Source organism: Mycobacterium sp. SMC-18, from assembly GCF_045310895.1.
Lineage (GTDB): Bacteria > Actinomycetota > Actinomycetes > Mycobacteriales > Mycobacteriaceae > Mycobacterium.
The window spans coordinates 1-111,267 of sequence record NZ_JBJIAL010000017.1 but is presented as its reverse complement, the minus strand read 5'-3'; the positions used below and the strand labels follow the sequence as shown (position 1 = coordinate 111,267).

Below are 111,267 nucleotides of genomic sequence, written 5' to 3'. Positions count from 1 at the left end.
AGCTCGCACTTCACTCGGAGGTCTTCTTCATGTCACCACGCCACGCCGTACCTAACGTCCGTGGTCAGTACATCTAGGGCCGTGCTCTAGGGCCGCTGATCAGACCGCAGCGGCGAGCCGCTAATCAGATCGCAGCGGTGACGCCGTGAACTTGTCCGGGTTCGCGATGTCCCACAGAGCGACGACCTTGCCGTCGCGCACCGTCATCGCGGTGACGCGCGGCAGCATCTCCGGATGCTCACCGTCGGCGGGGAGGCCGGGGCTGTACGCACCGAGTTCGCCGTTGACGAGCGCCAGTTGCGACGTCGAAAGCCATTGCGGCCCATAACGTCTGGCCAGCCCGAACAGGAACCGGGCGACCTTGTCCGCGCCGACGATGGTGCGGGGCGCCGTCGGTGCCCGACGGTTGGAGTCACCGGTGAACGTGGCATCGGGATGCAGCAGTTCGACGACGGCGGCCATGTCCCCGCCGGCGAGCGCGGCCATCAGCTTGCCGACGACCTCATTGTGGCCGGCGTCCGGCGGTGGCGCCGGGGCCTCGGAGACGGCGCGCCGGGCCCGTGACGCGAGCTGGCGGGCACTCGCATCGCTCACGCCGAGCACCGACGCGATCTCGGAGAACGGCACCGCGAAACCGTCGTGCAGGACGAAGGCCACGCGCTGGTCGGGTGTCAGCCGCTCCAGCACCACCATCGCGGCGAATCGCGCGTCTTCTCCCGCGACCACCGCGGCCAACGGGTCGGACGCGTCGAATCCCGTCACCACCGGTTCCGGCAGCCACTCACCGAAATAGGCCTCGCGGCGGTGCGCCGCGGACCGCAGCCGGTCCAGGCCGAGGCGGCTGACCACCGTCGTCAACCAGGCACGGGGCTCTTCGATCGACTCGACATCGGCGCTGTGCCAGCGCAACCAGGCGTCCTGCACGATGTCCTCGGCGTCGGCGTAGACACCGGTCAGCCGGTAGGCGACGGACAGCAGGTGCGGGCGTAACCGCTCGAATTCATCGGTGTCCTGCGCAGTGGTCACAAACACCAACCTACGACTCGGTGTTCGAGCGCGGCGAACCGTAGCATCTCATCGGCAATCAACCGGGATGAGCAGGGAGCAGATGACCACGACAGCGCCAGACATCGTCGCCCGAGACAAAGGCCTCAAACGGGGTGCCCTCGGTCTGGTGTCCAGCGTGGTGGTCGGGCTGGCGTCCACTGCTCCGGCATACAGCCTGGCGGCGACGCTCGGTCTGGTCATCGCCGCGGGCGGCACGCTCCTCGCCGGGGTCAAAGCGCCTGCGATCATGCTCATTTCGTTCGTGCCGATGTACCTCATCGCCGTCGCCTACCAGGAATTGAACAAGGCCGAGCCCGACTGCGGCACCACGTTCACGTGGGCGGCCCGGGCCTTCGGTCCCGTCGTCGGCTGGTTGGGCGGCTGGGGCATCATCGCCTCCGACGTCATCGTGATGGCCAATCTCGCGCAGATCGCCGGGTCGTACTCGTTCACGTTCGTCGGTGACCTCGGGTGGCATTCGGCCGCCGGTCTGGCGAACAGCACGCTGTGGTCGACGGTGGCGGGCGTCATCTGGATCGTGTTGATGACGTACATCTGTTACCGCGGCATCGAGGTATCGGCCCGGCTGCAGTACGTGCTGCTGACGGTCGAGGTCGTCGTACTCATCGTGGTGTCGGTCGTGGCGCTGGTGAAGGTCTACACGCATCACGGGCATGCCTACTCGATCATGCCGTCGTGGTCCTGGTTCTGGCCTGGCGGAATGGATTTCGGCACGGTGATCGCCCCGGCGGTGCTGGCCACCATCTTCATCTACTGGGGTTGGGACACCGCGGTGGCGTGCAACGAGGAGTCCGACGATCCGGGCCGCACCCCCGGCCGCGCCGCCGTCATCTCGACGTTCCTGCTGCTGGCCACCTACGCGTTGGTCACCGTTTCGACCATCGCGTTCGCGGGCGTGGGCACCGAAGGCATCGGGCTGGGCAACCAGGAGAACGCCAAGGACGTGTTCACCGCCATCGGGCCATCGTTGTTCGGGGACAGCGTGATCGGGAAGATCGGCATGCTGCTGCTGTCGGCGTCGATCCTGACCTCGGCGGCCGCCTCGACGCAGACCACCATCATGCCGACCGCGCGTACCACCCTGTCGATGGGCGTATACCGGGCGCTGCCACAGAGTTTCGCAAAGATTCATCGCCAGTACCTGACACCGACCACCTCGACCATCGTGATGGGCGTGCTGTCGGTGCTGTGCTACGTGCTGTTCACTGCCATCAGCGCCGATCTGCTGACGGCGCTGATCGGTTCGGTCGGCCTGATGATCGCCTTCTACTACGCCCTGACCGGGTTCGCGTGCCTCTGGTTCTACCGAAAGACGTTGACCCGCAACGTGCGTGACTTCATGATGCGCGGCCTGCTGCCGTTGTTCGGCGGCATCACACTGTCGGTGGTGTTCGTCTACGGCCTGGTCCAGTACAGCAAGCCGGACTGGCTCAAGGACGAAAACCACCACAACGTCACCATTTTCGGGTTCGGCGCGGTGGGTGTGGTCGGCGTTGTCGGGTTGCTGCTCGGTGTGGTGCTGATGTTCGCATGGCGCGTCGCGCAGCCCGAGTACTTCCGTGGGCTGACGCTGCCGCGGCGCCATGACCTGGTGCTTGATACGCCGGCCTCCGTTCAGTCCGCACCGGCGCATTTCGGGTTGCCGGACTCCGGCGACATGCCGACGGTCATCGCCCCCGACCTGTCGAACCTGCCGCCCGGCGAGACGGCCGTGGACACGGCGACGGGCGAGGAGTTCCGTCGCGACTGACGGCCGCCCGGCGGGCAGTCGTGAAAACCCCGAATCCAAACGGAAATTGGAGGTTTTCCCGTCTGCCGACACGTAACAGGCGTTACCGTCTACACGTGCCGCACAAGCCACCCATCAACCCGGTGCGCTGGACCCCGCCGCCGGTCGACGCCCTGCCTGATTTCCCGTCCGCGGAACTCACCATCGTGCCGATGCCCGGCGATGCTCCCGAGGACGTGGTCGTCGGCGCCGACGGCGTGTTGTGGACCGGCCTGGTCGACGGGCGGATCGTGCGGGTCTCCCCCGACGGTGACACGGATGTGGTGGCCGATACCGGCGGCCGGCCGCTGGGGCTGCACGTCGCGCGGGACGGGCGACTGCTGGTCTGCGACAGCTACCGGGGGCTGCTGGCGCTGGATCCCGGCACCGGCGCCCTGGAGGTGCTGGTACCCGACATCGACGGCCGGCCCCTGCGGTTCTGCTCGAACGTCACCGAAACCGAAGACGGCACAATCTATTTCACCGAATCGACCAGTTCGTTCCATTACGAGCACTTCCGCGCCGCGATCCTCGAGGCCCGCGGCGACGGCGGCCTGTACAAGCTGGCGACCGACGGCACGGTCAGCACACTGCGCGAGGGCTTGTACTTCGCCAACGGCGTCACCGTCACCGCCGACGGCACCGCGCTGGTGTTCGCCGAGACGCAGGGGCGTCGGCTCTCGAAGTACTGGCTGTCGGGACCACAGGCCGGCAGTATCACGCCGCTCGCGGTCAACCTGCCCGGCATGCCCGACAACATCTCGACGGGCGCCGACGGGCGAATCTGGGTCGCGTTCGTCACCCCGATCAACGCCGCCGCCGAGTGGCTCGCGCCGCGACCGACCATCCTGCGGCAGTTGGTGTGGCGTCTGCCGGACGCGCTGCAGCCGCAGATGGCGCTGGAGGTGTGGGCCGTCGCCTTCGATCCCGACAGCGGCGCCGCGGTCGCGGGCGTGCGCGGCCGGCACCGTCAGTTCGGACAGGTGACCGGACTCGTCGAGCACGACGGGCGGCTGTGGATGAGCTCCATCGGTGTGCCCGCCCTGGCGCACTGCGCGCTCCCCGAGCGCCGGTAGGCCCCGGTTAGCTAATTCACATTTGTAACTTCAACCCCACTTGTCACAGCGCGGCAACACGGGATCCGGTCGTCCGTCACCTAATCTGGCGACACCATGGCGACCACCCGATCAACGTCACAGCGCGCTGCAGCCCTGGCAGCAGCGTTTTTCCTGGCGGCCGCACCGGCGTTGGCCTATGCCGAACCCGACCCGCCGGCCGCGGATCCATGCCCGTATCGGGTGAACACCCCGCCCGCGGTCGACCAGTCCGAGGTGCCCAAGGCGGGCGACCCGCCGGCCCCGATTCCCGTCCCGGCGACGCCGCTCGGCGGCGACCTGATGGGCAGCTGCGGCATCGTCGCCGCACCGGACATGCCACCCCTGCCCGGCGACGTCTCTGCCGACGCCTGGCTCCTGGCCGACCTCGACAGCGGCGACATCATCGCCGCCAAGGACCCGCACGGGCGCCACCGCCCGGCCAGCATCATCAAGGTGCTGATCGCGACGCAGGCGCTGCGTGAACTACCCATCAACAAGCGCGTCACCGGAACCCCGGAGGATGCCGCCGCCGAGGGCACCCGGGTCGGCGTCGACGACGGCGGTATCTACACCGTCAACGATCTACTGCACGGCCTGCTCATGCACTCGGGCAACGACGCCGCGCACGCGCTGGCGATGCAGGTCGGCGGCATGGACACGGCGATCGAGAAGATCAACGACCTGGCGTCCAAGCTGGGCGGTCGCGACACCCGGGCGGCCACCCCGTCCGGCCTGGACGGCCCCGGCATGAGCACGTCGGCCTACGACATGGGCCTGTTCTACCGCTACGCCTGGCAGAACCCGACGTTCGCCTCGATCGTGGCGACGCAGAAGTACAACTTCCCCGGCCACCCGGCCAAGCCCGGCGAACCCGGCGACCACCCCGGCTACGAGCTGGAGAACGACAACAAGCTGCTCTACAACTACCCGGGCGCGCTCGGCGGCAAGACCGGGTACACCGACGACGCCGGGCAGACGTTCGTGGGCGCTGCCGATCGCGGCGGGCGCCGGCTGGTCGCGATCCTGCTGCACGGCACCCGCGTGCCGATCGCGCCGTGGGAGCAGGCCGCGCGTCTGCTGGACTACGGGTTCGCGACGCCGCCCGGCACCAAGGTCGGCACCCTGATCGAGCCGGACCCGTCGCTCACCCAGCGCAAGCCCGACGCCAAGCATCCCGCGGCTGCCCAGGCCTTCGACGGTCTGCCACCGGTCGACGCGGTGCCGATTCGCGTCGGGGTCGGCGTGGTCGGGTCCGCGGTAGTGCTCTCGTTGATGATGGCTGCCCGTTCGATCAATCGGCGCCCACAGCACTCCAACCGGTAGAGACTGACGGGCGATGACGCTCATCTCGGCCGGGACGGTGGTTCTCGGCGATTCCGTGTGCCGGCCCGGGTGGCTGGAGATCGATGGTGACCGCATCGTGGCGTGCGGTGGCGGCGCCCCGCCCCGCGGTGTCGACGTCGATTTTCCCGACGGTGTCGTGGTGCCGGGCTTCGTGGACATGCATGTGCATGGTGGCGGCGGCTTCTCCTACGGCACCGACGATCCGGGTGACGTGGTGCGGGCCGCCGAGTTTCATCGTGCCCACGGGACCACGACGACCCTGGCAAGTCTGGTCACGGCGGCGCCGGAGGTCCTGCTGGCGCAAATTCAGACGCTGGCCGACGCGGTGCGCGATGGCGTCGTCGCCGGGATTCATCTGGAGGGTCCGTGGCTCAGTTCGGCGCGCTGCGGTGCGCACGACGTAACGCAGCTACGGGAGCCCGACCCCGCGGAGATCGATGCCGTACTCGCCGCCGGCGACGGGGCCATCCGCATGGTCACGATCGCCCCCGAACTACCCCGCGCCGACGTCGCGATCGAACGGTTCGTCGACGCGGGAGGCATTGTGGCCGTGGGCCATACCGACGCCAGCTACGAAGAGACCAAACGGGCACTGCAGCTGGGCGCCACCGTGGGCACGCATGTGTTCAACGGCATGCGCCCGCTGCACCACCGCGATCCGGGGCCGGCGCTGGCGCTGTTGGAGGACGCCCGGGTGAGCGTCGAGCTGATCGCCGACGGCGTGCACCTACACCCTGCTCTCGTCCACCAGGTGGCGGTCACCGCGGGCTCGGATCGCGTCGCGCTGATCACCGATGCGATGGCGGCAGCCGGCATGCCCGACGGGACGTACCAACTGGGCGGGCTCGACGTCGAGGTCGCAGGCTCGGTGGCGCGGCTGCGCGAGCGGTCCACCATTGCGGGCGGTACGGCCACGATGGACGCGTTGTTCCGGACGGCGGCAACGGGTTTGGAAGCGGCGTCGGATTCGGCACTGCGGCACGCCGTGGCGATGACGGCGACCACGCCGGCGCGCACACTCGGCTTCGACGACGTCGGCGCCTTGGCGCCCGGGAAGTCTGCCGACCTCGTCGTGCTGGACCGCAACCTGCAGGTGCAGGCAGTTGTGCGGCGCGGGGTGTGGTCGGCCTCCGGCGCCGCCCCTCCCCGTTGACCCTGTACGCAGGGCTCAGTTGTTCGAGTGACGAGCGCCGCCACGTGAGGGTGAACGAGCGGCGCCGCTGAGATGGCGTTGATCCTGTAATCAGGGCGGGTTCTTGCGAGTAACCGAGAACCCAAGTCCGCGAGCCTGACCACACGGCGAAAATCCGACCGAAATATCACCCTGTGGCAGGTTCGCGGGCACCTGGCCCTCAAATCACCGTGAGCGGCAAGGCCTTTCCCAAATCAGTGCCCGCGGCGACGGACATCCGCTGACGCCCGAGCGCCGGCCACGCCTGTACCGCACAGAACGGCGCGCACTGGTCCTGGCTCGACCGGGTGCCGACATGGACGCAGCACTGCACCAGACGTTCTTCGATCATCGTCGAGATGTCCATGAACGGCTTGACGGTGATGCGAACCACCCGCTCGCCCAACAGTTTCCGCACCCGGTTCTTTCCGCCCGGCAGGGCCGACGACGCCAGCGCCAGCAGCGTCGGCATGCCCAGATCGCAGTTCTGGCAGATGGTTCGCCACACGTCGCCGATCCCGGGATGCGACAGCGAGGACTGCTCGGACAACAACCCCAGGAGCGATTCCCGGACCGCCAGCTGCAGTTCCTGCGGCAGCTCGCTGTCGGCGATCCTGTTGGACACCAACCCGAGTCGTTCTTTGAGAATGTCATGGCCGATCAGCGACACCAGCGACCGCCATTGCCCCGAATCGTCGCGCAGCACGTAGCCGACCGAGCAGCAGTGCGGATGCGAGCACGGCAGCGCGGTGAGGTCCCGCCAGGTCACCAGGCCGGCGGTCTGCGGGTCGAGTCTGCTCAGCACACCGGTGTGCGTCAGCCGGTCGTGTGCGTCCAGGTTGCCCGACCGCCCCGAGCCGAACTGCGGCTGAATGGTGATACCGCCGACATAGGGGGTATTCAGCGCCAGCTGCACCATGTCGCCGATCTCATCGTCGTTGACGCCGAGCGCGGCAGCCATCACCAACGTCGTGAAAATCTGGCGCTCCGAAAGGCGCTGCAATGCCAGCGTTTTCAGCTTGCGGAGGTCGCCGCCGCGGTGGTGCCGGTGCGCCGTCTCGGACAGTCCGTCGTATTGCAGATACACCTCGACGCGGTGCCGGTGGCCGCTGAGCAGTTCGAGGAGGGCATCGTCGGTGGCGATCCGGATGCCATTGGTGTTGACCAGGATTCGGGTGATGGGCCGGCTGGTCAGTGCGTCGAGCAGTTCGGCCAGATCGGGATGCAGCGTCGGTTCCCCGCCGGAGAGCATCAGCACGTCGAGGCGCCCGTTCTCCCGCGCCAGCCGCTGATCGACATTGGCCAGCACGTCGGCGACGGGCACCACATTGCGCAGGTCGGGCGACGAGTCGGTGAAGCAGGTGGGGCACCGGAGATTGCAGACCTCGGCGATGTCTTCGAGCAGGATGCAGGTGTGCTGGGTCTGCATCTCCGGCAGCCCGCGCAGATACGCCGACGGGATCGGGTCGAAATTGCCTGCCACATCAGGCATGTGCGCCTTGGTCGGGGCGGTCCACTCCTCCAGGTACGCAAGGATCTCGGGGCTCTCGTCGTACAGAGTGCTGATCAGGCCATGTGCCGGGCAACCCCGCTCCAGCCACACCTTCCCGTCGCGCTCGACGAGCCGGCCGGCCAGTCGCGCCACATCGGCGAGCGGCCGTTCGGGAGCCTCGTGGTGACAGCGCGGGCAGTAGGCCGTCACGTAGCGCAGGATGCGGTCACCGCGCAGACCCATGCCCGCCGTCATGTGTACATCGTCGGGTTGAGGCCGGTGCAGTATCCAACGGTCAGGATCGAGGTGAGGGCCCAGCCGATCATCAGGCCGAGGCCGAGCCCCTTGGATGCCGGGTTGCCGGTCTTCCACAGCGCGAAGCCGCCCCCGAAGGCGACGAGTGCCAGCGCCACGGCACCCAACGCCAGCAGGAACTTCCCCTGATTGGCCATCATCACCGTGACGAAGCCGATGCCGACGTTGATCACCGGGAAGATGAGAATCCCGCTGATCACCCCGCCGACGGAGATCGCGTTGGGCTTCGGCGGCGGATAGCCGTACTGCGGGTACTGAGGGTATTGCGGGTACTGCGGCGGATATTGGGGGTATTGGGCGTATTGCGGGTGCTGGGGCGGGTTCTGGCCCGGCGGCACGCCGTCGCCGGGCTCGTCGTCCGGATAATCAATTGGCGGCTGGGACACGGTCGCCCTCCTTGTCTGCAGACGAAACCCGGTAGTAACCGCGGCGATAACCGCGCCACACCCGAAAACCCAAGAGCGCCAATGACGGCAGCAGCACCCATTGCGGCCGCGTCAGGTCCAGCCACACGGTCTCGTTGGCGCGCACGAATTCCACGAAGAAGCGGAACACGGCATAGGCCGCCACGTAGATGACGAACAACTCACCGGGATGGAGGATTCTGGGCCGCAGCCACATGAGCACGGCGAAAGCGGCCAGCTGGAACACGATTTCGTAGACGAACGACGGGTGCATGGCCAGCCCGGCCACACATCCCGGACACTCGGGGGTGCTCGCCGGCGCATGTACGCCCCACGGCAGTGTCGTCGGGCGGCCGGGCGCCTCCGTCAGCAGGCACCCGATTCTGCCGATCGCCATCCCCAGGGCGACCGCCGGAGCGAACAGGTCCCCGGTCTTGCCGCGATATCCGCCGAGCCGTTTGGCGATCAGCACCCCGACGTACGCGCCCAGCAGCCCGCCGAGGATGCTCTTGGAGCCATACTCCCACGCCTGCGCGACAGTGGGATTGGCGCCGAAATCGAGGTGCCGCGCCAACCCTGAGGCCCGCATGCCGATCGCCCCGCCGACAAGGGCACCGGTGACGGCCACGAGCGACTGCTCGTTCACCGCGCCGCGGCGCCGCGCCTCGTGGACGAACACGAGGACGGCGGCGAGGACCCCCAATCCCACGAACAGACCGTGGACCGGTACCTGCACCGGTCCGATCTGCCACTGCGGGATCATCGCGATCACAGTGGCAAACCTACCGGCCGGACTCGTCAGTGCACGATGATCCCGCGAATGTTCTTGCCTTCACGAAGATCTTGATACCCCTGGTTGACCTCTTCGAGGGTGTATCGGGTGGTCACCAGGTCGTCGAGTTGCAGCTGGCCGTCGTTGTAGAGCCGCAGCAGGCGGATGATGTCGTACTGCGGGTTGGCGGAGCCGAACAACGAGCCGCGAATGGTCTTCTCGAACAACGTCAACTCCAGGCCCGAGACGTGAATCGTCAGCTTCTCTGGGTTGGCCATACCGATGACCACGACAGTCCCGCCCTTACCGATGGCACTGAATGCCGACGTGACGACGTCCTCGTCCACGGTGCCGACGCAGATGATGGCCTGATCGGCCCCCTGCCCCCAGGACAGCTCGTTGATCTTCTCGGCGGCGGCCTCGGCACTCGCGAAGACATGCGTCGCACCGAATTTCAGCGCGGTATCGCGTTTGAACGGCACCGGGTCCACGGCGACGATGTATTTCGCGCCGGCATGCGCGGCGCCCTGGACGGCGTTGATGCCGATGCCGCCGATGCCGTACACGACGGTGATGTCGCCGGGCCGCACGTTGCCCGCGTAGGTGGCGCCGCCCCATCCGGTCGGCACGCCACAGCCGACGAGCACGGCGGTCTCGAGCGGCAGCCAGTCGTCGATCTTGACCACCGAGTGCTGCGAGATGGTGGCCTTCTTGGCGAACGTCCCCAGCATGCACATGGCACCGAAATCCGTACCACCCTTGTGGAATCGGAAGGAGCCGTCCGGCATGGAGCCTTCCAGGATGGTTGCGCCCATGTCGCACAGGGCCTGCCGGCCGGTCGAGCAGTATCGGCAATGGCCACAGCTCGGGATGAAGCTGCACACCACGTGGTCCCCCGGCTTGACCTTGGTGACACCGGGGCCGACGTCCTCGATGATGCCGGCGCCCTCGTGCCCGCCGACGATGGGATAACGCGGTGGGAGGTCGCCGTCGGACAGGTGCAGGTCGGAGTGACACAGTCCGGCGGCGGTGTAGTTGATCAATACCTCGCCCGGCCCCGGCCCGTCGAGATCGAGTTCCATGATCTCGAAGGGCCTACCCGGCTCCAGCAGGACAGCTGCGGTGGTCTTCATCGGTGGATTCCTTTCAGGCTGAGTGGGTAACGCTGCGGTGCCCTTGGGCCGGGGCCAGATCGCGCTGCAGGAAGTCGAGCTGGTCGGCCAAAACCCGCTGCTGCCAGGGACCGTCGTAGAAATCGAGGTGGTCTGCGGGGTACTCACGCAATTGCGCCCAGTACCCGGCGCGGCGGGCGGCCTTGCGGGCGGCGGCGGCCGGCGCGATGCGGTCGTCGGTGCCGGGCTGGACGAGGATCGGGCACGCCAGCTTCCCGGCTTTCGTGATCGGGCGGTTGAACGCGACGCCGAGGGCATGCCGGCCACGCACCTCGTTGCGCCATGTCGGCCCAGCGACGGGCAGCCAGGCCTCTTCCGAACCCGAGGTGGCGATCACCGCGTTCGAGCCGGGTTGCCCGACCACCGGCACCATGTGCGCGGGCCGTCCGCGCGCCGCGCGCAGCACGTCCCGCAGCGCATTCACGCTGGCGCGCACCAGATATCCGACGCCGCAGTTGCGGACCAGGTGGGCCAGCGTGGCCCGCCCGTCGACGGCCGGATTCATCGAGATGACGGCCGCGATCCGCTGGTCCCGGGCGGCTACGGCGATGACGTGACCGCCGGCGTACGACGTGCCCCACAGCACGATCCGGTCCGGGTCCACGCCGGGCAGGTGCCGCGCGGCGGCGATGGCGGCGTGATAGTCCTGCCGCTGGCGGGAAATCGAGACATCCTGCCGGGGAACACCTTCGGATTCACCGAACCCGCGGTAATCGAAGACCAGTACGTCGAGGCCGGCGGCGGCGAACGGCTCGGCGAAGCCGAGCAGCGCGGTGTCCTTGGTGCCGCTGAAGCCGTGGGCCATCACCACGCACGGCCGGCCGGCCTCACCGGCCAGCGCATCGGTGGCAGCAGGCAGATGCCAAGCGGCACAACGGACGCCGTGGCTGTAGAAGTAGAGCTGCTTCATGAACGATGTCTCCCTACGAGGCGTACGCGACGGACTTGACGGACGAGAACCGCAGGCCCGGATCCTCGACGGGACCGCCCCGCAGCCGCTCGGCATCCATCTCGTAGGCGTGCTTGACCAGCCACGAACCGCTGTCGCCGCTGCGGGGGAACTGCTGGATGCCGCGCTGCACGTAGCCCGACGACAGGTCCATCAGCGGGCCGCGTGCCATGTCCGGGTTCTCGACGACCGGCACCACGACGTCGTGACCGTGGGCGTCCATGTGGTCGAGCATCCGGCAGAAGTGCTCGCAAACCAGATCGACCTTCAGGGTCCACGCGATGTTGGTGTACCCCATGGCGAAGGCCATGTTGGGGACGTCGGACACCATCATGGCCTTGTACACCGTGTGATCCGGCATGTTGAGCACCTGACCGTCGACGCTCAGCGCGATCTTGCCGAACAGCGACATGTTCAAACCCGTTGCGGTGACGATGATGTCGGCCTCCAGCTCCTGCCCGGACTGCAGCAGGATGCCGCGCTCGGTGAAGCGCTCGATCTGATCGGTGACCACCGACGCCTTGCCGGTCCGGAACGCCTTGAACAAGTCGCCGTCGGGCACCATCGCCAGGCGCTGCTCCCACGGGTTGTAGCGCGGGGTGAAATGGGTGTCGACATCGAAGCCCTTGGGCAGCTGGCGGGCGACGTTGGCGATCAACAGCTTTCGCATCACCGTCGGGTACTTCTGGCACAGCTTGTACAGCCCGCGGGCGGTCGCGATGTTCTTGCGCCGCACGATCGGGAAGGCACGCTCGTGGCCCAGCACCTTGTTGAGCGCGTTGGTGATCGGGTCGGCCGCCGGCACCGACAGCACATAGCTCGGCGAGCGCTGCAGCATCGTGATGTGGCCGGCCTGGTCCGCCATGGATGGGATCAGCGTCACTGCCGTTGCGCCGCTGCCGATCACGACGACCTTCTTGCCGGTGTAGTCCAGGTCCGTCGGCCACAATTGCGGGTGTATCACCTGGCCGCGGAAGTCTTCCTTGCCAGGGAAGTCCGGGACGAACGGCTTCTCGTAGTCGTAGTAGCCGGTGCCGAGGAACAGGAATCGGCCGGTGAACGTCGTCGTATCCTCGCCCTGACCGGTGGTGACTGTCCAGCGCCCGGTGCACGAGTCGAAGTTCGCGTTCAGGACCCGATGGCCGAACCGGATGTGCTCGTCGAGCCCGTTCTCGTCGACGGCCTGCTGTAGGTAGTCGAGGATGATGTGACCGTCGGCGATGGACTTGCGGTGGGTCCACGGCTTGAAGCCGAACCCGAAGGTGGGCATGTCGGAGTCCGAGCGGATGCCGGGGTACTGGTGCAGGCTCCAGGTGCCGCCGATGGTGTCGCGCCCCTCGATGATCAGGAACGACGTGCCCGGGCGGTTCGCCTTCAAGTGGTACGCCGCGCCGATGCCGGAGATCCCCGCCCCGATGATCAACACGTCGACATCGCGCGTCTCGGACCGCTTCATTGAGGTGGACACTGTGACTCCTGATCGTTGGGAAGCGCTGTTGTGATGGCGCTAACGCTATGGAGGCCACGAGACACAAAACAGGTGCGACGGCCCAGTACTCGGCCCCCGATATGTGCAGGCGCATACTTCGTTGATGGCTGCCGAGACACCATCGCCTGAGGTCATCAACCTCATGGGCGACGTTGCCGAGCTGATGCTGGCCGAGATCGACGACCTGGTGGCCGAGATGGACGCCGCCGAGGTCGAGCTCTCCCCCGCCGCCGGTTCCGATGCCGCGGTGCTGGCGGACACCTCGGCCAGTAACCGCGCCAATGCCGTGCGCTTACTGTCGATGTTCGCCCGGCGCGACGCCAAGATGGCGCCCATCGACATCCCGCCAGAAGCACTCGACGTGGCCCGCACCGTGGCCCGGCGGGGGCTGGACCTCGACCTGATCTTCCAGTCTTACCGGCGCGGTCAGAACGTCGCGTGGAGTCGCTACCTGAAGCACGCCGCCCAGCTGGAGTCGACCGGCCCACTGCTTTTCGAATTGCTCGAAGTCGCTTCGGCGCGCATGTTCGAGTACGTCGACCACGTGGTCGCGGGCGTGATCGCCGCAGCGCAACGCGAACGCGAGGATGTACTCGGCGGGGCCATCGCCCGCCGCGCCGAAACGATCCGGCTCATCCTGGACGGCGCCGCCATCGACGCGGCGCGGGCCGGCGAACGCCTGGGATACGACCTGCGCCAGCGCCACACCGCACTGGTGCTGTGGACGCCGCCGCACGGCGACGTCCAGGGGGCACTCGAATCCGCTGCGGCGGTGCTGGCGCGGGCCGCGGGCACCCGCCCGCCGCTGACGTTGTCCGTCGGCCCGTCCACGTTGTGGGCCTGGCTGGGCAGCAGTTCCGAGCCCGTGGTCGATGCACTGTCTGACGCAATCGCGCAGGCGCAGAACCACATCCGCACCGCGGTGGGGCCGACGCGGCCGGGCATCACCGGATTTCGCCGTTCCCACGAGGCGGCGCTGGCGATCCAGAGTCTGCTCGCCGGGCACCCCGGCGGCGCGCGAGTGGCCCTCTTCCGCGACCTCGAGGTCACCGCACTGGCGGCCCAGAACCCTGATCGCGCAGCCGAATTCGTCGCGGCAACGCTGGGACCCCTCGCGGAGGACACCCCGGCGGCAGCCCGCCTGCGCGACACCCTGCGGGTTTTCCTCGATGAGGCCGGCAACGCTCCCCGCGCCGCCACACGGTTGCACACCCACCGCAACACCGTGTTGCAGCGGGTGGCCCGGGCTACCGAACTGCTGGGATACCAGCCCGGGGAGCGGCGGCTCGCGATGGAACTCGCGCTGGAACTGGCGCACCAGCTCGGCCCGAGGGTGCTGACCGCGCCGCCGCCGGGCGCCTAGCCGTCACGTCGTCGGAAGCGTCACATCCAGCCGGAAGCCGCCGGGTACATGGGCGGCGGACACCTGGCCGCCGTGCGCCTCGACGATGCCCCGCACGATGGCCAGACCGATGCCGGCGCCCGACCCGTCGGCCTCCGGGGTACGGGCCTGCGTACCGCGCCACCCCATGTCGAACATGCGCCCGAGATCGTGCGACTGCACGCCGGGCCCCTGGTCCAGCACCGTGAGCACGATCCGGTCGCCCTCGAGCCGCTGTGCCGAAACCTCGATCTCGGAATGCTCCGGAGCGTGCCGGATGCTGTTGACCAGCAGGTTCGCCACCACCCGGGACAGCTCTCCGGCATCGGCATTCAGCACCACGTCGGCCATGCCCGCATGCGTGATGCGGATGCCGCGGGTGGCCGCGAGGGCCTGCATGTCGGACACGACATCGGACACGAGGTCCAGGAGCACCACCGGCTCCTTGCTGAGCTTGAGCATGCCGCTCTGGATCTTGGACAATTCGAACAGTCCGTCGACCATGCTGTTGACCGAGTCCACCTGATCGCGGATCTGCCGGATGTAGTCGGCCGGGTCGTCGACCACGCCTTCCTCGAGCGCTTCGGCCATCACGCGCATCCCGGCCAATGGTGTCCGCAGGTCGTGCGAAACCCAGGCGACCAGCTGCCGCCGGGACTGATCCAGCTGCTCGACTTCCGCACGGGCAGCGGCCAATTGCGCCGATGACTGCGCAAGCTGGCTGGACAGTTCGGCGAATTCCCTTGAGCTGTCGATGTCCGCCGTGACGATTTCACCGCTGCCGATCTGTTGCGCGGCACGTTGCAGCCGGGCCAGCGACCGCCGCAGCCGGCGCAGCATGAACCCGGCGGCGAGGCCGGCCATGAGCGCCGAGATGGCGAGCACCGCCAGCAGCACCTGCAGATCGTGCGATGACAGGTACATCTCGATCGAGATGGCGACCGTGGAGGCGACAATCGCGACGATGGTCGCGCAGATCAGGACCGACACCTGCGTCCCGATGGACCCGCGCCGGTTGAGTTGCATGACGAGGACGGCCGCGCCGGTGGCCACCGACGTACAGATCAGGGCCGTCACCGCGATGATGACGAGGTCCACCGCACCGAGGATCACGACGACCGCCCCGACGGCGTGAATCGGTATCCCGTGCCCCATTCGGTGCGTAGATAGACGGGGTCGCGCGGGTCGGCTTCGATCTTCTCGCGGAGTCGCCGGATGTGCACCGTCACCGTCGATGCGTCGCCGGTACTCCAGCCCCATACTTCCCGCAGCATCTCGTCGCGGGAGACGACGCGGTCGGGGTTCTTGAGCAGGAAGAGCAGGAGCTCGTATTCGCGTGCGGTCAGCTCGACATCGGCGCCGCCGCAGGTGATCCGGCGCATCGTCGGGTCGATCCGGAACCGGCCGACGACGAACGGGGCGAGCGGCGACTGGTGGGAGACCCTGTGCCGCAACAGTTTCGAAATGCGCAGTTGCAGTTCACGGAGCGCGAACGGCTTGGCCAGGTAGTCGTCGGCGCCGAGCTCGAGGCCGTCGATCCGGTGCCCACTCGCACCGAGCGCGGTCAGCATGATCACCGGAACATCCGAGCGGGTGCGGATCTCGCGCAGCAGGTCGTCACCCGACAGCCCCGGCAGCATGCGGTCGAGCACCAGTACGTCAGGCGTCGAGCGTTGCACGGCGTCCCGCGCGGTTTCCCCGTCGGAGAACTCGTCGATCCGAAAACCTTTGGCGCGCAGGTACGCCGCCACCGCAGTCCGCACCCGCTGGTCGTCTTCGACCAGCACGACGTGCGCTCCGCCGCCGTCGTCGGAACTCACGGGCGCATCCACATCGCACCTCTCATGGTGCTGAGCCTAGACAGCCGGCGGCGTGACGGGCCGGTTCTTACGGTTCTGAAATGTTTGTCGAATGCGCGACGGATGCTCCCTAACTTCATCGGCGACGGGGTGATCGGCACCCCACGACGCTCGAAGGAGTTCCACATGGTCATCAAGCCGATCGCAGCGACAGCAGCTGCCGTGTTCGCGCTGACGCTCACCGCGTGCGGTGCGAACGAGATGAAGTCGGCCGGTTCATCCAGCCCCTCCAGTTCCGCCATGTCGTCCACCATGACGTCCGCGATGACCTCATCGAGCGCGGCCGCTCGCATGGGCCACTTCACCGGCCTCAACGGCAAGCACGTCGCCGGTACGGCGTCCGTCAGGGGGATGAATCTCGAGTTCACCGACTTCTCCTCCGACGAGGGCCCGGACCTGCACGTCTACCTGACCAAGGGCTCCACCGAGTCCGATGTCGCCGCGGGCAAGGAGATCGCCGCCATCAAGTTCGACCGGGCCACCCAGTCGTTCCCACTGACCGATATCGACACCATGGGCTACACCACCGTCGTCATCCACTGCGACAAGGCGAAGGCAGTCTTCGGCGCTGCCTCGCTGATGTGATGACCGGTCTGATGACCACCCGCGCACTGACCACGCGCGACCGCGCCGACCTGGCCGCGTCGATACTCTTCGGCGCGGTCCGGGTCGGGCTCGGACTGCTGTGGCTCCACGAGGGCTATGTGAAGTTCCGGGCGCACTTCGGGCGCGCGGACATCCTGCTCGTCGTCGACGGCGCGTCGGCGAATTCGCGTGTGCCGGAGTACTTTCGCTTCGTGGCCGAGCACCTGCTGCGGCCGACGGCAGACCTGGCCGGCCTGATGACGCCGCTGACCGAAGTGGCACTGGGGCTGGTCCTGGTGCTCGGAGTGTTTAGCACGCTGTCAGTGGCCGTATCCGCGGGATTGCTTGCGGTCTATTGGAGTTCGGACCAGCTCATCGCGCAGTACCCGATCATGGCGCTGCTCAGTGTGGGCGTCCTTGTCGGACAAGGATATTCGAACCGCTGGACGATCATGACGCTGGTGCGCCGGCGATCGGCACAGCAGGAAGAGGGATGAGATGAAAGCAGCAGTCGCTGGATCGGCGATGGCGGCATTGGCCGCCATCGTGATGTTCCAAGCGCCGACGGCGTCGGCGGCGTCGGCGGCGTCGGCCGATGGGGTGATCAACGACCTGCGGGCCGCGGGGTATCTGGTGCAACTCAATCAGACACCGACGGCACCGCTGACGGCCTGCACGGTGGGCGGTGTGCGCACTTTGGAAGGCGGTACCCCGTCAGCCCTCGTCGACATCGTGTGCCCGGACGGTTGCTGACGGCGGCGTGCCGACCGGGATCAGAGCTTTCCGGTGCGCAGGTCTTGGCTGCTCTTCAGAACGGCCGAGTCCAGACTCCAGTTCTGCGGCTGCACCCGCTCCCAGAGGCTGCCCTTCCCGGCCGCCTTGCCGAGTTCGTCCTCACGCCGGAACCACTGCTCGGCGCTGCGGATCCGGTTGGGGTGGATTTCGTCCAGCAGCGCGTAGTTCCGCTCGATGATGCCGTCTTTCCACAAGTTCCAGAAACCGGTGAAGTTGGCTCGAAATGTCATGGTGCTCGGGTCATCCGGGGCCGCGTTGTATCCGGCAGGGGTATCGGCGACGCCGCCGAGCGGCCCCTGCCAGTACGCGTCGATGTCCGTGTCGACGTATCGGGCGGGATGCCCGGTGACCGCTTCGAACGCCCGGGCAAGCTCGCGATACGAGATGTGGTCGATGGCCACCTCGAGGTCCATGCCGTTGGACCTGTCGGTGTTGTCGAAGAGCCAGCGCACGTAGTAGCCGCAATCCTCAAGGGAGACGTGGGGCACCGCACCGTCGCCGAGTGGCACGCGCCAGGTGACGACGCCGTCCTCCACACTCGGTGCCATCGGCGTCAGCGGCGAGATCGTCATTTCGATGTACGGGCCCGACGTGAAGATGGCAGCGCCCATCCGGGCCGAATTCGCCTGATTCTGCAGCAGGATCCATTCGGCGACGCGCCCCTTGCCGTCGTAGTGCCCGACGCGGTACTTAGAGTCGTAGCCGGCTTTTTTTAACCCGTAGTCGAGGTTCCCGTACACGAAGAACCTGATGCCTTCTTCGATGGCGATCTCGTAAGCGCGCATCGCCCAATACATCTCGGTCTTCTCACCGGTGTTGAATCCGTCGATGTTGACGAATGCACCGTCGCATCCGCGGAAGCCTTCTCGCAGCAGGGCTTCATCGGTGAAAGTCCCTTCGAGTGCCGAGATGCCGCCCAATTGGAGCAACGATTTGGCCCGGGCACTCGTGGCGTCACGAGTGAGAAATCGAACGGAATACCTGCCGTCGGCGACGAGGGCGCGGGCGACGGGAAGGCCCTGGGCCCCGGTCGCGCCGATCATGAAAATCTTCGACGTGGGATGTGACATCACAGCTCCTCTATTTGATGTATATACAACATTTGGAGCATCGACGGCGGCCGACCTCAACGATTTCCTAGTCGCCGGACGACAAACCGATGCTGGTCGCGAGGGACCGGACCGCCGTGACGCCGCCGGCACCCAGCAGTTCGGCAGCCTCTTGCTGCGCCCGTCGCCATGCCGGCATCACGGTCTCGATCTTCTTGCGACCCGACGCGGTCAGCACGACCTCACGCACACCCTTGGCGTTCACCGACACCGCCTCCACCCAACCGTGTTTCATCAACAGGCTCAGATTGCGACTGACGGTCGACCGCTCCAACTGCAGCACCTCACCGATCCGGGCCGGCGAGCACGGGCCGATCTTCCCCAGCGCCGCCAGGAGATTGATCTGGGCGATGCTGACGCCATGTTCTTCGAGGGCGTGGTCATACAGGCTCGTCACCGCCCGGCCGAGTAACCGGACGCGGACCGCCAGGCAGTTACCGGCGATCTCATCGACAGCGGCGTTGGCCATGCCACCATTGTTGCATATACACCATCACCCGGCAATGGACCGGCGCTGGAGCTACCCCCTGCGCCGTCGCACCAGCCGCGAAAGACTCAGCCCACCGAGCAGACCCACGGCCGCGCCCACCGCCACGCTGTTCGCGTCGACGCCCTCGCGCTCGCGGTAGCGGGTGACGATCGCAGCCGGTCCGGGCGGCGCCACCGGGGCCAGCGCCATGGTGTCCGCGGCAGTTGCCGCCCACGCCGTCGAGAACAGGATCAGCCGGGCGGTGATGTAGGCGAACACCATCAGACCCAGCACGGGACCGAATGTGGCACCGGCCGGGCCGTGCATGACGGTCCGCAGGTAGATCGAAGCGACCTGCTTGAACAGTTCGAAGCCCACCGCGGCGATCAGCGCCGCACGGGCCGAGCTGCGCAAGCTGACCTTTTCCCGCGGCAGCCGGGCGATGATCCAGGTGAACATGAGCCACGCCACGAGGAACGACACCGTCAGCGACGCCACCCGCAGCAGCACGCCGAGACCCGGCACGTGGCCGACGCCGAACCAGTGCAGGACCGTCGTCATCAATCCGGTGTCACCCAGGGCGGTCAGGCCGATCGTGACGACGATGGCCAGGAATGCCGAGACCAGCGCCAGCAGATCGGACAGCTTGGTGCCCACCCAGCCGTCGGGTTCGCTCTGTTGCTCCCACATCTCGGTGAGGGCCTTGCGCAGATTGGCCATCCAGCCGAGGCCGGCCCACGCCGCGGTCGCCAGGCCGATGACGCCGACCGAAGTGCGCGATTTCACGGCCGAGTCCATCAAGCCGACCAGCTGATTTCCGAAGTCGCCCGCGACGGCGGACCGGATGTGCACCTCGAGCTCGGCCAACAGATCCGGGCGGGAGGCCAGCACGAAACCACCCACGGCAAAACCGACCATGAGCAGCGGGAACAGCGCGAACACTGTGAAGTAGGTGATGCCGGCGGCGTAGAAGTCGCCGTTGCAGTCCTGGTAGCGGTCCTGGGCCCGCATGATCCGATCCAGCCACGGATGCCGCTGACGCAGTCGGTCGAGTAGGCCCGGCTGGTCCGAGTCGGTCATTTTCGGCAAACCCCCTTGTCTGCCGAAAAGCCTAGTGTGCGACGCCGCGGGTGTCCCCTCGCGGCGTCCGCAACGTCAGCGCAGACGCGGCAGGAAGCCCAGTCGGTCGTTGACGCGCTGCAGCGTCTTGAACGCCACCTGCTCGGCGCGCTCGGCACCGGTGGCCAGCACCGATTCCAGTTCGGCCGGATCGGCCAGCAGCTCGTCGACCCGGTTCTTGATCGGGGTGACGTACTCGACGACGGCTTCGGCGGTTTCCTTCTTCAGGTCGCCGTAACCGCGTCCCTCGTACCCGGCCACCAGCGTGTCGATGGCGGTTCCGGTGACTGCCGACTGGATGGTCAGCAGGTTGGAGATGCCGGGCTTGGCCTCGGTATCGAACCGGATTTCGCGCTCACTGTCGGTGACCGCCGAGCGAATCTTCTTGGCGCTCTTGGCCGGATCGTCGAGCAGGTTGATCAGCCCGGCGTCGGTCGCGGCCGACTTGCTCATCTTGGCGGTCGGGTCCTGCAGGTCGTAGATCTTGGCGGTGGCCTTGGGGATCATCGCCTCGGGCACCACGAAGGTGTCGGGGAAGCGCGCGTTGAACCGCTGCGCGAGGTCCCGGGCCAGCTCCAGGTGCTGACGCTGATCCTCACCGACGGGTACCAGGTCGGTGTCGTAGAGCAGGATGTCGGCGGCCATGAGCACCGGGTAGGTGAACAGGCCGATCGTGGTGGCGTCGGCGCCCTGCTTCTGCGACTTGTCCTTGAACTGCGTCATCCGCGACGCCTGACCGAAGCCGGTGAAGCAGCCCAGCAACCACGCCAGCTGGGTGTGCTCGGCGACGTGGCTCTGTACGAACACCGTGCTGCGGGCCGGGTCGATACCGAGCGCGAGGTACTGCGCGGCCGTCACCAGCGTGCGCCGGCGCAGCGTCTCGGGGTCCTGCGGGACGGTGATGGCGTGCAGGTCGACGACGCAGAAGAACGCGTCGTAGCCGTCCTGCAGGTGGGCCCAGTTCTGCACCGCGCCCAGGGCATTGCCCAGGTGAAGCGAGTCGGAGGTGGGCTGTGCCCCGGAAAAGACGACGCGCTTGTTCGCGCCTGCACCGCTGTTGCTCATGATGGCTTCGATTTTCGCACTGTTGTCATCCGGTTTTGTCCGGGGCTCGGTCTACGCTGGGGAAAGTGGGTTCCCGTGCGATGCCGACCTCCGACAAGGAGACGAAGTGAGCGCCGATCCAACGTCCCCCGGCCACCTGATGGCCGCCGAGATCACCGAACAGCCGCAGGTGTGGCGCCGGCTGCTGGACGATGGCCGCGGCCCTATCCGGGCCGCCGCGGCTCAGATCGCGGCGGCGGCGCCACGCTTCGTTCTGTTCGTGGCACGGGGCACGAGCGACCACGCCGCGCTGTACGCGAAATACCTCGTCGAGATCAACCACGGCCTGCCCGCAGGGCTGGTCTCCCCGTCGACCATGACCGTCTACGGCGCCCAACCTGATCACCGCGACGTGCTGTACGTCGCGGTGAGCCAGTCCGGTGGTTCGCCGGACCTCGTACGTTCGGTCGAGGTCGCACGCGCCCAAGGTGCGCTGACGGTCGCCGTCACGAACAACCCAGCGTCGGATCTGGCTGCGGCAGTCGAGATTCACATCGATGTGCTGGCCGGGGCCGAGAGGTCGGTGGCCGCGACCAAGTCCTACACCGCGGAGCTGCTCGCCCTGCAGCTGCTGCTCGGACGGGACAAGGAGGGTGTCGACGCGCTGCCCGATCTCGGCGAACAGGTGCTCGCTGCCGGGGAGCTGGTCCGCGAGGTCGCGCAGCGGTACCGGTTCGCGCAACGACTCATCGCCACCGCCCGCGGCTACTCCTACCCCACTGCCCGCGAGGCCGCACTCAAGCTGATGGAGACGTCTTACCTTTCCGCACAGGCATTTTCGGGCGCCGACCTGTTGCACGGTCCGCTCGCCACCGTCGACCCCCAGGTGCCGGTGCTCGCGGTGGTGCCCGAGGGCGCAGGCGGCCAGGCCATGGCGCCGGTGCTGGAACGGCTGGCCGAGCGTCACGCCGATGTCTTCGGGGTGGGAAGCCCGACAGCCCTGGCCGGCCTGGCCGGTGGTATCGCGCTGCCCAGCGGGGTCAGCGACGAGCTCTCCCCACTGCTGGAAATCCTTCCGCTGCAACAACTTGCCCTGCATCTGGCACTGGCCCGTGGTGGCGACCCGGACCAGCCGCGCGGGCTGCGAAAGGTCACGGAGACGCTCTGACGCCGAGTGTTTGTGTTCAGTCGGGTCGAGGCGCCAGACGTTGCAGCACCTTGAGGAACACGCGCCGCTCCTCGGCGCTCAGCTCGCCGAGCCACTGCTCCTCACCGCGCTGAATATCGGCCTGCACGGCGTCTTTGAGCCGGCGTCCGGCCGGCGTGATCGACAGCAGCCGAACCCGGCGGTCGTCGGGGTCCGGCGTTCGCTCGATGTAGCCGCGGTCCTGCAGGTCGTCGAGGATGCGGATGATGCGGGTCTTGTCGGCGCCGATCGCCTGTGCCAGGACAGCTTGCGACCGCATCGGGGTCTCGTCGAGCGCCAGTAGCACGACGTAGCCCCACATCGAGATGCCGTGCGCGTCCAGCACAGGCTGTTCGGCAGCCATCAACTCACGCAACAGCGGCGCGAGCAACGCGGCGAGGTCAGGGCGCTTGACCGGCATCCGATCATCGTAGGCGTTGCCATATCGTATGCATCTGCTTACGATAAGCCCATGCGTACATTACCAACCGATCTTCTCACCGCCCATCGCCGTGCCATCCTCGCCTCGGTCGACGTCGTCAACACCGTTGGTCGTGCCGACCTGCGGCGCCCTACGCCCTGCGCGGCTTGGGATTTGGCCGACCTTCTCGCCCACATGACAGTCCAGCACCGCGGCTTCGCGGCCGCCGCCCGTGGCGGTGGCCAAGACCTTGCCCTCTGGACTCCGGTTCGCGACACGCAGGATCCTGTCGGCGCGTATGCCGTCGCCGCACACGACGTACTCGAAGCGTTTGCCGGCGCCGATCCCGAAAGCAACTTCGCGCTACCGGAATTGGGCACCTCGGTGCCGGCGGAGATGGCGATCGGATTTCACCTGATCGACTACGCGGTGCACGGCTGGGACGTCGCGGCCGGCCTCGGCGTTCCCTTCACACTGCCCGACGACGTCGTCGCCGCAGCCCTGCCCCTCGCCCTGGCCGTGCCCGACGGGGACTTCCGCAGCATGCCCAATGCGCCGTTCGGGCCGGCCAGGACCGCCGACAGCACAACGGATTTCGAGAGGCTACTCCGCCACCTGGGCCGGGACCCGCAATGGGGCCATGCGTCCGACGACGAGTCACGGCATGCCGTCCAGTAACAGATTGGGGACTTCCGGCCCTGTTATCAGCAACTTTGGCCACTGAGGTCACGTGCTACGGCATCGATACCGTCCGTTATATGACTTACGTTGTCGGACGGGAATGCGTTGACGTCACGGACATGTCCTGCGTGCAGGAGTGTCCGGTCGACTGCATCTACCAAGGCGATCGGGCGCTCTACATCAACCCGCGCGAATGTGTGGATTGCGGTGCCTGCAAACTGATTTGCCGAGTCGATGCGATCTACTACGATGCCGATCTGCCCGAAGACCAGCTCGCATACCTCGCCGACAACGCGGCATTCTTCGATGAGGTACTCCCCGGACGCGAGGCGCCGTTGGGCTCCCCCGGCGGCGCCAGTGCGCTCGGTCGCATCGGAGTGGACACCCCGATGGTGTCTGCCCTACCGCTTCGAGACTGAGTCCGATCAGCTGTACTCGACCGTGACCGGCGCGTGGTCCGACCAGCGCAGCGCATATGCCGCAGCCCGCTCCACCCGCGCCGCATGGGCTCTGGGCGCCAGCTTCGCGTTGGCCAGGTGGTAGTCGATGCGCCACCCGGCGTCGTTGTCGAAAGCCTTGCCGCGCCATGACCACCAGCTGTACGGCCCGGGGACCTCAGGGTGCAGCTCCCGGACCACATCGGTCCAGCCAGAGGCCATCAGCTCGGCCAACCACTGCCGCTCGCTGGGCAGGAACCCGGACTTCTTGACGTTGGCCTTCCACGCCTTCAGGTCCAGTTCCGTCGCGCAGATGTTCCAGTCGCCGCAGATCACCACGTCGCGGCGCTTGCGGGTCAACTCGGCCATACGGCCGGCGAGCGCCACCATGAAGCGCTCCTTCTCCACCTGCTTGTCGGTCTCGGCCTCACCGGTGGGCACGTAGACGCTGGCGACCGTGACGCCGTCGGTGTCGACCTCCACATAACGCCCGTGCGCGACGAATTCACAGTCCGGACTGAGCCCCACCCGCACCGCGGTGATGGGGGCCCGCGACAGCACCGCCACCCCGTTGCGGCCCTTGGCAGACGGCTCGGCCGACGCCAGCTGCCAGCCCGCATCCAGCGCCGGCGCCAGGGCCTGCGTCAGCTGCGCGTCGTCGGCCCGGGTCTCCTGCAGGCAGATGACGTCGGACTTGGTGTCCTTCAGCCACGGCAGCAGCCCGAGGTTCTCCGCCGAGCGCTCTTTGACCGCGGCGCGGATGCCGTTGACGTTGATGGTGGTGACGATCACGAAGCAGAACCCTAACGTCCCGGTACGACACGCTTGAAACGACGAACGTGAGCTTGTGTGCGAGAAATCGAGGAAATCTCGCACACAAGCTCACGTTCGAGGTGAATTACTCCTGAGCGGAAGCCAGCGCCGCGTTGAAAGTGGCGCTCGGCCGCATCACGGCCGTCGTCTTCTCCGGGTCCGGCGCGTAGTACCCGCCGATGTCGGCCGCGCTGCCTTGTGCCGCAGCCAGTTCCGCGACGATCTTCTCCTCGTTCTCGGCCAGGGTCTTGGCCAGCGGAGCGAACTTGGCGGCCAGCTCGGCGTCCTCGGTCTGCTTGGCCAGCTCCTGCGCCCAGTACATGGCGAGGTAGAACTGGCTGCCGCGGTTGTCCAGCTCGCCGGTGCGCCGCGACGGACTCTTGTTCTCGTCCAACAGCTTTCCGGTCGCGCTGTCGAGCGTCTTGGCCAGCAGCAGGGCCTTGGCATCGTCGGTCTTGTTGCCCAGGTCCTCCAGGCTGGCGCCCAGGGCCAGGAACTCACCGAGGGAGTCCCAGCGCAGGTGGTTCTCCTCGACCAGCTGCTGCACGTGCTTGGGTGCCGAACCACCGGCGCCCGTCTCGTACAGGCCGCCACCGGCCATCAGCGGCACGATCGACAGCATCTTGGCGCTGGTACCCAGCTCCAGGATCGGGAACAGGTCGGTGAGGTAGTCGCGCAGGATGTTGCCGGTCGCGGCGATGGTGTCCTGACCGCGCATGGCCCGCTCGATGGTGTGCCGCATGGCGCGTTCCTGCGACATCACGGAGATGTCGAGGCCCTCGGTGTCGTGGTCCTTGAGGTAGGTCGCGACCTTCTTGCGCAGCTCGGCCTCGTGCGGACGCTCCTGGTCCAGCCAGAACACCACGGGCATGCCCGAGAGCCGAGCGCGGGTGACGGCCAGCTTGACCCAGTCGCGGATCGGCAGATCCTTGACGACCGGCATGCGCCAGATGTCGCCCTCTTCCACCGCCGTGGTCAGCAGGACCTCGCCGCTGTCGATGTCGACGATGTTGGCGATGCCGTCCTCCGGAATCTCGAAGGTCTTGTCGTGGCTGCCGTACTCCTCGGCCTTCTGCGCCATGAGACCGACGTTGGGCACGGTGCCCATGGTCCGCGGGTCGAACTGGCCGTGCGTCTTACAGAAGTTGATGATCTCCTGGTACATCCGGGAGAACGTCGACTCGGGGTTGACGGCCTTGGTGTCCTTGAGCTTTCCGTCGGCGCCGTACATCTTGCCGCCGAGCCGGATCATGGCGGGCATCGAGGCGTCGACGATGACGTCGGACGGCGAGTGGAAGTTGGTGATGCCGCGGGCCGAGTCGACCATCGCCAGCTCGGGCCGGTGCTCGTGGCACTTGTGCAGGTCGTCGACGATCTCGTCATGCAGCGACTTGGGCAGCGTCGAGATCTTGTCGTACAGGTCCGAGAGCCCGTTGTTGACGTTGACGCCCAGCTCGTCAAAGAGCTTCTGGTGCTTGGCGAATGCGTCCTTGTAGAAGATGCGCACGGCGTGGCCGAACACGATCGGGTGGCTGACCTTCATCATGGTCGCCTTGACGTGCAGGGAGAACATGACGCCCGTCTTGTAGGCGTCCTCCATCTGCTCCTCGTAGAACTGGATGAGCGCCTTCTTGCTCATGTACATCGAGTCGATGATGTCGCCGGCGTCGAGCTTGACCTCGGGCTTGAGCTCAATTGTCTTGCCGGTCTTGGTCTTCAGCACCATCTTCACGCGACGGTCCTTGTCGAGCGTCATGGACTGCTCGCCGTGGTAGAAGTCGCCCGTCTTCATGGTGGCGACGTGCGTGCGGGAGGCCTGCGACCACTCGCCCATGCTGTGCGGGTGCTTGCGGGCGTACTCCTTGACGGCCTTCGGGGCACGACGGTCCGAGTTGCCTTCGCGCAGAACAGGGTTCACCGCGCTGCCGAGACACTTGCCGTAGCGATCCTTGATCGCCTTCTCTTCGTCGGTCTTGGGGTCGCCCGGGTAGTCGGGCAGGTTGTAGCCCTTCTCCTTGAGCTCCTTGATGGCGGCGACGAGCTGCGGCACCGAGGCGCTGATATTGGGCAGCTTGATGATGTTGGTGTCCGGGAACTGGGTCAGCCGGCCCAGCTCGCCCAGGTTGTCGGGGACCTTCTGCTCATCGGTCAGGTAGTCGCTGAACTCGGCGAGAATGCGGGCCGCCACCGAGATGTCACTGGTCTGGACGTCGATACCGGCGGCGCCGGCGAAGGTGCGGACGACCGGCAGGAAGGCGTACGTCGCGAGCAGCGGCGCCTCGTCGGTCAACGTGTAGATGATGGATGGTTTCTCGCCACTCATGGTCACTCTCCCGGCGTCACGGACGGTACGTACGAAAATCTATGTCGAGTCCGGCGTCTGCACATGACTACCCCGTCGCACGACGGTTACGAAACTACCGTGACCGGCGGGGCGAGTTTCCGGTGGTCCGGTCTGTCGTGCACAGATCTGGATCGATACCGACAGGCTGCGCGAAGCGGACCGCCGACGACACGCCGTGTCCCGCCCACCGGACGGCACCAGCTAGCAGTTGCCCAGCCTCTTGAGTTACCCTCGAGTCCGGTCATGAGTGCCAGCGTCAAGCCCCGGCTTGCTGGCCGGCAACCCTCCATCCGCGGTGGGGTGCCCCGGGAGACGACCAGGTTGAGCAGCCGTACATCGGCTGCGAGGCAAGCGCGGGTCCGCCACCACGGACCCGGATGACTGGGTGAGTGGAGGCTTCCTATGCGTCGCTGTCTGTGATTCGTGCGAGTTCGCGCACCCATTCGTCGTACCTAAAAACTCACAGGAGACACCCCTAACATGACCACTGAGGCCATCGACCCCACTGCGCGCTGGAGCTTCGAGACGAAGCAGATCCACGCAGGTCAGAGCCCCGACAGCGCCACCAATGCCCGTGCGCTGCCGATCTACCAGACGACGTCGTACACGTTCCGCGACACCGACCACGCCGCCGCGCTGTTCGGGCTGGCCGAGCCGGGCAACATCTACACCCGCATCATGAACCCGACCACCGACGTGGTCGAGCAGCGCGTCGCCGCGCTCGAGGGCGGCGTGGCCGCGCTGTTCCTGTCGTCCGGACAGGCTGCCGCGACCTTCGCGATCCTGAACATCGCCGGCACCGGCGATCACATCGTGGCCTCGCCGCGGCTGTACGGCGGCACCTACAACCTGCTGCACTACACGCTGCCCAAGCTCGGCGTCGACGTCAGCTTCGTGGAAAACCCCGACGACCTCGACTCGTGGCGCGCCGCGGTCCGGCCGAACACCAAGGCGTTCTTCGCCGAGACCATCTCCAACCCGAAGATCGACATCCTGGACATCCCGGGTGTCTCGGGCGTCGCGCACGACAACGGCGTGCCGCTCATCGTCGACAACACCGTCGCCACGCCGTACCTGATCCAGCCGCTGGCCCACGGCGCCGACATCGTCGTGCACTCGGCCACCAAGTACCTGGGCGGGCACGGCTCGGCGATCGCCGGCGTCATCGTCGACGGTGGCACCTTCGACTGGACGGGCGGCAAGTTCCCGGGCTTCACCGAGCCCGACCCGAGCTACCACGGTGTGGTGTTCGCCGACCTGGGCGCACCGGCCTACGCACTCAAAGCGCGCGTGCAACTGCTGCGCGATCTGGGCAGCGCCGCCGCTCCCTTCAATTCCTTCCTCATCGCGCAGGGATTGGAAACGCTGTCTCTGCGCGTTGAACGCCATGTGTCCAACGCGCAGAAGGTCGCCGAGTACCTCGAGGGCCGCCCGGACGTGCTCTCGGTGAACTACGCCGGCCTGCCGTCGTCCCCGTGGTACGAGCTGGGCCGCAAGCTGGCCCCCAAGGGCACCGGTGCGGTGCTGTCGTTCGAACTGACCGGCGGCGTCGAGGCCGGCAAGGCTTTCGTGAACGCGCTGACGCTGCACAGCCATGTCGCCAACATCGGTGATGTCCGGTCGCTGGTGATCCACCCGGCGTCGACCACGCACCAGCAGCTGACCGCCGAGGAGCAGCTGGCCTCGGGAGTCACCCCGGGCCTGGTGCGGCTGGCGGTCGGCATCGAGGGCATCGAAGACATCCTCGCCGACCTGGAGCAGGGCTTCGCTGCTGCTGGATCGGTGGGGGGTGCCGACCGAAAGGCGGCCTTGGTGTGACGATTATCGACGTGCCCGTGTCTGACATCTCCGCAGCGCCGCTGCTGCCTGCCGAAGGCGAGACCGGTGTGGTGAACATCGGCTCGCTGACGCTGGAGAGCGGCATCGTGCTGCCCGACGTGTCCATCGCGGTGCAGCGCTGGGGTGAGCTGTCCCCCGCCGCCGACAATGTCGTGATGGTGCTGCACGCGCTGACCGGTGACTCCCATGTCACCGGGCCGGCCGGGCCGGACCATCCGACGGGCGGCTGGTGGGATGGCGTCGCCGGTCCGGGTGCCCCGATCGACACCGACCGCTGGTGCGCCATCGCCACCAACGTGCTCGGCGGCTGCCGCGGGTCGACGGGTCCCAGCTCGCTCGCTCCCGACGGAAAGCCCTGGGGCTCACGGTTTCCCGCCATCACCGTGCGCGACCAGGTGAACGCCGACCTGGCGGCGCTTGCCGCCCTCGGCATCACGCAGGTGGCCGCGGTCGTCGGTGGCTCGATGGGTGGCGCGCGGGCGCTGGAATGGCTTGTGGGACACCCCGACACGGTGCGGGCCGGGCTGGTACTTGCGGTCGGCGCCCGGGCCACCGCGGACCAGATCGGCACGCAGTGCGCGCAGGTCGCGGCCATCAAGGCCGACCCGAACTGGGCCGGCGGCGACTATTACGTGACGGGGCTCACCCCGGACGACGGCATCCAGATCGCCCGCCGGTTCGCGCACCTGACGTACCGCGGCGAAAAGGAACTCGACGACCGGTTCCGCAACACCGCGCAGAACCACGAAAAGAGTTCCAGCGACGGCCTTTACGCGGTCGAGAGCTATCTGGAGTACCAGGGCCGCAAGCTGGCCGCACGGTTCGATGCGGGCACGTATGTGGCGCTGACGGATGCGCTGAGCAGTCACGATGTCGGGCGCGGACGCGGCGGGGTGGCCGCGGCACTGGGGTCTTGTCCGGTGCCGGTGATCGTCGGGGGCATCACCTCCGACCGGCTGTATCCCATTCGGCTGCAGGAGGAACTGGCCGCGTTGCTGCCGGGCTGTCCGGGTCTCGAGGTCATCGAGTCCGACTACGGCCACGACGGTTTCCTGGTCGAGACCGACAAGGTGGGCCTGCTGATCCGCCAGACCCTGGACTTGGCGTCCCGGTGACGGGCGAACGCTCGCTGTCCTTCGGGGAGCAGGCCGCGGCGTACGAACGCGGACGACCGTCCTACCCGCCGGAGTCCATCAACTGGCTACTGCCCGCAGGGGCCGTCGACGTCCTCGATCTCGGCGCCGGTACCGGCAAGCTGACGGTCCGGCTGGCCGAGCGCGGCCTGGCGGTCACAGCCGTGGACCCCATCCCCGAGATGCTCGAGGTGCTCAGCGGGTCGTTGCCGTCGGTGCCTGCACTGCTCGGCACGGCCGAGGAAATCCCGTTGCCGGACAACAGTGTCGACGCGGTCCTGGTCGCGCAGGCCTGGCACTGGTTCGACCCGGAACGGGCTGCGGCCGAAGTGGCACGGGTGCTGCGACCGGGCGGCCGGCTGGGTCTGGTCTGGAACATCCGCGACGAGCGGCTGGGCTGGGTCAAGGAACTGAACCGCATCATCGGCTGCGAGCACGACCCGTCGGCCGACTCACTGTGCGGCGACTTCACCGACATCGAGACCCACCGCTTCGAGTGGACGAGTTACCTTACGCCGCAAGCGCTTCTGGACCTCGTCGCGTCCCGGAGTTACTGCATCACCTCGCCCGCCGACGTACGCCGCAAGGTGCTGGGCGAAGTGCGCGAATTGCTGAGCACGCACCCGGCGCTGGCCAGCAGCACCGGATTGGCGTTGCCGTACGTCACGCACTGCGTGCGGGCGACCCTGGCCTAGGCGCCCGGTTCACCAGAAGTCAGAAATCCGCCGATGACCGCGGTGCCCGGGCCGACGCGTGCGCCGGGGCCGGGCACCGCGGTCGTCGTCAGCGCCCCGAGCTCCCCTCCACATTCGGCACAGACGGCCTTTGCCGTTGTGACACAGCCGCATTCATCGTGAACAAGTAGCGCCGGTGGCCCACCCTCGCCGGCCGTCCACTTGTCACCCCACGCGAGCAGGGTCGCGATCACCGGATAGAGGTCGCGCCCCTTGTCGGTGAGCACGTACTCGAAACGAGGAGGCGCGCTCTGGTATTGGCGCCGTGCCACGATCGCGTGGCGCTCCAGATCGTCCAGACGCGCGGCCAGGACGTTCGACGCAATACCGAGATCACGGCGGATGTCCTCGAACCGGGCCATTCCCGCGAAGAGGTCGCGCAGCACCAGGGCCGTCCACCGTGGGCCCACGATGTCGAGCGTCCGCGCGATCGAGCAGGAGATGTCACCGAAGGACTGTTTGGACACTGCACAAGCGTAGTCCATTGCTTTCTGCAATGGACTCTGTTTAAGTGGGTTGCAAATAACAAGCGACACTCAGGGGTCCTGATGACGACAAGTACAGATTCCGTCGCGACGTTCTGCGCGGCCACCCGCAGCGGCGAGGTCGAACGATTCATCGCCGCCCTCGCCCCTGACGCGGAGCTGATCTCCCCACTGTCCGGGCGCATGGTGTTCCGCGGCCGGGACGACCTGCGCGTCCTGCTGACCGCGGTCTACGCCGGGATGCGAAACCTGGAGTGGGAGAACGTCATCGGCGACGGACGCACGCGTGTCGCGGTGAGTCGCGGGCGCATCGCGGGACTCACCATCACCGATGCCCTGGTGTTCGAGCTCGACGATGCGGGGCTGATCCGGCGGCTACGCCCGCACCTGCGACCGTGGCTTGCGGTGACGGTCTTCGCCCTGCTGCTCGGCCCCAGGATCGCCGCCCACCCCGGTGTCGCGCGCCGCGCGCTCAGTCGCTGATTTCGGCCGGGCCGAACCAGCGCTCCAGGGCCGCGCGCAGGTCACCGGCATCCGCCGCGGCGAAAGTGTCTGCAGCCCAAGCGACATAGCCGTCGGGCCGGATCAGCATGGCGGCGGGCCCGTCCGCCATGGCGGCCTCCACCGTGTCGACGCGGCGATCCCACGGTGCGACGACAGCGGCCACACCACCGCCGGACTGGTCGAGGACCACGCCTCGACCGCTGTGCAGCAGCTCGGTGAGCCGGCGCCCGTCGTCCAACGTCTCGTCCGGCACCATGAATCCGGTGAGGCGGTGGGTGGTGCCGCCCATCTCGTAGCGCACGTCCGCCCCCGCCAGTAGTCCGGCCATATGTGCGGTGACCTCGGGTAGCTGGAAGAGTTCGCCGAGAAGCGTGCGCAAGGCGCGCACCTCGGGCCCGGGCGCGGTGAGCGCGATCTGGGCCAGTGAGTGCATCATGACACGCTCACCGACCGGATAGCGCTCGGACTCATAGGTGTCGATCAACGCCTCGGGCGCCCAGCCATTGATGACCGCCGCCAGCTTCCAGCCCAGATTCAAGGTGTCCTGCAGACCGAGGTTCAGCCCCGGGCCACCCATCGCCGAATGCACATGTGCGGCATCACCGATCAGCAAAATGCGGCCGGACCGGTACGCGTCGGCCTGCCGGGTGTTCTGGCCGTCGATGCGGCGCATCGCGAACGGACCGGGCCCGGCCGGTACGTCGAACGGCACGTCGACCCCGAGCACCCGCCGCAGACTCTGCCTCAGCTCGTCGTAGGTCAACTCCCCCGGCGCGCCATCCGGCAGCGAACCGAACTCCAGCGTGCCCAGCATCGGCGGGTCTCCGTGCGCCTCGAAGAAGATCACCATGCCGGTGTCATAGCGGTTGTGTCCAAACGGAATCCGGCCGAAGCCGGGCACGTCGAGCTCGCCGTCGGCGGTGCGGAGCTCGTCGGCGATGTGCACATGCGCCAACCGGGCCACCGTCGGCGACGTATGCCCCGGAAAGCCGATACCGGACTGCTTGCGGACGGTGCTACGGCCGCCGTCGGCACCCACCAGCCAATCGGCCTGCAGCACGTAGGCGCCGTCAGGCGCGGCCACGTCGACGGTGACGCCGTCAGGACCGGCCGACAGGGCGGTCACGGCGTGTCCCCATCGCACCTCGACCCCGAGAGCCTGTGCCCGCTCGTACAGCAGCTGGACCAATCGAGGCTGCTTCATCAGCACAGCACGCATCGGATTGTCTTCGACACCAACAAAATTCAGCGGCAGGCCGGAGAACATCCAGCCATAGGCGGGTTGTGGCGCGTTGGGATCGCCCGTGAATGCCTGGTAGAGACCACGCATGTCGAGCTGCCGGATCACCTGTCCGACAAGGCCGTTGGCCTTGGGTTCGTCGCCCGGCCCGGGCAGCGCATCGAGGATGACCGGTTTGATGCCGGCGAGCGCGAGTTCGCAGGCCATCATCAGGCCGTTGGGTCCGGCGCCGGAGATTACGACGTCAGCGGGCATGGTCACTCCTTCGTTCTGGTCGGTTCAGGCAGTCCCGCGATGACGGCGTCGAAACCCGCACGCATCAGCTGGGTGATGGCCACCGGCGGATCGGCGTTCGCGTACGCCTCCATCGCGGTGTCTCCGATGGCGCGCACGACGGCCACCACGAGGCGCGGGTACATGTCGTCGGGGCCGAGACCCGTTCGCTCGGCGATGGCCGCCACCCAGTCCTGATAGAGGATCTGCGGCACCGCGTTGCGAACTTCGGTTCGCATCATGAGTTTTCGCACTTCGACGAGCTCGCGGCGGTCCGGGATGAGATCGGCGCCGGTGATGTCGACCATCTCCTCTTCGAGGGTGCCCGTCACCGCCTCGATGATCGATGTCCACAGCGGCTCGTCGACCGGCCGCGACCGAAACACCGCGACACTGCGCCGCATCCGCTCGGCGATGCGATAAGCCAGCGCCTCGTACTTGCCGCTGAAGTAGTTGTTGAACGTCCGTAGGGACACTCCCGCCAGCGCCGCGATCTCCTCGCGCGTGACGGCGTCCAGCCCGCCGCGGTCGAACGCCAGTTGCAGCGCCGCATCACTGAGCGCCCGACGGGTGTCGAGCTTCTTTCGTTCGCGCAGACCAGTCTCAGCCGATTCGGGCATGCCGCCACCGTACAGATGATTTTGCACACTGGGCAACTTTGCCCAGCGGGCAATTTCCTGTGAATATTACTGACTCAAGTCATTGACTCAGGTCAGTAAAACGAGTACAACTTGAGCCACCATGACCCGCGCCACCGCCAAACCGTCGCTGCGAGAAGCCAAACGGCTGGAAACCCGCCAGCGCGTCCTCGATGCCGCCATCACCGAGTTCAAGCGCGCGGGAATGGCAGATGCCGACGTCGGAGCCATCATCAGATCGGCGGGCGTCGCACACGGCACGTTCTACTTCCACTTCCCAACGAAAGAACACGTGCTGTTCGAGCTCGAGCGCCAAGCCGAGGAGACAGCCGGCCGCGAGCTCGCCACGTTCCTGCAGACGCCGCACACCCTCGAAGAGGCACTGAACGAGGTGGTCCGGGTCATCGTGGCGGTCGAACAGCGGCTCGGCCGGCTGCTGTTCAAAGATGTTCTGGCCCTGCACTTTTCCTCGAACAGGCCACTGGACGACGAATGGACCGACCACCGGGTGATCGTGCTGGTGGTCCAGGAGATCGAACGGGCCCGCCAGGCCGGTGAGGCCGATGCGGATGTCGACGCGTTCCACAGCGCGGTCTACTTCCTGCTCAGCCTCTATGCCCTGCTGACCACGAGTCGCGGCGCGGACCAGATCCGCACCGCCCTGCTGGACAACTTCGTCCACACCGCGCTGCGAGGTATCGCGGCCCGATAACCGGAGGAGACACCATGTGGCAGGAGATCGCCCGCCTCGCCATCGCGTGGGGCGCGATGGCCGCTCTCATCGCGTTCTGGTACTGGATGTTCTCGAACATCGGCACCTTCTGAGCCGGCCCGTCCCCCAGTGTCCCAATCGATTACCGCCGCAGAACTCGATCGCGCCTGCGCGCTGACCGCGGTGGCATTGTCCGGGCGACGTCGGGCCGGGGTGCGGCTGATCTCCGGCGACCTGCGCCACTTCGGTTTGAGCGCGAGCCGTTCCGTCGTCCACGTCCCCTACCCGGCACCTGCACCCGACTGGTCGCTGCGGACCTACACATGTGGTGTTGCCCTGCAATGCGCGCCGTCGAAAGACCGCATCGCGCAGTACCCACTGCACCGGCTGACGGAGCGCGAACTTGCTGCGCTTCGCCTGGTCGAGGGTGCAGTCGCACTCGGTTGGCTGGCGGGGCGTTGGCCCGGCCTCCTTCCCGAAGCGCGTCGGGTGCTGCCCGAACTGGAGCCGGCCGATCCGGACCTCTCTGCAACCGAAATTCTCGCCCGCACAGATATCTTGGCGCGCTCGCGGGAACGATTGCCCGATTATCCGCTGCTCGGCGCATCGCCGCTGAGCACGGCCGACACCCGCACACTGGCGAGCGCGATCCGGCGCACCCTCGGCCGTATGCCGTGGTCCTCATCCCGCTCCGACACCCAACGGCTGATGTCGATCCCGGTTGGCGGCGAGGGCGGGGTGCGCAACGCCAACCTGCCGCCGGCCAGCCGGCCCGAGGACGACGACCTCGACATCCGGCCCGACCGACGCGCGGGAATCCCCTACCCTGAGTGGAATTCGTGGCGTGGCCAGTTCCTGCCCGATCACGTCGCGGTCCTGGAACGGCGACAGACCCGGCACGACCGCCGCGGTGGCGCGTCGCCCGAGATCCGGCGCTGGTTCGATGAGCCGACCCACCGCACGATGGTCAACCGACTGGAGGACGGCAGCGACCTCGATGTCGACGCCTACGTCGCGGCCTATGCGGACGGGCGTGCCGGGTCACAGCAGGAGCCAAAGGTGTTCCGCGCCTTACTGCCAAGTGCGCGCGACACCGTCACCGCCGTACTGATGGACGGCAGCTCGTCGCTGGGTATCCATCAAGGCCGGGTGTTCGACCTCGAATTGGCTTGTGCCGACGCCCTTTCCCGCGCCATGACCGTGGCCCGCGAGCGCCACGGCATCTTCGTCTTCAGCGGAAACACCCGCCATCGCGTCGAGGTTCGATGCCTGAAAGACTTCAGCGACAACCACTTTGCGCTGCCCAGCAGGTCCGGCCTGGTGACCGGTGGGTACACCCGACTCGGCGCGCCGATCCGGCACGTGACCAGCCGCCTCCTGACCCAGCCCGCGCAGCGTCGGGTTCTCATCGTGATCGGCGACGGACTCATCTCCGACGAAGGCTACGAAGGCCGGTACGCCTGGGCCGACGTCGCGCACGCCGTCGCTGAAGCCGACGAGGCGGGCGTCGGCGTCTATTACCTGGGCCTGGGACCGGTCCGGGTCGATCCGTTACCCGAAGTGTTCGGCTCCCGTCGATCCCGGCGGATCCGCCACATCGAGGAACTTCCCCGTGTTCTGGCGCACGTACACCGAGAGTTGGTATCCGCATGACCGATTCGCCATACCTGCCGACCGGCGACGAGGTGACCACGTTCAGTCAGGCGTATCAGCGTCGGCTGCCGGTCATGCTCACCGGGCCGACGGGCTGCGGCAAGACGCGCTTCGTCGAGCACATGGGAAACCTGTTGGGGCGCCCCGTAATCACCATCAGCTGTCATGACGACCTCACCAGTTCAGACCTGGTCGGCCGGTTCGTCGTCGCCGGCGGTGACGTGCTCTGGACCGACGGCCCACTGACCCGCGCCGTCAAAGACGGCGCCATCTGCTATCTCGACGAGGTGGTGGAGGCGCGCCATGACTCGCTGGCGATCCTGCATTCACTGACCGACCACCGCCGCACCCTCTATCTGGACCGCGCCGCCGAAGTGGTGCCGGCACCCGATTCCTTCCTGCTCGTCTGCTCGTACAACCCCGCGTACCGGCATTCACTCAAGGACCTCAAACCGTCGTTCCGGCAGCGCTTCGTCACCATCGCCATGACCTATCTGCCACCCGACCGCGAGGCCGAAGTACTCGTGGGCGAAACCGGTATCGACATCGGCGCCGCATCGCGGCTCGTGCAGTGCGCCAACAGCATTCGCCAGGCCGACGACGCCTTCCATTTCGAGCCGCCGTCGACCCGCGTGCTGGTCTCGGCGGCGCACCTTGTCGCCGCGGGTGCCGACGAGATGTCGGCCGCCGAAGCCGCGGTACTGGCCCCGCTGAGCAGCGACGGCGCCATCAGCGAAGGCCTACGGGAGATCGCAGCTGCGTGCCTGCAACCCGCGGGCATCCGCTGACCACCAATGTCACAGTCAGAAAGGGAGTTTCACGACCATGAATGAGCAGGACCGCAAACGCAAACGGGCGCTGATCGTCTTCCAGCTTTTCGCCTACGGCTGGCTACTGGCGATGTTCCTGATCCAGCTGCACATGTCGATCGTCCGTGGCTGGTGGTCACTGTGAGTTCGACAACCATCCCCACGGTCGGTTACGACCAGCACCACGACGCATCCCGGCAAGCGCAACGGCAGGCCGACCGCTGGCTGATCACCGGCACGCTGTTGATGGGGTCGATGTTCATCGGGTTCGTCGGGCTGCCGTTCTTCCTGCGCGGCGTCTGGCTGCAACGGCGTGCGCAGAAGGCGGGACTGTCGGTGCGGCCGATCATCGTGACGCTCATCGGCTATCTGGTGATCCTCGACGCGGCGCTCAACAGCATCGGGTGGTCACTGGATCTGTTGGCCAATCACACGCTGCTGAACCGCACCATCATCACGGCGTGGGGCAACATGTTCGACGCCGGATACTTCTGGCACTACAACGAACTGTGGATCGGCGGGGCCGGCGCACCGGGCGAAAAAGCCTGGGAGGTCGCGCTGATCCTGACAGTGTTCACCATGCGCATCGCGGCCGGCATCGCGTTCCTGCAGATGAAGCGGTGGGGGCACCAGTGGCTCATCATCACCTGCTGGTTCGGCATCGTCATCTGGATCGGTTACACGTTCAACATGACGATGTTCGCGGATATCCGTTATGCCGGTGTGGTTTTCCCGGTCGTCGGCTGGTGGCTGTACGACATCTTCTACATCACGCCGTTCCTGGCCATCCCGTATCTGCATACCGTCAATCGCGAAATCTTCAGCGACTAAAGGAATTCCATGACCACCACGGAAGCCGAATCGACGCCGGCCCTCCCCCTGGGCACCACACCCGTCTACGCCAACATGCACAAGTGGCTCAAGCGCGGGCTCTTCATCTGCCTGTTCGGCCTCGTCATCGAGGGGTCGTTCACCATGCCGGCGCTGGCCGTCTGGTACGGCTGGCCGACGTTGTCGTTCAGAGAGATCTGCAGCGAGCTGATGAAGGTCCGCTACTCCGACGACACTGTGGAATGCAAGTTCCCCTACGACTTCTCAGGTGCGCCGTTCGGCGGGCCCGCAGAGGCGACCGGGCAGAAAACCGCCCAGGACACCTGGGGCGTGCAGCCGGTGCCGCATTACCACCGGCTCGGCTTCCGGGAGCTGGTGAAGATTCACGAGGACCGGCTCGCCCGCACCGGCGGTCACTGACAGTGATTTGTGCACGATTTTCCGCGGTGACCGCGGAAAATCGTGCACAAATCGCTGGGGCGCGGGGGATCAGAAGGCGTAGGCGCCGAACCGGCCCCAGGCGACGAACAAGGCGAGACCCAGCAGCACCACGTTGACGGCCACGTTGGGGTACTCCTTGCGGCGGCCGTGTACGACGATGGCGCCGACCATGACCACCGCCAGGCCGAGGGCGGCCAGCGGGGTGAGTACCGGGAGGATGTGCACCAGCGGCGGCACGATCAGGCCGATCGCGCCGGCCACTTCGGCCACGCCGATACCGCGGATGGCGTTCGGGTCCACGTCGGCGAGTCCACCGAGTCCCTGCGCAACCAGCTTCTCCTTGGGAAGGACCAGCTTCATGACACCGCTTCCGGCGAAGACGAATGCCAGTACGCCGGCGACGATCCACAGTGCCGTGTTCATGTTGAGCTCCTCAGGGCTGAAGTTTCACGGTCGGAATGACCCGATCAGATTAAACGGACTTTAGTCCGATTCAATTCCCCGCGCGAGTGCGGCGTGAACACGCCGCCGCTAGATCGGAGCGACGCGGTCGGCCCAGGGCATCGCTTCCTCGAGTTGAGCGGCCAGCCGGATGAGGAGCGATTCACCTCCGAGCGGAGCCACGAACTGGACACCGAGCGGCAGCCCGTCGGCGGTCCAGTGCAGCGGCAACGAGATGGCCGGGCGCCCGGTCAAATTCGCCAACTGCGTGTACGGCACCCAGCCCAGGTTCTTGTCCACCATGTCGTCGACGATCTTCGTGTATCGCAGGAAGGATGCGGTGCGCGTCTTGAGCAGCACGTCGACCGCGGGCCGCAGGGCCGCCGGCAGGTCGAACTCGCCGATCTTTGGGGGCGGCGTCGCCAGCGTCGGCGTCAGTAGCAGGTCGTAGGACTCGAAGAACGTGGTGAGCCGGCGAGCATGGTCGTGGCGCCGTTGCACAGCGGCCACGTAGTCGACACTGCTGGTCGCGCGCCCGAGCGCCGCCATGATCAGCGTCTCGCGCTCGAACGCATCATCGCCCGCACCAGTCAGTCGCTTGGCATCGGCGACCTCCCAAGCCAGAAACGCAAACCAGGTGAGCAGGAAGTCCCGCGCCAACTCACCGTCGTCGAACGGCGCCTGCGCCAATTCCTCCACGTGGTGGCCGAGCTCGGTCAGGGTTCGCACCGTCGCCTCCACCGCCGCGAATGCCTCAGGGTGCGGCGCCGGCGTGATCGCTGCGGGCACCCGGACGCCGATCCGTAGTTTCGCGGGGCGCTCACCCACAGCCGACGCGAACGGCGACGTCGGCATCCCCGGAACATAAGGCCCACAGGGCTCGCCGCCGCTGATGACGTCGAACATCGCGGCAGTGTCGCGCACCGTCCGCGAGACCACGCCCTGCACCGCTGAGCCGTGCATCATCTCGCCGCTGCCGGGACCGAAGGGGGTCAGCCCGCGTCCGGGCTTCAGCCCGACCAGTCCGCAGCAGGCCGCCGGGATGCGCGTTGATCCGCCACCGTCGTTCGCTCCGGCGCAGGGCACGATTCCCGCAGCGACTGCGGCGGCCGAACCGCCCGACGAGCCGCCCGGCGTTCGCGTCAGATCCCACGGATTGCGCGCGGGACCCCAGACCTCGGGTTCGGAGATGGCCTTCGCCCCGAACTCCGGCAGGTTGGTCTTGCCGAATATCACCAACCCGGCGTCGATCCAGCGCTGCACGATCGTCGCGTGTTCCTTGGCCGGCAACGACTTCAATGAACGGGAGCCGTGTGAGCTCGGCAAGCCCGCGTAGTCCTGCCCCAGGTCCTTGATCAGGAACGGCACACCCGCAAATGGACCACTGAGCTCGTCCGACGGCTCCGCAGCGGGAATGTCGCGCACGATGGCGTTGATCTTGGGGTTCACCACCGCGGCCCGTTCCCGCGCCAGCGTCAGCAGTTCGGTGGCCGACACCTCCTTGTCGGCGACCAGCTTCGCCAACCCGGTGGCGTCGTATCTGCGGTACTCATCGAAGTTCACGGTGTGATCTTCCGTCCAGCCGGGAAGTCGCTCTTGACATATCGAGACACCGATTTCGACACTGACGAACGTGGACGAGTCGATCAGAGCCGGCGTGCTGCAGGACTTCGCCCCGTTCATCCGAGAACTTTCCGGGGATCCCGACCGGTTGTACCGGCAGAGCGGACTGGACCCGGATGCATTGCACGATGCCGAAACTATGGTCCCCCTCGACGCTGTCGCTCTCCTCTTCGAGAACGCCGCCCGGCAGCACCGGCTGCCCACGCTCGGCCTCCAGCTGGGCAGCCGTCAGGACCTGTCGATATTGGGCCTGCTCGCCGTGGTCGTGCAGAACAGCGACACGGTGTACGAGGCGACGGCCAACGCATCCCGGTATCTGTTCTTTCACAGCCCCTGCTACGAATTGGTCATCGAGGACCCCAGCCCGCACCTGCCCGGCTGCATCACGGTGCGTTTCGACGTCCGGCTCGAGCGCGCGGTCCCGCAGCGCCAGCTGATCGACGCGTACCTGTCGTCGACATACCGGATGGCACAGACTCTTTCGCCGATTCCACTGCGCCTGCAAGGCGTATCCCTGCCGCACTCGCCGGTCGGAGAACGCAGTGCCTACCGCGCCCATTTCGACGCGCCCGTAGCGTTCGAACAGCCCTACGCGGCAATACATTTGGACCGCGATGTACTGCACGCCCGGATCCAGTCCATCAAGCCTCGCCTCCGCGGCCAAGCGATCGCCTACATCGCCACCCGGTACCCCGCTGCCGGACAGCGCCTTTCGGAACGCGTACAGCGCACACTGAAGAGCACCATCGGAGCCAACCGGGGCACCAAGGCAGAGATCGCGGATCTGCTCAACATGCATCCGCGGACGTTGCAGCGGCGACTGTCGGACGAGCACACCACGTTCGAGGACATCCGGGCCGACGTCTACCGCTCGGCGACGCGCCGGCTGCTGCTCGAAACCGAGCTGCCCCTGAGCCAAGTCGCGGCCGTCCTCGGCTACTCCGAGCATTCGTCCATGACGAGGTCGGTCAAGCGCTGGTTCGGGGTCACCCCGGCACAGCTGCGCAAGGACGGCCCGGTCGCACTGCTCCCGACGGTGTGAGGCACCGGACCCGGGCCAAAAAGCTAGGCAGTACCCAACGGATTGATGGTCCATGCCACGTACAACATGACGGCGCTGACCGACGCCGTCGTCGCGACGTCGATGATTCGGCTGCGCACCACGAGCAGGCCGGCACGGTCATCGGTCAGCAGCAGCCGCATGACCGCCGCGATCCCGACGCCGATCGCCATCACCAGCGCGCCGCGGCGCCAGTAGCCGCCCACCACCAACGCGAAAGCCACCACGAAGAACACGCCCACCGACAGGATCGGCCATTGGCCGGCGAAAACCTTGCGGACGAATTCCTTTGCGGTCAAGACAGTTTCGCCTCTTCGGCCTCAACCACGTTGGCCAGCAGGAAAGCCCGGGTCAGCGGTCCGACGCCACCGGGGTTGGGTGACACGTGACCGGCGACCTCCCACACGTCGGGGTGGACATCGCCGGCGAGCTTGCCGTCGACCCGGCTGACGCCCACGTCGACGACGGCCGCGCCCGGCTTGACCATGTCGGCAGTCACCATGTGCGGCACACCGACCGCCGCGATGATGATGTCGGCCTGCCGGGTCAGCGCCGGCAGATCACGAGTTCCGGTGTGGCACAACGTCACTGTCGCGTTCTCCGAACGCCGCGTGAGCAGCAGGCCCATCGGCCGGCCCACGGTGACACCGCGGCCGATCACCACGACGTGCGCACCGGCGATCGGCACCTCGAAACGGCGCAGCAGGTGCACGATGCCGCGCGGCGTGCACGGCAGCGGCGCGGGCTCGTTCAGCACCAACCGGCCCAGGTTGGTCGGGTGCAGCCCGTCGGCGTCCTTGTCGGGGTCGATGCGCTCCAGCGCGGCGTTCTCGTCGAGGTGCTTGGGCAGCGGCAGCTGCACGATGTAGCCCGTGCACTCCGGGTTGGCGTTCAGCTCGTCGATGACGGCGTTGAGCTCGGCCTGGCTGATGTCGGCCGGCAGGTCCCGGCGGATCGAGTTGATGCCGACCTTGGCGCAGTCGGCGTGCTTGCCGCGCACATAGGCGTGTGAGCCCGGGTCGTCACCGACCAGCACCGTGCCCAGACCCGGCGTCCGCCCCGCAGCGGTCAGGGCCGCCACCCGTTTGGTCAGGTCCGTGAAGATCTCGTCGCGTGTGGCCTTGCCGTCCAGCGTGATTGCACCCACGACGAACATTGTGTCAGGCCCGCGGAAACCGCCGTTGACACCACCCAGGACGACGTGGTCAGCTGCGGAAGTGAACACCCAGCCCAATGTGTCCACTGATGTCTTCAGTGCAGCCAAGCTCGGTCCGATCACGTTGCGTAACCGGGTGATCAAGGCGGCGACGTTCGAGGCGGCGACGCCGGATGCGCTGGTCACCGACGATTTGATCCGGTATCACCGGTTGCCGGCTGCCGGTGGGGTGGGGATGACGACGGTGGCTTATTGCGCGGTGTCCCCGGGTGGGCGCACTGATGGGTGGCAGTTGTGGATGCGCCCCGACGCCCTCCCGGGGCTGCACAAGTTGACTGATGCGGTGCATGCCGAGGGGGCGGCGATCAGCGCGCAGATCGGGCACGCCGGCCCGGTCGCCAATCCCCGCACCAACAAGGCCCCCGCGTTGGCGCCGGTGCGATTCTTCAACCCGTTGTCGATGCGGTTCGCGAAGAAGGCCACCCGCGGCGATATCGAGGCGGTGATGGCCGCGCACGCGAACGCCGCCAGGTTGGCGATCGAGGCCGGGTTCGACGCCGTGGAAGTGCATCTGGGCCACAACTACTTCGCCTCCTCTTTTTTGAGCCCGTTGATCAACAAGCGCCGCGACGAGTTCGGTGGCTCGCTGGCCAATCGGGCCAAGGTGGCGCGCGGCACCGTGGCGGCCGTCCGCGAGGCCGTCGGGGGTCAGATCGCGGTGATCGCCAAACTCAACATGAGCGACGGGGTGCGCGGGGGCATCGGCATGGATGAGTCGTTGCAGACCGCCCGGTGGCTGCAAGAGGACGGCAACCTGGATGCGTTGGAGCTGACCGCGGGCAGCTCGCTGGTCAATCCGATGTACCTGTTCCGTGGGGATGCCCCGGTCCGGGAGTTCGCGGCGAATTTCAGGCCGCCGCTGAGTTGGGGGATCCGGGCCAGTGGGCACCGGTTCTTCCGCCAGTACCCGTATCGGGAGGCGTTTTTGCTCGAGCAGGCCCGCCAGTTCCGCGCTGAGTTGTCGATGCCGTTGATCTTGTTGGGTGGGATCACCAATCGCGACACCATGGATCTGGCGATGGCCGAGGGGTTCGAGTTCGTCGCGATGGGCCGGGCGCTGCTGGCCGAACCCGACCTGCTCAACCGGATCCAGGCCGACCACACCGTGAAATCGGGCTGCACACACTGCAATCTGTGCATGCCCACCATCTACACCCAGACCCACTGCGTGGTGACCGGCAAGCCGTACTGACCCGGTTGGTCCCCAGGAAAGTCCCCGGCAACGGATAGAGTTGCCTTCGATGACTGGACCAGCCGCACTGCCAGCGCTCACCGTTCGCCATGACGCCACCACGCGCACGTTCGCCCCGGGAAACGACGTCGTCGTCGGCCGCGATCTGCGCGCCGACTTCCGCGTCGCCCACCCGCTGATCTCGCGCGCGCACCTGATGCTGCGTTTCGATCACGGCCGCTGGGTCGCAGTCGACAACGGCAGCCTCAACGGCATGTACGTCAACGGGCAGCGTGTCCCGGCCGCCGATCTGCACAACGGCTCGGCGGTGAACATCGGTAACCCCGACGGACCGCTGCTGACCTTCGAGGTCGGCCAGCACCTGGGCCCGGCCGGCACGCCGCCGACGACGTCCATGCCCGTCACCCCGACGCCGTCGACCAACCACCGGCCCAGCGCGACGTGGCCCAGCCAGCAGCCGTACACCCCACCGTCGGCGGCGCAGCAGCGCTACCCGAGCGGCCCCCAGACCTTCAGCCCGTCGGGTCCGCAGCCGCAGTATCCGAGTGGACCGCAGCCGCAGTATGGCCAGCAGCAGCCACCGCGCTATCCGACCGGCCCCCAGCAGTACGCGCCGCCGTCTGCGCCGATGTCGCGGCCGGCACCGGCGCGGGTCGTTCCCGAAGAGTCGAGCTCACCTGCCACCCAGTTCGGGCCGACCGCCGTCGCGCGGCCCAGCGAGAACAACCTCGGCACGACGATGCTCAAGATCCTGCGGCCCGGCCGCAACGCCGAGGTGCCGGCCGGAGCCATCAAGATCGGTCGCGGCACCGACAACGACATCGTCATCCCCGACGTCCTGGCGTCGCGGCACCACGCGACGTTGGTGCCGTCCGCCGGCGGCGGCGCGCAGATCATCGACAACCGCAGCATCAACGGCACGTTCGTCAACGGCCAGCGGGTCGAAGAAGCGATGCTTCGCGATGGCGACACCGTCACCATCGGTAACGTCGACCTCGTCTACAGCGGCGGCACCTTGGCCCGGCGCACCGTCACCACCGCCGACACCCGCACCGGCGGCCTCGAGGTCCACGGCCTGACATGGACCATCGAGGGCAACAAGACCCTGCTGAACAACATCTCGCTGGACGCCCGCCCCGGCACGCTGACCGCGGTCATCGGCCCGTCCGGCGCCGGCAAGTCGACGTTCTCCAAGCAGGTCGCCGGCCTGACCCACCCGACCAGTGGCACCGTCACCTTCGAGGGCCACGACATCCACGCCGAGTACGCCTCGCTGCGATCCCGAATCGGCATGGTGCCGCAGGACGACGTGGTGCACGGTGATCTGACCGTCCGGCAGGCCCTGATGTACGCCGCCGAGCTACGACTGCCGCCGGACACCACGAAGGAAGACCGCGAGCAGGTCGTCATGCAGGTGCTCGAAGAGCTCGAGATGACGAAGCATCTGGACACCCGCGTGGCGAAGCTGTCCGGCGGTCAGCGCAAGCGTGCTTCCGTGGCGCTCGAGCTGCTGACCGGGCCGTCGTTGCTGATCCTGGATGAGCCGACCTCGGGCCTGGACCCGGCGCTCGACCGTCAGGTGATGACGATGCTGCGCCAGCTGGCCGATGCCGGTCGTGTCGTTCTGGTGGTCACGCACTCGCTGACCTACCTCGACGTCTGCGACCAGGTGCTGCTGCTGGCACCCGGCGGCATGACGGCATTCTGCGGCCCGCCGAGCCAGATCGGTCCGGAACTGGGCACCACCAACTGGGCCGACATCTTCTCGTCGGTTGCCGGCGATCCGGAGGCGGCCCACCAGAAATTCCTGCAGCGCTCCGGGCCGCCACCACCGCAGCCGGCCGCGGCAACACCGGCCGACCTGGGTGCGCCGGCGAAGACGTCGCTGCTGCGACAGTTCTCCACCATCGCGCGACGCCAGGTGAAGCTGATCCTGGCCGACCGGGCCTACACCGCCTTCCTGCTGTTCTTGCCGTTCATCATGGGTGTGCTGTCGCTGTCGGTGCCCGGCGGCGGACCGAACAAATCCGGGGTGGGCTTCGGTAAACCACTCGCGGCCGGCCCACCTGATTTCGGCGCCGCGCCGAGCGAGCCGGGCCAGATCCTGGTGATGATGAACGTCGGCGCCATCTTCATGGGCACCGCGCTGACCATTCGCGCGCTGATCGGTGAGCGGGCGATCTTCCGTCGGGAACAGGCCGTCGGCCTCTCGACCACCGCGTACCTGGCGGCCAAGGTCGCGGTGTTCACTGCCTTCGCCATCGTCCAGTCCTCGATCGTCGTGGCCATCACGATCATCGGAAAAGGCTGGGGCGCGGGGTCGGTCACAAATGGTTCGGTGATACCCAGCCGCAGCCTCGAGATGTTCGTCGATATCTCGATGACGTGTGTGGCCGCGGCCATGACGGGTCTGGCGTTGTCCGGTTTGGCCAAATCCGCCGAGCAGATCATGCCGCTGCTCGTGGTGGCCGTGATGAGCCAGTTGGTGTTCTCGGGCGGCTTGATTCCGGTCACCGGCCGCGTGGTGCTCGATCAGCTGTCCTGGCTCACCCCGGCGCGGTGGGGCTTCGCGTCGTCGGCATCGACCATCGATCTGACCAGATTGGTGCCTGAGCCGGTGCTGCCCAATGACAAGTTCTGGCATCACACCACCGGCGCGTGGTGGACCGACATCGGCGCCCTGCTGCTGCTGTCGGCCTGCTATCTCGGCTTCGTGCGCTGGCGGATCCGTCTGAAGGCCGACTAGGGGCTAGCTGGACAGGTCCAGGCCGTGGGCGACGGCGTAGGCGATGGCCTGATCGACGTCGATGCGGGCGCCCCGCAACCCGGCGGTGGTCCAGAACGTCGCATCCGTGCGGGCCGCGCGCAGGTCCGCCTGCTCGAACTTCGCGTCCTGCACCCGCGCGCCGCGTAGGTCGGCCGCGCGCAGCACGGCCTTGCGCAGGTCCGTGCCGACGAGCGAGGCTTCCGACAGCCGGCAGTCGGTCAGGTCAACCGCCCGCAGATCGCAGCCGGCCAGCACCGCGAGCCGCAGGTCCACCTCGACCATGGTGATGGGCCGCATCGCGCACTCCGTGAACGTCGACCCCAGCAAGGTGCAATGCCGGAACGTGCTGTGCGCCAGCGAGGTCCGGCGGAAGGTGCAGTTACGGAACGCCGAGCCGGAATGCTCGGATTCGGTGAGGTCGACGCCGCTGAAGTCGCAGTCGGTGAAGACGACCCGCTCGGTGCGCAGCCGGCTCAGGTCACCGTCGTATTCGTCGCGAAAGACGACTCCGGTGAATTCCGTGTCTTGCCAGTGCTCGTCGGGAACCGTCACGTGTTCGTACGATAGCCCCCATGGCAGACCTGGCACGCCCCGCTGACCGCCTGTCGAGACGTGGTTTCCTCACGCTGACCGCCGCCGGACTGGCCGCGGCGCTGAGTACCCCGATTGCCTTGGCCGACAACGGCAAACCCGTCGGCTCCGCCGACAACGGCAAACTGATCGACTTCACGCATCTCCAGGTACCCGTCGACCAGGTCGCCGCCGCCGGCTACACCGGCGTCATCGTCTACGTGTCGGAGCTACGGCCGGGTGCCACGTTCGACTTCAAGCCCGTCAGCCGCGGCTACACCGACGCGCTGCGGGCAGCGGGTCTGCACGTGGTGAGCGTCTACCAGTACGGCAAGCCGGGCTGGGTGAACAGCCCGTCGGACTTCACCCGCGGCTTCGACGGCGGCGTGGCCGACGCCCGCACCGCACTGCGCCTGCATGGCGCGGCCGGTGGGCCGGACACCGCACCGATCTTCTTCAGCGTCGACGAGGACATCTCGGCCGACACGTGGAAAAACGTTGCGCTGCAATGGTTCAAGGGCATCAATTCGGTGCTCGGGGTGCAGCGCACCGGCATCTACGGCGGGGCCCGCCAGGTCACCTGGGCGGCCGACGACGGCGTCATCGGCCGCTCCACCACCCCGGGGCATCGCTGGGCCTGGCAGACGCGGGCCTGGTCGGGCGGCGCCCGCGCGCCGATGGCGGTGCTGTATCAGTCGACGGTGGTGACGGCTTCCGACCCGGGCACGATGATCGGTGATTTCCACGTCGACGAGGACGACATCCTGGCCGCCGACTACGGCCAGTGGGACCTGGTTCGTTAGGCCGGGGCGCCCAACCGCGTCAGCGCGTATTCGGTGACGGTGATCAGTGCGTCGCGCGCCGACTGCCGCTGTCGCGCATCGACGGTGACGACCGGGATGTGGTCGGCCAGCGCCAGCGCCTTGCGGACCGCGTGGCCGGGATGCCTTGGCGCGCCGTCGAATTCGTTGACCGCGATGATGAACGGCAGACCGCGCGCCTCGAAGAAGTCGACGGCGGCGAAGCTGTCCTGCAGCCGCCGGACGTCGACCAGGATGATCGCGCCGATGGCGCCGCGCACCAGGTCGTCCCACATGAACCAGAACCGGCGCTGCCCCGGTGTGCCGAACAGGTAGAGCACCAGGTCGTCAGCGAGGGTGATGCGGCCGAAGTCCATGGCGACCGTGGTGGTGTTCTTGTCGGGGGTACCGGCGAGCGCGTCGACGCCGGCCGAGGCGTTGGTGACGATGGCCTCGGTGCGCAGCGGCATGATCTCGGAGACCGCGCCGACGAACGTCGTCTTACCGGCGCCGAACCCACCCGAGATGACGATCTTCGTCGACGCGGGGGCGTGCCGATTAGAGAGCCCGTAGGCCACGCAGTGTCCTCCCGATCAAGTCACGCCGGTCGTCGATGCTCGCCGTGGTGCCGAGCGTGGCGTGTACTTGAAGATAACCCTGCTTGACGAGGTCGCCGATCAGCACACGCGCAACACCGAGTGGTATTGCTAACTTTGCCGCGACCTCGGCCACCGAGGGCCGGGTGGAACCGAGTTTGAGAATCTCGCTGCGTACGTCGTTGCCCGGCCAGTGCGACGCCGGGGCGGCCGCCAGCGGGTAGATCGGCGCCTCCATGGGCAGCTCGATCTCGGTGGTGGTCCGGCCCGCGGTCAGCGTGTAGGGCCGCACCAGGCTGGGCTGCTCCGCGGTGAATGCGGACTCCCAGGCGTCAGATGTCGGCTCCATGATGTGTCCTTATCGGGTCCTGCGGGCGGACTGCACGACGGTCCCGACGCGTTCGACGAGAATCGCCATCTCATAGCCGATCTGGCCGATGTCGCACGACCGGGTCGCCAGCGTCGCGAGGTTCGAACCGTCGCCGACGCGCATCAGCAGCAGGTATCCCTGCTCCATCTCGACCACGGACTGCAGCACGTGCCCGCCGTCGAACAGCTGGGAGGCGCCGGTGGCCAGGCTGGCCAGCCCGGAGGCGACGGCGGCAAGTTGGTCGGCACGCTCGGTCGGCATCCGCGAACTCGCGGCCATCAGCAGACCGTCGGCGGACACCAGGATGGCGTGCGCCACCCCCGACACCTCGTCCGCGAACTTCGTGACGAGCCAATCCAGTGACTCGCGCTGAGTGGCCCGGGTCATCGCCGCTCCCCCACGTCCGGGGACTGCGACCGACCGGCATGCACACCACCGAAGTGGCCGCTGATGCTGGCCCGCACCGCCGCGGGATCGCGCCGTGGTGCGCCCTCGCCGGACGCTTCGGGGTGGGCGCCTTCGTCAGGCGCACCGGGGACCAGCCGGGCGCCGGGCTGCCGGACCGGCAGGCCCGCCTCGGTGTGTTCGACGACCGGCGCGTCCTGCGCGGCGGCCGCCGCCGACCAACCCTGGTCCCACACCGTCTGCCAGTCGAGGTCGGTGCTGTTCGCCAACTGCGTGGGATCGTCGATCAGCCATTCCGAGAGCATCTTCTGGTAGATGGCGTCCTCACTTCCGGCGGTGGCGCTCGGCTGGGGTGTCGGGGCAGGGCGGACGGGCGGCGCCGGCGGGGCTGGTGGACGGACCGGCTCGGGCGCCGGACGCACCGGCTCGGGTGCCGTGGACGGCGTCTGGGCCCGGGCCGCGAAGAACGACGATGTGTCGGTCGGTGCCTGGGCGGGTCGCTCGACGGGTGACTCGGCGCGGCCGGCGATGCCGCTGGCGCCCGGATTGCGCTGCGGCAGGTTGACGCCGCTGAGGTCACCCGCGTCGAAGGGGCCGGCACCGAAGCCGTTGCGCGTCTCGGCCTCCACGAACGCCGGCTCCACCGATGGCGCGGGCGGCGCCGGGGGCTGGGCCACGGCGCCGAACGTCGCGAACCCGCCGGTGTCGGGGCCGAGGCCCGGTAGGTCCGTCACGCCGGTCTCCGCGGTCGACGAGCCGTCCCAGTAGGTGCCGAAGTCAGGGATCGCGGGCAGCCCGGCCTGCAACTCGACCGGAACATAGATGCCGGCGGTCGTGCCCGATTCGGGATCGCCTTCGACGGTGTCGCGCAGCCGGACGACCAGGCCGTGCTGGGTGGCCAGCCGGCCGACGACGAACAGGCCCATGTGCCGCGCGGTGTACGTGTTGACCTCGCCGCCAGAGCGCAGACGGCTGTTGGCCATGCGGAGATCGGCTTCGGTCATGCCGAGACCGCTGTCGCTCACCTCGATCACCAGTGCACCGTTGGGCGCGTGCACGGCGGAGACCTGTACCTCCGAACTCGGCGGCGAGTACCGCAATGCGTTGTCCAGCAACTCGGCCATCATGTGCACCAGGTCGCCGGCGACCGAACCGTGGATCTCGGTGTCGGGCGCGGCCACGATGGCCACCCGGGTGTAGTCCTCGACCTCGGACGCCGCGGCGTTGATCACCGCGGTCACGGGCACCGGCTCGCCCTGTTCGTGCGGGACGTTGGTGCCGGCCAGCACCAGCAGGTTGGCGCCGTTGCGCCGCATCCGGGCGGCCAAGTGGTCCAGCCGGAAGAGCTTGGACAGGCGCTGAGGGTCCTGTTCGTCACGCTCCAGCTGGTCGATGACGGTCAGCTGCAGGTCGATCAACGACCGGCTGCGCCGCGACAGCGTCTCGAACATGTCGCTGACCTGAAGCTGCAGCCGGGCCTGCTCGCCTGCCAGCAGCACGGCCTGTTCGTGCAGCTCGTCGACGGCATGTGCCACCTGCCCGATCTCCTCGGTGCTCTGCACCGGCAGCGGGCGAACGGTCACATCGGCGCCGGACCGGACCTCGTCGAGCTCACGGACCAGATCCTCGTGCGCGACCTTGAGGGCGCTGGTGCGCAGCCGCCGCAGCGGACGGATCAGTGTCCGGGCCATGTACAGCACGATGAGCAGGGCCAGCACCATGACGGCGCCGACGATCGCCGAATCACGGATGGCCTCGGTGCGCTTGGCTGTGGCCTGATCGTCGACCGCCGACACGACGGTCGCGGACACGCTGTCGAGCAGCTTCCCGGCGATGCCGCTGGTGGTCTGGATCGACTGGCTCAGGTCGGGGTTGTTGACCAGTTGCACGTTCGGGTCGGACATCATCGACATCCGCTTGACCATTTCCTGGGCCAGCTTCTGCGCTTCCGGCGAGCCGACACCCAGGACTTCACTCATGCCGAACAACGTCGACGGCTCCGTGCCGGCCAGGGTGGTCATCGAGCTGCGCAGTTCGTTGTCCGGCAGCTCGCCACCCAGGGTGACGAGCAGCTGCTGCATCATCATCTGGCCGCGGGCGCCGACGGCCCGGCTCAGGCCCTGCGTCTGGGCGCGGATCTTCTCGTCATCGATGCGCACCGAACCGGTGATCGTGTCCTCGGCCGTCAGCAGGATCGGCGCGTACAGCGTCACGCGCTCCCGCAGCCCGATGCTGTTGGCCGCGACCTTGTTGAGCAGCCCCTGACCACCGTCGAGCAGGGTTTTGACGCCGGTGCCGACGTCGGTCGCGACGTCGGTCTCCGTCAGCCGGTGCTGCAGACGTCGTTTGCTCTCGTCGTAGGCGCTCAGCGCCTGCTGCGCATCGCCGCCGGTGGACGTGGCCAGCAGCGCGGCGTCGAACGTCGCCATGTAGTTCTCGATGGCGGGCACCATTTCGGCGCGGTCCGCCGCGCGGCGCAAATCCGCGGCGTCCGTCCAGCCGGAATAGATGCGCATTCCGCCGAACGTGCCGGCCAGCACCAGAGGCACAAAGGCGATGGCGAAAACTTTCCAGGCGACGGGCCAATTCGACGGCGCGAAGCGGGACGGGCGTTTGGCGGGCGCGCGGGTGATCTGGTCGGCTGCCGAAAACTGTTGCGCAGCAGTCATCGCGGCTCGGCTTTCCCGCCGGCCATGGGTCCGCGATCGGTTACAGGCGCTTGGTTCATATTGGTGTTCCCCGCCGGATTATCAGCCCACTCGGGCACGGGAAATCCGCCTGGCAATCTGTCGCAGTATGACAGCGATGAGCAGCCGTTTCCATGCTTCACATCCAACGAACAGCGTTCGTGACCTATGTGTTGCACAGTTGTGTGGTAAGAGCGTGCAGATTCGATCGAATGGTCAGGCGATGCGTTTGAGCAGCGCCCAGTTGACGACCGGGACCACCAACTCAACCGGAATCATCGCGACATAGAAGATGTGCGGGACGCCGGTCTGCCAGATCGCGAGCAACCGCGCCAGTCCCCCGGCCAGGAACAATGCCCCCAGCACATGCTCTGTCGCGGCGCGCCGGGGCAGGTCCGCGGCCGCCCAGACGAATCCGCCACCGAAACCGATGAACAACACGGCATAGAACCGCAGATCGCTATCGATGGTGGCGTTGACGGGTCCACCACCGATGATCGACGGCGCACCGATCAGCAGATGTGCCAGTCCGATCAGGACGCACACCGCACCGAAGATGGTCAGCCACCATTTCGCCACCATTTCACACCCCTATTGGACGTAATCCAATACGAGGCTATCGACCCTGCACGGATACGGTCAACGGTTGAATTACAGTGCCTGAATGGCACGGAGTCGGTTAACACCCGACCAACGTCGGGATCAGATTCTCGATCTCGGCATGGCGGCATTCTCTGTCCTGCCGTTCGAGCAGGTGGCGATGGAGGACATCGCAGCGCAGGCCGGAATCTCGCGGGCTTTGATCTACCACTACTTCCCCAGCAAGAAGGAACTGTTCGCGGCGCTCTGGGCGCGGGCCCACGAGAAACTGGCGCACGACTCGCACTTCACGGCCGTCGACACCGTGCGCGCCCAGATCCGTGGTGCGCTCGTCGCGCACTTCACGTTCTACGAGCAGAACCTGACGCTGATGATGATCGCCAATCGCAGCGCCATCGCCGCCGATCCCGCGGTGCGCAGCCCGATCACCTTCGAACTCACCCGGCTGCGTGACCACGCGCTGGACGCCCTGGACCTCGCAGGGTCCGGTCGTGATCTGGTGTCGGTGGCGTTGTCCGGATGGCTGGCCCTGGTTCGCGAAGTCGCACTGGAATGGCTTGAGCTGCAGAGCTTTTCTCGTGACGCCGCCGTCGACCTGTGCATGACCGCGCTGGACGCACTGGTGTCACCGCACGCCGATCTGAACCAGCTGCCGCACGGCGTCGGTGATTCCGCCGCGGCACAGTAACCTACTTCGGCCCCACCTAGACCCAGACAGAGAGGCGGCAGGGTGGCACTGAAGGTGCTGTTCTACTCACCCCGCATCGCGCCGAACACCGGCAACGCGATCCGGATGGTCGCCGCGACCGGCGCCGAGCTGCATCTGGTCGAGCCGCTCGGCTTCGACCTGTCCGAGCCGAAGCTGCGCCGCGCCGGGTTGGACTACCACGATCTGGCCTCGGTGACGGTGCACCCCGATCTAGAGACTGCGTGGCAGGCACTCCTGCCGGCGCGGGTGTTCGCCTTCACCGCGCATGCGAATTCGTCGTTCGCCGACGTGGCCTACCGGGCGGATGACGTGTTGATGTTCGGGCCCGAGCCCACCGGACTGGACGCCGAGACCCTCGCCGACCCCCACATCACCCAGCAAGTCCGGATCCCGATGATCCCGGGGCGGCGGTCCTTGAACCTGTCCAACGCCGCGGCGGTCGCGGTGTACGAGGCGTGGCGTCAGCTCGGCTTCGCCGAGGGCATCTGACCGAGCTGACGCCCCAGCTCACCAGCTGTCCCAGTGCGCGAGCTGCTCGGCCGGCAGCCGCTGGGCCTTCTTGAAATCGGTGCCCTTGGTGTAGGCGATCGGGAACAGTCCGCCCTGCGTGACCTTGTCGAAGGGGATCCCCAGCAGTTCTGCAGCCTGCTTCTCCCCTTCGCCGATCAGGTGCAGCGTCGTCCAGGCCGAGCCGAGACCTCGGGAGCGCAACGCGAGCATGAAGCTCCACACCGCCGGCAGCAGCGAGCCCCAGTACGACGCCTGCATGCCGGCGTCCATCCCGTCGGGCCGCCCCTCGAGGCACGGGATCATCAGGACCGGCGCCTTCTCGAAGTTCTCGTTGAGGTACTTGGCCGAGCCCATCACGGCGTCCATCTGCTGGTCGCGGATATCGCCGCGTTCGGGCTTGGGCAGGTCCAGGTACGGCGTGGCGTTGGCGCGGTAGATATCGGCCAGCGCCTTCTTCTTGGCCGCGTCCTCGACGAAGACGAACTGCCAGCCCTGGGCGTTGGAACCGGTCGGCGCCTGCAGCGCCAGATCCAGACACTCCATGATCACCTCGCGCGGCACGGGCTTCTCGAAGTCGAGTCGCTTGCGGACCGATCGGGTGGAGGTCAGCACTTCGTCAGCGGTGAGGTTCAGCGTCATAGCCGCACATTACCGCCGGCCCGCCGTCACCCCGTGGCGGCGGGCTCGTCGCCGTCAGTGCCGGGGCAGCTTCGTCACTGCGCGCACGATCGGCACCAGCGACTTCTGCCACAGCGACTTCGACAGGCCGAACGGCGGGTCGAGGTTGAGCACCTTCGACGTCGAAATGGTCTGGGACTCGGTGTATTTCAGCAGGCCTTCAGCGCCGTGCCGGCGACCGACCCCCGAGATGCCCATGCCGCCCATGGGCGCACCGAGGCTGCCCCAGGCCAGCGCGTAGCCCTCGTCGACGTTGACCGTGCCGGACCGCAGGCGGGAGGCGATCTGCTCGCCCTCCTCGATCGAGGCGGCCCACACGCTGGCGTTGAGGCCGTACTCGGTGTCGTTGGCCTTGGCGACGGCCTCGTCGACGTCGGCGACCGGGTAGATCGACACCAGCGGACCGAAGGTCTCGTTGTTGGCGCACTCCATGTCGGGCGTGACGTCGGTGAGCACGGTCGGCTCGTAGAACAGCGGGCCGATGTCGGGGCGGGCGTTGCCACCGGCAATCACCTTGGCGCCCTTGACCTTTGCGTCGTCGACGTGGCCGGAGACGGTCTTGAGCTGGCCCTCGGAGATCAGGCTGCCCATGTCCACGCTGAAGTCGTAGGCGGTACCGAGCTGCATCTTGCGCACCTGGTCACCGAACTTGCGGGTGAATTCGTCGGCGATGTCCCGCTCGACGTAGATGCGCTCGATCGAGATGCAGAGCTGACCGGCGTTGGAGAAGCAGGCGCGGGTGGCGGCCTTGGCGACCTTGTCGAGGTTGGCGCCCTTGGCGACGATCATGGCGTTCTTGCCGCCGAGTTCGGCGGAGAACCCGATGAGACGACGGCCCGCGTGCTCGGCGAGGTGGCTGCCGGTGGCCGAGGAACCGGTGAACATCAGGTAGTCGCAGTTGTCGGCGATCGCGGTGCCGACCACCGAGCCCGGCCCGGGAACCACGGCGTAGAGCGCGCGCGGCAGACCGGCACGGTAGAGCAGCTCGGCGCAGGCCAGCGCGCAGTACGGCGTCTGGCTGTCCGGCTTGAGCACCACCGCGTTACCGGCGAGCAGGGCGGGCACGGCGTCCGAGGCCGTCAGGGTCATGGGGTAGTTCCACGGCGAGATGACGCCGACGACGCCCTTCGGCTGGTAGGCGACGGTGGTCCGGTTCAGGCCGGGCAGCAGCGGCGCGACGCGGCGGGGCTTGAGCAGCTTGGCCGCAACCTTGGCGTAGTAGTCCGCGTTGGCGAACAGGTCGATGATCTCTTCCTGGGCCGCCCACCGCGCCTTGCCGGCCTCGGCCTGCAGCAGGTCCATCAGGAACTCACGGTTCTCCAGGACCAGGTCGCGGTAGCGCGCGATCACCGCGGCCCGCTCCGCGACCGGCCGCTTGACCCAATCACGCTGGGCGGCACGCGCTTTGGCGAACGCCCTCTCGGCGTCTTCGGCGGTCGCGACCGGGATGGTGGTCAGCGGCTTACCGGTGAAGACCTCGTCGATGGTGCGGGTCGGCCGGTCGTCGATGTTCTCAATGGCGGCCAGTTGACGCAGACGATCGAAAACCTGCGCTGACGGTGCGGGCATACTGGCTCTCCTGAGTCGATCACGGATGCGCGGTAATTTTGCGGTACCGGCGGTCTCGGTAACACTACTCGACAGCGTGCGGCTGCCATAGATCCAGCTTTTTACAAATCGGCCGTTATGTCAATGAACTGGGCAAAATTACCCACTTCGTCTGGTCCGGGAGTCCGTTCGGGTGATTCGGGCCGACTCCCTCTCACTGGAAGTCCCGGGATTTGGTCATCACCCGCAGATCGAGCCGGCCCATCCGGTCCGCGATCACGGTGACGGCCCCGCTGGCGTTCTGCACGATGCCGCGCACCAACAGCGCCGGCGCGGTCTGCGCCAGTTTCCGGTGCCGGGACCACACCCCCGGTGCGCACAGCACGTTGACCATGCCGGTCTCGTCTTCCAGGTTGATGAACGTCACCCCCTGCGCGGTGGCCGGACGTTGCCGGTGCGTCACCGCGCCGGCCACCACGATGCGGGTGCCGTCGGGTACCTCCAGCAGCCTGTTCGCCGGCACCACGTCCAGCGCGTCGAGGCCTTCCCGCAGGAACTGGGTCGGGTAGCTGTCCGGCGAGATACCCGTGGCCCACACATCGGCGGCCGCCAGCTCCAGGTCCGTCATCCCGGGCAGCGCCGGTATGCCGCCGGCCGACGCGACGCCGGGCAACCGGTCGGGGCGTTCCGCGGCCGCCGCCCCGGCCGCCCACAATCCCTCGCGCCTGGTGATGCCGAAACACCCCAGCGCGCCTGCGGTCGCCAGCGCCTCGGCCTGAGGCACCGACAGCTGCACCCGCCCGGTCAGGTCGAGCAGAGAAGCGAACGGCCCGTTGGTATTTCGTTCGTCGACGATGCGCTGGGCCAACTCGTCCCCGATGTGCCGGACGGTCCCCAGCCCCAGCCGCACCTCGGTGCCGCGGTTCTCGCACGTCGCATACGCCAGGCTGGCGTTCACATCCGGACCGTGCACCAGCACCCCGTGCCGGCGGGCGTCGGCCACCAGCGACTGCGGCGAGTAGAAGCCCATGGGCTGAGCCCGCAGCAATGCCGCACAGAACACCGCGGGGTGATGCAGCTTGAACCACGACGAGGAGAACACCAGCGACGCGAAGCTCAGCGCATGACTCTCCGGAAAGCCGAAATTGGCGAAGGCTTCGAGCTTTTCGTAGATCCGCTCGGCCGTCTGGCCGGTGATGCCGTGCAGTTCCCGCATGCCGTCGTAGAACCGTCCGCGCAACTGCCGCATCCGTTCGGTGGAGCGTTTGGACCCCATGGCCCGCCGCAGTTGATCAGCCTCGGCAGGGGTGAACCCGGCGCAGTCGACGGCCAGCTGCATGAGCTGTTCCTGGAACAGCGGCACGCCCAGGGTCCGGTCCAACGCGGGCTTCATCGACTCGTGTTCGCAGACCGCGGCCTCCAGCCCGTTGTGCCGCCGGATGTACGGGTGCACCGAGCCGCCCTGGATCGGACCGGGCCGGATCAGGGCCACCTCGACCACCAGGTCGTAGAATTTCTTGGGTTTCAGTCGCGGCAGCGTGGCCATCTGGGCCCGGGACTCGACCTGGAACACCCCGACCGAGTCGGCGCGCTGCAGCATCTCGTACACCGCCGGCTCGGTCAGATCCAGCTTGGCCAGATCCACCTCGATGCCCATGTGGTCCCTGGCCAGGTCGATCATGTAGTGCAGGGCCGAGAGCATGCCCAGCCCGAGCAGGTCGAACTTCACCAAACCGATTGCGGCACAGTCGTCCTTGTCCCATTGCAGCACGCTGCGGTTCTCCATCCGCGCCCACTCCACCGGGCAGACGTCGGCGATCGGCCGGTCGCAGATCACCATGCCGCCGGAGTGAATTCCCATGTGCCGCGGCAGATTCCTGATCTGGAGCGCCAGGTCGACAACCGCCGCGGGGATGTCCTCGACATCCGGGGAGTCCGCGAGCCCGTTCCACCGGCTGATCTGCTTGCTCCAGGCATCCTGCTGCCCCTGCGAGAACCCCAGGGCCCGAGCCATGTCCCGCACGGCGCTCCGACCGCGGTAGGTGATGACGTTGGCCACTTGCGCGGCGTAGTCCCTGCCGTACTTCTCGTAGACGAACTGGATGACCTTCTCGCGCAGGTCCGATTCGATGTCGATGTCGATGTCCGGTGGGCCGTCGCGCGCCGGGGACAGGAACCGCTCGAACAGCAGCTCGTTGGCCACCGGGTCGACGTTCGTGATGCCCAGGGCGTAACAGACCGCCGAGTTGGCGGCCGATCCCCTGCCCTGGCACAGGATGTCACTGTTTCGGCAGAACTCGGTGATGCTGTGCACCACCAGGAAGTAGCCGGGAAACTCCAGCTGTTCAATGATTTTGAGCTCGTGCTCGATCTGCCGGTACGCCTTCTCCCGGTCCGCGTCGGGCTTCCAGCCGTAGCGGCGGGCCGCTCCGTCCGCCACCAGCTTGCGCAGCCAACTGATCTCGGTGTGCCCTTCCGGTACGTCGAACGGCGGCAATTTCGGTGCGATCAAACGCAATTCGAACGCACACTGCTCCCCCAGTTCGGCGGCGGCCGCCACCACACCCGGATGATGGGCGAACAGCCGGGCCATCTCCGCCCCGGACCGCAGGTGCGACCCGCCCAGCGGAGCCAGCCAGCCTTCGGCCTCATCCATCGAGTTGCGCGCGCGAATGGCGCCCATCGCCATCGCCAGCTTTCCCCGCGACGGCGCGGCGAAATGCGCGGCGGTGGTGGCGACGACACCGAGGCCGAACCGCGGGGCCAGAGCCGCCAGCGTCGCATTGCGTTCATCGTCGAGCGGATGTCCGTGGTGGGTCAGTTCGATGGTCACCCGGCCGGCGCCGAACCTGTCCACCAGGCCGGCCAGCGCCTTGTCCGCCGCTTCCACACCACCTGACGACAAGGCTTGGCGTACATGGCCTTTACGGCAGCCGGTCAGGATCTGCCAGTGTCCGCCGGCGGCTTCGGTGAGGGTGTCCAGGTCATAACTCAGCACGCCCTTCTCGCCGCCGGCCAGATGCGCCCGGGCCAGTTCCCGGGACAGCCGCCGATACCCCTCGGGCCCGCGGGCCAGCACCAGCAGATGCGGGCCGGGCGGGTCGGGCAACTCGGTGCGCGGAGTGTTGCTGAGCGACAGTTCCGCACCGAAAACCGTCGCCATGTCGAGTTCTTTGGCGGCCTCGGCGAAACGCACGACGCCGTAGAGCCCGTCGTGGTCGGTCAGCGCGATGGCCCGCAAATCCAGCCGGACGGCCTCCTCCACCAGTTCCTCCGGAGTGCTGGCCCCATCGAGGAAGCTGTACGCGGAATGGGCGTGCAGCTCGGCGTACGGCACCGACGTTCCCGGCCGGGCCGGGCGGTTCACCGGTCGATAGTCACCCCGCTTGCGCGACCAGGCGGGGCTGTCACCGCCGTCGGCCGGCGACTCCGGAGCAGCACCGGCCACCCGAGGTTTACCCTCGAGCACCCGCTGCATCTCCGCCCAGCTCGGCGGCCCGTTGTGCCAACCCACCCCATCAGAATATTCGAAACTTTGTTCGAACACCAGAGGCGCTGGGTCCGCGGGAACTCGGGCGACTCCCATGCGACTAGATCCCAAAGGGCGCCAGAGAGGGACGGACGATGGCCATGCTGAGGCACTTGGGCAATCTGGAACGCGAGGTGATGGATCACCTCTGGGACGCGGACGGGCCACAGACCGTTCGCGAGGTCCATCACGCCATCTGCGCCGAACGCAAACTCGCGTACACAACCGTCATGACGGTGCTGCGCAGACTCGCCGGGAAGGGCGTCGTCCACCAATTGCGTGATGATCGGGCGCACCGTTACGTCGCGTCGCGCAGCCGCGACGAGTTGGTGGCCGGTCTCATGGTCGATGCACTCGGGCAGGCTGCCGAACGAAGCGACCGGCACGCGGCGCTGGTCCACTTCGTCACGCAGGTCGCGGCCGACGAGATCGATGTACTGCGGCAGGCACTGGCCGCCGTCGACCCCGCGGTGCGCCTGATATCCAGGCGCACCGCGTAGTCGTCAGAAGTCGTCGGGCACACCCGGGGCGGTCGGCCAGCCGAAGGCAACGGCGGCGCGGTGCACCGAACCCGGCGTGAGCTCGCGAACGAGCCCTGCGCTCGCCAGCGCCTGCAGACTCACCCCGCCGAGGTAGACGGCGCCGAGGTCACGCACCGACATGGCGATATCCGCTGATGCCGTGGTGCTTTCGCATTCGGCCCCATCAGGTCCGCCGCGAAGCTGCCACCGGCCGGTGTTCCACGGACAGAACTCGTCGGAGATCTCCAGCACCACGTCGACCGGAGCCGAGTAGCTCCGCAGACTAAGCGCGCGAGGCAGATCGACCAGTCGTACGTAGATGCCGTCCCTGACCTGGCATGCCAGCGCGCGCCGGTCGGCCACCAGGCTGAGGAGCGGCTCATCGACTGCCGCACCGTCGTATCCGACGGTCCTGATCAAATCCATATCCAGGAGATAGCGCCAAATCTGCGCGTACGCACGATGATTGGTGGCCAGCACCTCTTGAACCTGGAGCTCGCTGTCGGGCTGGCCGCCGTCGGTCCAGCGGACCTTGGGCCGGTAGATCGCGAATCCACTGGCGGTGCCGTCGGCCTCGCGATGCAGGAGGAAGCGAAGCTTGCCGAACTCCTTGCGTCTCGGCTCGTTGTCGTGGATCCAGTTGTCCCACCACGGACCCGGCCGCTCCATCAGTCCGGCCCGCTGCACCATGGCGCGCTGATGAATCTCGGGTCCGTTGGCCAGCAACGTCTCGGCGTCGACGTGCGTCACCGAGCCATCGCCGAGCTGGACGTCCGAGCGGAATCCCAGTTCACGGACCTTGCCCGAGAGCTCCGCCACCGGCACTGCCATGCCGTAGCCGAAGCGCCCGTAGATGGTGGCCTCCGATGCGTACAACATGGCCAGCGCCTCGGTGCCGCGTGCCCGAATGTCCTCGAGTTGGTGGCGCATCATCGCCGTGAGCAGGCCGCGGCGTCGATGACTGGGCGACACCGTGACGGCGGTGACGGCAGCCACGGCCGTCGTCGCCCCACCGGGCAGCACCACCTGCTTCCCGAAGGCTCCGGCAGTGGACACCCAACGGCTGCCGTCGTGAAAACCGAACATGCGGTCGTACTCGGTGAAGGCGCGCATCAGGTCGATCTCGTCCTGCTGCGGATCCTGCAGGAACACCCCGTACGACGTAGCCATGAACGCATCGAAATCATCGCTGTCACTGACCGAGCGCAGCGTCAAATCACTCATGCCCCAAGGGATATCACAGCGCCTTCACAGGAGTCATCTGAATTTCCCTGCAGCAAACAAAGACTGAACACCGCGCATCACGGCTCGAGAACCAATCGGACAGATCACCAAAACAGCTCGGACACTGAGCCTTTCACAGCGCTCCTGCCGAGGTTCACCGCTGGGCCAGTGGCGGCTGACTGTAGAGCCGCGCAAACGTATCGAGACGTTCCTGCTTGGTCCGCTGGAGGTGCGTGGCGATGGCCGCACTGGCGGCTGCCGCGTCGTGCCGCCGGATTGCATCCATGATCGCCTCGTGTTCGGTCGCCACGTCGGCCAGATCGTCCCTGTGCATGGCCTCCCTGTCACACAGGCGAAGTCTGGCCACGAGGTTGGTCAGCGTTTCCTGGAGCGTCGCATTGTGCGATGCGGCCCAAAGCACCTCGTGCCATTGCGAATTCAGCTGCCGGGCCACGGCCGCGTCCTCAGCCGCGGCCGCGCGCTGGTGCAGCTGCGCCAGCTGAGCGACCTGCAATTCGGTTCGTCGTGCCGATGCTGCCTCGGCAGCCGCTTTCTCCAGTGCAATGCGGACGTCGTAGATCTCGATGACATCGTCCGGCGAGCCCGATCGGATGCGATAGCCGCGGGCGGAGCGGCTGATCAGCCCCTCCTGTTCCAGGCGGCTCAGCGCCTCGCGTACCGGAGTTCGGGACACGCCGTATGCGGCGGTCAGCGCGCTCTCGGTCAGGGGTTCGGCTGCGGAGAACCGGCCGGCCAACAGGTCAGCGCGAAATGCACTGTGAAAAGCGGTCCGTTGCACCCGTCCTCCAAGTGTTGCGTTCCATCGAGAATACATTTGAAGCTGTTTTGTATACAGAAAATACTCATGATGACGCGAAGGCATACAGCGGTTGTGCCGGCCGTCCATACTTGTTGCCGTCGCGGTCCCGCGCGACGGCATGAAGGAGACGTATGAGCACCCCGTCCACCATTGATCGCCCGGTACTGCGCTGGCGCGTCGTCGACATCGTCGTTGCGAGTGTGCTCGCGACGGCTGCCGGACTGATCTTCGTGCTGTGGAACATCGCATCCAATCCGGTCAGCGCGCCTCTCGGCGCAGTGCTCCCCGGTCTGCAGGCACTGCTCGGTGGTGGGTGGCTGTTCGCCGGTGTGCTCATTGCTCTGGTCATCCGCAAGCCCGGTGCGGCCGTCTACGGCGAGCTCGTCGCCGCTTCCATTTCGGCGCTGGTCGGCAATCAGTGGGGTGTGCTCACCCTCGAATCCGGCCTGGTCCAGGGTCTCGGTGCGGAACTGGTCTTCGCGGTGTTCCTGTACCGGCGGTGGGGCCTGCCCACCGCAGTGCTCTCCGGAGCGGTCGCCGGGATCGCCCTGGCCATCAACGACCTGATCCTGTGGTACCCCGGTTCCGCCGCCGGCTTCGCCGCGGTCTATGTGGCCTCGGCGATCCTCTCCGGCGCCCTCGTTGCCGGACTGCTGTCATGGGTCGTGGTGAGAAACCTGGCCCGGACCGGAGTTCTCAGCCGTTTCGCGTCGGGACGTCTGGAACCGAGCCCGGCGTCGTGAACGCCCTGGGCGGCCGGGCGCGGACCTCGACGGACGCGGCGCGTTCCGTCGGCGCTGCGGTCACCGCGCGCGGCTGGGGTTGGCAGCATGCGACGCGCGCGAATTGGGCTGTGCGCGATCTCGATTTGTCGATAGCGCCCGGAGAGCGGGTGCTGCTGCTCGGGCCGTCGGGCGCCGGGAAGTCCACACTCCTGCACGGCGTCGCCGGACTGCTCGGCGGCGCCGAGGAAGGCCGTCAGGCGGGACAGCTGCACGTCGATGGTGCACCGCCGGCCGAACGCCGGTCCCGCATCGGCATGGTGCTGCAGGATCCCGATTCGCAGGTGATCCTGCCCCGGGTCGGAGACGACGTGGCCTTCGGGATGGAGAACCTCGGCGTTCCGCGCGATCAGATTTGGCCTCGGGTGCGCCAGGCGCTCGACGCGGTCGGACTGAATGCGCCGCTCTCCCATCCCACCTCGAAGCTTTCCGGCGGGCAGAAGCAGCGCCTCGCGCTGGCCGGTGTGGTGGCCATGCGCCCCGGCCTGATCCTGCTCGACGAACCGACGGCCAATCTCGACCCCGCCGGCGTCATCGAGGTCCGCGACGCGATCGTCGAGTCCGCGCGCCGGACGGGCGCGACGCTCATCGTCATCGAGCACCGCACCGACGTATGGCTGCCGGTCATCGACCGCGTGATCGTCCTGGGTGCCGACGGCACGGTGACCGCCGACGGTATGCCTGACGACACGATCCGACGCGAACACGACTACCTGGTCCGGTCCGGCGTCTGGGTGCCGGGCGTCCCTCTGCCTGAGATCGCCAGGCGCCGGGGTGGGGACGACAGCGTCCTGCTTCGCGCCACCGACCTCTTGGTGGGGCAGCACGGCGACGCCCCACTGAACACCGGGCTCGATTTCGAGATCCGGCGCGGACGGACCACCGTCGTCACCGGTCCCAACGGTGCGGGCAAGTCCACCCTGGCGCTGACGCTCGGCGGGCTGCTGCGACCGGCGGCCGGGCGGCTCACGGCCGACGCCGCGCTCGCTCCCCCGCGCTCCCGGCTCGAGCCCGTCCGGTGGCGGTCGAAGGAATTGCTCACCCGGATCGGCAGTGTCTTCCAAGACCCGGAGCATCAGTTTCTCACCGGTACCGTCCGCGACGAACTGTCGTTGGGACCACGGGCGCTGAAGCGAGCGGGCACCGAAATCGAGTCCCGCACAGACGAATTGCTTCAGCGACTGAGCTTGCAGCACGTCGCCGACGCGAATCCGTACACCCTCTCCGGTGGAGAGAAACGTCGACTGTCCGTCGCCACCGTCCTGGCCACGGGGCCCGCGGTGATCGTCCTGGACGAGCCGACGTTCGGGCAGGACCGCCGGACGTGGGAGGAACTGGTCCGGCTGCTGGCCGACGTCGCCGACGCGGGGACGGCCGTGGTGGCGGCCACGCACGACCTCGATTTCACCGCCCTGCTCGCCGACACCCGCATCGAGCTACCTGCGTGGCGAACCGCAACGGAGACAACAGAATGACTACCGCGGAGGCCGTCGGCACCCGCCCGGTCAACCCCGTCGCCCGGCTGCTCACCGCCCTCCTCATCGCGGGTGGGCTGGTGCTGTCCGTCGACTGGGTGTCGGCCCTGACGGCGCTGGTGCTCGAGCTCGTCCTGTTCTTCGTGGTCGGCGCCCGGCTGCGCCCGGTCCTGACGCGGGGTGCGGTGATCGCCGTCGCGGCGGCACTGACCGCCGTCACCATCCTCCTCTACGGCCAGCCGAGCGGCGCCGTGCACTGGCACTTCCTGCTCGTCACCATCAGCGACGGCTCGATCACCTTGGCGCTGGCCACTTTTCTGCGCGTCCTCGCGATCGCACTGCCGTCAGTGATCCTGTTCGCCGACGTCGATCCCACCGAGCTCGCCGACGGGCTCGGGCAGGTACTGAAACTACCGGCCCGGTTTGTGCTCGGCGCGCTGGCCGGCCTGCGTCTGGTCGGATTGCTGGGCCAGGACTGGCAGTACCTCGGATACGCGCGCCGGGCCCGGGGCGTCGCCGACCACGCGCGGCTGCGCCGCATCGCCGGACAGTCCTTCGCGCTGTTGGTCTTCGCGGTCCGACGCGGGACCAAACTCGCCACCGCGATGGAGGCGCGCGGGTTCGGCGCGCACCGCCACCGGACCTGGGCTCGCCCCTCGCCCTTCGCTGGACGTGAGTTCGCCCTTGTCACAGCTGGATTCACGATCACCGCGGTGGCGATCGCCACGTCGGTCGCCACCGGAGCGTGGAACTTCATTGGTACTCGATGAGATCGTGGAGCGCCTCGACGACGCAGCGACGGTGTTGGTCGACGGCCGTTCAGGATCAGGAAAGTCCACGCTGGCAACGCAACTGCACGATGCCTGGTCCGGCAGTGTGGTGGTCCGCCTCGACGACATCTACCCGGGCTGGGACGGATTGTTCTGGGCCGTAGACCACGTGCACCAATCGCTGTTGGCACCTCGCGCCGCCGGCGAGGCGGGACGCTGGCGGAGTTGGGACTGGGCCGGTGAGGTTCCGGGAGATTGGCACCGTGTCGAGTGCGGACAGCGCTTGATCGTCGAAGGCACCGGGGCCCTCACGCCCGCCGGGCGGCGGCTCGCCGATCTGGGCATCTGGGTCGACGCCGACGACGAGGTGCGCAAGCGCCGGGCACTACGCCGCGACGGCGATCTGTACCGGCCGCACTGGGACCGCTGGGCGGCCCAGGAAGAGGAATTCGTCACCCGCTATCGGCCGCGGCGGTGTGCCGACCTGATCGCACTCGCGACGCCGACCGGATTCGAATTCACCGCTTCGCAAAGGACGTCATGACCACCTCGATCTCTTTGGCCCTGGAGTACTTTCATCCGTGGCCGAACTCGGCCGGCTTCTATCTGGCCAGGCACCGGGGCTGGTACGCCGACGCAGGGATCGAACTGCAGATCCGCACGGTGGACCCCGGCATCGGTGACAGCCTCGAACACCTCGGCCGGCGCCTGGTGGATCTCGCGGTATTCCCGACCAACCGGCTGCTGGTGCGTACCGAGCGCGGCGAGCCGTTGAAGGCGATCGCCGCGGTGAACCAGCGCGGCTTGGAGACGATTCGCACTCTCGTCAGCAGTGGGATCAGCAGTTTGGCCGAGTTGGCCAACAAGCGGGTGGCACTCAATCCGACACCCCGCGGGGTGGCCGTCGTGCGCGATCTGGTCGCGCAAGCAGGCGGCGACCCCGATGCCGTCACCCTTGTCGACGTCGGCGCGCGTGAGCTCACCAGTGCCGAATTGGCCGCCGGCGTCGCCGACGCCACCTTCGGTTCCTACTGGGCTTGGGACATCCTGCTGAGCGAGCATCCGGACCGCCCGGAGCGCATCTGGCGCGTCGATGAAGAGCTGCCGTTCGGGTACCACAGCTACCTGCTCGGCGTGCACGATGACCTCATCGACCGAAATCCGTTGCTGGTCTCCGACTTCCGGGCGATCAGCGAACGAGGTTTCCGCTACGCCGCCCAGCACCCCGACGAGGCGGCCGACCTGCTGAGCGATGTCATGCCGTACTTCCCAGCAGACGTCATCGACCGCTCACTCGACGCCATCTCCAGCACCTGGTTCCACGAGAATTCCTGGGGCACAGTACGTCCCGAGCTCGTCGAGCCGTACGCACACTGGCTCGCCGGGCACGGAATTCTCACTGCGCCCGAACGGTGGCCTGCGGCGTTCGCGAATATCCCTGCTGTCACGACGGATCCGGCATGGTGAACTCCGGACCCTTCATCAGCGCTCAGGAGCTTTCCACCGCGCTGGCGAGCGACGCCACGCCGGTGATTCTCGACGCCAGCCTGGTGCTACACCGCCCACAGGTCGACGGCGACTTCCGCGCGGACAGCGGCCGCAGCGCCTGGGAAGCCGCGCACCTTCCCGGCGCCCTCCACGTGCAGGTCGACACCGATCTCTCGATCGCCGCCGCGACCCACAATCACCACCCGCCACCACAAGATCTCGCCGACCGCCTCGCCCGGTTCGGCATCGGCGCCGACACTCCGACCGTCGTGTACGACAGCACGGGTGGTTTCTGGGCGGCGAGAACCTGGTATCTGTTGCGCTGGATCGGAATTCCGGTGCGGGTGCTCGACGGCGGACTCGACGCGTGGCGGGCCGCGGGACTTCCCGTGGAATCCGGGTCCGTGCCCGCCCGGCCCGTCGCGTCGTGGTCGGCACGACCGATACGTGAGGCGTGGATCGATCTCGACGAGCTACGTGAAATCCAATGCCATGCAGGCAATCTGGTATGCGCATTGTCGCCGCCGGCATTCTCGGGCATCGAACCGACGCGCTACACCCGCCGCGGACACATACCCGGCAGCGTCAACGTGCCGGCCCGCGAACTCTTCGACGACCGTGGCCTGGTGCGTCCACCCGCGGACATCAGAGAACGCTACCGGGACGCCGGAACGGATCTGGACCGCGAGGTGCTGCTGTACTGCGGCGGCGGTATCTCGGCGACGGCCAACGCGCTGGCGCTCGCGTCCTGCGGTGTCGAATCGGTCCGCGTCTACGACGGTTCCCTGGAGGAATGGAGCGCTGATCCGACGTTGCCCCTGCAGGTCGACGACACCGCCCACTAGCACCGCTGCGCGTACCGGTTTCCGATACGAATGCGTTCCCGCGGAACTGGTTTGGGCTGGAGTGGACCGGCGAGCGAGCGCTCCCCCACCTGTACCCGCCTGGCAAAAACCACAACGACCACCGGCCAGGTCAGCCCTGCCACCGCAGTCAGCCGCTCGGCCAAGCCGAGAAAGACGCCATGGTTGGCCTCGTAATAGACCCACAACACCAGGGCACACAGCACCAGCGTCGCGGTCAGCGCCCAACGGGGACGACACACCAGCGGTGTTGTCGACCCGCTGCTCATACCCAGGATCGGCACCAGGGCCAGCGCGATGAGGCCCCCACCGGCTGCCAGCAGATGGGTACTTTCGTTGGCGCGCACCGTGACCGGAAAGGCGGCGACGACAAGCCCGCAGCAGCCGGCGGTCGCCAGCGCGATCCGCGCGGACAGCCGCACCACACGCAGTCCCATGGCGGTCGCGATCTGGCACGCCGCGCTCAACATGAATCCCGCCGTCATGATCCCCTGGCCGCTGCCCCGTCCCGCGAGCACACTCAGCGTTTCCGACAGCGAGTCGTAACTCGTCGTGAGGGCAGCCCTGGCGAGAATCGCGGCCACCACCAGCACGGCCGGCGCCGCCGCGGCGGTCACCAGCGTCCACCCGGCCGCCCGACACCCTTGATCAACCACCATGAGAACGCCTCGGCGTTCGATCGTGCCGGCGCCACAGCCCGAGCCACGACGCCAAAATAGCTGCGACCACCACGATTTCAGCCGCGGCTCCCCAGCCGTGTGGATACAGCACCCCGGCGACGTGGTGGTCGATGAAACCCGCGCGGGGCAACGGTGACATGCCGGCGCCGTCGCGGGCCCACCGCTCGATCGTGGTCAGCGGACATTCGACGACACCGGTGAGGATGATGACGGTCCAGCCGACGATGAGGGCGTGCAACCAGATCGTCGCCGGCCACCGCCACGCCAGGAACCCGCCTCCGATGAGATAGCCGAGGAAGGCGAAGTGTGCGGCAACCGCCGCTACTGCGATCGCGGAGTACGGCATCTTCGTGGCCTCTTCGACTGGCGTAGCTGCTGGGACGTGGATACCCGCCGCGGAAACCGGCAAACCGTCGGCGCACCTACCCGATCGGGTAGGTGCCGACCTACCCACGTGCACATTGGTCTGAGCGGCGGCACACCGTAGGCTGGGCGTGTTACCTGGATCACAGGATGAGGAATGGGTCTGGTGAGACTCGATGTGATGGCGCCCGCGCAGCTCGCGGCGACGACGGCAGCGACGGCCGTGCCGACGCGGCTGTTGAAGTTTCATGCCCCTGAGATCGTGTTCGGTATCGACTCGATGGCGGAGGCTGCGCACGCCGCCGTCCGCCTGGGCGGGCTGCGGCCCATGCTGGTCACCGACCCCGGGCTGATCGAGGCCGGCTGGGTGGCCGAGCTGGTGGGGCACCTGCGCGCCCAGTGCGTCGAGGCGCACGTGTGGAGCGCGCTGACCCCGAACCCCAAGGACCACGAGGTGACGGCCGGCCACGAGTTCTACCGATCGCACGGCTGCGATGTGCTCATCGCGTTGGGCGGCGGCTCGGTGATCGACGCGGCCAAAGGCATCGCGATCCTGGCGGCCAACGGCGGCCACATCCTCGACTACGCCGGAGTCGACAAGGCGACGGCGCCGATCCCGCCCCTCGTGGTGCTGCCGTCCACGTCGGGTACCGGCGCCGACGTCTCTCAGTTCTGCATCGTCACCGACACGACCCACAACACCAAGATCACCATCCTGGGCCGCGCCCTGGTCCCCGACATCACCGTCATCGACCCCCGGCTCCTCACCACCATGCCCGAATGGCTCAATGCGGCAACAGGTCTGGATGCGCTGACGCACGGCATCGAGGCGTTCGTGTCGCTCGGGCACAACCAGCTGACCGACCACCACGCGCTGCGGTCGGTCGTGATGGTCACCGAGAACCTGGTCACCACCATCGAGCGGCCACACGACATGCCGGCGCGGGTGCTGATGGCCCAAGCCGCATTGGAAGCGGGTCTCGCGTTCACCAATGCCATCCTGGGGGCCGCGCATGCCATGAGCCATCAGGTCGGCGGGCTCCTCGACTTGCCGCACGGCGTCATCAACGGCGTACTGCTCCCCCACGTGGTGCGGTTCAACGCCGAGGCCGACCCGGCTCCCTTCGCCACCATCGCCACCTGCCTCGGCATCGCCGACAGGCGTGCGCCAGAACTGGAATCCGCACTGGCACTCGCCGATCGGCTCCAAGAGCTGGCCAGACAGGTCGGCGTGCCGCGCGGGCTCGCCGAGTTGGGGGTACGCGACTCCGACGTACCGGTGTTGGCCCACAACGCCCTTCAAGACGCGTGCCTGAGCACCAACCCCCGCCCCATCGACGATGCACAGCTGCGCGCGCTGTTCCGGGCCGCACTATGACGACCTTGCCCGGCAACCCGGTGGTGCCGCGCCGCGCGACAGTCCCGGATCTGGACCAACTCACGGGCGTCCGATCCGGCAAGGGCACGTTCTATCCCGAGTTCCGGGTGGCCGCGCAACGCACCGAACGGGTGGTCGCAGCGCTCGATGCCATCTCCCGCGCTCTGGTGCAGACCGTCAACGGCCCCGAGAACCTGGTGCGGGCCGTCGCCGAGGCAGCCCGTACCCATCTCGGTGCCGAATGGGTGCTGTTGGCGCTGGCCGACGGTGCCCTGCCCGAGGCACGGCCCCGTCACCTCATCCTCGACGCCGAGGGGCACGCATACTCCTTCGAAGGCCTGTCGGGCACCAAACATCCGGTACCGCACCTTCCGGATGCGGTCCTGAACCGGCTCAACGATGTCCTTCGCGGTCAGCTTGCTCAGTTCCGGGTACCCGTCATCGAAAGTCACCATTCACACGTCCCGATCGAGCTCGACGGCGGCGTCGTCGGCGCGTTCGCGGCGTGGACACCACCGCACCGGCTGCTCGACGGCATCGACGAAGCGGTGATGCGAATCCTGGCCAGTCAGACGGCGGTGGCGCTACAGAACTGTGAACTGTTCCAGCGCTCGCAAACCCTGCTGGCGCAATCCGAGGCGCGCAATGCGCAGCTGCTGGCGACGCAACGCGAACTCGGTGCGGCACAACGTCATCAGGTGCTGGACTCCGAGCGACACCGCATCGCACGGGAGCTGCACGACAGCGTCACACAAACCGTCCTGTCGGCGGGCATGCAGATCGAGGTGTGCCGAAGCGAGGTCGAATCACGTTCCGGTCCAACGGGTCTGGCCGAACGGCTGGACACGGCGAAAGCGCTGACCCGATCTGCGATCGACCAGCTACGGTCGGCCATCTATGCGCTCAACCATTCTTCCGACGCCGACCGGTCCAGCCTCCCCGAGTTGCTCGAACAGCTCGCCACCGTGCATATGCCGAAGGATCTGCGGGTGACCCTGCGGGTCGACGGAGATGTCGCCGAACTGCCCAGTGCTGTCGAACGGAGCCTGCTTCGGATCGCCGGTGAGGCTCTGTTCAACACCGCGATGCACGGCCGCGCCTCCCGGGCCATCGTGCGATTGAGCTACCGCGCCGCCGGGGTCACCCTGTCGGTGTCCGACGACGGCATCGGTGACCCGGACAAACTCCGGCTTCGGCTCCGGCTGGCGGACGTCGCGGACCTCGACGGGCATCATCGCGGGCTGGCCAACATGCTGGCACGGTGCCGCGAATACGGTGGCACCTTCACCGTCGGCCGCTCGCGTATCGGTGGCGTGCGGGTCGTGGCCACCATTCCGCGGGACCTAGAAGAAGCTCCGGCCGAAGGAGTCGTGCCATGACCGTTGACACCAGCACCGGGACCATCCGCCTTGCACTGGTGGACGACCACGCCATCCTTCGCCAGGGGCTGCGGTCATTACTGGAGCGCGAGGACGACCTTGTGGTGGTCGGCGAGGCCTCCAGCGAACCGGAAGCCGTGGCCATGGTCGCGGCGACGCAACCCGATGTGGTGCTGGTCGATCTGAAACTCTCGGCAGGATCGGACTTCGAGGGATTGTCCTTGTGCACCAGGCTTTCCGGCGCCCATCCCGACCTCGGCCTGCTCGTGCTGACCACGTTTCTCGATGAGGACCTGGTGGTACGTGCGGTGCACGCCGGAGCGCGCGGCTACGTGGTCAAGGACGTCGACACCACCGAACTGGTGCGGGCGATCCGCGCCATCTCCGCCGGGCAGAGCGCGTTCGACTCGCGCAGCGCCGCGGCTGTGGTCCGCTCGCTCAGCGGACGCGGCGATCAGCGCGAGAAGCTGACCGACCGGGAGATCGAAGTGTTGCGGCTGCTCGCGGCGGGGCTGTCGAACCACAAAATCGGTGAGCAGCTGTACATCTCGGCGACGACCGCCAAGTTCCACGTCAGCAACATCATGCGCAAGCTCGACGTCAGCCGGCGCGCCGAGGCCGTGTACGCGGCCAGTAAACGCGGACTGATCTAGGCCGACGATCTTCGTCGGCCTAGATCAGCTGGTGTGGATGTAGGGGTTGACCCTATGTGCCGCTAGGCATTTCGGTAGTCGATGACGATGCGACCGTCGATCTGTCCCTGTTCCATCCGTGCGAACACATCATTGATCTCGTCGAGGCGCGCGCTGGTGACGGTCGGCTTGATCAGGCCGCGTGCGTAGAAGTCCAGTGCCTCGGCCATGTCTTGCCGCGTTCCGACGATCGACCCGCGGATGGTGAGGCCCTTGAGGACGATGTCGAAGATCGGGGCCGGGAAGTCGCCCGGCGGCAGGCCGTTGAACACGATGGTGCCACCGCGCCGGGCCAGTGCGATCGCCTGGCCGAACGCCTGCGGGTGCACCGCGGTGACCAGGACACCGTGGACACCGCCGGTGGCCTGCTGCACCGACTCCACCACGTCGCTGGTACGGGCATTGATGGCGACCTCGGCGCCGAGGCGGGTGGCGAGCGCGAGCTTGGCGTCGTCGACATCGATCGCCACCACGCGAAGCCCCATCGCGCGCGCGTACTGAACGGCGATGTGTCCCAGCCCGCCGATGCCGGAGATCGCCACCCACTGGCCGGGCCGCGTGTCGGTGACCTTGAGTCCCTTGTAGACGGTGACGCCGGCGCACAGGATCGGCGCGATCTCCAGCGGGTCGGCGCCGTCGGGGATCCGCGCCGCATAGTCCGCGTTGACGAGCATGTAGGTGCCGAAACTTCCGTTGACGGAATAGCCGCCGTTGCGCTGACTTTCGCACAAGGTCTCCCAGCCCGTCCGGCAGTATTCGCAGCGGCCGCACGCCGACCACAGCCAGGCGTTGCCGACCTTGTCGCCGACCGCCAGGTCAACCACGCCCTCACCGAGTGCCACGACCGTGCCGTAGCCTTCATGCCCCGGCACGAACGGCGGCTGCGGCTTCACCGGCCAATCACCATGTGCGGCATGTAAATCCGTGTGGCAGACACCGGATGTCTCGAGCTTGACCAGGGCTTCGCCATAGCCTGGCGTCGGCAGTTGCAGATCGTGCACCTGCAGCGGCATGCCGAAGTCGGTGACGACCGCGGCCCGCATGGTGTCGGCGTGTCCCGCCACAGTTTCAGTGGCCAGTGTCTGTGTCATCGGTTCACTCCATTCATGAGAATTGTTGCGGGGAAGGTGTTGAGGTTCTGATTGGCGCAAAGCTGATAGCACACAACGCTATTGACAGCGACGTGCCGCCACATGCCCCGATCGGGCCGAGTACCGGACCTGCCCGGGCGGGCCGGGTACTGCCCGATCGGGCAGGGCCGTCGGGCGCTGGCCGAACGCTCCCGGACCGGCGAAGCCGTTCGGCAAAGGCGCCACCCGGACGCCCCGCACCCGCCATGATGGGTGCCGTAACCAGACACGGCGAAGGTGGATCACGTGGCAACGAGCGAACATCCGAAGGGCACGAGCGCAGGCACCAAACGCCGCGGCGTCATGCAATCCCTGACGGCACTGTGCGTCCGCTACGTCGAACGCCTGATGCCCGACCCGTACCTGTTCGCCGTCATCCTGACCGTCCTGGTCGCCGCGACGGTGGCACTTATGGTGCACGGCGCCACCCCCAGCGGCATGCTCAAGGCCTGGTACGGCGGCGTGTGGGGTTCGCAGAACATCTTCACGTTCGCGTTCCAAATGGTGCTGATCCTCGTAACGGGTTACACGCTCGCCGAGGCGCCCGTCCTGAAGCGGGCCATCGTCCACATCGCGGGCAAGCCGAACAACCAGGTGCAGGGCGCCCTACTGTGTTTCGGCGTCAGCGCCGTGCTGTCGCTGTTGAACTGGGGACTGGGACTCGTCGCCGGCGCGCTGGTCGCCCGGCAGGTCGCAAAGCGCTTCACCGACGCACATTTCGGCTACCTGATCGCGGCCGCGTTCATGGGCTTCATCGTCTGGACACAGGGACTCTCGTCATCGATCGCGCTGGCCAACACCGACAGCAGCAGCCCGATCAACGTGATCCACAAGCTCACCGGCAGCACTGTTCCGTTGAGCCAGACCATCTTCCAGCCCTACAGCTGGCTGTCGGCGATCGCGGTGCTGGCGCTGCTCGCACTCGCGGTCTGGCGGATGGCCCCGGCGCAGAGTCTGGCACCGGACCCCGCGGTGTTCGAAGACGAGGTGCCGGCTCCGCCGGTGCCCGGCAAGAAGACCTTCGCCGAGTGGCTCGAGAACCTCTGGATCCTCAACGTCCTCGTATTCGCCGCCGGCATGGCCTATTTCGTGCTCAGTGGATTCGCCCTGAACATCTCGTCGATGATCATGCTGTTCACGATCACCAGTGCGCTGCTGCACCGCACGCCGATCCGCTTCATCAGAGCGTTCACCGGCGCCGCCAAGGTGTCCGGCCCGCTGCTCCTGCAGTACCCGCTGTACGGCGGTCTGGTCGGCCTGCTCGGTTATCAGGCGACCAAGGCCGACAAGCCGCTGCAGACGCTCCTGGCCGAGGCCGTGGTCAACGGCGCGACGGAGCACACGCTGCCGTTCCTGACCTTTGTCGGGTCGCTGATCATCAGCCTGTTCGTCCCGTCGGGCGGCGGCCACTGGGCCGTGCAGGGCCCCATCGCGGTCGACTCGGCACTGGCCATCGGCCAGCGTTCACCGGAGTACCTGGGGCTGATCTCCATGGCGGTCGCTGTCGGCGAAGGCGTCGCGAACATGATCCAGCCGTTCTGGCTGCTGCCGCTGCTGGCGATCGCGAAGCTGAATGTTCGTCAGGTGATGGGTTTTACGGTCGTCGCGTTCCTGATCGGCGTCGCGGTACTGGGTGCCACCATGCTCATCGCGCCGTACGTGCTCTGACGCCCAACACGCCGCGCGGGCGTGAGAAGAATGGGCCACGCTTTTGGTGCCGGAAACAAACCTTCGGCCGATTTGTCCCGCCATCTTCCGCCACCGCGTTGTGATAGATCACAATCGGCACGTGCCGTCCCCGTCCGAGCTGCCGCCGATCCCGGCGGACGCACCGTTGCGAAAGGTGATCGAGGACCGGATCGACGAGATCGCCACGACGCTTCTCCATGAGGCCGTCGAATCCATCGACTGGCCCACACCCATGCCGATCGAACATTTCGACGGCGAGGTGACCCCGTACATCATCGGCGGATTTCTGTACGGGCTCGACCTGATCACCGAAGGACGCAGGGTGACCCGTGCCGAGGCGGCGACCTTCGTCCTGCCGGTCGCGGAGCGGCATGCCGAGGACGGGATCCCGTTGCCGTTCCTGTTCACCGCGCTCCATGCCGGTATCCGAAAACTGTGGGAGATCGTGCTCGAATCGGCCTCCGAGGGCGACGCGGAAACGATCGCTGCGCTGGGCATGTACCTCGCCGACCTCACCGGGACCATCAGCGTGCTGATGACTGAGGTCTACCAGGACTCCGATTTCGTCCTCCGGGCCACCACGCGCCAGCAGATGAGTGCCCTGTGCGCCCACCTCATCGACGGTGAGCCCGGCAGCGACATGATCGCCAAACAAATCGGTGTCAAGCTCAGCGACCGCTATGACGTATTGGCGATCCGGGTGGACGGCGACGAACCGCGGACCACGCATGAGACGTTGGCGGCGCGCCGGCGGTTACGGCTCGCCAACCAAGTGTTCTACGGGCGCGGCGCCGGCGAAATCCTCAACACGTTCGACGGACACACGGGCGTGATCTTGCTGCCCGCACAGGTCGTGGAACAGCGGGACGACTCCGCCATGGCCGCACACCTGTGTGCACTGATCGACGCGCTCGGTGAACGACTCGAGGTCGCGATCTACGCCGCGTACCATCCCGGCGCGACGCTGGCGGCCATTCCCGCGGCGGCCGCGGAAGCCGCCGAAATCACCTGCCTGGCAAGGCAACTGAACAGAGAGCCCGGTATCTACCAACTGGCCGATGTCCTTTTCGAGTACCAGTCGACGCGCCCCGGGCCCGCCCGGGACCTGCTGGCGCGCCACATCGCGCCGCTGCGCGACCACCCGGGGTTACTGCAAGCGCTCCAATCGCATCTGCGGCACGGCGCCGACCGGAAGGCCGCCGCGGCAGAGCTTTTCATTCATCCGAACACCCTGACCTACCGCCTACGGCGTATTCAGGAGATCACCGGCTATGACCCCACCGACCCCCACCAGTCCCGATTGCTGGCGTCGGCCATGACCGTGTACACCATCGACCATGCAGGTACACCGGTCGCCGACACAGGCCCGGGCAATCCCGGCTAGCTGAGCAGACCTCGGTCATCGAACGCGAGTTCTTCGTATCCCTACGGCACGAGATGTGAATCCAGTGGTGAACTACCAAGAGTTGCTGTCCGACGAACTTCGCAGCGCCGCAAGGCAGTTGCGGCACGCGGCCACGCAGAGCACTTGCCCGATCGAGCGCATCCTGTCGTACACCGCGACGATGATCGACTACGTCTACCCGGTAGAGCGGTGCGGACGAGCCTCGGTGCTGGCAACCGCCTGGCTCGAGCGTTCCGGACGCCATGCCGACCAGAACGATGCGCTCGTGGACGAATTGATCGAGCCATTGCGTGAGGCCATCCGCGTCGGATGCAGGAGCGGGGAGATGTCGTCACAGTGCCCTGATGACGATGCACAGTCGATCTTTCATCTGGTCACGGGCATGATCGTCACGCAGGCGGCCCTTGGCAGGCACGCCTCGCCGGAGTACCTCAAGGAGGCGACACGAACCGCGGTTGCGAACGCCCTCGGGTTCGCCGCGCCATGAGCAACTAAGCGGACTGCTCCTGCGCCCCGTTTCGGGCGAATGCCGACTCGATGAACTGCGTGACCTCGCGAAGTGCACGCGCCGCTTCGGGAACGATCGAGGCCGCGGCCTGAAAGACGTGGACCTGGTCCCGCCACACCTGCAATTGGTGCGGCACACCGGCCTTCGTCAGTTCGACGGCGAGCTCCTCGGCGTCGGGGGTGAGCAGTTCGGTCGAGCTCACCTGGATCAAAGATGGCGGCAGCCCACCCAGATCCGCATCGAGCAGTCGGTGCTCAGCTTCCGGCGGACTGTGCCGCATGACGAATCGATGGAACGCGCGGGCAAAGGCCTTCGAGAACAGCACATCGGTTGATCCGGAGGGCGCATCGATCTTGGCCTGCACGTCGAAGTCGGTCAGTGGCGCCATCGAGACGATCGCGCCGGGCATCGGCAACCCGCGCCTGGCCGCGAACAGCGCCGTGATGAAGACCAGGTAAGCGCCGGCCGAGTCTCCGATGAATGCGATGTTCTCCGGCGCGACACCTCGGCCGAGCGCGAACCGATATGCGTCGATGCAGTCTTCGATACCGTCGGCGATGGTGTGCTCGGGCAGCTTGCGGTAATCCACTGCGACAACTTCGCTCTGCAGCGCCGCGGCAATCCGCGAGATCATTTGACGGTGCAGGTGACGGCCCCCGACGAGAAAGGCACCGCCGTGCATGTACACGACGTAGCGATCCCCGCGCACGGCCGCCGGGCGGGTCGTCTCGGCCGGACAGCACGCCAGGTGGACAGGCTGGCGGGTGGTGCCAGCAACCGACCACAGCACGCGCCCGACATGATCGACCGCCCGATATGGCCAGGGCAGGCCGGGAGCCATCGCCCAGACCGTCAATGCCGGTTTGACCGTGACCTTCAACGCCAACGCGACAAGGCGCGACTGGATGCTGCCGCCTTCGAACTCGACGCGACGGGCGTTACTCCGGTCAAGCGGGAACAGATTCTCGGGTGCGGCAACCACGGTGTAGCCCTCCTGTTTCAACGAGCCCCGTTCGGTGGCTGCAGCAGCGCCGATGCTGCCTCGTTGTCCGAATCAGTATCGGTGTCCGGGTGGCCGCCGTCTCTACACCGAGCGCCGAAGTATCAGACCAAGCGATTGTGACGGGTCACAAACGCCGAGGCAGCTGCGGCCGGCGCAGTCCCCTTGCGCCCCAGGTGATCTGGCTGTGGCCCGACGGCTCACTCGTAGTCCACAGGCAATGCCCCACGGTCGACGGCGCTGAGCAGTACGGCGTGGTCCGCCTCGGTCTGGTCGGCGTAGCGCCGGGCGAAGCCGGACAGCGCCTCGCTCACGCGGTCGGAATGGCCGAGATAACCGGCGATCATCGAGGCTCCGCTGGTCCTGGCGTGTCCCTTCGCCAGTAGCTGGCCGACCACGCTGGCGTAGCCCGTCAGCATCTTGGCATCCAGTTCGTCGAGAGGTATGCGGCCCTTCATGTTTCGCAGCTGCCGGACGTAGAACTGGCGGCCGTCCACAGTCGTCCAGCCCAGCAGCGGGTCGCTGACCGTCTGCAGACACTGCTGGTATTCGACGACACGTTGCCCCTGATGGGCGTGAAGCGGCGAATCACCGTGGACGTAGCGCGCCAGTACGGATCGTCGGGCCTGCTTGAGCTGCAGGAAGATGACGTCCTTGGACGACGAGCCCGCCAGCAGCGCCACGTACGCCCGCAGCCCGACGCTGCCGACCCCGACGACCTTCTGTGCCACGTCCAGCAGGGTGTAGCCACCGACCAGTCGGCGCCAGTACAGCGGCAGGGTCTCCAGGTAATCGTCCATCGCCTTGGTGAGCTGCGCTTCTTCCCCCGCCGGTAGCCGCGTGATCAATGGCGGTTCATCGACGATCTTCCGCACCCCGTCGACCTCGTGCGTAAAGCGTGGCAACGCGCGATCGCCGGTACGGCGACGTGCCCGCTTCGCCGAGCGGGTGACCAGCCGCTCCAGTGGTCCGTCGGCCTCGGTGGCGACGCGGTCGACGCTGAGTCGGTTGAAGGCCCTGACGAACAGCGGCAGATCGGCAAGCCTGCGGATCTCCTTCTGATACGACGCGACACACGCTTGCACGGCGTCACCGCAAGCGCTTTCCGACGCGTCGTTCTCCCGCCCGGCCACCCAGATATTCGCCACCAGCCTGCGCAGGTCCCATTCCCAGCCGCCGGGGTGCGCTTCGTCGAAGTCATTGAGGTCGATGACCAGTTCCCGCTCGGGCGATGCGTAGAACCCGAAGTTGCCCAGGTGCGCGTCGCCACAGACCACCGGCATGATTCCCGTCGTCGGCAGGTGCGAGACGTCACGCGCCATCACGACCGCGGCTCCGCGCAGGAAGCCATAAGGCGATGCAGCCATCCGCCCGACCCTGATCGGGATGAGCCGCTCGATCCGCCCCTCATGGCTGGCCTTGATCAGGTCGACCGGGTCCGGCCGCCCCGCATGATCCGACCATGTCGCCAATGCCCGCCGGGGCACCTTCTTGCGCAGGGCCTTGCCCAATGCGTACCGCTCGTCCCGCGTGGCCGGCGTACGCAGCAATGACCGGTATGTCTCGGTCTCGGTGCCGGTCACGACGGTGTGCTGGTCCGGAATGGTCGTGTCCGCAAGCGGTGGCGGGTCGTTCACCAACGACGTATACCCGCCCAGACGCCGGTCAAGCACGAACCATCAGGTGGCCGCTGGCGACCACCGTTGCGCTTCGCGGCTGGATCGGGACGTGGCATTGCAGGATCGCTCGGGGGTGGCCGAACCAACGGCCTTCGAATCCTCTCCGCCGTGGACCCCGCCACTGGTGAACACGCCGATTGCGCTGGGCACGAACAACGCGCAGCCCCACGGGACCGCCACCCAGAACGGCCAGAAGTAGCCGGCGCCCGTGGCGAGCCAGATCGCGAGGCACAGCAGGTTCACTGCGGCCCACGGCATCCACATGATCACGACCCAGGCCGGAATCGACTGCTTCCGTTGCCGTTTGGGCTTACCCCGCTCGTCGGATGGCGGTAGGTCCGAGACGATGTCGGCGAGCTCGCCGCGGGTTTCGGCCCGGTAGAGCCATTGCAGGCGGGTGTCGTACTCCGTGAGGGTCAGCCTGCCGTCAGCGACGGCACGGATGAGCCGGCGAGACATGACTTCGCGCTCGGCATCGCCGATCCGGATGTGGCTGCCGACCGTCTCGGTCGCGGCGCCACCGCCGCTGTTTCGCGCCGGCTCGGGAAACGGGAGGACTTCATGGTGGTGCATGGTGCAACTCCATTCGCCATAACAATGTTATGACCATTCATAACATTGTTATAGACTGATGGCAAGGGATTTCCGGTGGTCGGCGCCTACGCGCGTGGCGAAACAAACAGCGCCGAAGACCGGGACGCCGAGCCGGCGGGCCGCACCGAACGCGTCTTACCACTCCCCCGATCAATCGGTATGCGGCACAATCGGATTGGCCATCGCCCCCACGGCCGAGTCGGTTCCGGACCCGCATCGGCCGACAAAATCGGCCCTTACTGATACCCACCGATGAGCCGGGCGAAACATGCTATTTGCCACACCGGCCGACGGGCTGTGTCCTACTAGGTTTGGTGCAGCGGGCACCGGAAGCGCCGATAGTATTTGGAACTATCGGCTCACGCGTGTGGGCCCTTCGGAGGTGACAATGTCAGGCCAGCCAGTCCAGGGAAGCGGCAACCCCGCCGCGGCGAGCTGCGCAGTCGAACAGAGCCAGATCGGCGCGGTCAGCGTGGTCACGGTATCCGGGACGGTGGACATGCTCACCGCTCCGCAGCTCGAAGCCGTACTGAGCCCGGCGGCTGTCGGCACAGCTCAGGCGGTCGTCGTCGATTTGAGTGCCGTGGAGTTCCTGGCCTCGGCAGGAATGGGCGTGCTGGTGGCGGCGCATGCGGACCTGGCGCCGGCGGTTCGGCTCGTCATCGTCGCCGACAGCCCCACCACCAGCCGGCCGCTCAAGCTGGTCGGCATCGCCGACTTGATCGAGTTGTTCGCCACGCGAGACGAGGCGCTCGCGGCTGTCACCGCCTAGAGCGCGGTCGTTGTCCATCGGAAGGTAGGTCGAGCAGGTCGCTATGACGGAGCCGGACCAGTCGAGCAGCGGGGCGCGTTTCAGTAAAACGGACGTGGTGGCGATCCCCGAACATGCCGCGTCCGTCCGTCAGGAGTTCTCGAGCTGGTTGACGGGGCACGTCGCACTGGACCGGGTCAAAGCGAGCGACATCGTGCTCGCCGTCAACGAGGCGTTGGCCAACGCCGTGGAGGCTGCGTACGCCGATGCACCCGCGCCCGGCGTCATGCACGTTCACGCCGACTTCGACCGCGAGTCAGGCCTGCTGACGGTGACCGTCACCGACGAGGGCACGTGGCGCCCCGCCGCCGCACAGGTCGCGAACTCTGCCCGGGGGCGCGGGATTCCGTTGATGCAGGCGCTCACCGATCGTGCGTCGATCGAGCCGACCGATGCCGGTACCCAGGTGCGCCTGCAGTGGGATGCCGTGGAAGCCGCTACCGCAGGCGGGTGACCGCTACTGCGGCAGCCGCACCACCTGCACGAAGAACTCGTCGATCTCCCGGACTGCCTTCATGAACTGATCGAGATCGACCGGCTTGGTCACGTAGGCGTTCGCGTGCAGCTTGTAGCTGCGCAGGATGTCCTCCTCGGCCGAGGAGGTGGTCAGGACGACGACCGGGATATGGCACAGGTCGGCGTCGGACTTGATCGCCTCCAGCAATTGCCGGCCGTCGTACTTCGGCAGATTCAAGTCGAGCAGGATGAGGTCCGGAGTCGGGGCATCCGCGTGGACGCCGCGCTTGTAGAGAAAATCCAGACCTTCCTGACCGTCGCGGGTGACATGCAGGGTGTTCTTGATCTTGTTGTCCGCGAACGCTTCACGGGTGATCAACTCGTCCCCCGGATCGTCCTCGACCAACAGGATGTCCACCACTCTGCCCGCTGACGACGCGTTCATGGGTGACTTCCTTCCGGCTCCTCAGATGTGATGACGTTCGGCTCGGTGGTCGGGGTGGCCGGCAATGTGAACACGAACCGCGTGCCATGGGTGTACGACGTGTCGATCCCGATGGTGCCGCCGTGATGTTCGACGATCTTCTTGCACAGCGCCAATCCGATGCCGGTACCGCTGTAGGCGTCGCGACCGTGCAACCGCTGAAAGATCACGAACACCTTGTCCACGAACTCCTCGGCTATCCCGATACCGTTGTCCGTGACCGTGAATACCCAATAGTCGGCCTCTTCACCCGTTCCGGATGTGCATTCGATCACGATGCGGGGCGCTTGCCCCTCGCGCCGGAACTTCACCGCGTTACCGATGAGGTTCTGCCACAGCATCGTGAGCAATGTCGGGTCGCCATCGATCCGCGGCAGGCCATCAGGCGGCAGCAGCACCTCGGCGCCCGACTCGGCGATCGAGGTCGCGAGGTTCTGCATGGCCGACTCAACAACCTCGACCAGGTCGACCTCGGTGTGCCTGGCGTTGATCCGGCCGACGCGGGAAAAGGTGAGCAGGTCGTTGATCAGCACCTGCATGCGCTTGGCGCCGTCGACCGCAAAGTTGATGTACTCGGTGCCGCGCTCGTCGAGCTGGTCGCCGTACCGCTTCTCGAGCAGCTGGCAGAAAGACGCGACCTTGCGCAGCGGCTCCTGCAGATCGTGCGATGCGACGTAGGCGAACTGTTCGAGTTCGGCGTTGGATCGGCGCAATTCCTCGGCCTGTTCGTCGAGAGCGAGGCGGGCGAACTGGGACGCTTCGAGTTCCTCGACGATGCGTTGCCGCATCTCCTCGACATCGACGGCGATCGCGCGAATGTCCGTGGGCCCCTGGGGAACTATCCGCTCGTCGAAGTTGCCCTGCGTGATGCGGCGGCACGCCGCGGCGAGTGCGCCCAGCGGACGGGTGACCGAACTCCGCACCAGCATGGCCAGCACCATCGCCATGACGATGAAGGCGCCGACCATGGTGGCCAGCACTCGGTCCCGCCATTGGCGAATCGACGCGAGCCGGGCGGTATCGGCGTCGCGCGCCTGTTCCAGGTGCCGGTTCTGCATATCGAAGAGCGCTCGCAGGTTGTCGAACTCTTTCTTGCCGTCCTCGTTGGTACGGCTGTCGACGACGGCTGGATGTCCCACGACGACACTGGCGATCAACGGCTTGGCGTAGGTGCTGCGCCAGGTACTCGCAGCCCGTTCGATCGCATCGAGATCGGCAATGAGGGCGTCGCGACCTCCCAGCAAGCTTCTGAGTTTCTGCGCCGCAGCGGTTTCGGCGCGCTGTCCGTCCTCGTACGGCGCCAGGAACTGGCGGTCGGCGGCGCTCGCGTAACCGCGGACCGCGGTTTCCTGATCGCGCAGCCCGGCCTGCAACCGGTAGGCGGCCACACGCGCCGGCTGCAGGTGCTCGATCAGTTCGCTCGAAACCGTGTCGGTCCGGTTCATCAAGAGCGCACCGCCGACGGCACCGGAGAGCACCACCGCGCCCATCGCGGCCAGCACCAGGTTCTGCCAGCCCTGCACCGTCAACTTCATCGAACCGAGCGCTCCACTCGAATGACGGCGATGTCGTCGGTGAGACCACCGAAGGGCTCGGCCCGCGCCTCCGTCTCGCTGATCAACGCCTTGACGAACTCGGCCCCGGGTAGGCGCGCCAACGAGCGGGCCGTCGCCAGCAGTCCGTCCTCCCCGAGGCGTTCGCCCCCGCCGCCCGCGGGCCCCTCGAACAGCCCGTCCGTCAGCAGCATCAATCCGTCGCCCGGCCGCAATCGCAACCGATTGACCGGCCATTCCGTGGCGCCGAGTCCCAAGGCCGGGCCGGCGACCGGTTCGAGCCAGTCGACGGTGCCCGCGCCGTGCATGAGCAGCCCGGGATGACCTGCCCGCACCACGTCGAACTCCCCGGTGTCGGGGGTCAGCGCCACACTCAGCAGCGTCGCGAAGGTGCCGCGGCTGGGCCGCTCGGTGGTCAGGATGCGGTCGAGCTGGCACATCCGCTGGTTGCCGCGCAGACCGGCGAAAGTCAGTGCGCGCCAGCCGATTCGCAGCGCGACCCCCAACGCGGCCTCGTCTGGTCCGTGGCCGGCCACGTCGCCGATCATGACGTGTACCGTGCGGTCCGGTGTCTGCACGACGTCGTAGAAATCGCCACCGATCAGGGCATCCCGCCGGCTCGGCAGGGACTGCGTGACGATCTCGACGCCGGGATCGTCCAGAAGGAGCGGAGAGGGCAGCAGGCCCCGCTCCAGTCTGGCGTTCTCCTGTGCGCGCAGTCGGCTGGCATGCAGATCCACCGCGGTGACCTCGGCACGCTTGCGTTCGATCGCATAGAGCACCGCCCGGCGCAGCGTCTCCGGGTCCACACGGCCCTTCACCAGGTAGTCCTGTGCACCGGACGCCATGGCGGCAACACCGAAATGCTCGTCGTTCAGACCGGTGAGAACCACGATCGGCAGGCTCGGGGCCAACGCACCCAACCGATCGAGAGCGTCGACTCCGCCGGCATCGGGCAGGTGCAGGTCGAGCAGCACACAATCCGGATGCAGCGCTTCCAGCGCTGCCGCGGCCTGGGTCAGGGTGGACGCCCAGTGGAAGTCGATGTCGATCGCGGCGTCGGCGATGAGCTCCTCGACCAGGAGTGCGTCACCGCGGTCGTCTTCCACCAGCAGCAGCGACAGCGGCCGGTCCCCCGGGGGCTCCGCCTTGGCGGAATCGGAACGGTTCATCCGCGGCTCTGCCGGCATGGACAAGTGGTCACATCCTTCACCAAGCGGCCACCTACGTCGTGCTGACCATCGTGTTGCGCTGTGCTTACCGTCGCGGACGTTACCAGTTGGCCCCACACCGCTCCCGCCATTGACGCGCACCGCAGTCGCCGGGCACCGGGGCGCAGCCCTACTCCAACTTCTCCCGAAGCTGCGCCAGGGTTTTCGCCAGCAACCGCGAGACGTGCATCTGCGAGATGCCCACCTTGGCGGCGATCTGAGACTGCGTCATCGATTCGAAGAATCGCAGCACCAGCACCGTCCGCTCGCGTTCCGGCAGTTCGGCCAGCAGCGGCCGGAGCGCCTCGCGGTACTCGACCTTTTCCAAACCGGGATCGACGTCGCCCAGCGTCTCCGCCAGGGACGGGCGCTCCTCGCTCCCCGCGGCCCCGTCGATCGAGGTTGTCTTGTACGAACTGCCCGCCATCAGGCCATCGAGGACCTCGTCGCGATCGATGCCGAGCTCGGCGGCCAGCTCAGAAGCCGTGGGCGCGCGCCCGAGGCGTTGCGACATCTCGGCGCTGGCCGTGCCGATCTGCAGATGCAGCTCTTTCATGCGGCGCGGGACCTTCACCGACCAGCTGTTGTCGCGGAAGTGGCGACGCAGCTCTCCCATGATCGTCGGGACCGCGAATGAGGCGAAGTCCGAACCCATCTCGACGTCAAAACGCTTCACCGCGTTGATCAGGCCGATGCGCGCAACCTGCAGCAGATCATCGCGTGCTTCGCCCTTGCCCTCGAAGCGCCGCGCGATGTGGTCGGCCAACGGCAGACACCGCTCGATGATCGCGTCCCGCTGCTCGATGTAGTCAGCTGAGTCCTCGGTCGTCCCCTGGAGCTGACGGAACATCTCGAGAACGTCCGCATACTCCGCCGTCACCGCTGCAGACTCACTCGTCTCGAGGTCAACGAAACACCCAGCACCTGGGTGCCGTCGGTCGCCGGCTCGTCGGCGAAGGTCGACACGTCATCGGCCAGCGAGCTGAGCACGTGCCAGCTGAAACTGTCCGGCTTCACCACGGCGCTGCCGCGGCTGTCGTCGGCCACACACGTCGCCGAAGCACGAATCACCACAGCATCATTCGCCGGGTCGACGACGACCCGCAGGCTCGACCCGGGCACCGCGGCCCGGATGAGTCCGGTACAGGCCTCGTCGACCGCCAGCCGGATATCGGCGATGGCGTCCAGATCGAAATCCTCGAAGGCGGCGACCGCTGCCACGAGCGTCCGCAGGACGGCCAGGCTCTCCGGCGATGCCGCAACGATCAACTCAACAGACCGGTCACTGGTGCCCTGCCCCACTGCCTCAACCACCTATTTCCTCCAGCGTCCCTGTGCAGGCCACTCCACGTCGCACTCTGTGTACCCATTGTCCATGGCTGCTCAAACAAACATGCATCGCCCGCCGCCGCCCGCTGTCGGCGGCGGCAGTACCCGAAGGCGGGCTACGGTGTCAGCGCGCTTCGCCGTCTGTGCAGCCGTCCGATTCATCCTGTGCCGCAGGCTTTTTCGATCAGCTGCCGTACTTCGTCGCGAAGACGACCGCGTCGACGCACGGCCGGCTAGTACCAGTAGCGGCGGCCGGCGATCGGACGTCCGGTCGCCCCCAGCAGCCAAAAAACCGCGCCCACCACCAGCACGACCACGCCGGCCACCCACAGGGGGTAGATGTTGAAGATCAGCCCGAGAGCAAGCAGTACAGCTCCGACCAAAATCATGGTGCCTCTTTCCGTTGTGGGCAGCGCACGCACGTCGTCGTGACGCCCGCCCGGTCTGACCTTGCCGGTCAGCGGCAGTCCTTCCGTACCCACGGGCGTCAGCTGCCCAAACATTTCGGAATTTCTCCACGGAATGCCCTGTGGGGCACCCACATCCGTGTGGTGCAGATCGCAATTCTCCCCGTTTGACGCGCACCGGAGCTGGGAATTCTCGGCAGGCGTGGGGAACGGTTCTCCGTGCGATCATCCGATCCGTGAGCGGAAGGGTAGCCATGAGCGAGGACAAGAACACCGGTCCCGAGGAAGCCATCCGGGGCGTCGTGGAAGGCGTCAAGGGCAAGGCCAAGGAAGTCATCGGCACCGTCGCCGGACGTGACGACCTGGTCCGTGAAGGCCAGGCCCAGCAGGACAAGGCCGATGCGCAGCGCGACGCCGCGAAGAAGGAAGCCGAGGCGGACGCCGCACGCGCGGGCGCCAAAGCCGCTGAGGCGCGCGAGAAAGCCGAGCAGCAGAACTAGGCGCGGCTGAGACCGCAGCACAGTCAGCGGCCCAGTCCAGCGACATGCTGGACTGGGCCGCTCTGGTGTGCGCGGAATTCGCCCGGAAAGCCCTTGCATTGAAAGACCTTTCGTCAGCTCAAGGTCAGGGACACGCGTACACCCGCGCCGCGTCCGCTGAGTGTTTGCCATTCGAATGCAGCGGGTAACTGTGAAGTCAGCTGACGCACTCGCGCGTTGCCCGACTCGAAGGATTCAGGGATGACACTCGAACTGATGGCGGCGCCACGAAGTGCGGACGAGGCGGCCGGCATTGTCCAGCCGTTGTCCGACGAAGCCGCCGCATCCGGCGTGACTGTGCACCTGCCGGTGTTGCTGGTGGGCCTGCGCTGGTTGTTCGACACCGAGCAGCCGGCCCGCGCGGTCCAGTGCCCCGCGGGCGACAGCCTGCCGTCGGTGGGCGGACGAGCGTTCCGCTTCATTCCCGCCGACCGCGACGGCCGGGCGGCCATGGGCATCGCGGTGACCACCGGCATTGCCGGCGACGTGATCGGCGGTCACGAGGCGGCCGACTTCATCGATCTGCTCGAGGGCATGGGCGAAGAGGTACTGGCCATCAATTCCGTCGCGGCAGGCGCGTATTACGTGCTGACTCTGGCGCGACCCGCGCATCCGACGCTGCGGAGCGCGGTCGTCCGGTACCGCGCCCAGCACCGGGCCGACTCCACTGCCTCACCGTTCGGACCGGCGCACCACGGCGATGACGTCAGCCCTGTGAGCGCGACGGATCTGCAGTGGCAGCTGGCCGCGAGCGCCGCTGAGCAGGACAGCAAGCCATTGCTCGACGATGCCGCCGGCGTGCATTGGATGGACCGTTTCAGCTTCCGGACTACCGCCGAGTTCGCCGGCGGCGATCTGTGCCTGGCCGTGCAGACGTAGCCGGTCTGCCCGAGCCGAAGACCCGGCCGCCGTCAGCCCCGCGGCAACCGGACCACCTGCACAAAGAACTCGTCGATCTGGCGTACCGCGCTCAGAAACTGCTCGAGATCGACCGGTTTGGTCACATACGCGTTGGCATGCAGTTTGTAGCTGCGCAGGATGTCTTCCTGCGCTGACGATGTGGTGAGCACGACGATGGGGATGTCGCACAGTTCGACGTCCGACTTGACCTTCTCGAGCAACTGCCGGCCGTCGTATTTGGGCAGATTCAAATCGAGCAGGATCAGGTCCGGTCGCGGCGCATCGGCATAGGCACCGCGCCGGTAAAGGAAGTCCAGGCCCTCCTCACCGTCGTGGGCGATGTGCAGAACGTTCTTGATCTTGTTGTCGGCGAAGGCTTCCCGGGTAATCAGCTGGTCACCGGGATCGTCCTCGATCAACAGAATGTCGATCGCCCTGCTGTCGCGCGGCACGGTCACGTGCACACCTTCCCCACCTATACGTAGATGACGTTCGATCCATCGTCCGGCCGCGCCGGGAATGCGAGTACACGGCGGGTTCGGCGTTTCCATCAGCGGCGCCGGCAGTCTCCTGCCATGACACACATCCCCAACCACGATCAGTTTACATTGTAAACGGCCGGGTTGGCAGCGGGCACCGTCAGACGCCCGCTCAGCGCCGCGGCAAGTTCGATTCGAGCCGGTCCAACAGCGCTTCGAGCGCTTCTTCGAACTCGGTTTCGCCGTAGTCTTCCGACAGCAGGGGTTGCAGCCGCTGCAGCTGCGGGTAATCCGACAGCTTGGCCCTCGGCCGGTCGGCTTCTTCGAGGATCGCCTCGGCGGGGCTCAATTGGGCGCCGCGAGCGGACACCTCCAGCAGCAGCTGACCCACCAGGAACGTGGTGTACGCCCGGTATGCCGCCACTGCCGCGACGTCATCGAACCCATAGGAAAGCAACGTATCGAGGAAGCTTTCCATCCAGCGCATGCTGCGCAGCGGCGGGCGCACCCACGGCGCCTCCGGCGCCTGTGTCGCCACCAGCGGAAAGAGTTCGGGATGCTGCAGCGCGATCTGACGCACTCCGTGAGCAAGGCGGATCAGATAGTCCTGCCAGCCGTCTTCCTGCCGGCGGGCCGCCAGCTGCTCGGCGTACAGGCGGTCGACGACATGGTCGACCACCCCGGTCAGCAGGTCTCCCCTGCCGTGGACATACCGGTACAGGGCCATCGCCTCCACACCACATGCCGCGCCCAACCGGCGCATGGTCAGCTTGTCCAGCCCATGCTGGTCGATGAACTCGATCGCGGTGTCCAGGATGAACTCTCGAGACAGCGCCGGGTGGCCATCGCGCACACCGTCACCGGGCACGGCGTCGGAGCCTCCCGCCGCAGTTGCGGGGATTCCGGAGTCATTGGCTCCCGACAAAGCGCCGACCTCCCAGTACTCGCTGATTCCGGGACCAACGCTAGCCGCAGTGGGCGACGAAATGGTGGAGCGTCACCGCGGGCAGCGTGCTTGTTTCAGGCAACAGTACGGAACACCGTCAGGGCACGGCTTTCCACCGTCACGGTGGCTTCCGCCTCCAGCGGCGCAGTCTCGGCGTCGACGGTGGCCAGACCACTGGCGGTGTCGAGTATCAGTTGCCACCTCGAACCGAATTGCGCTGGCGGCAGCGCGAATTCGATGGCGTCGTGGTGAGCGTTGAAGCACAGCACAAACGAGTCGTCGACGACCCGCTGCCCGCGCTCATCCAGGTCCGGTATGCCGTGTCCGTTGAGGTAGACCGCGACGGACTTGCCGAAGGCGGCGTTCCAATCATCGTCGGTCATCTCCGAACCGCTCGGCGTGAAGAAGGCGACGTCCGGAACGTCCTGCGCGCCCCGGGCGCGCACCGGCCGGCCGTTGAAGAAGCGTCGGCGCCGAAAAACCGGGTGCGCGGTGCGGATTGCGGCGATGCCGCCGAGGAACGCGGTCAACTCGGTGTCGGCGGATTCCCAATCGATCCAGGTGATTTCGTTGTCCTGGCAGTAGCCGTTGTTGTTTCCCCCTTGTGTGCGCCCCAGTTCGTCGCCGTGCGAAATCATGGGCACGCCCTGGCTCAGCAAGGTGGTGGCCAGAAAATTGCGCTGCTGGCGTCGACGCAGCGCCTCGATGTCGGGATCGTCGGTCGGACCTTCCACACCGCAGTTCCAGGACCGGTTGTTCGATTCGCCGTCGGAGTTGTTGTCACCGTTGGCCTCGTTGTGTTTCTCGTTGTAGGACACCAGGTCCCGCAGCGTGAATCCGTCATGGGCGGTCACGAAATTGATCGAGGCGACCGGCCGGCGCGAGGTGTGCTCGTAGAGGTCCGCCGATCCGGTGAGCCGTGACGCGAACTCGCCGAGCGTGGATTCCTCACCGCGCCAGAAGTCACGCACGGCATCGCGGTACTTACCGTTCCATTCCGTCCACTGCGGCGGGAAGTTTCCGACCTGGTAACCACCGGGCCCGACATCCCACGGCTCGGCGATCAGCTTGACCTGGCTGATGACCGGATCCTGCTGGACCATCTCGAAGAACGTCGAGAGCCGGTCCACGTCGTAGAACTCGCGCGCCAGCGTCGACGCCAGATCGAAACGGAAACCGTCGACATGCATCTCGGTCACCCAGTACCGCAACGAATCCATGATGAGCTGCAGCGCATGCGGGTGACCGGCATTGAGACTGTTGCCCGTGCCGGTGTAGTCCATGTAGAACTTCTGGTCCCCATCGACCAGCCGGTAGTAGGCGGCGTTGTCGATGCCCCGGAACGACAGCGTCGGGCCCAGATGGTTGCCTTCCGCGGTGTGGTTGTAGACCACATCGAGGATCACCTCGATGTCGGCCTGGTGGAGGTCGCGCACCATGGCCTTGAACTCTTGAACCTGGCCCCCGGGCGTCACCCCTGACGTGTATTTGGGGTCCGGCGCGAAGAACCCGATGGTGTTGTACCCCCAGTAATTCGACAGCCCTTTGTCGATCAGCACGGAGTCGTTGGCGAAGTGGTGCACCGGCATCAACTCGACGGCCGTGACACCGAAGCTCTTCAGATGGTCGATGATCGCCGGATGCGCGACGCCCGCGTAGGTGCCGCGATCACGCTCGGGAACGTCGGGGTGAAGCTGCGTCAGCCCCTTCACGTGGGTTTCGTAGATCACCGAATCGGCGTACGCACGCTGCGGCGGCCGGTCGTTGCCCCAGTCGAAGTACGGGTTGATCACCACTGACTTGGGCATGCGGGCGGCCGAATCATCGTCATTGCGACTGTCTTCGTCACCGAAGTTGTACCCGAAGAGACTTTGGTCCCAACGGAATTCGCCGTCGATCGCCTTGGCGTAGGGATCGATCAACAGCTTGTTCGGGTTGCAGCGCTGTCCCGCCGCAGGATCGTACGGCCCGTGGACGCGATAGCCGTAGTGCTGTCCGGGCACGACATCGGGGAGGAATCCGTGCCAGATGAAGCCGTCGACTTCCGGCAGCACCACCCGCGTTTCGGTGCCGTCGTCGGCGAACAGGCAGAGCTCGACCCGCTCTGCGGCCTCACTGAAGACGGCGAAGTTCGTTCCGACACCGTCATACGTCGCTCCGAGCGGGTACGCCTTGCCCGGCCATACCTCGGTGCGGCGGTTGTCCTCCGAGTCGGCGGACGTTGTCATGTGCTCTCCTCGAGCGCCAGTACTGGGGTGGGAGGAATAGCCCGCATCAGCGCCATCCAATCATCGCGACGGTCGGAATGCACGGTTGGTTTGGCCGGGTGTCGGCATGGGTACCTGAAAGCCGCCGGTGTTGACGAAGACGTCAACACCCCGAGCGAGGAGCGCAGCACATGATCATCTTGGGCATTATCTTGCTAATCCTGGGCTACGCCCTGGCAGTACCGATTCTGGAGACCATCGGTGCAATCCTGGTCGTGATCGGTGCGGTCCTGTGGATCCTGGGCGCCGTCGGGCGGCCGGTCGCAGGACGCAAGGTGTGGTTCTAGCCGGCGCGGTAACCGTTCCTGCGCACCGCGGGCCCTGTGGTCACGAGCGCCCGGCCGTGCGGTGACCGCGAACCACCCGACGAGGCGAACCAGGTAGAGAAGACGGGTGAGGCCGGTCAGCCGGCGCACCACGACATGGTGGCGCAGCCGCACGGCACAGATGAGGAACCGATCGCCGCGGCAGAAGCTGTCGCCGCGGAGATGAAAACCGATGCGCGTCCCCATGGCGAATTGGGGCGGCGGTTCGATCGGCACTCACCCTTCTTCGTCGGGATGACGGCGGCCGCAGGCGTTGCCGTGACGTACGGCGCCGTGCACATGCTGGTCGCCGCGCAGTCGGTGCTGGTGCTGATCGGAGTGGCGTTCTTCCTGGCGCTGGGGTTGGAACCCGCCGTCTCGTGGTTCGTCAACCACCATCTGCCGCGTTGGCTCGCCACCACAGCCGTTTTCATCATCTTTCTTGCGCTGATGGCCGCCTTCGTGGCAGCGGCGATTCCGCCGCTGTCGCAGCAAGCCACCCAGCTTATCCATCAGGCGCCGCACTACATTCAGCAAGCGCAGAGCCACTCGTCCACGATCGGAAAACTCAACGACCGCTTCCATATTCAGCAGCGGATCACCGACACGATGAACGGTTCGGGCGGGTCGATACTCAACGAGATCGTCACTGCCAGTTCGGCGGTGTTCGCCGCGCTGGCCGATGTGCTCATCGTCATCGTGCTCACCGTGTACTTCCTGATCGACTTCCCGCGCATCCGCGCCACCCTGTATCGCCTTGTCCCGCAGACCCGTCGGCCGCGCGCGATTCTCATCGGCGACGATGTCTTCGCCAAGGTCGGCGCCTACGTCCTGGGCAACGTGGCGATATCGGCGATCGCCGCAGTCGCCACCGCGGTGTGGCTGAGCGCGTTCGACGTGCCCTATCCGCTACTGCTCGGCATCTTCGTCGGACTGTTCGATCTGGTGCCGGTCGTCGGCTCCACCATCGCCGGAGTCGTGGTGGCGGCGGTGGCCCTGACGGTCTCGCTACCCGTATGTGTTTCCACCGCAGTCTTTTTCATCGTATTCAGAGCTCTCGAGGACTATCTGCTTGTCCCCCGCATCATCGGACACGCGGTCAAGGTGCCCGCGTTGGTCACCGTCGTGGCGGTTCTCATCGGCGGCGCTCTGCTCGGCATCGTCGGGGCATTGGTGGCCATTCCGGTCGCAGCTGCCGTGCAGCTGATCACCCGCGAGGTGCTGTTTCCGCGGCTCGATGGCACCTGAGCACCAGCTGCCCCTCACACCGAACAGCCAATGTCCGGCAGGTCACAACAACACGGTGTTTCGAGTCGAGGCAGATCGGAAATCCTGCAACCAGGGCGCGGCACAGCGATACCGCTCCTGAGGAATCCATCCATGACTACCGGAAGGGCAGACATGAGCGAGAAGCAGAACACCGGACCCGAAGAAGCCGTGCGTGGCGTCGTGGAAGGTGTGAAGGGTAAGGCCAAGGAAGTCATCGGCACCGTGACGGGCCGCGACGACGTCGTGCGTGAGGGCCAGGCCCAGCAGGACAAGGCCGATGCGCAGCGCGACGCCGCGAAGAAGGAAGCCGAGGCGGACGCCGCGCGGGCGGGCGCCAAGAGCGCCGAGCAGCGACAGGAAGCTGAGCAGCGCCGCTGACTCACAGATCGGCCCAGCCGGGGTTTGCCCCGGCTGGGCCGATTGCTGTGCGCAGCCCGTCGCCGGCCCCGGCATCACACCGAATGGAATGCGCGTTCGGACTTCGGTAGCCCGCTGCCACCTTCGGCACCCGCGACCACTTGGGCCAGGATCGACAACGCGATGTGGGGCCCGGCGCGACCGCCGAGATCCAGCCCGATCGGCGCCTGCAGACGGTGTAGGTCATGGGCGAGAAGTCCCCGCGCCGACAGCTCACTTCGAGTGTTCGCCGAGCGAGCGCTCGAGCCGAGAGCGCCGACGAACGACGGCTGCAGACCGCCGGTCCATCGCCGCGAATCAAGGGCCTCGAGTAGCAGCGGCACGGTGAAGCGATCATCATGGGTCAGATCGACGATTGCCGTCTTCGCGTCGATGCGTCCCGCTTCCCGTTCGCGCCGCAGATAGCGATCGGGCCGATCAATGACGAGTTCCAGCGGGCCCGAGAACCGGTCGGGACGCAGGAATGCCGACCGTGGATCACAAACCACCACCGCGAATCCCATACGGGCGGCCAGCGCCGCGAGCTCGACGGCGATCTCGCTGGTGCCGAAAATCACCATGCGGGGCGGTGCTTCGTAACGCGTGCAGAACTCGGGCGCATCACCGGCCTGGGCCAACGAAATGTGCCCGGTTTGCAAGTTCAAGAACGTGGCTGCCGGCTGACCGGCTTCCAGTGCCGAGAGCAGGGCCGGCAGTTCCGGAAAGTGCCGCGGTGTCACCGGATGCATGGCCACCCGCACCGCGCCACCGCAGGGCCCGCGCGGCGCAAACGGGTCACCGCTCAGCCGGTCTGCTTCGTATTCGACGGTCCGGCAACCGATTCCCTCCACGAAACCGGCAGCTTCTGCGAAGATTCGCTGGGCCCGCTCGAACAGGTCCGCCTCGATGCAGCCCGATGACACGCTGCCGGCCATCGCCGCGTTCCGGTCGAAGGCCATCATCGACCCGAGTGGGTACGGCGATCGGTCGTAGGTGTCGAGGACCGTGACCGCGAGAACCGGCTCACCGTGCTGGTATCGCCGCGCAATCCATTGCAGCACAGCCTTATTCTTCATCGATGTCCTCCCCGCTCGCCAGATCGGAGCATTCGACCTGGAGCAGATCGGGATGTGCCGTCAGGAATGGGCCGGCGCCGGTGTCACCAGAGACGTTCTGCAGCAGGTCATCGAGCCGATGACCATCGGCGGCGGTCACTTTCGGCTTTCCGTAGCGCTGCCCGCTGCCTGCCGCCAGGACTATGCCAAGGGTCGTGGTGCTCATGGTGGTACTCGGTGAGGCATGTTACTCAGACGATGTCGCAACGCGCCCGGCCTCCGGCCTCATCGCCAGGTCGACGCGTAGGTCGAGCCCCAGGTGCCGGCCATCTGATGACACAGGAGGCGGACGGTGCGATGCTCTTACCGCCTCAAGTGACAGCGAGCGCGCGACGACGCGCAAAGGCAGGGTGAGAGTGACAGGCGATGGAGCAATCGGTCGGCCGGTGAGCCGGGTCGAGGGACGCGACAAGGTGACCGGCGGCGCGCGCTACACGGCCGATACCGCAGTGCCTGGCGTGCAGTACGCGGTGCTGGTGCAGTCCACCGTGTCGCACGGTCGCATCATCGCCGACTCCTTGGCGGCCGCCGCGACGCGAGCCCAATCCGCACCGGGAGTGACCTGGGTCCTCACGCCCTTGAATTGCCCTACTCTGCAGCATCTTCCAGTCGATCTGACGTGGGATCTGCCGCTGGAACGGCGGCCACCGCTGTCGGATCTGACGGTCCAACACAGAGGCCAGCACGTGGCTCTGGTGGTCGCCGACACCCTGGAGAACGCGCAGTTCGCCGCGTCGTTGATAGACGTGAGCTACGAGGAACTGCCCGCGCTCCTGACGGCGCACGATGTGCTCGCGGCACGAGACCTGCCGGCCAGCGATGACGGGGTCGTGCGCAGCGGCACCTACCGACCCGATCATTTCGTCAAACTCGAGGACGAGAAGCTCCAGGACCACCGCGGCCCGGCCGATGAGCCGGCCGACGGCATCAAGATCGCTTCGCGCTACACCACGCCCGAGAATGCCCACTACGCCATCGAGCTGGCCGCCACGATCGCGAGCTGGGACGGTGATCTGCTGACGGTGCACGACACGACGCGGTGGATCGCCGGCGAACGGCTCGCTCTGGCAGCCTATTTGGGCATCCCAGTCGACAACGTGCGGATCATCGCCCCGCTGGTCGGTGGAGCGTTCGGTTCCAAGAGTTTCTTGTGGATGCATGTCGTGCTGTGCGCGTTGGCTGCGCGAGTGACCGGACAACCGGTCAAGATGGTCCTCAGCCGCGCCCAGATGTTCACCTCGACCGGACACCGTCCGCCAACCGAGCAGCAGGTGCGGCTGGTCGGCGATGCTCACACCCGACTGACCAGCATCGAGCACCACACGCTCACCGAGACGTCGACAATCGCGCACTTCTGCGAACCGGCCGGCATCAGCACACGGTTCCTCTACCGATCACCCCGAATGGTCGTCTCGCACACGGTCGCTCGGGTACATTCCCCCACTCCATGTTTCATGCGCGGCCCCGGCGAAGCACCTGGACTGTTCGCTCTGGAGGTCGCCATGGACGAGCTGGCCCACGAGCTCGACGTCGACCCGCTGCAGCTGCGCATCACCAACTATGCCGGGGACGATCAAGCCAGCGGACGCCCGTGGTCCGACGAGAATCTGCTGCGGTGTTACCGGGAGGGAGCCTATCGTTTCGGTTGGTCGCACCGACCGTCCGAACCACGGTCGCAGCGCCGCGACGATGTGCTCGTCGGCTGGGGTATGGCGACCGCGACTTATCCGGGGCGCCGCATGCCCGCCGGCTGTCATGTGCGGACCACGCGCGACGGAATTGTCGAATTCTCCTCAGCCACACACGAAGTCGGGACCGGGGTGCGGACCGTCATGACGCAGATCGCCGCGGATTCCGCGGGATTGCTGCTGCCGCAGGTGGCCTTCTTCTCGGGTGATTCCGCCTTCCCGAGCGCCCCGTACAGCGGAGCATCACAAACCACCGCGGCCGTCGGCTCGGCGGTCTACGAGGCCGGTCGGGAATGGAAACGCCGGCTGCTCGAACTTCTCGTCGCCGACGAGCATGCGCCATACGCCGGATGCGACCCGCACACGCTGGATATCCGCGACGGCGAGGTCATCAGCACCGATCCGGAGCTCCCGGTCACCGCGGTCATCCCACTGCTTGCGGCATCCGACAATGCATTTCACGAGCGACTCACCTTCACCAGCACCAGCGACGGGGCGCCGGAAGGCGGCCCCGTGTCGCAATCGTTCGGCGCCCACTTCTGCGAGGTGGAAGTAGATGAGAGCATCGGGCGAGCCACCGTCACCCGGTGGGTCGCGGTCATGGACTGCGGACGCGTCATCAACCCGAAGCTGGCGCGCAGCCAGATCATCGGCGGCATCACCTTCGGTCTCGGCATGGCGCTACTGGAACAGGTGCCCTACGACCCCGGTACTGGCCACGCCCTCGGCGAGTACTACGTGCCCACTCACGCCGACATCCCGAGGTTCGACATCGCCTTCATCGACAGCGCCGACGACCACCTGAACGCGTTCGGTGCCCGCGGCATCGGCGAAATCGGAGTGTGCGGCGTGGCCGCCGCGATCGCCAATGCCATCTTCCACGCCACCGGTCGCCGGGTACGCGACCTGCCGATCACCATCGAGAATCTGTTGCCCGCGTTCGGCGCAGCGTCCCAGAGGCAAAATCCATATGAGTGACCACACCATCGAGCTGATCATCAACGGCACCGCCGTCACGGTGGTGGCCGACGTCCGCACCACGCTGCTGGACCTGCTGCGTGAACGCCTGCAACTCACCGGTACGAAGAAAGGCTGCGACCACGGACTGTGCGGCGCCTGCACGGTTTCGGTCGATGATGCGCGGGTCCTGAGCTGCCTCACCCTGGCCGTGACGATCGAGGGCGCCACCGTCGTGACCATCGAAGGCATCGCCCAAGACAGCCGGCTGCACCCGTTGCAAGAAGCGTTCATCGAACACGACGGATTCCAATGCGGTTACTGCACGCCCGGCCAGATATGTTCGGCACGAGCGATGCTCGCAGAACACGCGCGCGGGGATCTGTCCGCCGCAACTTTCGACGGCCCGCTCACCGACGTCGCAAACGGACCGGAGACCTTGTCCACCAATGAAATCCGCGAGCGCATGGCAGGCAACATCTGCCGTTGCGGCGCCTACCCGAACATCGTCGACGCGATCGCGTCCTGTCTGCCCGAGCACCGCCCATGAAGACCTTCGACTTCCACCGCGCCCGCGATGTCGATGACGCCCTCGATCTTGCCGCCCGCACCGGTGCCACCTACTACGCGGGCGGCACAAACCTGCTCGACCTGATGAAGCTCGGCGTCGCGGCGCCGACGGCTGTGGTCGACGTCAGCCGGCTCGGCCTGGATCAGATCACTGCAACCGATGACGGCGGCATCATGATCGGTTCCGGCGTCACCAACAGCGCGATCGCCAACCACGATCTGGTCCGGACACAGTATCCCGTGCTGTCGCAGGCGATCTTGTCCGGAGCGACGACCCAGCTCCGGAACATGGCCACCGCCGGCGGCAACCTGCTGCAACGGACTCGTTGTCCGTACTTCATGGACCCCGAGTTCCCGGCGTGCAACAAACGCCGTCCCGGTTCCGGCTGCGGTGCGCTGCAAGGTTTCAACCGTGAGCACGCACTGTTCGGGACCAGTCAGTCCTGCGTTGCGGTGCACCCGTCCGACATGGCGGTGGCGCTGTCGATGCTCGATGCCGTGGTGCACGTCCGGGCGACCACCGGTTCGCGCAGCATCTCGCTGTCCGATTTCTTCCGGCTTCCCGGGGACGAACCCGACCGCGACAACACCCTGCTACCCGGCGAACTGATCGTCGGTATCCACCTGCCGCCGTCGGAATACGCCCGTCGCAGTTGGTATCTCAAGGTCCGTGACCGGCACAGCTACGCCTTCGCCCTGGTGTCCGTTGCAGTTGGACTGACACTCGACGACGGTATCGTCACTTCAGCGGCCATCTCACTCGGCGGCGTCGCCGCCAAACCGTGGCGCGTACCCGCAGCCGAATCCGCGTTGATCGGTAATGCCCCCGACGACAAGGCTTTTCGAGATGCCGCAGAGATCGCGCTGCGCGACGCTGCTGCGCTGGGCCAGAACCAGTTCAAGATCGACCTCGGGAAGCACAGCGTCCTGCGGGCACTGCACAAGGCCAGTACGCGGTGACGCCGTCCGACGTCACTCGACAAGCTTGCTCAAGCAGTACACCCGCTTCGGGGACGTGAAGACCATCGCCTTCGCCGCAGTGGCGCAGGCCGATTCATCGGTGCTGTCATCGACGCGCTGGGCCACCTTGAACACCCCCGTGTGCGAGTTGGCGATCGCCGGAGCCTGTGCGCATTCGATGTTCCTGACGCTCTTGCCGGTGAGATCCAGCGCGTAGCAGTCACCCTCATGCAGGTTCAGGGCGAAGCACAGGCTCGCAGCCTTGGGATCGTCCTGATTGCTGGTGGCGTAGAAGTACGGGCCCTCCGACGGCGCCTTGCCGTCCGGGCACAGTCCCTTCGAGGTCTCGCCCGCCAATTCGTAGACGGCGTCGGAGGATTCGCAGCTGGTCGAGGTGAAATCGAACTTCTCGTAGTCCGAGGTCGTGACGCACTGCCCCGATTTGAGGTGGGAACCGAAGACCGTCGTGGTCTGTAGTCCCTTGCGGGCCATGTTGCCGATGCCGCCGAGTACGACCAGCACCACCACCGCGCCCACGATCCACATCCACGGCTTGATGCCTGACTTGCGCGGCGGCGGCGCATATCCAGGGAACGGGTTCGGGGCACCGTAGTTGGCCTGCGGCTGGCCGGCCCAGGGTTGCGGATTCGGCGGCGGCCAACCCGGCTGGGGTTGCCACGCCTGCTGCCCCGGCGCGGGCGGGATCGGTTGGCCCGGTGGGTTTCCCGGCGGTCCGTGCGGCGTCGGCGTCGGGTCCCATGGGCCTTGCTGCGGTGGCGGTTGCGTCATGGGCTGGTCAGTTCGGGGCCGACGTGCACAAGATGCCGTGCGCAGCTTTCGCCAGCGCGCCGGTGGGACCCGCGTCGGCGCCGTACTGCCCGGCCAGCGCGCCGACGACGTCGGGCCGCGACTGGCCACTGAACGCCATCTGACACGCCTGCAGACCGGCCTGCATGATCGCGTCGTCATCGCCCGGGAAGCCCGCGTTGCGGGCCTGGTTGATGAACCGCTGCTGTTCCGGCGTGAACGGCATCGGCCACGCCGACGCAGGTCCAGCGGCGGCGACGGACAACGCGGAGACTGCGGCAACCACGCCGGCAGTCAGACGGATCTTCATCGACATCTCTCCCCCAAAGTGTCTGGACCCGCGGGGTCGCGGGACCTCAACACGACTCAGCCTAATCGCCCCAGACCGGTTCACGAGACCGATCTTCTGAGGGGCGTCCTCGCACCCGCCTGCGCAGTCACGATCTATCAGCCGAGGCCTTGTTCCGCAATGTCATACACGATGAGCGCGGATGAGAACTGCACGCTGGCGGTTGGATCGGCCAGGTCCACTGCACACAGCGACTCGATGCGCCGTAAGCGCTGGGCAACCGTATTGGGATGAATCAACAGTTTTTCTGCGGTCGCGGTGCGGTCCAGTTTGCAGGCGAAGTGGGTTCGCAGCGTGGCAACGAGGTCGGTGCGGTGTTTGGCGTCGTAGTCGACGATCGGCGCCAGCGTCCGGTTGGCGAAAGCTGTCAGCTTGGCCGGGTCATTGAGCTGCAGGAGCAATCCGACGATGCCGAGATCGTCAAGGCTCACAACGGAATCGGTGCGACCCGAACGCACGGAGATCTCGAGCGCACTCCTGGCGATCCGGTAGGCGTCGCCGTAATCGGATCCGTAAACGGGCGACACCGCGACTGTCGCGGAAATGTTCGGCGCGATCCTGGACAACTCCCGCTGAATGATGACACCCGGGGACTCGTCGCCCTCACGTGGCCAGAGAGCGACCAGCGTTCCGCCATGCATCGCCACCAGCGGACGCGGCTGACGCCCCGATGCCAGCTCGGTGACAGCGGAGAGCGCACGTTGCCACGCCCGGCGGGTGGCCGACTCGCTGGGGCCGGCGAGGGTGGCGACGACGGCGACGTGGGCGACGGACAGATCGTGGCCCGAGCGTCGCGCACGTTCCCGAATCTGGTCCGACGGCTGACCGCTGCCGGTCAGCACATCGGTCAGCAGTTCGCCACGCACCCGTCGTTCGACCTCGGCGGCGGTCTGCATCCGCAGCAACTCCACCGAGATGACGATGGAGGCGTGCTCTACCGCCCGAATCTGTAGGGGGTCAAGTGAATCGGGGACTCCGGGGAACCAGATGCGGGCTGCGACCTCGCTGCCCAGACGCACCCGTGCGACGAGCCAGCCAGTCGAAGCACCCTGATCGTCGACGGCCTCGCCGACCGTCGACGAGTCTGCTGCGGACTCGGCATCCGTCGTCGCGGTCCGGACTGCGACGGCCGGGTAATCGATGCCGTCGGCTGAGCGCGCGAGCTCGATCTGGCGGGCGTCGTCGATGAGCACGGGCCGGCCGATCAGGTCGCTCAACGCCGCGGCAATCCCGCTGACGCCTCCCGAGCGCAAGGTCACTGCGAGCAACCGTTCGTGGATCTGTTCCGAACGCGCGAGCGCATCGCGTTGCTCCCGTAGCGATTTGGTCAGAGTGCGCAATTCATCGAGCCGGCGCGCCGAAGTCACCGCGATGGCGGCATGGTTGGCGAGCAAGGTCAGCCGCTCGATCTCGTAGCGGGTGAAGGTGTGCACCGAGGCGTAGTAGCCGTTGAGTGTTCCCAGCACCTCGGTGCCGGCAATGAGCGGTACGGCGACGATCGCCCGATAGCCCTGCTCTTGTGCCACACCGGCCCAGAGGGCGAATCGGGGTTCAATCCGCACGTCGCGGATAGCCACCGGTTCTCCACTGTGGAAAGCGCGACTCGACGGCGAGGTGCTGTCCAGCCGGATGGGGCGGTCGGAGTTCACCCGTCCGACGTACTCATCCGACAATCCGCTCCAGCCCCGCACGAGCAGTTGCTCGCCGGTGTCGTCGGGGATGAGCACGCCGCAGAAGTCGAAGCCCAGCAGCGTCCGCGCGGTGTCGGCGACCAGGCAGAGCACCTCGGCCAGATCGGTCTCAGCACCGGCAAGGGCACTGAGGGTGCGCAACGCTGCCAGCCACGTGACCAGTTCCGCCCCCGGCCGTTCGCGGCCCGTCGACGTCGTCATCCGATCAGTGTGCATCACGAGGAGATGTAGCCACACACATATTCAGCCGAATAATATGTCTTGCACGACATTGAACGCAGTTGGCGTTGTGATGAGACTCATTGGCATGACCCAAGTCTCACCGGCCCCCACCGTGGTCACGGATGCGCCCCTCACCCCTGTCCGCCACATCCTCAGCCCCGCCACCGGCGCAGTGATCGCCACCGTCCCGGAGCAGGGGGCGCGTGAGGTCGATGCCGCGGTGGCCAAGGCCCGCGCGGCGTTCGAGGACGGGCCGTGGCCGACCATGGTCCGGAGCGAGCGCGCCAAGCTGCTGCTGCGCATCGCCGACGTCATCGAATCCGCCGCCGAGAAGCTCTACACCCTCGAGGCCCAGAACAACGGGCGGCCGATCACCGAAACCCGGGCCCAGCTGTCTCGCGTGCCGGAATGGTTCCGGTACAACGCCGGGCTGCTGGCCGCGCAACGCCAAGCCGTGCTGCCGGGCGACGGGCCCTACCTCACCTATCAGCAGCGGCTACCGCTCGGCGTGTGCGGCATCATCACGCCGTTCAACCATCCGATGCTCATTCTGGCGCGGAGCCTGTCGGCCGCCCTCGCCAATGGAAACACCGTGGTGGTCAAGCCATCTGAGCTGACACCGCTGACGACGCTGGCCCTCGCCGAGATCGTCACCGACGCCGGGCTACCCGACGGCGTGCTCAATGTGATCACGGGCGCGCGCGAGGCGGGCGAGCGTCTCACCGGCCATCCCGACATCGCCAAGATCACTCTCACCGGCGGCACCGAGGCCGGGCGATCAGCAGCCGTCGCGACGGCGTCACGCTTCGCGCGAATCACCGCCGAGCTGGGCGGCAAGACGCCGGTGCTGCTGTTCGACGACGTCGACCCGCAGATCGCCGCCGAGGGTGCAGCCTTCAGCGCGTTCGTCGCGGCCGGCCAGTCGTGTGTCGCAGGGTCGCGATTCCTGGTGCAACGGGGCATCTACGACGAGTTCGTCGCCGCCCTCACTGCGCGCGCCCGGGCCATTCGCGTCGGAGACCCCGCCCTGCCGGACACCCAGATGGGACCGCTCATCAGCGACCGGCAGCGCGACAAGGTCACGGCGCTGATCCGGACCGGCCTCGACCAGGGCGCGACCCTCGCCGCCGGTGGCCAAATACCCTCCCTGCCAAGCCCTTTCGACGGCGGCTTCTACCTCGAACCCACCGTGTTGTCCGACGCCACCATGGACATGACGGTCGCCCGGGAAGAAATCTTCGGGCCGGTCGCCGTGGTCATCCCGTTCGACGGCGAGCACGACGGCGTGCAGATGGCCAACGACAACCCGTACGGCCTCGGTGCCGGAGTGTGGACCACCGATGTGAGCCGCGCCCACCGCGTGGCGGCGCGCATCAACGCGGGCATGGTCTGGGTCAACGACCACCACCGCCTGGAACCGTCCCTCCCCTGGGGCGGCATCAAGGAATCCGGTTCCGGAAAAGACGCCGGCACAGAGTCGTTCGACGACTTCTCCTGGGTCAAGACGATCGTGGTGCGCACCGCTGCCGAGCCCGTCGACTGGTACGGCGGGCAGCCCCAGCGCCGCCTCAACTGACCCACTTCCGACGGCCCGAAAGGCACACCCATGTCCGCAGCACGCTGGCATCACGACATCACCCGAACGCAATGGCTGGTCCTGGCGGGCACCACGCTGGGCTGGGGCCTGGATGGCTTCGCCGGTAGCCTCTATGTCCTCGTCCTCGGCCCCGCCATGAACGAGCTGCTCCCGAACAGCGGCATCGATACCGATGCCGCGGCCATCGGGTTCTACGGCGGCCTGACCGTCGCGCTCTTCCTCATCGGATGGGCGACCGGCGGAATACTTTTCGGCATACTCGCCGACTATTTCGGCCGTACCCGGGTGTTGTCGGCGGGCATCCTCACCTACGCGGCGTTCAGCGCGCTCGCCTTCTTCGCCGACACGTGGTGGCAGCTGGGCGTCCTGCGATTCATCGCAGGCCTCGGATCAGGTGTCGAGGCACCGGTGGGTGCCGCTCTGATCGCCGAGACCTGGCGCAACCGATTCCGGGCCCGCGCCGGCGGCGTGATGATGGCCGGATACGCCGGTGGCTTCTTCATGGCGGCCGCCGCCTATGCACTGCTGGGTGACCACGGCTGGCGCGCCATGATGCTGCTCGCCGGCATCCCGGCCCTGGTGGTGTGGTTCATCCGCCGCTACGTACCCGAGCCACCCGAGATCGGCGCCCACTTGCAAGCACGTCGGGAGCGGAAAGCACTGGGCCACAATCACGTCCACGATCGATTCGTGCTGCGACGCCTGTTCAGCCCGCCACTACTGCACCCCATGCTGGTCTGCACCGCACTGGCCACCGGAGCGCTGATCGCGTTCTGGAGCGTGTCGACGTGGTACCCGCAGATCATCCGGCAGGCGACCAAGGCCGAAGGCCTCCCTTCCGGCGTGGCCGATCACCGGGTCGCGGTGGCCGCGATGCTGTTCAACGCCGGCGGCATAATCGGCTACGCCGCATGGGGTTTCGTCGCCGACGCGATCGGACGCCGGAACGCCTTCGCGATCAGCTTCACGGTCTCGGCCGCCACCATCGCGTGGACGTTTCCGTTCGACCGCAGTCACACCGAGCTGCTCATCGCGATGCCGCTGCTGGGCTTCGGCTTGTTCGGCGCCCTGTCGGGCACCTTCATCTATGGTCCGGAACTCTTCCCGCCCAGTGTGCGTGCCACCGCGCTGGCCGTGTGCAACAGCGTCGGCCGTTACGTCACCGCGCTCGGGCCTCTCACGGCCGGGGTGATCGCCTCGTCGTGGTTCGACGGCAACCTCGGCGTCGCCACCGCCTCGGTGTCGGCGGTAGGCCTGATCGCCGTCATCGGCCTGGCCTTCGCCCGCGAAACCCGCGGGGAACCCATGCCCGTCGACCACCCCACCACCCACACCACCCGGCTCAGCGAAAAGAGCGCATCATGACCGAATACTCCACTGCTTCGGCGATCGTCGTCGGCGGATCCATCGGTGGCCTCACCACCGCACTGTTGCTGCGCGACTTGGGATTCCATGTCGACGTCTTCGAACGCACCCCCACTCCCCTCGACGGTCGCGGCAGCGGCATCGTCCTGCAGCCGGACACCGTGCGCTGGTTCACCGAACGCAGCCGGCAGCACATGGCCGATCTGCACACCGCCACCTCCTACGTGCAATACCTCGACCCCAATGGCGCCACCGTGCACCGGGAGCCCGCCCGCTGGACCTACACCTCGTGGGGCACCTTTTACCGGGCACTGCTCGCCGACTTCGGTACCGAGCACTACCACTACGGCGAATTCGCCTGTGGTTTCAGTCAGGACGAACACACCGCCACGGTGCGGTTCGTCAGCGGCAAGACTGCCAATGCCGACCTCGTCGTCTTCGCCGACGGCATCACCTCACCGGCTCGCGAGCATTTCGATCCCGGTGCCGCACTCACCTACTCCGGCTACGTGGGCTGGCGCGGAACCGTCCCCCTGTCCGAGCTGACAGCCTCCACTCGTGAGGTACTCGGCGACGCCATCACCTACACCGTGATCCCGAATTCGCACATCACGATGTACCCGATTCCGGGTGAACAGAGCCTCGACGAGGCCGACCGGTTGATGAACTACGTCTGGTACCGCAATGTGCCGGCGGGCCCAGAACTCAGCGAATTGCTCATCGACAAAAGAGGATTCAGCGGATCGGTATCGGTCCACCCAGGCCAGGTGCAGGACCGCTTCGTCGACGAACTGCGCACGGCGGCAGCGGCGCAACTCGCACCCGCAGTGGCCGAAGTGGTCGTCAAGACGCCGCAGCCCTACCTGCAGGTGCTGTCGGACGTGCGGTCCTCGCGGATGGCTCTGGGCCGGGCGGCGTTGATCGGCGATGCCGCGTGCGCCTCGCGGCCACATGCGGCCGCCGGAACCGCCAAGGCCGCCGCCGACGCCTGGGCGCTGGCCGATGCGCTGTCCACCTCGGCCGGAGACATCGTGGCAGCCCTGGCCAAATGGGAACCGGCGCAGCTACAGCTGAGCGACAGCCTGCTGCGCCGCGTGGTGGACATGGGCGAACGCTCGCAGTTCCGCAACAGCTGGACACCTGGAGACCCAGACCTGCGATTCGGCCTCTACGGCCCCGGACGCTAAAGCTCTTCACGACGAAAGGAATTCGAAAATGACCGACAACAACTATCTGACCGACCTACCGCTCGCCGGTGAGCTGGTGGCCACCGACTTCGAGAGCTGGCCGGGCTGGCTCAAGACCGAGTTCGCCGAGCACGCCTTCGACGGAAACGTCGGATCCCGCTTGCTGAGCGAGGACTCTCGGGTCCGGGTGTGGGAGATCCGGTTGGCGCCAGGTGAGCGCTGGCACGCCCACCGGCATGTGCTGGACTACTTCTGGACGGCGATCAACGCAGGCAGCAGCCGCCAGCACACCCATGACGGCACCGTCCGCGAAGTCTCCTATCAAGCCGGCGAGACCCGCCACTTCCATTTCGGGCCAGGCGAATTCCTGCTGCACGACATCGAGAACATCGGCGAAACCGAGCTGATTTTCACCACCGTCGAGCATCTCGACAGCGCCAACGACGCGTTGGAGATCGCGCGATGAGACCGCACATCGCCGACGGCGTCATCGACGTTCACGCCCATTGGTTGCCCCGTGCACTGTTCGCACTGCCGCCCGGCGCCCCGTACGGCCCGATGAATGACCGCGACGGCCAGCTGCATCTCGGTGACCTCCCGCTGTCGATCGCCACCGATGCCATGAGCGACGCGACCGCGATCACCGCCGACATGGACCGCGCCGGCGTCGCGCTACGCGTACTTTCCGCGCCTCCGTTCGCTTTTCCGCTCACCGCGGCCGGCGCCGAGTACGCCGGCGCATTCAACACCGCGCTGGCCGATGTCGTCGGAACATCCGACGGACGGCTCCTGGGGCTGGGCATCGTCGCCCTGGGCGAACCCGGAGACATCACCTCGCAGTTGACCGCGCTGCGTGACGCCGCAGGCATCGTCGGCGTCGCAATACCGCCGGTGGTCGACGGCGACTCACTGAATCGGGGCGCATTGCGGCACATCGTCTCCGAGGCCGCTCGTCTCGATCTCGCAGTGCTGGTGCATCCCATGCAGATCGGCCGGCCGGAGTGGAGCGACTACTATCTGGCCAACCTCATCGGCAACCCCGTCGAAACCGCCACTGCGGTCGCGAATCTCGTGCTGAGCGGTCTGAAGGACGAACTGCCCGAGTTACGCATTTGCTTCCTGCACGGCGGCGGCTGCGCACCCGGTCTGCTCGGCAGGTGGGACCACGGCTGGCGGGCCCGTGCCGATGTCCGCGCCGCAGGCAGCCGATTGCCGTCCGACGTCGTCGCCGATCTGTATTTCGACACCGTCACCCATGACGCCCCGCAACTCGAACTGCTCGGCAAGATCGCCGGCAAGGACAAGGTGGTCTGCGGCAGCGACTATCCCTTCGACATGGCCGAATCGGACCCGGTACGGTTCGCGGTCAAGTACGGGCCCGACGAGGACGCACTGACCCGAGCGGCCCGAAACTTCCTGGGAGTGAACTGATGTCGACACTCTTTACACCGCTCACCCTCCGAAGTGTCACCTTCGCGCACCGGGCCTGGATGTCGCCGATGATGCAGTTCTCCGGCGTCGCCGACGGACCGGAAGCCGGCACCCCGACCGACTGGCATTTACAGCATTTCGGTGCGCGAGTGGTCGGTGGCGTCGCCCTGGCGATGGTCGAGGCGACGTCTGTGGACCCCGTCGGCCGCAGCAGCGTCTATGACCTCGGATTGTGGGATGACCGCCAGATTCCGGCATTTCGGCGGTTGACGCACTTCATCACCGAGCAGGGTTCGGTGCCGGGCATCCAGATCGTGCATGGCGGCCGCAAGGCAGCCACCGGGCGGCCCTGGCCGGACCCCAGCCGGACTCCCGAATCCTGGACGACGCTGGGCCCCAGCGCCATTGCGTTCGGACATCGTCCCGTTCCCGCCGTACTGGACGTCGACGAGATCGAGCGAATCGTGGCGAGCTTCGCCGATTCCGCCCGGCGAGCCGCCGCAGCCGGCTTCCAGGTCCTCGAAATCCATGGCGCCCACGGCTATCTCATTCACCAGTTCCTGTCCCCGCAGTCCAACACGCGCACCGATGCGTACGGCGGATCGCTCGACAACCGGATGCGATTCGCGCTGCAGGTCGCCGAAGCGGTTCGCGCCGCGTGGCCGCAGCATCTGCCCCTGTTTTTCCGGGTTTCCGCCACCGACTGGCTTGCCGGGGACACCGACGACCCGCGACCGGGCTGGACCGTCGCGGACACCGTCGCCCTCGCCGTCGGTTTGAAGAAGGCCGGGGTCGACCTCGTCGACGTATCCAGCGGCGGCGCGATTCCCGATGCCCGCATCCCGGTGGCCCCCGGTTATCAGGTGCCCTTCGCGAAAAGGGTTCGCGCCGAGGCGGATATCCCCACTGCGACGGTCGGACTGATCACCGAAGCCGAGCAAGCCGAAGCGGTCGTCTCCGGCGGCGAGGCCGACGCCGTCTTCGTCGCCCGTGCCCTGCTGCGCAATCCCAACTGGGTCCGCGACGCCGCGCAACACCTCGGGGTGACGCTGCCGCACCCGCCTCAATACTCACGGGGATTCGCGTGAGTTCCCGCGGCGGGCAGGTTCACCTGCCCGCCCTGCCGGCCAATGTGGCCCAGGTGCTGGCATGGGGCGTTTCTCTTGCCTCGGCGTGCGGTGAGCCGGCGGACGGCGCTGGCCCGGCACCTACTGAAGCGGAATCTCGACGCCGCGGTCACGCTCCGGACGCGGGCCGAAGATGCGCCGATCCCCCTCGTTGATTCGCACGTCGTTGATGCTCGCCTCGCGGCGTTCCATCAAGCCGTCCGCGTCGAACTGCCAGAGCTCATTGCCGTAGCTGCGCCACCACTGGCCCGCGGCATCGTGCCACTCGTACTGAAACTTGACGGCGATGCGGTTCTCGGAGAACGCCCACAGTGTCTTGCGCAGGGCGTAGTCGTGCTCGCGCTGCCACTTGGCGGTCAGGAACGGCACGATCTCTTCGCGACCGGTGACGAACGTGTCCCGATTACGCCAGACCGAGTCGGGCGTGTACGCCAGGGCGACACGCTGCGGGTCGCGCGTGTTCCAGGCGTCCTCGGCGGCCTGCACTTTCTGGAGTGCGGTCTCTTTCGTGAACGGCGGGACGGGCGGACGTTGTTCGGACATGACTCTCTCTTTTCTCTCATTGAGAACGTGCGTTCTCTACGCGATTCGACTAGCGTAGGGAACGAGCGTTCTCAACGTCAAGGAGGAAATTCGGATGCCCGCGCCGATCAGCGACGAACAGAAGTCCCGCGACCGCGAGGCGCTGCTGGACGCCGCGGAGACCCTCTTCTACGAGCGCGGCATCCAAGCCGTCGGCATGGACGACATTCGCGAGGCGGCGGGGATCGCACTGAAGCGCATCTACGGGCTCTTCGCAACCAAGGAAGAACTCATCGTCGCCGTGCTGCAACGCCGCGACCGCCGCTGGCGCGGCCGCCTCACCGACTACGTGGAACAGCGTGCAGATCCACGAGAGCGAGTCCTGGCCGTCTTCGACTGGCTGGGACAGTGGTTCGCCGAGCCGGGCTTCCGGGGCTGCGCCTGGATCAACGCCTACGGCGAGCTCGGCGCCACCTCGCCGGCAGTCGTGGCCGAAGTACGCGCCCACAAGCAGGCATTCCACGAGCAGATTGCGGGCTGGGTCGCCGCCGTCACCGAGGCACCGCCGGAACCCTTGTGCCTGTTGGCCGAAGGCGCGATCGTGACCGCCGCCATCACCGGCGATACCGAGGCAGCGCAGCGCGCCCGGGAAGCAAGCGAATCCCTCCTGGGATGACGTCGGCCGCCGGGCCGCCCGTCAGAACGGTCGGCTGTTCGCCTGCCATTTGGCGGATTCCGGTCGCGGACCGAAACGCTCGACGTAGCGGTCGTGCATCTGCGACTGCTTCTGCCGCAGGACTTCGTCGATCAGGTTCGGGTCGAGGCCGTGCTGAGTCAGACGGTAGCGACGCCACACCTTGTTGAGCACGAACGCCATCACGAGGGCCCAGAAGTAGATCGGCAGCGTCATTTCGGAGTGCACGTACACCGATGCCGGCAGCAGCCACAACGGCGCCAGCACGAAGATCGGCGGGATGGCGTACCGGATCATGTGCCGGCGTACGGCGCCGTCGTCGGTCAGGTCCTGCCGAACCCATTCCCGCAGGTGGTCCGGTAAGCGCCGCCCGTAGGCGTAGGTGATGCGCTGCCAGAACGTCGGACTGTCGGCGACCATGACGACTCCTTTGCCTGATGAGGTCGACGAGCACCATGCTCTTCGTACCCTAATAGTTAGGACACTATCATTTAGCTTGCTATTCCACAGGGGTGAGACAACTCACGTACGCCGACGGCGAGAGACACTCGCCCGGCCGGATCACGCGCCACCGAGAACCCCGTGCCGGGCACTACGACACAAACTGTTAGGGCCCTAATTGGTAATAAGCTGGGCAACATGTCCGCTGTCTCGGAAGACGTCGACCCTCTGGCCCTCGAACGGCAGGTCTGCTTCGCGCTGGCCATCACCAACCGTGCGGTCCTCGCGATCTACCGGCCACTGCTCGAACCGCTCGGGCTGACGCATCCGCAATACCTGGTGCTATTGGCGTTGTGGGACAACGCAAAAGCCAAGCAGGAGCCGTTGACCGTCAAGCAGATCGCCGCACTGCTGCAGATGGATTCGGCCACCGTGTCCCCGATGCTCAAGCGCCTCGAGACGCTCGAGCTCATCCGCCGCACCCGCAGCGCGACCGACGAGCGCACCACCCACATCACGCTGACACCGAAAGGCGTCGCGCTACGTCGCCGCGCGCTGAAGATTCCGCCGGCGGTGGTCGAACAACTGGGCGTCGGCCTCGACGAGCTGGAACGCCTGCACGAAGTACTGACCCGAATCAATGCCGCCGCCGTTGCCGCCGGCACACTCACGGCGAAATCCGGGTAGCGGCTGGCAACGCCGGCGGGCGCCGGTTCGAAGGTTGTCGCGACGATGCACCGAAAGCCAGATACCAGTGGCGACGGCCATTGGTGAATGACATCGATCGTGGCGGATTCACGGCTCTTCATGATTGAGGGTGTAGAACGGTCAGCTGCTGTCGGCCTGTGATTGGGGTGTCTGGTTGGCTGGGTGTG

General features: G+C 66.9%; 114 protein-coding genes and 1 riboswitch. Of the genes, 58 read left to right on the top strand and 56 right to left on the bottom strand.

What is annotated here, in order from left to right:
• Positions 1–120: 120 nt before the first annotated feature.
• Positions 121–1,026: a sigma-70 family RNA polymerase sigma factor gene (locus ACJH6J_RS17080; protein WP_318987329.1), complete on the bottom strand. Its 906-nt coding sequence runs from the start codon at positions 1,024–1,026 to the stop codon at positions 121–123.
• Positions 1,027–1,108: 82 nt separating this feature from the next.
• Between ACJH6J_RS17080 and ACJH6J_RS17075 the strand changes: the two genes are divergently transcribed.
• The 4 genes from ACJH6J_RS17075 to nagA all read left to right on the top strand — a co-directional run bounded on the left by ACJH6J_RS17075 (position 1,109) and on the right by nagA (position 6,430).
• Positions 1,109–2,818: an APC family permease gene (locus ACJH6J_RS17075; RefSeq protein ID WP_406802529.1), complete on the top strand. Its 1,710-nt coding sequence runs from the start codon at positions 1,109–1,111 to the stop codon at positions 2,816–2,818.
• A gap of 95 nt (positions 2,819–2,913) precedes the next feature.
• On the top strand, positions 2,914–3,912 hold the full coding sequence (locus ACJH6J_RS17070; RefSeq protein ID WP_318987327.1) for an SMP-30/gluconolactonase/LRE family protein: 999 nt from the start codon (positions 2,914–2,916) through the stop codon (positions 3,910–3,912).
• Positions 3,913–4,008: 96 nt separating this feature from the next.
• Positions 4,009–5,256, top strand: coding sequence for a D-alanyl-D-alanine carboxypeptidase family protein (locus tag ACJH6J_RS17065; RefSeq protein WP_318987326.1), 1,248 nt, complete (start codon positions 4,009–4,011; stop codon positions 5,254–5,256).
• Between the two features lie 13 nt (positions 5,257–5,269).
• Complete coding sequence (gene nagA / locus ACJH6J_RS17060) at positions 5,270–6,430, top strand: N-acetylglucosamine-6-phosphate deacetylase (RefSeq protein ID WP_406804255.1); 1,161 nt, start codon at positions 5,270–5,272, stop codon at positions 6,428–6,430.
• Positions 6,431–6,629: 199 nt separating this feature from the next.
• On the opposite strand, the gene ACJH6J_RS17055 is transcribed toward nagA, so the two are convergent.
• The 6 genes from ACJH6J_RS17055 to ACJH6J_RS17030 are packed head-to-tail and all read right to left on the bottom strand — an operon-like array spanning position 6,630 to position 13,008.
• A complete protein-coding gene (locus ACJH6J_RS17055; RefSeq protein WP_318987324.1) occupies positions 6,630–8,195 on the bottom strand; it encodes a radical SAM protein in 1,566 nt (521 codons plus the stop codon).
• Positions 8,192–8,641: a hypothetical protein gene (locus tag ACJH6J_RS17050; protein ID WP_346415906.1), complete on the bottom strand. Its 450-nt coding sequence runs from the start codon at positions 8,639–8,641 to the stop codon at positions 8,192–8,194. Before ACJH6J_RS17050 ends, ACJH6J_RS17055 begins: the two co-directional genes overlap by 4 nt.
• Complete coding sequence (locus ACJH6J_RS17045) at positions 8,622–9,422, bottom strand: prolipoprotein diacylglyceryl transferase family protein (protein WP_318987335.1); 801 nt, start codon at positions 9,420–9,422, stop codon at positions 8,622–8,624. The genes ACJH6J_RS17050 and ACJH6J_RS17045 overlap by 20 nt, the downstream gene beginning before the upstream one ends.
• A gap of 35 nt (positions 9,423–9,457) precedes the next feature.
• Positions 9,458–10,564 carry an NDMA-dependent alcohol dehydrogenase gene (locus ACJH6J_RS17040; protein ID WP_318987322.1) on the bottom strand — a complete coding sequence of 369 codons (1,107 nt, stop codon included), beginning with the start codon at positions 10,562–10,564 and terminating at the stop codon, positions 9,458–9,460.
• Between the two features lie 13 nt (positions 10,565–10,577).
• Positions 10,578–11,513: an alpha/beta hydrolase gene (locus ACJH6J_RS17035; RefSeq protein ID WP_318987321.1), complete on the bottom strand. Its 936-nt coding sequence runs from the start codon at positions 11,511–11,513 to the stop codon at positions 10,578–10,580.
• 13 nt (positions 11,514–11,526) lie between these two features.
• Positions 11,527–13,008, bottom strand: a complete 1,482-nt coding sequence (locus ACJH6J_RS17030) for a flavin-containing monooxygenase (RefSeq protein ID WP_406804258.1) — start codon at positions 13,006–13,008, stop codon at positions 11,527–11,529.
• A gap of 136 nt (positions 13,009–13,144) precedes the next feature.
• On the opposite strand from ACJH6J_RS17030, the gene ACJH6J_RS17025 reads away from it, so the two are divergent.
• Positions 13,145–14,404 (top strand): CdaR family transcriptional regulator, encoded by a 1,260-nt coding sequence (locus ACJH6J_RS17025; protein ID WP_293023452.1) that lies wholly within the window; start codon positions 13,145–13,147, stop codon positions 14,402–14,404.
• Positions 14,405–14,407: 3 nt separating this feature from the next.
• Here ACJH6J_RS17025 and ACJH6J_RS17020 read toward each other — a convergent pair whose 3' ends face one another.
• Both ACJH6J_RS17020 and ACJH6J_RS17015 read right to left on the bottom strand, forming a co-directional pair.
• On the bottom strand, positions 14,408–15,577 hold the full coding sequence (locus tag ACJH6J_RS17020; protein ID WP_293023450.1) for a sensor histidine kinase KdpD: 1,170 nt from the start codon (positions 15,575–15,577) through the stop codon (positions 14,408–14,410).
• Positions 15,532–16,242 (bottom strand): response regulator transcription factor, encoded by a 711-nt coding sequence (locus tag ACJH6J_RS17015; RefSeq protein WP_293023447.1) that lies wholly within the window; start codon positions 16,240–16,242, stop codon positions 15,532–15,534. The genes ACJH6J_RS17020 and ACJH6J_RS17015 overlap by 46 nt, the downstream gene beginning before the upstream one ends.
• 165 nt (positions 16,243–16,407) lie before the next feature.
• Here ACJH6J_RS17015 and ACJH6J_RS17010 point away from each other — a divergent pair, with 165 nt between their 5' ends.
• The 3 genes from ACJH6J_RS17010 to ACJH6J_RS17000 are packed head-to-tail and all read left to right on the top strand — an operon-like array spanning position 16,408 to position 17,619.
• On the top strand, positions 16,408–16,866 hold the full coding sequence (locus ACJH6J_RS17010) for a DM13 domain-containing protein (RefSeq protein ID WP_406804254.1): 459 nt from the start codon (positions 16,408–16,410) through the stop codon (positions 16,864–16,866).
• Between the two features lie 11 nt (positions 16,867–16,877).
• Complete coding sequence (locus ACJH6J_RS17005; protein ID WP_138250167.1) at positions 16,878–17,363, top strand: DoxX family membrane protein; 486 nt, start codon at positions 16,878–16,880, stop codon at positions 17,361–17,363.
• Between the two features lies 1 nt (position 17,364).
• Complete coding sequence (locus tag ACJH6J_RS17000) at positions 17,365–17,619, top strand: hypothetical protein (RefSeq protein ID WP_293023441.1); 255 nt, start codon at positions 17,365–17,367, stop codon at positions 17,617–17,619.
• Positions 17,620–17,639: 20 nt separating this feature from the next.
• Here ACJH6J_RS17000 and ACJH6J_RS16995 read toward each other — a convergent pair whose 3' ends face one another.
• The 4 genes from ACJH6J_RS16995 to trpS form a co-directional block, all read right to left on the bottom strand.
• Entirely contained in the window at positions 17,640–18,734 is a 1,095-nt protein-coding gene (locus tag ACJH6J_RS16995; RefSeq protein WP_406804253.1) for an NmrA family NAD(P)-binding protein, read from the bottom strand.
• Positions 18,735–18,798: 64 nt separating this feature from the next.
• The gene (locus ACJH6J_RS16990; protein ID WP_406804252.1) at positions 18,799–19,239 is read right to left on the bottom strand and encodes a MarR family winged helix-turn-helix transcriptional regulator; all 441 of its coding nucleotides are present in this window, start codon (positions 19,237–19,239) and stop codon (positions 18,799–18,801) included.
• A gap of 51 nt (positions 19,240–19,290) precedes the next feature.
• Positions 19,291–20,319 carry an inner membrane protein YhjD gene (gene yhjD, locus ACJH6J_RS16985; RefSeq protein ID WP_138250171.1) on the bottom strand — a complete coding sequence of 343 codons (1,029 nt, stop codon included), beginning with the start codon at positions 20,317–20,319 and terminating at the stop codon, positions 19,291–19,293.
• A gap of 75 nt (positions 20,320–20,394) precedes the next feature.
• Positions 20,395–21,423 carry a tryptophan--tRNA ligase gene (gene trpS, locus ACJH6J_RS16980; RefSeq protein WP_406804251.1) on the bottom strand — a complete coding sequence of 343 codons (1,029 nt, stop codon included), beginning with the start codon at positions 21,421–21,423 and terminating at the stop codon, positions 20,395–20,397.
• Between the two features lie 139 nt (positions 21,424–21,562).
• On the opposite strand from trpS, the gene ACJH6J_RS16975 reads away from it, so the two are divergent.
• Complete coding sequence (locus tag ACJH6J_RS16975; protein WP_406804257.1) at positions 21,563–22,570, top strand: SIS domain-containing protein; 1,008 nt, start codon at positions 21,563–21,565, stop codon at positions 22,568–22,570.
• A gap of 16 nt (positions 22,571–22,586) precedes the next feature.
• On the opposite strand, the gene ACJH6J_RS16970 is transcribed toward ACJH6J_RS16975, so the two are convergent.
• Positions 22,587–23,009 carry a MarR family winged helix-turn-helix transcriptional regulator gene (locus ACJH6J_RS16970; RefSeq protein ID WP_406804250.1) on the bottom strand — a complete coding sequence of 141 codons (423 nt, stop codon included), beginning with the start codon at positions 23,007–23,009 and terminating at the stop codon, positions 22,587–22,589.
• 51 nt (positions 23,010–23,060) lie between these two features.
• On the opposite strand from ACJH6J_RS16970, the gene ACJH6J_RS16965 reads away from it, so the two are divergent.
• Positions 23,061–23,687, top strand: coding sequence for a TIGR03086 family metal-binding protein (locus tag ACJH6J_RS16965; RefSeq protein ID WP_138250174.1), 627 nt, complete (start codon positions 23,061–23,063; stop codon positions 23,685–23,687).
• An 80-nt stretch (positions 23,688–23,767) separates the two neighbouring features.
• On the top strand, positions 23,768–24,109 hold the full coding sequence (gene fdxA, locus ACJH6J_RS16960; protein ID WP_138250175.1) for a ferredoxin: 342 nt from the start codon (positions 23,768–23,770) through the stop codon (positions 24,107–24,109).
• 6 nt (positions 24,110–24,115) lie between these two features.
• Here fdxA and ACJH6J_RS16955 read toward each other — a convergent pair whose 3' ends face one another.
• Both ACJH6J_RS16955 and ACJH6J_RS16950 read right to left on the bottom strand, forming a co-directional pair.
• A complete protein-coding gene (locus ACJH6J_RS16955; RefSeq protein WP_293023426.1) occupies positions 24,116–24,919 on the bottom strand; it encodes an exodeoxyribonuclease III in 804 nt (267 codons plus the stop codon).
• Between the two features lie 106 nt (positions 24,920–25,025).
• Positions 25,026–27,263, bottom strand: coding sequence for an NADP-dependent isocitrate dehydrogenase (locus ACJH6J_RS16950; protein WP_133427750.1), 2,238 nt, complete (start codon positions 27,261–27,263; stop codon positions 25,026–25,028).
• 260 nt (positions 27,264–27,523) lie between these two features.
• Positions 27,524–27,644, top strand: a riboswitch (SAM riboswitch).
• Positions 27,645–27,764: 120 nt separating this feature from the next.
• On the opposite strand from ACJH6J_RS16950, the gene ACJH6J_RS16945 reads away from it, so the two are divergent.
• Genes ACJH6J_RS16945 through ACJH6J_RS16935 form a run of 3 tightly spaced genes read left to right on the top strand, consistent with a single transcriptional unit; the run spans position 27,765 to position 30,951 of the window.
• A complete protein-coding gene (locus tag ACJH6J_RS16945; RefSeq protein WP_226519274.1) occupies positions 27,765–29,102 on the top strand; it encodes a bifunctional o-acetylhomoserine/o-acetylserine sulfhydrylase in 1,338 nt (445 codons plus the stop codon).
• Entirely contained in the window at positions 29,099–30,238 is a 1,140-nt protein-coding gene (locus ACJH6J_RS16940) for a homoserine O-acetyltransferase (protein WP_406804249.1), read from the top strand. Before ACJH6J_RS16945 ends, ACJH6J_RS16940 begins: the two co-directional genes overlap by 4 nt.
• Positions 30,235–30,951, top strand: coding sequence for a class I SAM-dependent methyltransferase (locus tag ACJH6J_RS16935; RefSeq protein WP_406804248.1), 717 nt, complete (start codon positions 30,235–30,237; stop codon positions 30,949–30,951). The genes ACJH6J_RS16940 and ACJH6J_RS16935 overlap by 4 nt, the downstream gene beginning before the upstream one ends.
• Here ACJH6J_RS16935 and ACJH6J_RS16930 read toward each other — a convergent pair.
• The gene (locus ACJH6J_RS16930) at positions 30,948–31,457 is read right to left on the bottom strand and encodes a winged helix-turn-helix transcriptional regulator (protein WP_406804247.1); all 510 of its coding nucleotides are present in this window, start codon (positions 31,455–31,457) and stop codon (positions 30,948–30,950) included. The genes ACJH6J_RS16935 and ACJH6J_RS16930 overlap by 4 nt on opposite strands.
• A gap of 81 nt (positions 31,458–31,538) precedes the next feature.
• Between ACJH6J_RS16930 and ACJH6J_RS16925 the strand changes: the two genes are divergently transcribed.
• Positions 31,539–31,958, top strand: a complete 420-nt coding sequence (locus ACJH6J_RS16925) for a nuclear transport factor 2 family protein (RefSeq protein WP_406804246.1) — start codon at positions 31,539–31,541, stop codon at positions 31,956–31,958.
• Here the strand turns inward: ACJH6J_RS16925 and ACJH6J_RS16920 are convergent.
• Positions 31,948–33,474 carry an FAD-dependent monooxygenase gene (locus ACJH6J_RS16920; protein WP_406804245.1) on the bottom strand — a complete coding sequence of 509 codons (1,527 nt, stop codon included), beginning with the start codon at positions 33,472–33,474 and terminating at the stop codon, positions 31,948–31,950. The two genes, ACJH6J_RS16925 and ACJH6J_RS16920, sit on opposite strands and share 11 nt — an antisense overlap.
• A gap of 2 nt (positions 33,475–33,476) precedes the next feature.
• Positions 33,477–34,112: a TetR family transcriptional regulator gene (locus tag ACJH6J_RS16915; protein ID WP_406804244.1), complete on the bottom strand. Its 636-nt coding sequence runs from the start codon at positions 34,110–34,112 to the stop codon at positions 33,477–33,479.
• 121 nt (positions 34,113–34,233) lie between these two features.
• On the opposite strand from ACJH6J_RS16915, the gene ACJH6J_RS16910 reads away from it, so the two are divergent.
• The 6 genes from ACJH6J_RS16910 (at position 34,234) to ACJH6J_RS16885 (ending at position 38,555) form a co-directional block, all read left to right on the top strand.
• On the top strand, positions 34,234–34,842 hold the full coding sequence (locus tag ACJH6J_RS16910; protein WP_226519281.1) for a TetR/AcrR family transcriptional regulator: 609 nt from the start codon (positions 34,234–34,236) through the stop codon (positions 34,840–34,842).
• Between the two features lie 129 nt (positions 34,843–34,971).
• Positions 34,972–36,495, top strand: coding sequence for a nitric oxide reductase activation protein NorD (locus ACJH6J_RS16905; protein ID WP_226519282.1), 1,524 nt, complete (start codon positions 34,972–34,974; stop codon positions 36,493–36,495).
• Complete coding sequence (locus tag ACJH6J_RS16900; RefSeq protein WP_226519283.1) at positions 36,492–37,283, top strand: CbbQ/NirQ/NorQ/GpvN family protein; 792 nt, start codon at positions 36,492–36,494, stop codon at positions 37,281–37,283. Before ACJH6J_RS16905 ends, ACJH6J_RS16900 begins: the two co-directional genes overlap by 4 nt.
• Positions 37,284–37,320: 37 nt before the next feature.
• Positions 37,321–37,449: a hypothetical protein gene (locus tag ACJH6J_RS16895; RefSeq protein WP_256370088.1), complete on the top strand. Its 129-nt coding sequence runs from the start codon at positions 37,321–37,323 to the stop codon at positions 37,447–37,449.
• A complete protein-coding gene (locus tag ACJH6J_RS16890; protein ID WP_406804243.1) occupies positions 37,437–38,135 on the top strand; it encodes a hypothetical protein in 699 nt (232 codons plus the stop codon). Before ACJH6J_RS16895 ends, ACJH6J_RS16890 begins: the two co-directional genes overlap by 13 nt.
• 9 nt (positions 38,136–38,144) lie before the next feature.
• Positions 38,145–38,555, top strand: coding sequence for a hypothetical protein (locus ACJH6J_RS16885; protein WP_406804242.1), 411 nt, complete (start codon positions 38,145–38,147; stop codon positions 38,553–38,555).
• A 69-nt stretch (positions 38,556–38,624) separates the two neighbouring features.
• On the opposite strand, the gene ACJH6J_RS16880 is transcribed toward ACJH6J_RS16885, so the two are convergent.
• Both ACJH6J_RS16880 and ACJH6J_RS16875 read right to left on the bottom strand, forming a co-directional pair.
• Entirely contained in the window at positions 38,625–38,999 is a 375-nt protein-coding gene (locus ACJH6J_RS16880) for a DoxX family protein (protein WP_406804241.1), read from the bottom strand.
• Between the two features lie 108 nt (positions 39,000–39,107).
• Positions 39,108–40,580: an amidase gene (locus tag ACJH6J_RS16875; protein WP_406804240.1), complete on the bottom strand. Its 1,473-nt coding sequence runs from the start codon at positions 40,578–40,580 to the stop codon at positions 39,108–39,110.
• Positions 40,581–40,650: 70 nt separating this feature from the next.
• Here ACJH6J_RS16875 and ACJH6J_RS16870 point away from each other — a divergent pair, with 70 nt between their 5' ends.
• Complete coding sequence (locus ACJH6J_RS16870) at positions 40,651–41,682, top strand: AraC family transcriptional regulator (protein WP_406804239.1); 1,032 nt, start codon at positions 40,651–40,653, stop codon at positions 41,680–41,682.
• Positions 41,683–41,705: 23 nt separating this feature from the next.
• Here the strand turns inward: ACJH6J_RS16870 and ACJH6J_RS16865 are convergent, their stop codons facing one another.
• Positions 41,706–41,999 (bottom strand): DUF3017 domain-containing protein, encoded by a 294-nt coding sequence (locus ACJH6J_RS16865; RefSeq protein WP_406804238.1) that lies wholly within the window; start codon positions 41,997–41,999, stop codon positions 41,706–41,708.
• Positions 41,996–42,847: a bifunctional methylenetetrahydrofolate dehydrogenase/methenyltetrahydrofolate cyclohydrolase gene (locus tag ACJH6J_RS16860; RefSeq protein ID WP_406804237.1), complete on the bottom strand. Its 852-nt coding sequence runs from the start codon at positions 42,845–42,847 to the stop codon at positions 41,996–41,998. Before ACJH6J_RS16860 ends, ACJH6J_RS16865 begins: the two co-directional genes overlap by 4 nt.
• A 70-nt stretch (positions 42,848–42,917) precedes the next feature.
• Between ACJH6J_RS16860 and ACJH6J_RS16855 the strand changes: the two genes are divergently transcribed.
• Positions 42,918–44,108, top strand: a complete 1,191-nt coding sequence (locus tag ACJH6J_RS16855; RefSeq protein WP_406804236.1) for an NADH:flavin oxidoreductase — start codon at positions 42,918–42,920, stop codon at positions 44,106–44,108.
• Positions 44,109–44,157: 49 nt separating this feature from the next.
• Positions 44,158–46,854, top strand: a complete 2,697-nt coding sequence (locus ACJH6J_RS16850; protein WP_406804235.1) for an FHA domain-containing protein — start codon at positions 44,158–44,160, stop codon at positions 46,852–46,854.
• A 3-nt stretch (positions 46,855–46,857) separates the two neighbouring features.
• Here the strand turns inward: ACJH6J_RS16850 and ACJH6J_RS16845 are convergent, their stop codons facing one another.
• Positions 46,858–47,427, bottom strand: coding sequence for a pentapeptide repeat-containing protein (locus tag ACJH6J_RS16845; RefSeq protein ID WP_318986838.1), 570 nt, complete (start codon positions 47,425–47,427; stop codon positions 46,858–46,860).
• A 20-nt stretch (positions 47,428–47,447) separates the two neighbouring features.
• Between ACJH6J_RS16845 and ACJH6J_RS16840 the strand changes: the two genes are divergently transcribed.
• Complete coding sequence (locus ACJH6J_RS16840) at positions 47,448–48,248, top strand: DUF1906 domain-containing protein (protein WP_406804234.1); 801 nt, start codon at positions 47,448–47,450, stop codon at positions 48,246–48,248.
• On the opposite strand, the gene ACJH6J_RS16835 is transcribed toward ACJH6J_RS16840, so the two are convergent.
• The 5 genes from ACJH6J_RS16835 to ACJH6J_RS16815 all read right to left on the bottom strand — a co-directional run bounded on the left by ACJH6J_RS16835 (position 48,245) and on the right by ACJH6J_RS16815 (position 52,885).
• Positions 48,245–48,823: an ATP/GTP-binding protein gene (locus tag ACJH6J_RS16835; RefSeq protein WP_064982801.1), complete on the bottom strand. Its 579-nt coding sequence runs from the start codon at positions 48,821–48,823 to the stop codon at positions 48,245–48,247. The two genes, ACJH6J_RS16840 and ACJH6J_RS16835, sit on opposite strands and share 4 nt — an antisense overlap.
• Positions 48,804–49,190 (bottom strand): DUF742 domain-containing protein, encoded by a 387-nt coding sequence (locus tag ACJH6J_RS16830; protein WP_406804233.1) that lies wholly within the window; start codon positions 49,188–49,190, stop codon positions 48,804–48,806. Before ACJH6J_RS16830 ends, ACJH6J_RS16835 begins: the two co-directional genes overlap by 20 nt.
• A 9-nt stretch (positions 49,191–49,199) precedes the next feature.
• Positions 49,200–49,598: a roadblock/LC7 domain-containing protein gene (locus ACJH6J_RS16825; RefSeq protein WP_020104190.1), complete on the bottom strand. Its 399-nt coding sequence runs from the start codon at positions 49,596–49,598 to the stop codon at positions 49,200–49,202.
• Positions 49,595–52,285, bottom strand: a complete 2,691-nt coding sequence (locus ACJH6J_RS16820; protein WP_406804232.1) for an ATP-binding protein — start codon at positions 52,283–52,285, stop codon at positions 49,595–49,597. The genes ACJH6J_RS16825 and ACJH6J_RS16820 overlap by 4 nt, the downstream gene beginning before the upstream one ends.
• Before the next feature lie 234 nt (positions 52,286–52,519).
• Entirely contained in the window at positions 52,520–52,885 is a 366-nt protein-coding gene (locus ACJH6J_RS16815) for a DUF4345 domain-containing protein (RefSeq protein WP_406804231.1), read from the bottom strand.
• An 82-nt stretch (positions 52,886–52,967) separates the two neighbouring features.
• Here ACJH6J_RS16815 and ACJH6J_RS16810 point away from each other — a divergent pair, with 82 nt between their 5' ends.
• Complete coding sequence (locus ACJH6J_RS16810) at positions 52,968–53,591, top strand: TetR/AcrR family transcriptional regulator (protein WP_406804230.1); 624 nt, start codon at positions 52,968–52,970, stop codon at positions 53,589–53,591.
• Positions 53,592–53,639: 48 nt separating this feature from the next.
• On the top strand, positions 53,640–54,101 hold the full coding sequence (locus tag ACJH6J_RS16805; protein ID WP_406804256.1) for a tRNA (cytidine(34)-2'-O)-methyltransferase: 462 nt from the start codon (positions 53,640–53,642) through the stop codon (positions 54,099–54,101).
• Positions 54,102–54,119: 18 nt separating this feature from the next.
• On the opposite strand, the gene ACJH6J_RS16800 is transcribed toward ACJH6J_RS16805, so the two are convergent.
• The 3 genes from ACJH6J_RS16800 to ACJH6J_RS16790 form a co-directional block, all read right to left on the bottom strand.
• Positions 54,120–54,761, bottom strand: coding sequence for a nitroreductase family protein (locus ACJH6J_RS16800; protein WP_212806729.1), 642 nt, complete (start codon positions 54,759–54,761; stop codon positions 54,120–54,122).
• A gap of 54 nt (positions 54,762–54,815) precedes the next feature.
• Complete coding sequence (locus tag ACJH6J_RS16795) at positions 54,816–56,369, bottom strand: succinic semialdehyde dehydrogenase (RefSeq protein ID WP_406775073.1); 1,554 nt, start codon at positions 56,367–56,369, stop codon at positions 54,816–54,818.
• 193 nt (positions 56,370–56,562) lie between these two features.
• Positions 56,563–59,862, bottom strand: coding sequence for an error-prone DNA polymerase (locus tag ACJH6J_RS16790; protein ID WP_406804229.1), 3,300 nt, complete (start codon positions 59,860–59,862; stop codon positions 56,563–56,565).
• A gap of 110 nt (positions 59,863–59,972) precedes the next feature.
• Between ACJH6J_RS16790 and ACJH6J_RS16785 the strand changes: the two genes are divergently transcribed.
• Complete coding sequence (locus ACJH6J_RS16785; RefSeq protein WP_318986828.1) at positions 59,973–60,377, top strand: BlaI/MecI/CopY family transcriptional regulator; 405 nt, start codon at positions 59,973–59,975, stop codon at positions 60,375–60,377.
• 3 nt (positions 60,378–60,380) lie between these two features.
• On the opposite strand, the gene ACJH6J_RS16780 is transcribed toward ACJH6J_RS16785, so the two are convergent.
• Together ACJH6J_RS16780 and ACJH6J_RS16775 are read right to left on the bottom strand one after the other, a co-directional pair.
• Complete coding sequence (locus ACJH6J_RS16780; protein ID WP_406804228.1) at positions 60,381–61,622, bottom strand: GNAT family N-acetyltransferase; 1,242 nt, start codon at positions 61,620–61,622, stop codon at positions 60,381–60,383.
• Positions 61,623–61,776: 154 nt separating this feature from the next.
• Positions 61,777–62,421, bottom strand: a complete 645-nt coding sequence (locus ACJH6J_RS16775) for a GntR family transcriptional regulator (protein ID WP_406804227.1) — start codon at positions 62,419–62,421, stop codon at positions 61,777–61,779.
• Positions 62,422–62,573: 152 nt separating this feature from the next.
• Between ACJH6J_RS16775 and ACJH6J_RS16770 the strand changes: the two genes are divergently transcribed.
• Genes ACJH6J_RS16770 through ACJH6J_RS16745 form a run of 6 tightly spaced genes read left to right on the top strand, consistent with a single transcriptional unit; the run spans position 62,574 to position 67,802 of the window.
• Complete coding sequence (locus ACJH6J_RS16770) at positions 62,574–63,185, top strand: ECF transporter S component (protein WP_212806735.1); 612 nt, start codon at positions 62,574–62,576, stop codon at positions 63,183–63,185.
• The gene (locus ACJH6J_RS16765; protein WP_406804226.1) at positions 63,182–64,699 is read left to right on the top strand and encodes an ABC transporter ATP-binding protein; all 1,518 of its coding nucleotides are present in this window, start codon (positions 63,182–63,184) and stop codon (positions 64,697–64,699) included. The genes ACJH6J_RS16770 and ACJH6J_RS16765 overlap by 4 nt, the downstream gene beginning before the upstream one ends.
• Positions 64,696–65,469, top strand: a complete 774-nt coding sequence (locus tag ACJH6J_RS16760) for an energy-coupling factor transporter transmembrane component T family protein (protein WP_406775077.1) — start codon at positions 64,696–64,698, stop codon at positions 65,467–65,469. Before ACJH6J_RS16765 ends, ACJH6J_RS16760 begins: the two co-directional genes overlap by 4 nt.
• A gap of 4 nt (positions 65,470–65,473) precedes the next feature.
• Complete coding sequence (locus tag ACJH6J_RS16755; protein ID WP_406804225.1) at positions 65,474–66,013, top strand: hypothetical protein; 540 nt, start codon at positions 65,474–65,476, stop codon at positions 66,011–66,013.
• Positions 66,010–66,936: an ABC transporter substrate-binding protein gene (locus ACJH6J_RS16750; protein WP_318986826.1), complete on the top strand. Its 927-nt coding sequence runs from the start codon at positions 66,010–66,012 to the stop codon at positions 66,934–66,936. Before ACJH6J_RS16755 ends, ACJH6J_RS16750 begins: the two co-directional genes overlap by 4 nt.
• Complete coding sequence (locus ACJH6J_RS16745) at positions 66,930–67,802, top strand: sulfurtransferase (protein ID WP_212806739.1); 873 nt, start codon at positions 66,930–66,932, stop codon at positions 67,800–67,802. Before ACJH6J_RS16750 ends, ACJH6J_RS16745 begins: the two co-directional genes overlap by 7 nt.
• On the opposite strand, the gene ACJH6J_RS16740 is transcribed toward ACJH6J_RS16745, so the two are convergent.
• Both ACJH6J_RS16740 and ACJH6J_RS16735 read right to left on the bottom strand, forming a co-directional pair.
• Positions 67,799–68,437, bottom strand: a complete 639-nt coding sequence (locus tag ACJH6J_RS16740) for a DUF998 domain-containing protein (RefSeq protein ID WP_212813587.1) — start codon at positions 68,435–68,437, stop codon at positions 67,799–67,801. The two genes, ACJH6J_RS16745 and ACJH6J_RS16740, sit on opposite strands and share 4 nt — an antisense overlap.
• 31 nt (positions 68,438–68,468) lie before the next feature.
• Positions 68,469–68,909, bottom strand: coding sequence for a DUF2784 domain-containing protein (locus ACJH6J_RS16735; RefSeq protein ID WP_371824476.1), 441 nt, complete (start codon positions 68,907–68,909; stop codon positions 68,469–68,471).
• A 135-nt stretch (positions 68,910–69,044) separates the two neighbouring features.
• Here ACJH6J_RS16735 and ACJH6J_RS16730 point away from each other — a divergent pair, with 135 nt between their 5' ends.
• Genes ACJH6J_RS16730 through ACJH6J_RS16720 form a run of 3 tightly spaced genes read left to right on the top strand, consistent with a single transcriptional unit; the run spans position 69,045 to position 72,273 of the window.
• On the top strand, positions 69,045–70,241 hold the full coding sequence (locus ACJH6J_RS16730; protein WP_212814678.1) for an iron-containing alcohol dehydrogenase: 1,197 nt from the start codon (positions 69,045–69,047) through the stop codon (positions 70,239–70,241).
• Positions 70,238–71,620: a MadS family sensor histidine kinase gene (locus ACJH6J_RS16725; RefSeq protein WP_244872798.1), complete on the top strand. Its 1,383-nt coding sequence runs from the start codon at positions 70,238–70,240 to the stop codon at positions 71,618–71,620. Before ACJH6J_RS16730 ends, ACJH6J_RS16725 begins: the two co-directional genes overlap by 4 nt.
• Entirely contained in the window at positions 71,617–72,273 is a 657-nt protein-coding gene (locus ACJH6J_RS16720) for a MadR family response regulator transcription factor (protein WP_212806741.1), read from the top strand. Before ACJH6J_RS16725 ends, ACJH6J_RS16720 begins: the two co-directional genes overlap by 4 nt.
• A 62-nt stretch (positions 72,274–72,335) precedes the next feature.
• Here the strand turns inward: ACJH6J_RS16720 and adhP are convergent, their stop codons facing one another.
• Positions 72,336–73,403, bottom strand: a complete 1,068-nt coding sequence (gene adhP / locus ACJH6J_RS16715) for an alcohol dehydrogenase AdhP (RefSeq protein ID WP_212806742.1) — start codon at positions 73,401–73,403, stop codon at positions 72,336–72,338.
• A 342-nt stretch (positions 73,404–73,745) separates the two neighbouring features.
• On the opposite strand from adhP, the gene ACJH6J_RS16710 reads away from it, so the two are divergent.
• From ACJH6J_RS16710 to ACJH6J_RS16700, 3 genes are all read left to right on the top strand, one after another.
• Positions 73,746–75,110: a TIGR00366 family protein gene (locus ACJH6J_RS16710; protein WP_212814676.1), complete on the top strand. Its 1,365-nt coding sequence runs from the start codon at positions 73,746–73,748 to the stop codon at positions 75,108–75,110.
• A 121-nt stretch (positions 75,111–75,231) separates the two neighbouring features.
• On the top strand, positions 75,232–76,515 hold the full coding sequence (locus ACJH6J_RS16705) for a CdaR family transcriptional regulator (protein WP_212806743.1): 1,284 nt from the start codon (positions 75,232–75,234) through the stop codon (positions 76,513–76,515).
• Between the two features lie 67 nt (positions 76,516–76,582).
• Complete coding sequence (locus tag ACJH6J_RS16700) at positions 76,583–77,023, top strand: hypothetical protein (RefSeq protein WP_212806744.1); 441 nt, start codon at positions 76,583–76,585, stop codon at positions 77,021–77,023.
• 4 nt (positions 77,024–77,027) lie between these two features.
• On the opposite strand, the gene ACJH6J_RS16695 is transcribed toward ACJH6J_RS16700, so the two are convergent.
• The 3 genes from ACJH6J_RS16695 to ACJH6J_RS16685 form a co-directional block, all read right to left on the bottom strand.
• Positions 77,028–78,026 carry an alpha/beta hydrolase gene (locus ACJH6J_RS16695; RefSeq protein ID WP_244872796.1) on the bottom strand — a complete coding sequence of 333 codons (999 nt, stop codon included), beginning with the start codon at positions 78,024–78,026 and terminating at the stop codon, positions 77,028–77,030.
• Positions 78,027–78,244: 218 nt separating this feature from the next.
• Positions 78,245–79,681 (bottom strand): DUF2252 domain-containing protein, encoded by a 1,437-nt coding sequence (locus ACJH6J_RS16690; protein WP_406804224.1) that lies wholly within the window; start codon positions 79,679–79,681, stop codon positions 78,245–78,247.
• A gap of 42 nt (positions 79,682–79,723) precedes the next feature.
• A complete protein-coding gene (locus ACJH6J_RS16685; protein ID WP_406804223.1) occupies positions 79,724–80,296 on the bottom strand; it encodes a DUF1707 domain-containing protein in 573 nt (190 codons plus the stop codon).
• Positions 80,297–80,705: 409 nt separating this feature from the next.
• On the opposite strand from ACJH6J_RS16685, the gene ACJH6J_RS16680 reads away from it, so the two are divergent.
• The gene (locus tag ACJH6J_RS16680) at positions 80,706–81,089 is read left to right on the top strand and encodes an STAS domain-containing protein (RefSeq protein ID WP_406804222.1); all 384 of its coding nucleotides are present in this window, start codon (positions 80,706–80,708) and stop codon (positions 81,087–81,089) included.
• Positions 81,090–81,132: 43 nt separating this feature from the next.
• A complete protein-coding gene (locus ACJH6J_RS16675; RefSeq protein ID WP_406804221.1) occupies positions 81,133–81,582 on the top strand; it encodes an ATP-binding protein in 450 nt (149 codons plus the stop codon).
• 3 nt (positions 81,583–81,585) lie between these two features.
• On the opposite strand, the gene ACJH6J_RS16670 is transcribed toward ACJH6J_RS16675, so the two are convergent.
• From ACJH6J_RS16670 to ACJH6J_RS16645, 6 genes are all read right to left on the bottom strand, one after another.
• A complete protein-coding gene (locus ACJH6J_RS16670; RefSeq protein WP_318986818.1) occupies positions 81,586–82,029 on the bottom strand; it encodes a response regulator in 444 nt (147 codons plus the stop codon).
• Complete coding sequence (locus ACJH6J_RS16665) at positions 82,026–83,603, bottom strand: ATP-binding protein (RefSeq protein ID WP_406804220.1); 1,578 nt, start codon at positions 83,601–83,603, stop codon at positions 82,026–82,028. Before ACJH6J_RS16665 ends, ACJH6J_RS16670 begins: the two co-directional genes overlap by 4 nt.
• Positions 83,600–84,793, bottom strand: a complete 1,194-nt coding sequence (locus tag ACJH6J_RS16660; RefSeq protein WP_406804219.1) for a PP2C family protein-serine/threonine phosphatase — start codon at positions 84,791–84,793, stop codon at positions 83,600–83,602. The genes ACJH6J_RS16665 and ACJH6J_RS16660 overlap by 4 nt, the downstream gene beginning before the upstream one ends.
• A 169-nt stretch (positions 84,794–84,962) precedes the next feature.
• Positions 84,963–85,712, bottom strand: a complete 750-nt coding sequence (locus ACJH6J_RS16655) for a SigB/SigF/SigG family RNA polymerase sigma factor (RefSeq protein ID WP_020104284.1) — start codon at positions 85,710–85,712, stop codon at positions 84,963–84,965.
• Complete coding sequence (locus ACJH6J_RS16650; protein ID WP_318986814.1) at positions 85,709–86,146, bottom strand: ATP-binding protein; 438 nt, start codon at positions 86,144–86,146, stop codon at positions 85,709–85,711. The genes ACJH6J_RS16655 and ACJH6J_RS16650 overlap by 4 nt, the downstream gene beginning before the upstream one ends.
• Positions 86,147–86,394: 248 nt before the next feature.
• On the bottom strand, positions 86,395–86,643 hold the full coding sequence (locus ACJH6J_RS16645; protein WP_346414609.1) for a hypothetical protein: 249 nt from the start codon (positions 86,641–86,643) through the stop codon (positions 86,395–86,397).
• A gap of 179 nt (positions 86,644–86,822) precedes the next feature.
• Here ACJH6J_RS16645 and ACJH6J_RS16640 point away from each other — a divergent pair, with 179 nt between their 5' ends.
• Both ACJH6J_RS16640 and ACJH6J_RS16635 read left to right on the top strand, forming a co-directional pair.
• Complete coding sequence (locus tag ACJH6J_RS16640) at positions 86,823–87,068, top strand: CsbD family protein (protein WP_318986855.1); 246 nt, start codon at positions 86,823–86,825, stop codon at positions 87,066–87,068.
• 240 nt (positions 87,069–87,308) lie between these two features.
• On the top strand, positions 87,309–87,986 hold the full coding sequence (locus ACJH6J_RS16635; RefSeq protein ID WP_406804218.1) for a hypothetical protein: 678 nt from the start codon (positions 87,309–87,311) through the stop codon (positions 87,984–87,986).
• A gap of 32 nt (positions 87,987–88,018) precedes the next feature.
• Here the strand turns inward: ACJH6J_RS16635 and ACJH6J_RS16630 are convergent, their stop codons facing one another.
• From ACJH6J_RS16630 to glgX, 3 genes are all read right to left on the bottom strand, one after another.
• Entirely contained in the window at positions 88,019–88,465 is a 447-nt protein-coding gene (locus ACJH6J_RS16630) for a response regulator (RefSeq protein ID WP_318986812.1), read from the bottom strand.
• A gap of 193 nt (positions 88,466–88,658) precedes the next feature.
• Positions 88,659–89,354, bottom strand: a complete 696-nt coding sequence (locus ACJH6J_RS16625; protein ID WP_318986811.1) for a TetR/AcrR family transcriptional regulator C-terminal domain-containing protein — start codon at positions 89,352–89,354, stop codon at positions 88,659–88,661.
• Positions 89,355–89,506: 152 nt separating this feature from the next.
• Positions 89,507–91,660 (bottom strand): glycogen debranching protein GlgX, encoded by a 2,154-nt coding sequence (glgX, locus tag ACJH6J_RS16620; protein ID WP_406804217.1) that lies wholly within the window; start codon positions 91,658–91,660, stop codon positions 89,507–89,509.
• A 170-nt stretch (positions 91,661–91,830) separates the two neighbouring features.
• Between glgX and ACJH6J_RS16615 the strand changes: the two genes are divergently transcribed.
• The 3 genes from ACJH6J_RS16615 to ACJH6J_RS16605 all read left to right on the top strand — a co-directional run bounded on the left by ACJH6J_RS16615 (position 91,831) and on the right by ACJH6J_RS16605 (position 93,651).
• Entirely contained in the window at positions 91,831–91,986 is a 156-nt protein-coding gene (locus tag ACJH6J_RS16615) for a hypothetical protein (RefSeq protein ID WP_212806754.1), read from the top strand.
• Between the two features lie 135 nt (positions 91,987–92,121).
• Positions 92,122–93,252 (top strand): AI-2E family transporter, encoded by a 1,131-nt coding sequence (locus ACJH6J_RS16610; protein WP_406775101.1) that lies wholly within the window; start codon positions 92,122–92,124, stop codon positions 93,250–93,252.
• Between the two features lie 153 nt (positions 93,253–93,405).
• Positions 93,406–93,651: a CsbD family protein gene (locus ACJH6J_RS16605; protein WP_212814670.1), complete on the top strand. Its 246-nt coding sequence runs from the start codon at positions 93,406–93,408 to the stop codon at positions 93,649–93,651.
• 74 nt (positions 93,652–93,725) lie between these two features.
• On the opposite strand, the gene ACJH6J_RS16600 is transcribed toward ACJH6J_RS16605, so the two are convergent.
• Both ACJH6J_RS16600 and ACJH6J_RS16595 read right to left on the bottom strand, forming a co-directional pair.
• The gene (locus ACJH6J_RS16600; protein ID WP_406775086.1) at positions 93,726–94,745 is read right to left on the bottom strand and encodes an XdhC family protein; all 1,020 of its coding nucleotides are present in this window, start codon (positions 94,743–94,745) and stop codon (positions 93,726–93,728) included.
• The gene (locus ACJH6J_RS16595) at positions 94,735–94,950 is read right to left on the bottom strand and encodes a hypothetical protein (RefSeq protein WP_406775087.1); all 216 of its coding nucleotides are present in this window, start codon (positions 94,948–94,950) and stop codon (positions 94,735–94,737) included. The genes ACJH6J_RS16600 and ACJH6J_RS16595 overlap by 11 nt, the downstream gene beginning before the upstream one ends.
• Before the next feature lie 220 nt (positions 94,951–95,170).
• Between ACJH6J_RS16595 and ACJH6J_RS16590 the strand changes: the two genes are divergently transcribed.
• From ACJH6J_RS16590 to ACJH6J_RS16580, 3 genes are read left to right on the top strand one after another with little or no spacing between them, the layout of a single operon-like run.
• Positions 95,171–97,450 carry a xanthine dehydrogenase family protein molybdopterin-binding subunit gene (locus ACJH6J_RS16590; RefSeq protein WP_406775088.1) on the top strand — a complete coding sequence of 760 codons (2,280 nt, stop codon included), beginning with the start codon at positions 95,171–95,173 and terminating at the stop codon, positions 97,448–97,450.
• Entirely contained in the window at positions 97,443–97,979 is a 537-nt protein-coding gene (locus tag ACJH6J_RS16585; RefSeq protein ID WP_406775089.1) for a (2Fe-2S)-binding protein, read from the top strand. The genes ACJH6J_RS16590 and ACJH6J_RS16585 overlap by 8 nt, the downstream gene beginning before the upstream one ends.
• On the top strand, positions 97,976–98,959 hold the full coding sequence (locus ACJH6J_RS16580) for an FAD binding domain-containing protein (protein WP_406775090.1): 984 nt from the start codon (positions 97,976–97,978) through the stop codon (positions 98,957–98,959). Before ACJH6J_RS16585 ends, ACJH6J_RS16580 begins: the two co-directional genes overlap by 4 nt.
• Positions 98,960–98,971: 12 nt before the next feature.
• Here ACJH6J_RS16580 and ACJH6J_RS16575 read toward each other — a convergent pair whose 3' ends face one another.
• The 3 genes from ACJH6J_RS16575 to ACJH6J_RS16565 all read right to left on the bottom strand — a co-directional run bounded on the left by ACJH6J_RS16575 (position 98,972) and on the right by ACJH6J_RS16565 (position 102,007).
• A complete protein-coding gene (locus tag ACJH6J_RS16575) occupies positions 98,972–99,748 on the bottom strand; it encodes a hypothetical protein (RefSeq protein WP_406775091.1) in 777 nt (258 codons plus the stop codon).
• 7 nt (positions 99,749–99,755) lie between these two features.
• Entirely contained in the window at positions 99,756–100,076 is a 321-nt protein-coding gene (locus ACJH6J_RS16570; RefSeq protein WP_406775092.1) for a DUF732 domain-containing protein, read from the bottom strand.
• 137 nt (positions 100,077–100,213) lie between these two features.
• Positions 100,214–102,007 (bottom strand): helix-turn-helix domain-containing protein, encoded by a 1,794-nt coding sequence (locus ACJH6J_RS16565; protein WP_406775093.1) that lies wholly within the window; start codon positions 102,005–102,007, stop codon positions 100,214–100,216.
• 106 nt (positions 102,008–102,113) lie between these two features.
• Here ACJH6J_RS16565 and ACJH6J_RS16560 point away from each other — a divergent pair, with 106 nt between their 5' ends.
• From ACJH6J_RS16560 to ACJH6J_RS16535, 6 genes are read left to right on the top strand one after another with little or no spacing between them, the layout of a single operon-like run.
• On the top strand, positions 102,114–103,604 hold the full coding sequence (locus ACJH6J_RS16560; protein ID WP_212806761.1) for an aldehyde dehydrogenase: 1,491 nt from the start codon (positions 102,114–102,116) through the stop codon (positions 103,602–103,604).
• 30 nt (positions 103,605–103,634) lie between these two features.
• Positions 103,635–104,990, top strand: a complete 1,356-nt coding sequence (locus ACJH6J_RS16555) for an MFS transporter (RefSeq protein ID WP_212806762.1) — start codon at positions 103,635–103,637, stop codon at positions 104,988–104,990.
• Positions 104,987–106,177, top strand: coding sequence for an FAD binding domain-containing protein (locus ACJH6J_RS16550; protein WP_212806763.1), 1,191 nt, complete (start codon positions 104,987–104,989; stop codon positions 106,175–106,177). Before ACJH6J_RS16555 ends, ACJH6J_RS16550 begins: the two co-directional genes overlap by 4 nt.
• A 28-nt stretch (positions 106,178–106,205) precedes the next feature.
• On the top strand, positions 106,206–106,643 hold the full coding sequence (locus tag ACJH6J_RS16545; RefSeq protein WP_212806764.1) for a hypothetical protein: 438 nt from the start codon (positions 106,206–106,208) through the stop codon (positions 106,641–106,643).
• Positions 106,640–107,608 carry an amidohydrolase family protein gene (locus ACJH6J_RS16540; RefSeq protein ID WP_406775094.1) on the top strand — a complete coding sequence of 323 codons (969 nt, stop codon included), beginning with the start codon at positions 106,640–106,642 and terminating at the stop codon, positions 107,606–107,608. Before ACJH6J_RS16545 ends, ACJH6J_RS16540 begins: the two co-directional genes overlap by 4 nt.
• Complete coding sequence (locus ACJH6J_RS16535; protein ID WP_346414518.1) at positions 107,608–108,696, top strand: NADH:flavin oxidoreductase/NADH oxidase; 1,089 nt, start codon at positions 107,608–107,610, stop codon at positions 108,694–108,696. The genes ACJH6J_RS16540 and ACJH6J_RS16535 overlap by 1 nt, the downstream gene beginning before the upstream one ends.
• Before the next feature lie 120 nt (positions 108,697–108,816).
• Here ACJH6J_RS16535 and ACJH6J_RS16530 read toward each other — a convergent pair whose 3' ends face one another.
• Positions 108,817–109,278 (bottom strand): nuclear transport factor 2 family protein, encoded by a 462-nt coding sequence (locus ACJH6J_RS16530; protein WP_212806767.1) that lies wholly within the window; start codon positions 109,276–109,278, stop codon positions 108,817–108,819.
• Positions 109,279–109,372: 94 nt separating this feature from the next.
• On the opposite strand from ACJH6J_RS16530, the gene ACJH6J_RS16525 reads away from it, so the two are divergent.
• Entirely contained in the window at positions 109,373–109,933 is a 561-nt protein-coding gene (locus tag ACJH6J_RS16525) for a TetR/AcrR family transcriptional regulator (RefSeq protein ID WP_406775095.1), read from the top strand.
• Positions 109,934–109,954: 21 nt separating this feature from the next.
• On the opposite strand, the gene ACJH6J_RS16520 is transcribed toward ACJH6J_RS16525, so the two are convergent.
• Positions 109,955–110,371, bottom strand: coding sequence for a DUF5313 domain-containing protein (locus ACJH6J_RS16520; protein WP_212806769.1), 417 nt, complete (start codon positions 110,369–110,371; stop codon positions 109,955–109,957).
• 219 nt (positions 110,372–110,590) lie between these two features.
• Here ACJH6J_RS16520 and ACJH6J_RS16515 point away from each other — a divergent pair, with 219 nt between their 5' ends.
• Positions 110,591–111,079: a MarR family transcriptional regulator gene (locus tag ACJH6J_RS16515; protein WP_346414520.1), complete on the top strand. Its 489-nt coding sequence runs from the start codon at positions 110,591–110,593 to the stop codon at positions 111,077–111,079.
• Positions 111,080–111,267: the final 188 nt, after the last annotated feature.

Bases quoted from the DNA above. Each gene is read 5' to 3' on its own strand.
- ACJH6J_RS17075 (WP_406802529.1), top strand. From the start codon at position 1,109: ATGACCACGACAGCGCCAGACATCGTCGCCCGAGACAAAGGCCTCAAA.
- ACJH6J_RS16725 (WP_244872798.1), top strand. From the start codon at position 70,238: ATGACGACCTTGCCCGGCAACCCGGTGGTGCCGCGCCGCGCGACAGTC.
- ACJH6J_RS16730 (WP_212814678.1), top strand. From the start codon at position 69,045: ATGGCGCCCGCGCAGCTCGCGGCGACGACGGCAGCGACGGCCGTGCCG.
- ACJH6J_RS16565 (WP_406775093.1), bottom strand. From the start codon at position 102,007: ATGACGACGTCGACGGGCCGCGAACGGCCGGGGGCGGAACTGGTCACG.
- ACJH6J_RS16540 (WP_406775094.1), top strand. From the start codon at position 106,640: ATGAGACCGCACATCGCCGACGGCGTCATCGACGTTCACGCCCATTGG.
- ACJH6J_RS17005 (WP_138250167.1), top strand. From the start codon at position 16,878: ATGACCACCCGCGCACTGACCACGCGCGACCGCGCCGACCTGGCCGCG.
- ACJH6J_RS16585 (WP_406775089.1), top strand. From the start codon at position 97,443: ATGAGTGACCACACCATCGAGCTGATCATCAACGGCACCGCCGTCACG.
- ACJH6J_RS16640 (WP_318986855.1), top strand. From the start codon at position 86,823: ATGAGCGAGGACAAGAACACCGGTCCCGAGGAAGCCATCCGGGGCGTC.
- ACJH6J_RS17020 (WP_293023450.1), bottom strand. From the start codon at position 15,577: ATGGGGCACGGGATACCGATTCACGCCGTCGGGGCGGTCGTCGTGATC.
- ACJH6J_RS16970 (WP_406804250.1), bottom strand. From the start codon at position 23,009: ATGCCGGTCAAGCGCCCTGACCTCGCCGCGTTGCTCGCGCCGCTGTTG.
- ACJH6J_RS16795 (WP_406775073.1), bottom strand. From the start codon at position 56,369: ATGCCCGCACCGTCAGCGCAGGTTTTCGATCGTCTGCGTCAACTGGCC.
- ACJH6J_RS16665 (WP_406804220.1), bottom strand. From the start codon at position 83,603: ATGAAGTTGACGGTGCAGGGCTGGCAGAACCTGGTGCTGGCCGCGATG.
- ACJH6J_RS16975 (WP_406804257.1), top strand. From the start codon at position 21,563: ATGGCCGCCGAGATCACCGAACAGCCGCAGGTGTGGCGCCGGCTGCTG.
- ACJH6J_RS16825 (WP_020104190.1), bottom strand. From the start codon at position 49,598: ATGACCCGGGCCACTCAGCGCGAGTCACTGGATTGGCTCGTCACGAAG.
- ACJH6J_RS17000 (WP_293023441.1), top strand. From the start codon at position 17,365: ATGAAAGCAGCAGTCGCTGGATCGGCGATGGCGGCATTGGCCGCCATC.
- ACJH6J_RS16760 (WP_406775077.1), top strand. From the start codon at position 64,696: ATGACTACCGCGGAGGCCGTCGGCACCCGCCCGGTCAACCCCGTCGCC.
- ACJH6J_RS16600 (WP_406775086.1), bottom strand. From the start codon at position 94,745: ATGAAGAATAAGGCTGTGCTGCAATGGATTGCGCGGCGATACCAGCAC.
- ACJH6J_RS16515 (WP_346414520.1), top strand. From the start codon at position 110,591: ATGTCCGCTGTCTCGGAAGACGTCGACCCTCTGGCCCTCGAACGGCAG.
- trpS (WP_406804251.1), bottom strand. From the start codon at position 21,423: ATGAGCAACAGCGGTGCAGGCGCGAACAAGCGCGTCGTCTTTTCCGGG.
- ACJH6J_RS16785 (WP_318986828.1), top strand. From the start codon at position 59,973: ATGGCCATGCTGAGGCACTTGGGCAATCTGGAACGCGAGGTGATGGAT.
- ACJH6J_RS16685 (WP_406804223.1), bottom strand. From the start codon at position 80,296: ATGCACCACCATGAAGTCCTCCCGTTTCCCGAGCCGGCGCGAAACAGC.
- ACJH6J_RS16800 (WP_212806729.1), bottom strand. From the start codon at position 54,761: ATGACGCTGAACCTCACCGCTGACGAAGTGCTGACCTCCACCCGATCG.
- glgX (WP_406804217.1), bottom strand. From the start codon at position 91,660: ATGACAACGTCCGCCGACTCGGAGGACAACCGCCGCACCGAGGTATGG.
- ACJH6J_RS16635 (WP_406804218.1), top strand. From the start codon at position 87,309: ATGACACTCGAACTGATGGCGGCGCCACGAAGTGCGGACGAGGCGGCC.
- ACJH6J_RS17035 (WP_318987321.1), bottom strand. From the start codon at position 11,513: ATGAAGCAGCTCTACTTCTACAGCCACGGCGTCCGTTGTGCCGCTTGG.
- ACJH6J_RS16560 (WP_212806761.1), top strand. From the start codon at position 102,114: ATGACCCAAGTCTCACCGGCCCCCACCGTGGTCACGGATGCGCCCCTC.
- ACJH6J_RS16780 (WP_406804228.1), bottom strand. From the start codon at position 61,622: ATGAGTGATTTGACGCTGCGCTCGGTCAGTGACAGCGATGATTTCGAT.
- adhP (WP_212806742.1), bottom strand. From the start codon at position 73,403: ATGACACAGACACTGGCCACTGAAACTGTGGCGGGACACGCCGACACC.
- ACJH6J_RS16680 (WP_406804222.1), top strand. From the start codon at position 80,706: ATGTCAGGCCAGCCAGTCCAGGGAAGCGGCAACCCCGCCGCGGCGAGC.
- ACJH6J_RS16525 (WP_406775095.1), top strand. From the start codon at position 109,373: ATGCCCGCGCCGATCAGCGACGAACAGAAGTCCCGCGACCGCGAGGCG.
- ACJH6J_RS16885 (WP_406804242.1), top strand. From the start codon at position 38,145: ATGACCACCACGGAAGCCGAATCGACGCCGGCCCTCCCCCTGGGCACC.
- ACJH6J_RS16670 (WP_318986818.1), bottom strand. From the start codon at position 82,029: ATGAACGCGTCGTCAGCGGGCAGAGTGGTGGACATCCTGTTGGTCGAG.
- ACJH6J_RS17045 (WP_318987335.1), bottom strand. From the start codon at position 9,422: ATGATCCCGCAGTGGCAGATCGGACCGGTGCAGGTACCGGTCCACGGT.
- ACJH6J_RS16815 (WP_406804231.1), bottom strand. From the start codon at position 52,885: ATGGTGGCGAAATGGTGGCTGACCATCTTCGGTGCGGTGTGCGTCCTG.
- ACJH6J_RS16910 (WP_226519281.1), top strand. From the start codon at position 34,234: ATGACCCGCGCCACCGCCAAACCGTCGCTGCGAGAAGCCAAACGGCTG.
- ACJH6J_RS16545 (WP_212806764.1), top strand. From the start codon at position 106,206: ATGACCGACAACAACTATCTGACCGACCTACCGCTCGCCGGTGAGCTG.
- ACJH6J_RS16925 (WP_406804246.1), top strand. From the start codon at position 31,539: ATGACGACAAGTACAGATTCCGTCGCGACGTTCTGCGCGGCCACCCGC.
- ACJH6J_RS16920 (WP_406804245.1), bottom strand. From the start codon at position 33,474: ATGCCCGCTGACGTCGTAATCTCCGGCGCCGGACCCAACGGCCTGATG.
- ACJH6J_RS16850 (WP_406804235.1), top strand. From the start codon at position 44,158: ATGACTGGACCAGCCGCACTGCCAGCGCTCACCGTTCGCCATGACGCC.
- ACJH6J_RS16520 (WP_212806769.1), bottom strand. From the start codon at position 110,371: ATGGTCGCCGACAGTCCGACGTTCTGGCAGCGCATCACCTACGCCTAC.
- ACJH6J_RS16575 (WP_406775091.1), bottom strand. From the start codon at position 99,748: ATGACGCAACCGCCACCGCAGCAAGGCCCATGGGACCCGACGCCGACG.
- ACJH6J_RS17055 (WP_318987324.1), bottom strand. From the start codon at position 8,195: ATGACGGCGGGCATGGGTCTGCGCGGTGACCGCATCCTGCGCTACGTG.
- ACJH6J_RS16810 (WP_406804230.1), top strand. From the start codon at position 52,968: ATGGCACGGAGTCGGTTAACACCCGACCAACGTCGGGATCAGATTCTC.
- nagA (WP_406804255.1), top strand. From the start codon at position 5,270: ATGACGCTCATCTCGGCCGGGACGGTGGTTCTCGGCGATTCCGTGTGC.
- ACJH6J_RS16750 (WP_318986826.1), top strand. From the start codon at position 66,010: ATGACCACCTCGATCTCTTTGGCCCTGGAGTACTTTCATCCGTGGCCG.
- ACJH6J_RS16555 (WP_212806762.1), top strand. From the start codon at position 103,635: ATGTCCGCAGCACGCTGGCATCACGACATCACCCGAACGCAATGGCTG.
- ACJH6J_RS16945 (WP_226519274.1), top strand. From the start codon at position 27,765: ATGACCACTGAGGCCATCGACCCCACTGCGCGCTGGAGCTTCGAGACG.
- ACJH6J_RS16745 (WP_212806739.1), top strand. From the start codon at position 66,930: ATGGTGAACTCCGGACCCTTCATCAGCGCTCAGGAGCTTTCCACCGCG.
- ACJH6J_RS16965 (WP_138250174.1), top strand. From the start codon at position 23,061: ATGCGTACATTACCAACCGATCTTCTCACCGCCCATCGCCGTGCCATC.
- ACJH6J_RS16610 (WP_406775101.1), top strand. From the start codon at position 92,122: ATGGTGGCGCAGCCGCACGGCACAGATGAGGAACCGATCGCCGCGGCA.
- ACJH6J_RS16830 (WP_406804233.1), bottom strand. From the start codon at position 49,190: ATGGAGCCGACATCTGACGCCTGGGAGTCCGCATTCACCGCGGAGCAG.
- ACJH6J_RS17025 (WP_293023452.1), top strand. From the start codon at position 13,145: ATGGCTGCCGAGACACCATCGCCTGAGGTCATCAACCTCATGGGCGAC.
- ACJH6J_RS16915 (WP_406804244.1), bottom strand. From the start codon at position 34,112: ATGCCCGAATCGGCTGAGACTGGTCTGCGCGAACGAAAGAAGCTCGAC.
- ACJH6J_RS16880 (WP_406804241.1), bottom strand. From the start codon at position 38,999: ATGAACACGGCACTGTGGATCGTCGCCGGCGTACTGGCATTCGTCTTC.
- ACJH6J_RS16720 (WP_212806741.1), top strand. From the start codon at position 71,617: ATGACCGTTGACACCAGCACCGGGACCATCCGCCTTGCACTGGTGGAC.
- ACJH6J_RS16895 (WP_256370088.1), top strand. From the start codon at position 37,321: ATGAATGAGCAGGACCGCAAACGCAAACGGGCGCTGATCGTCTTCCAG.
- ACJH6J_RS16770 (WP_212806735.1), top strand. From the start codon at position 62,574: ATGAGCACCCCGTCCACCATTGATCGCCCGGTACTGCGCTGGCGCGTC.
- ACJH6J_RS16530 (WP_212806767.1), bottom strand. From the start codon at position 109,278: ATGTCCGAACAACGTCCGCCCGTCCCGCCGTTCACGAAAGAGACCGCA.
- ACJH6J_RS16990 (WP_406804252.1), bottom strand. From the start codon at position 19,239: ATGGCCAACGCCGCTGTCGATGAGATCGCCGGTAACTGCCTGGCGGTC.
- ACJH6J_RS16535 (WP_346414518.1), top strand. From the start codon at position 107,608: ATGTCGACACTCTTTACACCGCTCACCCTCCGAAGTGTCACCTTCGCG.
- ACJH6J_RS16615 (WP_212806754.1), top strand. From the start codon at position 91,831: ATGATCATCTTGGGCATTATCTTGCTAATCCTGGGCTACGCCCTGGCA.
- ACJH6J_RS16820 (WP_406804232.1), bottom strand. From the start codon at position 52,285: ATGACTGCTGCGCAACAGTTTTCGGCAGCCGACCAGATCACCCGCGCG.
- ACJH6J_RS16900 (WP_226519283.1), top strand. From the start codon at position 36,492: ATGACCGATTCGCCATACCTGCCGACCGGCGACGAGGTGACCACGTTC.
- ACJH6J_RS17030 (WP_406804258.1), bottom strand. From the start codon at position 13,008: ATGAAGCGGTCCGAGACGCGCGATGTCGACGTGTTGATCATCGGGGCG.
- ACJH6J_RS16550 (WP_212806763.1), top strand. From the start codon at position 104,987: ATGACCGAATACTCCACTGCTTCGGCGATCGTCGTCGGCGGATCCATC.
- yhjD (WP_138250171.1), bottom strand. From the start codon at position 20,319: ATGACCGACTCGGACCAGCCGGGCCTACTCGACCGACTGCGTCAGCGG.
- ACJH6J_RS16595 (WP_406775087.1), bottom strand. From the start codon at position 94,950: ATGAGCACCACGACCCTTGGCATAGTCCTGGCGGCAGGCAGCGGGCAG.
- ACJH6J_RS16605 (WP_212814670.1), top strand. From the start codon at position 93,406: ATGAGCGAGAAGCAGAACACCGGACCCGAAGAAGCCGTGCGTGGCGTC.
- ACJH6J_RS16710 (WP_212814676.1), top strand. From the start codon at position 73,746: ATGCAATCCCTGACGGCACTGTGCGTCCGCTACGTCGAACGCCTGATG.
- ACJH6J_RS16840 (WP_406804234.1), top strand. From the start codon at position 47,448: ATGGCAGACCTGGCACGCCCCGCTGACCGCCTGTCGAGACGTGGTTTC.
- ACJH6J_RS16570 (WP_406775092.1), bottom strand. From the start codon at position 100,076: ATGAAGATCCGTCTGACTGCCGGCGTGGTTGCCGCAGTCTCCGCGTTG.
- ACJH6J_RS17065 (WP_318987326.1), top strand. From the start codon at position 4,009: ATGGCGACCACCCGATCAACGTCACAGCGCGCTGCAGCCCTGGCAGCA.
- ACJH6J_RS17010 (WP_406804254.1), top strand. From the start codon at position 16,408: ATGGTCATCAAGCCGATCGCAGCGACAGCAGCTGCCGTGTTCGCGCTG.
- ACJH6J_RS16580 (WP_406775090.1), top strand. From the start codon at position 97,976: ATGAAGACCTTCGACTTCCACCGCGCCCGCGATGTCGATGACGCCCTC.
- fdxA (WP_138250175.1), top strand. From the start codon at position 23,768: ATGACTTACGTTGTCGGACGGGAATGCGTTGACGTCACGGACATGTCC.
- ACJH6J_RS16660 (WP_406804219.1), bottom strand. From the start codon at position 84,793: ATGAACCGTTCCGATTCCGCCAAGGCGGAGCCCCCGGGGGACCGGCCG.
- ACJH6J_RS17040 (WP_318987322.1), bottom strand. From the start codon at position 10,564: ATGAAGACCACCGCAGCTGTCCTGCTGGAGCCGGGTAGGCCCTTCGAG.
- ACJH6J_RS16675 (WP_406804221.1), top strand. From the start codon at position 81,133: ATGACGGAGCCGGACCAGTCGAGCAGCGGGGCGCGTTTCAGTAAAACG.
- ACJH6J_RS16950 (WP_133427750.1), bottom strand. From the start codon at position 27,263: ATGAGTGGCGAGAAACCATCCATCATCTACACGTTGACCGACGAGGCG.